This window comes from Thermostilla marina (genome assembly GCF_054657455.1).
Window position 1 is genome coordinate 1,151,179 of sequence record NZ_BAAHYR010000001.1, and the last position, 115,343, is coordinate 1,266,521.

The window sequence follows — 115,343 nt, forward strand, 5'->3', positions numbered from 1 at the left end:
ACGAAGAACCGGGCGAGATGGCCCCGGCTGCGCCGGCGGAATCGGTGGCAAGCAACGTGGGGCGAGTGCCGCTTCTCGAATTGCCTGCGCCGTTGGATGTGCGGGATTTGTCGGTGACGGGCGAGCCGATCGATACACCGCCGGAATCGAGCGAAGACGCCGCCGAGCCGGCCCCGTTGCCGCCCGAACCGATCGGCAAGTTGCTATCGCCCGAGGCCGTCGTGTTGCGGGTCGATCCGATTCACCAGTCGGTCCGGCGGGTGTTTGGTGACGCCGAAATTCGGTCGTACGACGTCTTGTTGGCGTTGCCCGACTACCGGCCGGAATTTGATTTTGGCGACGACATAAGAATGCAGGTCGTGGGACCGGCGTATTTCCAAGCGGCTCCGGCCGAGGAAGGAGAGGGGCTTCGTGTTTCGGTCGGTTACGGGCGGTTTGTGATGCAGGCTGCCGCGCCCGCGAAAGTGACGCTCGAATGGGGAAACCGACACGGCATCTTGGCATTGGATATTCCCGATACGGCTGTCGCGGTGGAGGTGGCCGCGCACCTCGTGCCCGGCGTCGATCCGGCCGAACATCCCTCGCCGGTCGAAGGCCGCATCGTCGTCCTTCAAGGTGAAGCGCATTGGCGGTCGGATGACATCGCCGAGTCGCTGCTGACACCGGTCAAGGAGCTGCGGGCGGATGACACCGAAACGACCGTGGCGGCGCTGGAGACGCCCGTCGAATGGGTATCTCCGACAACGAACTTGGCGACGTTGCTGCGGGAGCGTGCGGCTTTGCAGCTTTCGGAGGAGTTCTTGGCCGATCCGGCACGTCCGGTGGCCCTGGCACTCCGTGAAGCGGCATACCATCGACAGCAAGAGGTCGCCTGGTTGGCACAGCGGGGCCTGGTACTGTTGGGGGATGTCGAGCTGGTGGCGGCCGGGCTCGATGATGTCGATCGGAAGGCCCGTTGGGAAGACATCGTGGCCGAACTACAAGCCGCTGCGGCACGTTCGCCGCGCATGGCCGCTGCCGTCCGCGATGCGTGTCGGCGATTGTTCGAGGAAGACGGCGAGTTGGTCTATCGGCTTCTTTGGATTTACCCACCGGACCAATTGCCGGTCGATTCCGCGCGCGAACTGGTGGGGTATCTGGCGCATCCGCGATTGGCCGTCCGAGTGCTGGCGATCTGGAATCTTGAACGGGCGACGGGAATGCGGATGTACTACGAACCCGACGCGCCGGAGACGCGACGAAAACCTTCCGTTGAACGCTGGCGCGCCCGCGTGAACAATGACCCCACCCTTCCGGGGATTTCCCGCAAGGCGGGATGATGTGAGGTCCGTCTTTGGTGGGGGCAAAGGTTCCCTCTGTGGTGTCGTGTTGTGGTGGGGGGTTCGTTGTCGCGGTTATCAAGAAGCCCTATAATGGCGCTTTCGTTCTGGGAAAGTAGAGGGCCGCCGAGGGCCGCACCGATCGTCGGGTCGGACCGGCCGGACTCGGCCGTTTTTCGTTTCGGTTGGAGGGGGCAGGAGGGGCCGAACGAGACGCCGGGACGGGGCATTCGGTGCCCGCCTTCGATCAAAGACGACAGCATAGGCGTTACGCAGTCCGAGACGACCGACACACAAACGCGGTGTGCCGTCTCGGGGCGAGGCGTTTCTTTTCACGAGAGGAGACTCACCGCATGAAGTTTGCCGACTTCATTGTTCCGGATGCCGTCATTCCGGATTTGGAGGCCGATGACAAGGTTGGCGTCATCGAGGAACTCGTCCAGGCGTTGGTCGATGCCGGAGCGGTCGAGGCCGACCAAAAAGACGACATCATCAAGGCGGTGATGAAACGTGAGGAGCTCGGTACGACGGGTATCGGTCGCGGACTGGCCGTCCCGCACACGAAGCATCCGAGCGTCGATCGGCTGGTAGGAACCATCGGTGTGAGCAAGGAAGGGGTCGATTTCGAGGCCCTTGACGGCGGGAAGGTGTACGCCTTCTTTTTGTTGATTTCGCCGCCGGATCGACCGAGTGATCATCTCTTGGCGTTGGAAAACGTCGCCCGCCAGTTGCACAACGAGACCTTCTGCCGCTTCCTCAAGCAGGCACGTTCGGCGGAAGACATCCACCAATTGCTGAAAGAAGCCGACGAAGGCAAGTACCCGACGTAGGTTTCGGTGGCGGCAAACCGAAGTCGAGGCGGAAATCGACGACGCGGCAACGTATGCGAAAAGGTACCGCCGCCTCTACCGGAACCACCGACGCGAGGATGCGACGGTCGGGAAATCTCGGCAACAACCTGCTGGACGATGCGCGGCAATGAACTCGCCTGATAGGCCGGTACGACGGAAGGAATTGCAGTTGACGAACACCGCGGGCCTGCATGCCCGTGCGGCCAGTTTGGTGCGCAAAACGGTCCTGTCGTACGATGCCGACGTCACCTTGTGCAAAGATGCGCGGCGTGCCAAGGGCGATAGTGTGATCGAGATGCTCAGCTTGTGCGGCATGAACGGAGATACGATCACATTCGAGGCCGCGGGCCGAGACGCCGACGCCGTCTTGGAAGCCCTCGAAGATTTGGTGCGACACAAGTTCTTCGAAGACGAATTCGAACCGGCCGAGGAAAAAGAAGCCGCCGGCGATGAACGCAGCGATTGACAGGCGGCTCGCGGCGTAAGGACGTCGGCTCCTCCGGGCGGACGATAGGAAGGCGACCTGCGACCATGTTGCGACTGCAGGGAATCGGAGTTTCTCCCGGAATCGCCATCGGCGAAGCCTTCATTCTAGGACGTGAAGACTTTCGCATTCCCCGGCATTTCGTCGAGCGGGACGCCGTCGAAGATGAACTGGAACGGTTCGAGAGGGCGCTCAACGCCGCCGCAGAAGAAATCGCCAAGAACCGCGACATCGTCACGGGACAGTTGGGGGAAAAGTACGGGGCAATCTTCGAAGCCCATCTGCAAATGCTGCGGGATCCTCAGTTGGTGGACGACATCGTCCGCATGATCCGCGAGCGGCACTATTCTCCCGAATACGCAGTCAGCCGCGTCATGCGGCGGTACTACGAGGTTTTCCGCAATCTGCCCAATCAAACCTTTGCCGAACGGGCGAACGACATTCTCGATATCGAAAAGCGGCTTCTCCGACAATTGAGCGGACAGCCGCACGGCGAGTTTTCGCACCTCAGTTCACCCGTGCTCGTGCTGGCGCGGAACCTCACCCCGAGTGAAACCGCAGGACTCGACAAACGCTTCGTGAAAGGCTTCGTTACCGAAGTCGGCGGGCCGTCGAGTCACACGGCGATCGTCGCCCAAGGGATGGGGATTCCGGCGGTCGTGGGGACCGGCCCCTTCTTGAATGAGGTCTCGGGGGGCGATCTGATCATCGTCGACGGCAGTACCGGCGAAGTGGTCGTCTGTCCCGACGAAACCACCCGCCAACAATACGAATCGCAATCCGAGAAGCTGCACACGCTGACCGCGCAGTTGGAGACCCTGCGCGACTTGCCCGCCGAAACGCTCGACGGCACGCACATCCATCTGTACGGCAACATCGAGTTTCCGCACGAGGCGGCTTCGTGTTTCGAGCAGGGGGCCGAAGGGATCGGACTTTACCGCACCGAATTCCTCTACCTCGGGAAAGAGACGCTCCCCAGCGAAGAAGAACACTACCGCGCCTATTGCGACGTACTCGCAACGGCCGGCGATCGACCGGTCGTCATCCGTACGTTCGACATGGGGGCCGACAAAGTTCCCGAGTTCCAACTCACCGAGGAAGAGCGCAACCCGTTCTTGGGGCTGCGCAGTATCCGATTGGCCCTACGTTTCGAACCGCTGTTGCGGACGCAGATTCGCGCGATCTTGCGGGCGAGCGTGAAAGGGAACGTGCGGATCATGTTCCCGCTCATTTCGACGGTCATGGAGCTGCGGCGTGCGAAGATGATCGTCAGCGATGTGATGGAGGACTTGATCGAAGAAGGGATTCCCTTCAATCGCGACGTACCCATCGGCATGATGGTCGAGGTGCCCGCGGCGGCGATCACGCTGTCGAACTTCGTGCGCGATGTCGATTTCTTCAGCATCGGGACGAACGACCTGGTGCAGTACACGCTGGCGGTCGATCGGGCGAATACCGATGTCGTCAGCCTCTACAATTCGAGCGATCCGGCCGTGTTGCGGTTGCTGAAGATGGTCATCGACACGGCGAACGAACACAACGTGCCCGTCGGCATGTGCGGACAGATGTCCAGCAGTTCTTTGTATACGATGTTGTTGTTGGGGCTCGGGCTGCGGCAGTTCAGCGTCGTCTTTCACGCCTTGCCCGAAATCAAGCAGGTGTGTCGAAGCGTGACGATCGAACAGTGCCGTCGCGTGGCCGAACGTGCGTTGACGATGGAGAACGCCCGCAACATCAAGGCCTATCTACGCCAGGAATTGAAATCGGTGCTGCCTGATCTGCCGCCGAGCGCCGCCCGCTGAATCGGGGTACGTTCATTGCGGCGAAATCTCGACCGTCGAAACGGCGGGTTTTCTCCGGACGGGCGAGTGAGACGAATCCGTCGGTAGAGGCTTGCGATCGGTCGTTGCCGCGAACGATTCGATCGAGACGGTATCGTCGCCCTCACTTTCGTCGATCGGGTGGCAAACCTCCACCGTACCGTCCCGCCGCAGACGATAGGTGATTCCGCGCCACACGATCTCTCGTCGAAACGTGACGGCGATCAAGGCCGTCCAAGCAAACAGCCCGGCTACGGGCCAGAGCACCGGATCGAACCAGCACCACCGGAAACAGTTGCGATCGTCTTTCCCGTCGTGAGCCGGGGCGTCGCGGGGAACACGACACGTGAAAGAGCCGTTCTTTTGGGCAAACGAGCCGTTCGTGCGTGCGAGATAGCCCCGCAACGAATGGATCGTCCACAAGCCGAGCAAGGCGATTCCGGCGGCAAGCCGTCCTTGCGGAAAACAAGCAGCATGCGCGATTAGGGCGACGGCGGCAAGATAGGGGAGGGCTTGAAGCCCGACGGCTGCGGCCCACCAACCGGGGAGAATTCGCCGCAGTAGAAAGAACTGGCGAGTCGCGAATTCCCAGGCCGACGACCAATCGAAGTCGATCGCCGTTTGGGCCAGGCAGGCCGGCTCGTATTCGATGGCCAATTTGACGCGGTGCAGCACCTTGGTGAGGACCAGGTCTTCGCACAAAGCGCCTTCCCACAAGCGACGAACGTCGAGCGTCTCGAATAGGTCGCGGCGCATCGCCCAGGAACCGCCCCAAAGCATGTTCGGCGACCGGCGGGCCAATAGGGTGGTGTAGCCGGCGTTCACGGCCTGTACGACGGCCGTCGCCCATCCGACACGTACCGGCACGAACATCCGGTAACCGGTCGAGGCACCGACGGAAACGTCGTTCAGCCTGGCGGTCAGGGCCTTCAGCCAATGCGGACCAGCTGCCGCGTCGGAATCGGCAAAGGCCAAAATCTCGACGTCGTCGGGCAGCGAGGCGGTTGCCATCCGCAGGTTGTGTACCTTTTGGGCTTCGCGTCGACTGCGCCCTACGCAGAAGATTTCGCACCGGCGCTCGGGGTGCCGGTCGATCACGCGGCGGATGACCTCGTAGGCCGGGTCGTGCAGCGAATCGAGGACGAAGCGAATTTCATACGCGGGATAATCTTGCCGGAACAGCGTTTCGAGGTTCGACTCGAAATCGGTGTCGATGCCGCGGCAAGGGACGATCAGCAACACTTTACCCCGCGGTTGCAAGCGAGGAATTTCGCGACGTCGACTACGAGAAAAGCGGCGATGTTCATATGTTTGCAACAGCAACAATGCCGCCTGCACCAGCGCGGTGATGCCCAAGATCGCGGTTGTTACCGTCCAAATACCGTCCATCGAAAAGCGGAATCCTTTCCTCCTGCCGGAACGGCGGGATCGAGATGACCCGCTCGGTTCGCAGGTATCGATGCCTGTACCACGCCCGATGCGACATCCTCGCCGCCGATCCTACGAAGATAGCCCTATTCGGTGGGAGGGTCAACGCGGATCGGGGTGAAGTCCTATCGTGGTTCGCGGTAGGGACGTGGTATCGATCTACCGTGGGGGGTGGACGGCCGTTTTTTTGTGCGTACACCCTCGCAGAGGAGCGAATTCCGAAACATAATACAGTTCGCTTCTCGCTGTTACGGCAATGAAGGATTGTGGGGGATTTCTCGATAGGGGATCGGTTGCGTCCGTCGTCGGATGCGCGAGTGTCGTGGGCGCGCATCGGAAAGACGGGCAATCGGCCGTCTCCGGGGATATGATATTCGTCAGGAAGCGGGGATACCGTGGCCTGGACGGTTTCCGGCTGTTCGTGTCCCTCTTACCGACGAAAGGAACCAGCGACATGTCGTTTCGTATGGTCTGCGCCTTCTGGGCGGTGCTTGTCGTCGCGCCGATGTTCGGCGCGCACGCGGTTGCGGCAGAACAAGAACGGCCCAACATCGTCGTCATCATGTCGGACGATATGGGCTTTTCCGACATCGGTTGCTACGGCGGCGAGATTCGCACGCCGAACCTGGATCGGCTTGCCGCGAACGGCCTTCGGTTTACACAGTTCTACAACACGGGCCGTTGCTGTCCGACGCGGGCGAGCTTGTTGACGGGCCTGTATCCGCATCAGGCCGGTATCGGGTGGATGATGAGCGACCGCGGCTACGACGGTTATCGCGGCGATCTGAATCGGCACTGCATGACCTTCGGCGAAGTGATGCATTTGGCCGGATATGCGACCTATGCCGTCGGCAAATGGCACGTCACGAAATACACGGACCCCGACGGGCCGAAAGACAATTGGCCGTTACAACGCGGCTTCGATCGGTTCTACGGGACGATCACCGGCGCCGGAAGTTACTACGATCCCGGCACGCTGACTCGCGACAACACGATGATCTCGCCGTTCGCCGATCCCGAATACAAACCGAAGAAGTTCTATTACACCGATGCCATCGGCGATCACGCGGTGCGGTTCATTCGCGAGAATCCCGAAGGGAAGCCCTTCTTCATGTATGTCGCGTTCACTGCGGCCCACTGGCCGATGCACGCCCTCGAAGAAGATATCGCCAAGTACCACGGCATGTACGACGAGGGCTACGAGCCGATTCGGCTCGCCCGGTTCGAGCGTCTGAAGAAGATGGGTCTGATCTCGCCCGATTGGGATTTGAGCCCGCAGCACGGCGATTGGGACAAAGTAACGCACAAAGAGTGGGAAGCCCGCTGCATGGAAGTGTACGCGGCGATGATCGACCGCTTGGATCAGAACATCGGCAAGATCGTCGCGGCCTTGCAAGAGAAGGGAGTGGCGGAGAATACGCTGGTCTTCTTCTTGCAAGACAACGGCGGATGCCAAGAGGGTGTCGGTCGCTCGGGCAATTGGAAACGTCCCGTCGAGCCGACGTTGCCGCCCATTCCCGCCGATGCGATTCGGACCGACGTAATTCCCAAGCAGAACCGTGCCGGCGTGCCCACGTTGACCGGGCCGAACATCATGCCGGGGCCGGAAGACACCTACATCGCCTACGGAATCGACTGGGCCAATGTGTCGAACACGCCGTTCCGCGAATACAAGCATTATGTGCACGAAGGGGGAATCAGCACGCCGTTGATCGCCTACTGGCCCAAGGGCATTCCGCGGAAAGGTGAGTTGGAGACGCAACCGGGGCACCTGATCGACATCATGGCCACGTGCGTCGATTTGGCCGGCGTCGAGTACCCCGAGGAGTATCGCGGCGAAGAGATTTATCCGCTCGAGGGCGTCAGCTTGCGCCCGGTGTTCACCGGCGGCAAGTTGAATCGTTCGAACCCGTTGTTCTGGGAGCACGAAGGAAATCGGGCCGTCCGCGACGGCAAGTGGAAACTTGTGGCCAAAGAGAACCAGCCCTGGGAACTTTACGACATGGAGGCCGACCGCACCGAGATGCACGACCTGTCGGCCGAACATCCGGAGATCGTCGCCCGCCTCGAGGCCGCGTGGAACGCCTGGGCCGAGCGGGCACATGTTCTACCTTTGGGCGCATGGCGAGGACAACCCAAGCCGGAAAAGTTGTCGACGAAGAAACGATTCGAACTCGAGCCGGGGGCCGACCTCAAACGCGATCGGGCACCGATGATCGCCGAAAAGCCCTTCCGGATCACCGTCGACGTGGCCGAAGCCGGTACCCGCGGTGTGTTGGTCGCCCAAGGCGGAAGTTCCCAAGGATATGCCTTGTACGTCGACGAACAGGGAGCCTTGCGGTTCGCTCTCCGGCGAGACGGCAAACTCGACGAGTTGGTTTCCGCCGTTTCGCTCAAACCGGGGACGAAAGCCCGCGTGGTCGTGGAACTCGACGCGCACGGCATCTTGTCGCTGAAGGTCGACGGCAAGCCGGCCGGGCGTGCCGAAACCGGCTTGATGCCCAAGATGCCCGCCGACGGCCTCCAGGTCGGTCAAGACGCCATCGGTGCAGTCGGACCGTACGCCCCGCCGTTCGCCTACGACGGTCGGATCGAGCGCGTGTTGGTAGAAATCTTGCAGTGAATCGGCGTCTTCACGACAGGGATGCGCGATTCGCCGAACGCCGTTGAAACGGCGGTATGAAACGAGAAACGACGGTTGCCGATGCTTGCCGTCGCCTGAAAGCGGCGGCAAGCTTCAGGGCCGGGGGATTTCACAAAGGTGTGGGGGATGCAACGACTGTCGGAATTGAAGGCCCGGGTGGCCGAGGCCAATCGTCGCCTGGTCGCCGAAGGGTTGGTCACGTTGACTTGGGGGAACGTCAGCGGCATCGACCGCGAAGCGGGGCTCGTGGCGATCAAACCCAGCGGAGTGCCTTATGACGCGTTGACGGCGGAAACCGTCGTCGTCGTCGATATGGAAGGGAACGTCGTCGAGGGCGATTTGCGACCTTCCAGCGACACGGCCACGCACTTGGCCTTGTACCGTGACTTTACGAGCATCGGCGGTGTGTGTCATACGCATAGCCGGTACGCGGTCGTCTTCTCGCAATTGCGACGCGAGATTCCTTGCTTGGGAACAACGCACGCCGATCATTTCTTCGGCGCCGTGCCGTTGACGCGGCCGTTGACCGAGGAGGAGGTCGACTCGGCCTACGAAGTCCACACCGGCACGGTGATCGTCGAGCGGTTTCGTGAGGAGAATCTCGATCCTGAGGCGGCTCCGGGCGTGTTGGTGGCCGGTCACGGGCCGTTCACCTGGGGCAATTCGCCTGATAAAGCGGTAGACAACGCCGTGGCGCTCGAGGCGATCGCCGCCATGGCTTGGGACGCCCTGGCATTGACCGACCGTCCGACCGAATTGGAAGATTACGTCTTGCGCAAGCATTACCTCCGCAAACACGGCCCCGGCGCGTACTACGGCCAGCGGTCGGGTTGAAGGGCGTGTGGTAGCGGAACAGGGGTGTTGCCGAACACATTGGTCGTTGTGGGGATTGTTTTACCAGCCGGGGGAAGACATGGTTTCGTTGAATGACTGGGAGGTGTGGTTCGTCACCGGCAGCCAGCATCTGTACGGTGACGAGACGTTGCAACAGGTCGCGGCCGACTCGCAGGCGATCGCTCGCGCGCTCGACGAGTGCGACGAGATTCCCGTCCGCGTGGTATGGAAGCCCGTCTTGACGACGCCCGAGGCGATTACGCAGTTGTGTATCGACGCGAACGCCGACGCGAAGTGTATCGGCTTGATCACGTGGATGCACACGTTTTCGCCCGCCAAGATGTGGATCGGCGGCTTGACGCAGCTACGCAAACCGTTCGCCCATTTGCACACGCAGTTCAACCGCGATTTGCCGTGGGCGTCGATCGACATGGATTTCATGAACTTGAACCAGTCGGCGCACGGCGACCGCGAGTTTGGGTTCATGTGCTCGCGATTGCGTTTGCGGCGCAAGGTGGTGGTCGGCCATTGGGAAGAGGCCGAAGTGCGGCGTCGCTTGGGGGTGTGGGCCCGAGCGGCGGCGGCACGCAGTGATTTGCAAGGCGCCAAGATCGCCCGTTTCGGCGACAACATGCGCGACGTCGCCGTGACCGAAGGGGACAAGGTCGAAGCACAAATTCGATTCGGCTACTCGGTGAACGGGTACGGCTTGGGGGACCTGGTCGCCGTCGTATCACAGGTGACCGATGCCGAGATCGACCGACTGGTCGCCGAATACGACGAGGCGTACGACGTGGCCGAGGAATTGCGTGCCGACGGTTCCCGGCGCGCGGATTTGCGGGAGGCCGCCCGCATCGAGATCGGATTGCGACGGTTCCTCGAAGACGGCGGTTTCAAGGCGTTTACCGACACGTTTGAAAATCTGCACGGCTTGAAGCAGCTACCGGGCCTAGCCGTGCAGCGCCTGATGGCCGACGGTTACGGGTTCGGCGCAGAAGGCGACTGGAAGACGGCCGCGTTGGTGCGGGCGATGAAGGTGATGGCCGCGGGGTTGCCCGGCGGGACTTCGTTCATGGAGGACTACACCTATCACCTCGATCCGTCGGGGGCGAAGGTGTTGGGGGCGCACATGCTCGAGGTGTGTCCGTCGATCGCGGCGGGGCGGCCGTCGCTGCAAATCCGTCCGTTGTCCATCGGCGGCAAAGAGGATCCGCCGCGGCTGGTTTTCGATGCACCGGCGGGAGCAGCGGTGAATGCCGCAGTGTTCGACATGGGCGACCGCTTCCGCATGCTGGTGAACGACGTGGATGTCGTCGCCCCCGATGCGGCGTTGCCGAACTTGCCCGTCGCCCGTGCCGTGTGGGTGCCCAAGCCCGACTTGAAGACTGCCGCAGCAGCGTGGATTTTGGCGGGCGGACCGCATCACACGGCCTTCAGCCAAGCGGTGAACGCCGAACACCTCGAAGACTTCGCAGAAATGTTCGACGTCGAGTTCCTGCACATCGATGCCGAAACCGACCTGAAGGCGTTCAAGAATGAACTGCGTTGGAACGAGGCCTATTATCGGGGCAAGTAGCTCGAAAGAGGGGGTATTGTGGTCGGGTTGTTGAGCCGTCGGGCGGTTCACGGTTAAAGTAGATACTTCGTTTCCCATTTCCCGTCGGCAAGGAAAAGGGCGTCGGCGAGTCGAATTGGTTCCGGCGGTGCGCCCTCGTGCGGAAGCCTGTGGCGGGATCGGCTGTGGGGCATGCGGAAAAGGGAGTTCTCGCGGAAGAGTTCCGTCGCGACAGGTTGCTTTCGCGGTAGGCCTGCGCCGTTGCGGTTGGAGAGTGCGCGGCAGTGCGGCCTGGGGAGACGCACGCCGTCGGATGCGTCTTGGGGCTTGGGCAGTTATCGACGTTCGACCGTCTCGAACGCCCGATTGCGGTGACGGCCGCCGAGTCGTCGGTCCTCTCGCGAAGAGAGGAACCGCGCACCGGATCTTGTCCGGTTTACCGGCCGGCGATGGGTTTCATCTTCACATCGAAGGGGTTCGTTCATGACGACACTCGACTGGATTATCGTAGCAGGCTACTTTGTGATCGTGTTCGGCTTGGCCTGGTGGGTCATCCTGCGGGGAAAAGACACCGCCGACGACTACTTTCTGGCCGGGCGTAATCTGGGTTGGTTCGTGATCGGGGCGTCGATTTTCGCTTCGAACATCGGCTCCGAGCACCTCGTCGGTCTGGCCGGATCGGGCTGTACCGACGGCGTGGCCATGGCACACTACGAGCTGCATGCTTGGTGTTTGCTCATCTTGGCCTGGGTATTCGTGCCCTTCTACATGCGTTCGAAGGTGTTCACGATGCCCGAGTTTCTCGAACGGCGGTTCAGCCCCGGCGCTCGTTGGCTTCTCTCACTGATCTCGCTGGTGGCCTACGTGCTTACCAAGATCGCGGTGGGAATTTTTGCCGGGGGTATCGTCTTCAAGGTGCTTCTGCCCGAAATCAGCATTCAGTTGCCCAACGGTTTCGTGCTCGACAGCTTCTGGGTCGGTTCGATCTTAGTGGTCGTGCTGACCGGGTTGTACACCGTGCTCGGCGGGATGCGTGCGGTCGCGTACACCGAGGCGCTTCAGACGGGCGTGCTCGTCCTCGGCTCGCTGTTGGTGACCATTTTCGGATTGAAGGCTCTTGGCGGCTGGGGCGAACTGCGGACGATTTGCGGTTCCGACATGTTCAACTTGTGGAAGCCGCTGGTGCCCGGCGACGTCGCCGGAACGTGGGCACCGGTCCTCGAAAAGGATGCCTCGGGTGAAGTCACCCGCATGGCGTGGTATTTCAACTCGAACTATCCCTGGTTGGGGATGCTCATTTGTGCCCCCATCAGCGGTCTGTGGTATTGGTGCACCGACCAGTACATCGTTCAACGGTGCTTGGGCGCGCCCAACGAACGCGAGTCGCGCCGCGGGGCGATCTGGTCGGCATGGTTGAAGCTGTTGCCGGTATTCATCTTCATCATTCCCGGGATGATCTGCCTGGCGTTGGCCGTCAGCGGCCGGAACGCATCGCTGACCGACCAATTCTTCTCGGAAGTCGAATTGGAACGAGTCCTCAGCGGCGAAGGCGACGGATTGGACGTCAAGGCGATCACGCCGGGACGCTTCGAAGTGCCCGGCGGCGAGATTCGGCAAATCGCCGGCAAGCAGGTCGTGACCAACGGCAAGGTGGCGGTCGTGGGCGGCTCGATCGAAGAGATCGACGGCGGCCTGGCCGTCAGCGGCGGCAAGGTGTACGTCCGTGGCGAAGCGACCCAAGGGGCCTTCCCCCAGATGGTCCGCTACGTGTTGCCTTCCGGCGTTCGCGGTGTGGTCGTGGCCGGGTTGTTGGCTGCGTTGATGAGTTCGCTGGCCGGCGTGTTCAATGCCTCGTCGACGTTGTTCACGATGGACTTCTATCGAGGCTTCCGGCCGAATGCGACGCAGCACGAGCTGGTATGGATGGGCCGTATCGCCACGACGACGATGGTCGTCATCGGGTTGTTGTGGATTCCCGTGATCCAAGGCGCGCGAGGGTTGTACGACTACTTGCAAAGCGTGCAAGGGTACTTGGCGCCGCCGATCTTCACCGTCTTCTTCCTGGGCGTCTTCTGGAAACGGTTGAACGCCAAAGGGTGCCTGTGGGCGTTGGGAGTCGGCTTCGCGCTCGGGTTGTTCCGCTTGGCGATCGACACGCCGACGAAACTCTTCGGCTACCAGTATGCCGAAGGTTCCTTCTTCTGGATCGTCAACAACATCTTCTTCCAGTACTACGCGACGATCATCTTCATCGTCAGCGTGGCCGTGATGGTGGTCGTCAGCTACATGACGAGCGCCCCCGACGAGAAGAAGATCGAGGGATTGACCTACGGTACGATCACCGAGGAACAACGGCGCGAATCGCGGGCGAGTTGGAATTGGGTCGACGTGGCCGCCTCGGCCGTCGTCCTGGTCGCCATTATCGCCGCATACCTGTACTTCCGCGGATGATTGTGGACGCCCGCTCGATCGGAAGCGTTCCGATCGGCGGTGGTCGATGAAAAACGACGACGCGCTCGACCGATAGCGGCGGGCGCGTCGTTGCATTTCTTGCCCGCGTAAACAAGGGAGGACTGCCGCCGCCGTTCATTCCTCGGTTTCGACCACGTCCTCCGAGGTCGTCCGCAGGCTGCGGCGGTACTGGGCGGGCGTCATGCCGTGCACCGCGCGAAACACCTGGATGAAGTACGACGGCGCACTGAAGCCCAGACGATCGGCAATGCGGCCGACCGGCTCGTCGGTTTGCGAGAGAAAGCGACGTGCACGTTCCATACGCAAACGTTGGAGTTCCTCGTGGATCGTCCGTCCGACGATCTGCCGAAACCGCATTTCAAGCTTACGACGCGAGACGGCGAGCTTGCGGACGACGTCTTCTACCCGAATCGGTTCGGTGGCGTGATCGTGCAGAAAGGCCAACGCCTGGGCGACGTCGGGATCGTCGATGGCGACGATGTCGGTCGAGCGACGGGGGACGATATGGGTCGCCTCGGCGATCAACCGCACGGGCGGACCGCGCCGCCCCGCACGCATCATCCGATCGAGTACCTCGGCCGCCCGATACCCGGCACCTTCGGCGTTTAGCGCAACGCTCGAAAGCGGCGGATCGGCCAGTTCGCACAACAGTTCGTCGTTGTCGACCCCGATGACGGCCAGCTCTTCGGGCACCCGGATGGAAGCCTCGCGGCACGCTTCGAGAACTTGGCGTCCGCGGTCGTCGTTGCACACCATCAAGCCGGCGGGCTTGGGAAGATCGGCCAGCCACGCGGCGAGCTTGGGAAGTTCCCGTTCCCATACGCGGTCCCGCTTGGTTTTGGGGGCCGGAAAAACCGTCACTTGCCGCCCGGCCTGTGTGATCGCCTCGCAAAACGCTTGTTCCCGGCGATCGGACCAGACCTTGCCCGGAATTCCAACGAAACCGAACTGGCGGTAGCCCCGCAACAGCAGGTGCTCGGCCGCCATCCTCGCCGCCCCCGCCGAGTCGGAACACAATTCCGAGAGTTGTGCCAGCGGATGATCGGGACGAAGTTGTTCCTCCGACAAATCCAGGACGATGGCGGGCAAGTTCGAGTCGAGGATTGCTTCGGCCAGCCCCGGTGTTTCGACGCGGGCGATGACACCGCGCCCGCCCCATTGTCGCATCCGCGGCAGAACCTGCTCGAAGTCGCCCGGCGTCAAGTAGAACGACCATGGCCCGTGTAACCGCGCGTAACGCACGATGCCGCGCAACATTTGCCGCCCGTAGCCGCGGGCGGTTTCGATCAATAGGGCGACTTTCGGAATGTCGGGCATGGCTTCGGAGGCAAGGCCGACGCGACGCGAATTATGAAGGACGTTCGTTCGCCGTCCACCGCGTACGGCCGATAAGGTGTTGTTTTGTGTTGCGCAATTATGACATTTTTCTGCGCGAAAATGAATAGGCAAACAGGGAAAGCCGAGGTAAACTACATGCACACGTGATCGGAAGGACCTTCCCGAGCGACGCGTCGGGAACCGATTCGTGGATTGGGGGAAAGCCGGGTAATCGCGGTCGGCTCAGAGAGCCGGGGTGGTTCCCGGTCCGATGCGCTGGGAATTCGTTTCGGTCCCCAGTGCGAAAGCCGTGCAATCCGGCGACGCAAATCATTGGCCGATCGGGGGATAGGGCCAGGGGACCGACGAATTCCTTTTTAATGTGGTCGGTTTACGCGAGGTTTCAGTTGGCTCATAATGAGCATGAGGCTTCCACTGCGCGCCGGTCGGGTATGCGTCGATGCTGGACAATCATGGTACCTCCGATTCGGCACTCGGCCGAAGCCGGCCGACTCGCGCTGCACTTGGAGGCCTCGTTTTGTTTCCCGCCGAAAACCTGCCTAATTGACGACCGACACCTCCCGGACGGTCGCGTCGGTCGACTTGCTCTGCTGTGCATCGACGATTCCAAGGTGCCCGCGACCGAGTCGTTTCCGGCGCGCGGGCCGCCCCTTGAAAAGGCCCCTTCCTCGATTTCAGAATTCGCCCGATCGGTTCTCTGCTTCGACGGCGGGCAGCCGGTCCTTCCGAGAGTCCGTCAAGCGACGTTCCGGCGCCGTCGTGCCGATCGTCGCGCTCTTTCAAAATGGGAGGTTGTGCCGTGCAATGCGTTCGTCGATGGCGTTGGTATCGAGCGGTGATCCTTGTGTTGGCCGTCGCAATCGCCGCACCGGCCGCATGGGCGGTCGAGTCGGTCACGCTGACGGTGAAGCCCCGGCAGGTGCTGCACCGGATCGACCCGATGATCTACGGTCATTTTCTCGAGCACATCTATCACTCGGTCAACGGTGGCCTGTGGGGTGAGCTGATCTGGAATCGCAGTTTCGAGCAGAACGATGCCCGCGGTTGGCGTGTTCGAGACGGCCGTGTGGTTCAAAACGACATGGGTGAGAACCGGCGGTTTGTCTTCGGCGATCCCGATTGGACCGACTACGAATATTCTCTCGAGGCCCGCAAGCTCGGCGGGAACGAGGGCTTCCTCGTCCTTTTCCGCGTGCAAGATGCACGAAACTTCTATTGGTTGAATTTGGGCGGATGGGGCAATGTGCGGCATCAGCTCGAACGAGGCCGATCGGGCGAGGGACGCTGGCACGGCGTCGGCCCGTCGGTCGACGGCAAGATCGAGGCCGGGCGCTGGTACCGGATTCGCATCCGCTGCGAGGGAAACCGCGTCACGGCGTACCTGGACGACGAACTGCTGATCGATTTCGTTGATTCGGAGCCGGTGTTGCGAGGCGCCGTGGGCGTGGGGACGTGGGCGACCCGCGCCGAATACCGCAATTTCAAAGTCACCGCCCTCGACGGCAAGACGCTGTTGGAGGGACTGCCGCCGCAACAAACGGCCGCCGTCGCCGTGGCGAAGCATTGGGAGGCGTTCGGCGACGTGCAGGTGTTCGTCTCGGACGACGCCGCAAACAGCGAGATGGCCCAAGGGCTCGTCGTCGCAGGCGATCGAACAGGCGGACTGGCGCAAAGCCGGATCTGCGTTCGTCACAGAGAAACCTATTGCGGTTCGCTGTGGGCCAAAGGGAAGGCCCAAAACCTGAGCGTGCGGCTGACGGACGGCGAGCGCATCTTGGCATCGCAGACCGTCGAACCGCCGGCGAGCGAATGGCAGGAAATTGCTTTCGCCTTGGAACCGAAGGCCGATTGTGACGATGCACGATTGGAGATCGTCGTCGGCGGTCCGGCCGAATTGCTCGTCGACCAGGTGAGCATGATGCCCGAGTCGTGGCGGAAAAACGGCGGGTTCCGGCCCGATTTGCTCGAAGCCGTCGAGGAGTTGCATCCGCCGATCATTCGCTGGCCCGGCGGGTGTTTCGCTTCGGCGTATCGTTGGAAGGACGGCATCGGTCCGCAACACGAGCGCCGCGTGTATCCGCGGGAAATCTGGGACGATCTCGACGTGAATTCTTACGGCACCGACGAATTCATCGCCATGTGCCGGAAAATCGGTGCCGAACCGCTGCTGGTTGTGAACATCGGCACGAAGAATTGGAATCCGGGAGGCGATCCGGCCGAGTTCGAGCAAGACATCAAAGACTGGATCGAATACTGCAACGGTCCGGCCGACTCGAAGTGGGGCGCCGTCCGTGCGGCAAACGGACATCCCGAACCGTATAACGTCAAGTACTGGGAGATCGACAACGAGACCTGGCACATGGGCGTCGAGGCCTACATCGAGGCGGTCAAGCACTTCGCCCCCCTGATGCGCCGTTGTGATCCTTCGATCAAATTGATCGCCTGCGGAAGCGGCGGATACGGCCGTTCGGCCGACGAGTGGAATCGCGCGGTGATCGAGCAATGCGCCGATCTGGTCGACTATCTGTCGATCCACCATTACGAGAATCCCGATCGGTTCGCCGAAGGTCCCCTCGACTACGAGGCCTTCATCGCGCGGACGGGTGAACGGATCGCTGCGTCGAAAAATCCCGACTTGAAGATCTTCGTGTCGGAATGGAATGCGCAATCGACCGACTGGCGAACGGGGCTGTATTGCGGGGGCATTTTGAACGGTTTCACGCGGCAAGCGTCGGTCGGGATGGCGGCTCCGGCGCTGTTCTTACGCCATGTTTCGGCAACGGCCTGGGACAATGCGTTCATCAATTTCGACCAGGCCCGTTGGTTTCCTGCCCCGAACTACGTGGTCATGAAATTGTGGCACGACCACGCGCTGCCTCTGTTGGTCGCAAGCGACGGCCTCGACGGCCTGAACGTGGTCGCCGAGCGATCCGAAGACGGTCGGCGGCTGGTCGTCAAGATCGTCAACCCGCGTGAAACGGCAATCGACCTGACGGTAGCGATGGAAGACGCAGCCGCCGGTGGTGCCCGAGCTTGGCGCGTCGCCCCCGGGAGCCTTTCGGCTCGGAATACGCTCGAACAACCCCAGGCCGTGAAGCCCGAGCCGGCGAACGCGGCGGTCGTGGACGGGCGAGTCCGTCTCCGCGTGCCGGGCCTGGCCGTCAGCCTGGTCGAAATCGAACTCGCACCGTAGCGGTTTCCTGGACGAACCGCTTTTGAGAAAACGATGATCCGATGAAGGAACGGCAGGTTCGCCGACTTCGATTTCGGCGGATCTGCCGTCATGTTTGTGAAACGGGCGAGACTGGGGCGGATAGGCGGTGTGCCTCGTCTTGACGCGGTGCCTCGACGTTTGCTAGATCGCATCTCGAAGATGTTTCAAACAATATCTTTGGTCCCGACGCGGGCGGGGCGGATCGTTTTCTGCGCCGGACGGATCGAATTTCGGGAGTGCACATGCGATGGATCGAAGAACGTGGCTGACACATGTCGTCGGCGGATTGACCTTGGGGTTCGTCTTCGCGCCGGGGGCGCAGGCGGCCGACTCATTGCTCGATCCCGAATTGATCAAGGCCGGTTTGCGGACCGCCACGCCCGAAGAAAACGGTTTCGTCGAATACGTCGTCGACCTGGCACGCCGCGGCGTCATCAGTCCGAAGGTCGTCGCCGCCGCGTTCATTTGGGCAAGGCGCAAAGACAGCCGCCGCTTCCAATACTTCAAGCGGGCGGTCGCCTACTTGGCCGCCAAGGAAGGCAAACGCATCTAGCCCGTTCGACGGCCCGCAAGGCCGTGACGGCGAACCGTCAGTCGAACAACACGCCTGCGTAACCGAAGACCCGTCGCGTATCGCCGGAGACCTCGGCGCTGGTCGCGTAGGCGACTTCTTCCATGCGGTTTAGTTTGCCCATCGCCTTCAAGGTCTCCATGATGAGCACCGCTGGCCGGATGCCGCACATCGTGATGCTGTTGCCGATGACCGTCTCGTACAGCCGTCGGGGATCCAGCGACGCCATCGCGTCGAGGGCCTCGCGATCGTCTTTGCGGGTCGATGCGTCGTCCCGGTAGTGGCTCATGTCGCTGGAGATGAGCAACAAAGGCGGCGGGTCGTACGAGGCGACGACTTCGGCCAGTTTCTTGCCCGCCTCTTGCAGGGTCGCGTACGAGCCCGACGTGATCGCGATCCCGACGACCTTGGTGCTCGGATTGCGTGCGGCGATCAGCGGCAAGAGTACCTCGATGGCGTGTTCGCCGACGTGGGCCAGGCCGTCCAACGTCATGTTGGGAACCTCCGCGGCGATGCGCTCGGCCAGTTCGGGATCCGACTGAACACTGACCAGCGGCAGCGCCCACGTCGCGTGGGGCGCGACCGCCCAATCGGCGCCCACCCGCGAGTGCTTCGGACAAACAATGATGACTCGCTCGGGAATCTCCAGTCGGTTCAGGACGGCAGCGGCGACTTTGCCCGAGTAGATCCACCCGGCATGAGGCAGCATTGCGGCCGCGTGTTTTTCGGGGCGGGCCGGTTCACTGAACAACTCTTTGAGTGCCGCGTTGATTTCTTGCGGATCGGCGGGGTAGAAGGTGCCGGCCACCGCCGGAGGTCGGATCGCGTTTCCGAGCATGGGCCGGGCCGTGTTGCCGATCGTCACCGGTGTGCGGGTAGCCGCAAATTGCAAGGCGTACAACATGGCCGAGCTGCCGTCGGGAGATCGCAGTCGCTCAAGTGCGGTTTCCCTAAGCGATTCGGCGTTGCGGTCGGGATCGACGACCAGCGTCCAACGGTCGCGCAACACCGCGGCAAGCGCGTAACGATTCGGATCGACGCCCGCCAATTGCGTTTCGGATGCTTTGCCCAACAGTCGCGGATTCCAGACGACGGCCAGATCGGCTCGTAGTTGCGGCAGACGATCGGCCGCGATACGTCGCGTGCGGGCAGCCGCGGCGGCCGCCTTGCAAAGTTCGAACAACGTCGCTTGAAGCGGCATGTCGTTGCGCGGATCGAAACGTGCGACTTCGGCGACGGTCGTATCTTCGTCGGCAAGCGTAAACACGACGCCTTGCACTTGGCCGTCGAACGCGCCGGCCAGATACGAATTCGCGACGGCGCCACGCGTCATCGCCTCGACGTTTTGCAGGGCGAAGGCCGCGAGCTTTTCGAGGTCGTCGGTGTCGGGGCCGACGGTTTCGATGTGGTTCGGTATCGCCGAAGCAAGCGGCCGCCGAATCGAGATGCCTTCGAACGTCCACAATTGCGTGTCGTCGTCCAACCAGGCGTCGGTCGGTAAACCGGCCTTGCGGCAGACCTGTTCGAGGAACGTTTCGGCGTCGTATCCGTGTTCGACCGCCACGCCGGGCAGCAACAGTCCCTTGGCGTTCCCGCGGGCGATTTGCAGCCCGTGCCGCCCGATCTCGATCGCCTTGGCCCGGTCGCGACCTTTGGCAAGAATCGGTTGCGGATCGGCGAGCAGCCACACCTCCATGTCGAGCTGTCCCAATTCTTCGACGGCGATGGGCGGGAATCGCGGGTCGTCCAACGCCGCGCGGACGGCCGCCCCGTCGAGGGCCTGGTACAACGGGATGGCATCGCCCAATTGCCCGCAGCACGAACGCAATTTGCCCCCGCGTTTCAAGCTGACGAACGCGCCGTACAGCGGCCGTTCGGCGAGCGACTCGGGCAGTTCGGGCATGGGCTCGTTCTTACGTCCGACGACCGCCTGGACCACCCGCTCCGCCGCGACGCGGAACAAGGCGTCCTGTTCTTCGGCGGAAAGTTCCGGCAACACGGTCGTTGCATTCTCGGCAGGGTGGGTCTCGTGCGACATCGGTTCGTCCTCCTGTGATCTACCGGTTGTCGACAGCCGTGGGCCTCGGCCGATCGGCGGATTTCCTATCGTGCGTAATCGGCGATGCGGACCGGCAAGCGGCGCGTGCCCCAGCGGCCCGGTTCACCGGCCGGATCGAATCGTCCGGCAATCGACGTGCCGCACCGACGGCAACGATCGCCGTCGAGCGCGTAATGGGTGATCGTATAGCCGTCACGTCCGATCACGACGTTCCCGCACGTCGGGCAGTACGTGCTCTGCCCGCTAGGATCGTACACGTTTCCCGTGTAGACGTACAGAAGCCCTTCATCGCGCGCGACGGCTCTGGCTTGCTGCAACGCGGCGGGCGGAGTCGGCGGTCGATCTGTCAGCCGAAACGCCGGATGGAACGCCGTGAAATGGATCGGCACGCTCGGGGCGAGTTCCTCGCGAATCCACCGGCACATCCGACGGATGTCGTCCGTCGAGTCGTTTTCCCCGGGAATGATCAGGTTCGTGATTTCGAGCCACACGTTCGTTTCGTGGACCAGATACACGAGCGTATCGAGCACGGGTTGCAGCTTCGCCCCGGTCAGCTTGCGGTAAAACTTGTCGTCGAAGGCCTTCAGGTCGACGTTCGCGGCGTCGATATGCGCAAAGAAATCGCGGCGCGCCTGCGGTTGGATGTACCCGGCCGTTACCGCGACCGTAGCGATGCCCGATTCGCGACAAGCGATCGCCGTGTCGATGGCGTATTCGGCCCAGATGATCGGATCATTGTACGTGAACGCAACGGATTTGCAGCCTAGGCGACGGGCGGCTTGCGCGATCGCGCGCGGAGCGGCCTGTTCACACAAACGATCGATTTCCCGCGATTTCGAGATCGACCAGTTTTGGCAGAACTTGCACCCTAGGTTGCATCCCGCTGTGCCGAACGACAACACCGCTGTTCCGGGGTAGAAGTGATTCAACGGTTTCTTTTCGATGGGATCGACGCAAAAGCCGGTGCTCCGGCCGTAAGTCGTCGAAACGATCCGGTCGCCTTCCCGTTTGCGGACGAAGCAAAACCCCTGCGCCCCCGGCGGAAGACGGCACGCCCGAGGGCACAAGTCGCATACAATCCGGTCGGTACCTTCTTCCCGGTGTTGCCAGCGGGCGGAAAGGGCATCCGACGGAGAGAGGTTCGTCGGTGTTCGGTCGGAAGCCGCCATGTCCGAGCTCCTCTGTCTTGCCGCGGTTGCACTTTGCTGATCGGGGCGACGGAGCCGCTTCGCCCCTGCAATCCTTTGTATCCGTTTCCATCGGCCGGGCCAATGTTTTCCCGCTTTCGGCGAAGAATGCGAGTTTTTCGGGTAGTGGACCTTTGCTTCACGCGATGGAGATCCACCCGAGCGAAGCCGATCCGCCGAAAAGAAAAAACGGCCGACCCGCGGTTGCGAGCGGCCGCCTTGTGTTCGTCGTCCTATGTGCTGCGATTGCGGCTATTTCCGCCGTCGCCGCAGGTATACCAAACCCGGAACGGCCAGCAGGCCCAACAGCCAAGCGGAAGGTTCCGGCAGGTTTGCGTCCAAAAGCAACGTCGGTGCCGCGTAAACGGAATTTTCCTTCGACGCAAAGGCCAGGTTCGGACCGTTTCCGGCCGTCGCTCCCGAACGTCGCAGGATCAACGTGACGACGCCGTTCGTGTCGTCGTTGAGGAAATCGACCAGTTCCGGCGTGCTGAAGAAGACCGTGGTTCCCACCACGTCGCCGGTCGTGACCGCCAGCGATCCGAGCAGCAACGCGTTGGCGTCGAGGTCGAAGCCCGAACTCGTGACGTTGGCCGGTGCACTGTTCCAGTCGATCAGGTTTTCGGGCCAGAACTCGTCGTGCACGTCGGCATCGTCGGCCGTGGAGCTGTTCGCCGTGTTGTCGACGCCCGCGAATCCGTCGACCAACCCGAAGACATCGACCGTGAAATTCGCCGGGGCCGGATTTCCGCCGCCGGAGTTGTTCGCGGTGACCGTCAAGGCGAGCGTCGCAGCCGAGATCGGACCACCGAGAGTCTGACCCAGATCGAATCGCAGATAGCCCTTGCGGGCGAACTGGTCGTTGAAGGGGCCGTTCTTGACGACCACGTTTTCGATCGAACCGAAATTTGTTTCGGCGGTCGCCCCGCCCTGAACGAAAGCGTCCGCCCCTTGCCCGTCCTCTGTGGTGATCCACACGGGGGAAGCGGAGGCCGTTCCCACCACCGCGAACACGGCGATCGAAACGCTCAACACCGTTGAAATCAGCGACCGCATCGCTCTCTCCTTCCGGAATGTCATCGCAATAGCCAGCTTGTGCGGCCCGTTGCCGACATACCGCAACCAGCATATCGACCGGTGACGATTGTATCCCGCGCGCCTATTTTGTCAAGCTTTTCCGAATCCCCCAAATGTAACGATTTTAATTGTCTAGTTCTTTTTGGGGGAGCGTCCTTTACGGTGTCGTCGCTTGTGAGACGAGGACGCCGGCTCGGCGGTCTTGCGCAGCAAACACCAGAAGAAGCCGTGTGTCGCCCCGTGCGGGAGAATCCGAACGGCGTTGCCCACGGCCGTGGGAAACGTCCTGTCGTTCCATTCGCGAAGTCCGCCGCGACGCAGGGGAAATGTCGCCTCGGGGAGAGGCTCGATCGATTCGACCTCGAGGCAGTCGCCCCACCGCTCGAGTACATGGGCGACGACGGCCTCGTTTTCTTCGGGCGCAAAGGAGCACGTTCCGTACAGAATGAGTCCCCCCACACGGGCGGCTAAGCAGGCCGATTGCAGCAGGCCTTTTTGTTTGCGGGCGCACTCGCGCAGTTTGCGGGGGCTCCAGCGGCGGTACGACTCGGGATCGTCCGGGTGGATACGGGCCTCGGAGGAGCAGGGGGCATCGAGGAGCACGCGGTCGAAGCGGCCCGGCGTCTTCCTGCCCACGGTTCGCCCGTCCGTCCGATAGAAGGCGACGATCGTTGCGCCCGCGGTACGCACGTTGGCCTGAAGCCGATACATACGATCGCGAATCGGTTCGACGGCGGCGATGCGACCGCGGTTTTCCATCAACGCCGCCATGTGGAGCGTCTTTCCGCCGGGAGCGGCCGCCAAGTCCAAGATTTCCTCGCCGGGGCGCGACGCCAGAATCAGACCGGCTGCCATACTGGCAGGGTTTTGAATGTAGATTTCGCCTTGCGAAGCGCAGGGGGAATGCGTGAGGCGTTCGCGTTGTTCTCCGGGGACGACGAAGCCGCCGGGGATGCCGACAAGCGGCTCGGGGTGCAGCCCCTCGGCCTCGAGCCGGCGAAGCACCGCTTCAGGGCGGGCTTTCAGCGTGTTCACCCGAAAGCCGACCGGCCGACTCGCTTGGGGTGTAGTGAACCATGTAGCGACATGGGGCCAGTCGTCGCCGGTGATTCGCCTCAACCGCTCGATGAATTCGGCGGGCAATCGATCGAGCGAAAGGGAAGACGCGGATGCGTCGGCGGAGTCCTTCATCGCGACACGGCTCGTCGTGCTGAAATCATGCGACGCGACAGCCGGGGGCTTGTCGATCGCGGTGTGTTCACAGACGTTGGTGTTCCGTGCGGGCGATGATTTCCTCCTGGAGGGCCTCGGAGAGGTCACAGAAGTAATCGCTGTATCCGGCGACGCGGACGATCAAATCGCGGTACTTTTCCGGCTCGGCCTGGGCCTTGCGGAGTGTTTCGGCCCGCACCACGTTGAATTGTACGTGGTGCCCGTTCAACTTGAAGTAGGTGCGTACCAGGTGCGCCAACTTGTCGATTTGCTCATCGCTTTCCAAGAGCGAAGGCGTGAACTTCATGTTCAACAACGTTCCGCCGGTCTTGATGTGATCCATTTTGGCGGCCGAACGGATGACCGCCGTCGGGCCGTTTCGGTCGGCGCCTTGGACGGGCGAAATGCCCTCGGAAAGCGGCGTACCTGCCTTGCGGCCGTCGGGAGTCGCGCCCGTCACCGAGCCGAAATACACGTGACTGGTCGTCGGCAGCATTTCGACGCGATAATGCCCCCCTTTGCTGTTCGGGCGTCCGTCGAGCTCGTCGACCAGCATCGAAAACACGCGGACCATCAGGTCGTCGGCGTAGTCGTCGTCGTTTCCGTATTTATGCGTGCGATTGACCAGGAATTGTCGGAACGGTTCCGCCTCGGCGAAATCGCGATCGAGAATCTCGACGAATTCAGTGAGCGATCGTTGCTTTTCGTCGTAAACGACCTGATACAAGGCCGACAGGCAATCGGTAAGACTGCCGATGCCAACGAACTGTACGTAACTGTTGTTGTACCGCGCACCGCCGGCGTTGTAGTCTTTGCCCTTGGCGATGCAATCGTCGGTCAATACCGAGAGGAAGGGAGCAGGCATCAGGCGGGCGTACATCTGTTCGATGATATGATTCCCCCGCAGCTTGATTTCGAGGAAGTGCCGCATTTGCCTGCGGAATGCGGAGAAGAGCGATTCGAAATCGCCGAGCGTGTCGGGCTCGCCGGTTTGCGGGCCCAGTTGCTTGCCCGTCCGAGGATCACGGCCGTTGTGCAACGTGATCTCGAGTACCTTCACCATGTTGAAGTAGCCGGTGAGGATGTAGGCTTCTTTCCCGAAGGCACCGGTTTCGACGCAGCCGCTGCATCCGCCGGCGCGCGCGTCTTCGAGCGTCTTACCTTGACGCAGTTGTTCTTCGACGACGCTGTCGGCGTTGAAGATCGAGGGGAAGCCGTAACCGTTGCGGATCACCCGCAACGCGTGTTTGAGCAGCGCGTCCGGGGTCTTTCGCGAAAGTTGCAGGTTGCTGCTGGGTTGCAACAAGTGCATTTCGTCGATCACGTCCAGCAGCATGTGTGAAATCTCGTTCGAGCCGTCGGCCCCGTTTTTCAGCAGTCCGCCGATGTTGATGTTCGCAAAGTCGGTGTACGTCCCGCTTTCTTCGGCGGTCACCCCGACCTTCGGCGGCGCCGGATGATTGTTGAACTTGACGAAAAAGCACTCGATCAACTCGCGGGCCGATTCCTCGGTCAACGTCCCGCCGGAAAGTCCCTTGCGGTAGAACGGCAGCAAGTGCTGATCGAGATGACCGGGGCTGAAGGCGTCCCAACCATTCAGCTCGGTGATGACCGCCAGGTGACAGAACCAGTAGTATTGCAACGCCTCGTGGAAATCCCGCGGGGCATGGGCGGGGACATGCGTGCAGACCTCGGCGATCTTTTCGAGTTCGGCTTTCCGCTTGGGATCCGATTCCGCGGTCGCCTTTTGCCGGGCAAGCTCGGCGTGCCGCTGCGCGAACAAGATGACCGCGTCGCAGGCGATATCCATCGCCTTGAGTTGCTCGCGTTTTTCCCAGGCTTCGGGATCACTACACGGGTCGAGAGCATCGATCGCGCGGGCGATATCGGCTTTGAAATCGAGCAGGCCCTTGGTGTAGATCTTGTCGTCGAGTACTGTGTGCCCCGGTGCGCGTTGTTCCATGAACTCGGTGAAGATGCCCGCGTCGTAGGCGTCTTTCCATTCGGGCGACATCGCATTGAAAATGCGATCGCGCATGCTCCGGCCGCGCCAGTAGGGGATGATCTTTTCCTCGTACACGCGGATGGTTTCGTCGGCGACGCGATAGCTGGTCTTCGGTCGCGAATCGAGAATCCGCAAGTCGTCGACGCTGTGGCACGTCAGTTCCGGGTAGGTGGGGACGGCCTTCGGTTCGGGACCGCGTTCGCCGACGATCAATTCGCCGTCGCCCAGGTAGATCGTCTTGTGTCGGCATAGATGCAAGAATGAAAGCGCCCGCATGACCGGCACGGAATACTTACCTTCGTTTTCCCGATAAAAGTCGGTGAGGAGTTCCGCGCGCTCGTGCGAGATGCGCGGAATCGCTTGCAGGCTTTCTTCGCGAAGACGTGCCGTGCGTTCGTTCATGGGAAAACGTCCTCCAACCCGGTTGGTTCAACACCGACGTATCGGTAACACGAGTTCGACTCCAAGGGCATTTACGGTGGTGTATCGGCGTCGGAAACGCGACTGCCGCGGACGGCGACCGACAACCCGGCGTCGGCAAACACGGCCGCCAGCGACTCCAATGCAGACGGAGAGGGCGTCGCGGGGGTGTTCTCTGTACATGCTGTACGAGGTTTCGGATCGTCGACCGATGTTGTTTTATGACCTTTGGGTCGTTTGCTTTCTCCCATTGTATGGTAGGGCAAAAGCTCGACCTTTTGGATCGCTCGGTTGCGGGCGAAGGCTCTCGCGGCTTCCGTCCAGTCGTGCGGCCGATCGTTCCAAGGCGAGATCACGGGGATTCGTATCCAAATCGGGGTGGCGAGTGCTCCTAGATTCTCTAGATTTGTCAGGATAACGTCGTTCGAGCGGCCGGTGAGTTTCGTGTGTAGCCGAGGATCAGGAGTCTTCACGTCGTACAACAAAAGGTCGCAACGGCTTGCGACATCGGCGACGATTTCCCACGGAGCGTAGCCGCAAGTATCGACGGCAGCGTGAATTTCGGCCTTCCGGCACAACGCCAGTACCTGGCCCACGAACTCCGGTTGGCTGAGCGGTTCGCCGCCCGAGATGGTCACGCCGCCGCCCGAGTCTTCAAAAAAAGGCCGATCCCGCACAATCTGAGAAAACAACTCTTGCGGTGTATATGTGCGGCCCACCATTTCGCGAGCCTCCGTGGGGCAGGCCTCGACGCAGGCACCGCAGCGGCGACAGGTGCTAGGCGTGCCTCCCTCCGTCGGAGGATGGTTGGACACTTTCGCAAAATCGGCGGTTCGCTCGGGGCACACGACGATACATTCGCCGCACCGGATACAGCGTTGCGGGCGGAAGAAGATTTCCCGGTCAGACGACCAGCTCTCGGGGTTGTGGCACCACACGCAGCGCAGGGGGCAACCCTTGAGGAAAACGGTCGTTCGAATCCCGGGACCGTCGTCCAAGCAATAGCGCTGAATGTTGAAGACGACGCCTTCGGCCATGGAACCAACCGTGCACGCATTGTTTCACTTCGGCATTCGATCGGGCGCGCGTGTTCGCGGCACCGGCACATGCTTTCCCCAAGGCTCAGCGTAGCTGCGGGCAAATCGGGCGTCAACGCAATCGCACTTGCGGCGTGTCCAGTCCTACCAACCCATCGTTGCGGGAAGGTATCCGCACACCGCGCCCCCCACGACGATCCAAAGCGGCGATACTTTCCAGCGCACGTGGACGACGATCGCCGTGGCGGTCAACAGGAACGCGGGAACACTCGTGAGCGTGGCGACCGACAGCCGAAGTCCCACCGTCGCCATCAAGGCGATCGACGCAACGGTGATCGTATCGAGAAACCGGGCCGCCCAAGGTGAGCGTCGCAAACGGCCCACCCACGGATTGATGACCGCCATCAGTGCGACGCCGGGGAGCAACAGGCCCAAGGTGGCCAAAGCGGCCCCCGAGGTGCCGTGAAGCAGATAGCCCAAGAATGTAGCGGTGGTGAGCAACGGACCGGGCGTCATCTGTCCGGCTGCGACGGCGTCGAGCAGTTGCGCGCGACTGACGATGCCCGGCACGACCAGACCGCGATCGAAGTAGGCCAACAGTACGTAGCCGCTGCCGTACATCAGGCAGCCGACCTGCATGAAAAAGAGGAACATCGACCACAGCCCGATCGCCGTCGAACCCAGCGTGCCGACCGCTAGCGGCGGGATCCACATGGACGCAGACGCGTCGGAATCGGCCGGCGGTGTTTCCCGCGACGACGCTTCTTGCATATCGGTCGGAACGCCGTCGGCGCCGGATGCATCAACGCGGCGACTCGGCTTGACGATGAACAAGCCCAACAGGGTGCCTGCCACGACCGTGTAAAATTCGTTCAAGCCGGCCAACGAAACGGCGACCACGCAAAACGCCAGGATCAGCTTGCGGGGCGTATCGAATGCCTTGCGACCAAGCCGAACGACGGCCACGAGAATGACCGCCAGCACGGCCGGCTTGATTCCGGCCAACCAAGGCGCGATGGACGGCAGACTGCCGTAGCGCACGTATCCGATCGCCAGAACCAACGTGATCAAAAAGGCGGGAAGCGTAAAACACAAACTGCCGCACAAAAATCCCAGGAATCCGGCGCGGCGATAACCCAAATGCGCCGACATTTCGACGGCATTCGGGCCGGGGATCAAATGGGTCACGCCCAACAGGTCCAAGAAATCCTGCCGTGAAAGCCAGCGCCCGCGCTCGACCGTCTCATATTCCATCATGGCGATCGAGGTAGCCGGGCCGCCGAAGCTGATGCATCCCAGCCGCGTGAACACGACGGTCACGTCCCACAACCGGCGTGCGGTCGAGAGACGAGCCGGGGCCTCGGGGGGGGTGGTGGTCGTAGGTTCGTGTCGATCGCTGGATTCCATGAGGTTTACGCTTCTTTGGCGGCTTTGCGGCTGAGACGGTCGGCCCAGTAGATCGGTTCGGGCAGACGCCGTCCTGTGCCGAGCTGCCGTCGGACGATTTGCGAGGCCGTGCCGACGTCGATCTTGTGGCCCGGTGACACGAAAAGCGGTCGGGATGTGCCCGAGGCCGGAAACACTGCCGTGCCGACAACCTCATCGTCCAGCACAACAGGCCGTTCTTCCAGTGGGGCCGGGGCATCGAGATCGACCTTGCCGCAGAGCAACTTCTTCGTGATGCCGATCGTCGGTAGATCGCAGATCAATCCCAGGTGCGACGCGCTGCCGAGATGCCCGGGATGCAATCGCCCGCTGCCGTCGACGCAAATCACGTCGGGACGCCAGCCTCGGGCCAGTCCCGCGCGGACGGCCTCCCATAAGACCGGCACTTCGCGAAAGGCCAAGTATCCGGTGATGTACGGGAAGCGTACCGGCTTCGTAATGGTCAGCGAGTCGAGCAGGCTACTGTCCTTTTCCGCAACGAGTACGAACGCGGCCACGGCCGTTTCGGGATCACGAAACGACACATCGACACCGCCGACAATCTGCGGTGTTTGGGAGGGGTGCGAAAAGTCTAAGTTCTGCGAAAGCCGTTCCTGGAGGTTGCGCAGCATGGCGAGTGGGCGCGTGTCGGCAATTGCTTCCCATTCAATCGCGTAGCGGGCGAGGTCGATTTTTCCGCCGATCAAGCGGATCCCCTCGGCGGTGAGCCGTTCGATTTTGGCGGCTATTCCGCCGAAAAGTGCCGGGTAACCGCCTAATCGTCCGTCCGCACGCACGATTCGGTGGCAGGGGCAGTCGGCGTCGTGCCGGTGTCGCAACGTCCATGAGCCGATCCAGCGGGCCGCCGCGCGATCGCCCAAGGCGAGCGCGAGCGAGCCGCAAGTCACCACGCGGCCGCGGGGAACACGGCCGATCGCGTCCCGTAAGTGACGCTCGAGGTCGATTTCAGGAAGCCGGTCACGAGGTGCCATGGTGGGTTTTCGAGACAAATACGGGCCGATTCGGAAAAGGCAGGGGGTTCGGGGCCCCACGGGGTGTCTTGTGGTCATAGGAAACCTTGCGGGGGATGCGGGGTTTAGTGTACTGGGTCGGCACGGCGGCCGACAGAGACATTGCTTGGATACAGCGATCGACGGTGTGGCGGTCGGGCCAATCCTTGCCGGTTGAATCGCTGCGCCCGGCGACGTCGGAAGCGGGGACGAGGAATTTCCGTACATACGGAAGAACCGGGGAATTCGTCAAAGAAAACGCAACGTGTGCCCGATGTTCGGGGGCGATGTGCCGATGAACTAGCTGGTTTGGTGTCCTCGCATTGTTTACAGTAGAAAAAAGGAGTCGGTTTTTGAAATAAGCCCGGTCCGTATTCCGTCGCCGAGGCGGCTGTGTTCTTCGTGTGGGGACATCTTTGGTGGTCAGCGAGTCGTCGGCCCAACAGATCGCACTGCGGGACCCCGATGTTCGATTGATGCTCGAGGTGGCGCAGGACGACCCTCGCGCGTTCGAAGAGTTGGTATTGCGATACCAATCGCGCGTGGTCGCCATTTTGCAGCACCTGGTCGGCAATCGGCATCAGGCGGAAGACCTTGCGCAGGATGTGTTTTTGCGGGTCTACCGCGCGCGAAAACGCTACAAACCGACCGCCCGATTCAGCACCTGGCTCTACACGATCGTCAACAACGTGGCTTCGAATGCGATGCGCAGTCGAAATCGGCGGCGTGAAGTCGGCCTGAAGTTGAACACGGACGAGTCGGGGCAGATGCAAACCGTCGACGACGTCATTCAGGCCTCCAGCGGCGTCATGCCTGCCCGCAACCTGGACCGAGCGGAAATCCGCGACGTCGTCCGGTTGGCACTCGAAGAACTCAACGAGCGGCAGCGGTTGGCCGTCCTCTTGAGCAAATTCGAGGGGATGAGCTACGCCGACATCGGGGCGGCCTTGGGGATGTCGCCCAAAGCCGTCAAGTCGTTGATGACGCGGGCGCGAACGAAGTTGAAAGAGGTGTTGGAACCCTACTTGGAAACCGGCCGACTGCCGATCGTGCGGCAGTCGAGTGACTCCGAACCGTAAGCAAGACCGCTTCCGGGCGAAAGCCGGAAGCACGTATCGACCCGACCGCGTGTGGTGAGATTGAGATGGGTGGTTCTTCGGCCCAACCCGACAGTCACCGGCCGCCGGAGGAAATCCGGGAACAACTGGTGGCATACCTCGACGGCGAGTTGCCGCCGGAGGAAGCTGCGCGCATCGAGGAGGTCATCGCCCGCGATCCGGAGATTCGCAGCGAGCTGCATCGCCTGGAAGAAACCTGGGAGATGCTCGAATCGCTCGAACGGCCGACCGTCGATGAGTCGTTCACGCACAGCACGCTCGAAATCGTAGCGCAATCGGCGGCGGCCGAAGTCGAACAACGCAAGCAAACGAAACCCCGCGTGATCCTGCTGCAACTTGCCTTGGCGGTCTTGGTGTGTGTACTCGCCGGCGGGGCCGGTTATTTCATGGTGGCGGCGTGGCGCACCGATCCCAACGCCGAGCTGCTTGCCGATCTGCCGGTGATTCAACGTCTGGACGCGCTGCGGCACATCGACGACATCGAATTCGTGCGCAGTCTGCAAGAGGCGGGCTTGTTCGGGGCCGACGAACAATGGTGGGACGGTTCCCGCGAAGCGGCCGATACCGGTTTGCTTCAGTTGCCTGCCGCACCCGACGATCCCGATCCGCAGGTTCGCCGCAAGTGGGTCACCGAGTTGACCGAGACCCAGCAGTTTTTGTTGAAACGTAACTTGGATCGCTTTCGAAGTCTCCCTGAAGCCGAGCGACAGCGGTTGCGGGAACTCTATGCCGCGATCGCCGCTGCTCCGGATCGCGAGCAACTCGAAGAAACGATCGATCGGTACTACCAATGGTTCAAGCTGCTGGATATTTACCAACGCAGTAGCATCGACCACAGCAAAGGCGACGAGCGCATTGCCCGCATCCGGGAGCTGCGTGAGGCGACGGTAATGCGGTCGATCGGGAACATCGACGGACGGCGACTTCGTTGGTTCCTGGAGATGGTCGAGCATCGGCTCGGTGTGCGGCCCACATCGGAGGATATCAAAACACTTTCACGCTGGGTCGAGGAGTTCGCCTTCGAACGCGGTGAGGGGGTTATCGAACGATTGTCCGGTGAAGAACGGGAACAGGTGCAAAGAATTCTTGAGACGATCGACGACGACATTCGGCGCCGTGAGTTCCTGGCGATGACGTGGTTGTCGTGGCAGGCGGAGCATCCCGACGACTTCTCGCTGTTGAGTGAAAAAGACTTGGAGTCGTTGCGCGAGCGTCTGTCGGAAGACACGCGCAAGGTGCTCGCCGAATTACCGCCGGAAGAACAGGTCAAGATCATCACCCGGTGGGTGCGGATGTTCGTGTTCTACCGGTTCATGGCTCAAGGTGGTCCGGGGAACCCCGCAAACCGGCTCGACGAGGCAAAGCTGGCCGAGTTTCTGGAAAAAGAGTTGACGCCCGCTGAGCGAAATGCGCTGCTCCAAAAGCCGGCCGATCAGATGTATCCCGAACTGATCAAGCGGTACTTGAAGTGGCGTTATCCATGGATGGAACTGAAGGGCCCCGTGTTCGGTCGCTGGGGAGAACGTTCGCGTTCGCCCGGCGGCGAGCGACCGGGTGGGCCGGGGCGCGGCCCCTGGGGTAAACGCGGCCCCGGCGACGATTCGCAGGACGAAGAATCCGGGCGGCGACCACCGGCCGCGCGAGGCCCCTCGCCCCCTGGCGAACCGCCGTGGGGAGAAGGCCGTCCGCCGATGCCGCCGGAATCCTCCGGCGAGCCGCCCCGACCGCAGAAGCCTTGATCGATCCGGCTCGACATCGGGCCGAAACGGCGGAGCGTGCCGCCTGCGATCGGCCTACTCGCTTGCTGGAACACGCAGCAACGTAGGCAAATCGCCGTACAGATAGTAGGCCTTCGGAACGGTCAAATCGAGCAAGTCTTCAAACCGGCTGCTCTGTCGCAACGATGTCTTGACGTCGCTTCCCAAGAGGATGTCGGAGAGCGTCGGCTCTTTGCGATAGCGAATCACCCGCACGTCGTCTTTCGACAAGCCGGCCAATTCGACCGCCCGATCGACGGCATCTTCTAGGAACCCGATTTTATCGACCAAGCCGCTTTCGAGTGCCTGATTGGCGGTGAAGACTTGTCCTGTCGCCAATTTGTCGAGTTCTTCGGGGTGTTTGCGAAATCGGGGGCGCCCTTGCTGCACGATTTCCTTGAAACGGGCGAAACTGTCGTCCACCAAGCCCTGGAAGATGGCTCGTTCTTCGTCGGTCATCTTGCGGGCGAAGCTGCCCATGCCCTTCAGCCGGTGGCTGGCGATTGAATCTTCTTCGATGCCGAGTTTTTCACAGAGCCCGGCGGCGTTGTAATGCGGGATGATCACCCCGATCGATCCGGTCCAGGTCGTCGGTTCGGCGAAGACGGCATCTTCCGTGTCGCCCACGGCCATCGACACGTAGTATCCGCCGCTGGCCGCCAGCGATCCCATGCTTACGACGATCGGAATGTTGCGTTTCTTGCGCATTTCGACGAGATGATGATAGATGTAGTCCGAGCCGGTCACCGTCCCTCCGGGGGAGTCGACCCGCAGCACGACCGCTTTGACCGATTCGTCTTTGCTGACGGCGTCGATTTGCTTCTTGACGAATCCCTCGCCGTCGACGATCAGGCCTTCGACACGAATAATCGCGATCGTGTTGTCGGCGAAGCGGTTGTGCGAAACGAATTCTTCACGCAACTTCGTTTGGCCGCTCATGCCGACCACCGCCGCCCCCAAAAAGCCGATCGTCGTCGCCAGCAAAAGTCCCGCCCCTGCCACGAGTAGCAACGGCAGCAGGCATCCCCAGGGGCGTCGTTTGCCCGTGGGCGGTTCGGAGGCCGAAGCCGATTGGGGCTCGGGGATGACGACGGCATCCACGATCGGTCGATCCTGATTTGCGGGTGTCTGGTTCGTTTCGTTCATGGGTAGTTCCTGTCGGTTGCCTTCGAGCACTCCGTTCGATCTCGACTTCGAGAGGGCGCCGACGGCCCGCCGACGCATGAAACCCGAATCAATCTTAGCTCATCATACCGAACATGGGCGGTTGTAGGGATTGCGACGGCATTGCCGATTCGGGGCGTGGGGCCTTGCTGCGGATCGCCGACGCCGGTTCAGTCCTTTTGTCGATGTCGTGTTTTGCCTGTGTTTCCTTGCTTCTCTAAAGTGTGGGCGACGGCGGGCGGTATTGCCAAGGGGATGGGGATGTCGGTAAGCTTTAACGCAAATGGAGTGATCGAAAGGAGACTGCGGCCTTGCCGCGGGTGGTGTTGCGCGCCGGTTCTCTGATGCCGCGCATTACCCGGGGGAAATCGTTCGCCGCGAATCGACCAATGCTCGCCGTTTCCCGCCTCGGGCGAGAAAAAGGAGTGGATGCCCGTGTTTGTTTCTGCCACCACCCGTTGTTTCGCCGGTTCCTCGTTTCGCGAGACGTTGATACGTCTGAGCGATTTGGAATTTACGGCCGTCGAAATCGTCTTGGACGAGGAAAAGGGACCGATCCGTCCGAGCGAGGTGGTATCGGAGCTGGATCGGGTGATTTTGACATGCCGCGACACGTTGCGCATGTCGATTGCCGCATACGGATTGGACACGAGGGCGACCGGCGAAGAGTTCTTTCGGCAATTCGCGGCGGTTTGTAAATTGGCCAAAGCGACGCAAGTCGTGACCTTGGTAGCGCATGCGTCCGAATTGGGAACGCCGTTCAACGAAGAAATCGATCGGCTGAAACGGATGGTCGGCATCGCGACCGCGGAAGGAGTCGTCGTCGCCTTGTTGACCGAAACGGGCACGATGACCGAATCGCCCGACACGGCCGCCGTGCTGTGCAAGACCGTGAAGGGACTCCAACTTTGCCTTGATCCGAGTCACTTCATCTACCGGCGTGAATCGCAAGTGTCGATGGAGCCCGTGTTGCCGTACGTCCGTCATGTGCGGTTGCGGGATACGACCGCCGACGAGCTTCAGGTGCAAGTCGGCCAAGGCAACGTGGAATACGGCAAACTGGTTGCGCACTTGGGACGCTTCAACTACGACAAGGCATTGTCGATCGACGTCTTGCCGCAAGACGACATCGATCAGAACGCCGAGTTACGCAAGTTCCGCTTGTTGCTGGAGAGCCTGCTGTAGGCCGACCGTCGCCGTCGCGCTGACGGCTTTCGTACGATTCGTACTCGATGATTCGACAGGAGTTCTCTGGTCGGCAAAGTTTGCCTCGCTTTTGCCGTCTGCGCCGGTTGCGTTGCCGGTAGCTGGTTTTCTTCTTGAGCCTCTTGCTCGGGCAATGTCGATTATTCTTCCGGTACCTGTATCGCCTCGTGCAACGGTGCGCTCGCTTGCAACAGAAAAAACGACTGTAGCCCGGAGCGTTGTTTCGGCCGGACGAGGGTTGCAGGGGCTCCGGTTCGCCGTCGACCGGGTTACAAATCGAGCAAGGTAACCGTGGAGGAACGCAATGATACGGACAACCGCTACGGCATTTCTGACGTGGCTGACGATCGGCGGGATATCGCTTTATGCCCAAGAATCCCCGGTTGTGATCGACGAACCCGTGTCGACGGTCGGGTGTGCGAACTGCGCAGGGCAACCGGCGAGCGTGTATACCACGTCGGCGTGTCCGGAGTGTTCCTCAGGCAGTTGTTGCGGCAAGCACTGCCGCGGGTGTTGTCATCGCTACGCTGCCTATATCGCGAGCTTCGGGCAATTCAATTGCGCGTGTAAGGGAAGCTACAAGTTCCCGGTGTTTCCGCAATACACGTATCATTGGCCCGGCATGTACGCTCAGCAAACGATGACCGAATACCAAAGTCCGTATCGAGCACCGGGCTTGAAATTGCCGCCGTGGATGCCCGTCGTGCAGACACCCGAGGCCAAGGCGAACGCCATGGGGCTTCCGCCGTCGCTTCAGGGGCTTCCGATCGAGGCGGAGGATGAGGTGGTGCCTCCAGCGGTGGGTGAGTGAGATAACGACGGATCATTGAACGGGATCAAGCGGCCGGGCAGGAAGCGCGGCACGTATGTCAGGGACGACACGCTCGGAACGCCGAGAGCCGTTCGGACGCGGCCATGTCTCGGCGGGTCGGGTACGTTTCATGACATACTCGAATGAGGAGACATCATGCGAAGGGCTTTCGCAACCTCGTCGCGCGAACGCAAATGGGGACGACATGACGTTGTCGCCGGGCGGCCGTTGCTGTTGTGGCTGTCGTTGGCCGGTCTGGTGCCGTTCTTCGTCTTGGGGGCCATGGCGGAATGCCCGAACGATAAGACGCCTGCACCGCTGCCGCCGATCGCGGCGGAACCCTTGCCGCCGTTGCCTCCCGTCGATCACGATGTCGGCGAGGCGTTCATCAGCGACGTTGCCGAAGCCCCGGAAGGTGAGAAGGAATTACGCGTTTTGCCCGCTCCTCCTTCGCACAAAGTCGAGGCCCAATCGGGAGGGACACCGGCCGCTCGCCTGGCAATCACGGTAGGAGAATCCGAAAACGCCCCTTCCGAACCGACGGCGTGGCAGGTTCCCGAGAACCTGGATCGTTCACCCGTCGAAAAGGTGCTGTCGACGTCGAACGATCACACAACACTCGGCGTTGAACTTTTACCGGCACAACCCGCAGCCCCCGTCGGCGGCGAATGGGTGCCCGCCGGAACGAATCGATCGGACGACCGTGTGCCGTCGAACCCGCCGCCGGAACGGCCGCTCGAAAACCGTTGGGGCAACCCGACCGTTCCTCCGCCGATGGCGCCCGACAGGGGATCGGAAGCCGCGAACGAAAAAGAGTCGAGTTCCGAGAACGATCCCGCGCCCCTTGCAAGCCAAGACATACCTTCCGGCGATTCGCCGCTCTCTGAACCGACGAAGGAGACTGTCGATCTTTCCGTCGGTCGAGTCGTCGAGTCGAAAGAAGCAGACGCCGTTCCATCGGAACCGCCGCTTCCGCAGAATCTCGCTGCCGACGTCACGGCCGGATCGGTGCCGTCCGAGATGATTGTCGAGGAAGTGGACGCCGGCGTGATGCCGGACGAAGGTTTTACGGCCGTGCCCTCGCCTTCGGATCGCGATGTGGTGATGCAGGTGGTCCCGGCGGGGCCTGCTCCCGAAACGACCTACGTCGAGCCGGAGGCGGCGCCGATGACACCCGAACTCGAAGTCATCGACGAGTCGGGCGAGTTGACGGTGATCGTGCGGCGGAGCAAGTTGCTGCGGACGAAGGTCGACATCTATCGTACGGCGGTCGTCGATCCGAGTATTTGCGACGTGGCGCATTACACGACCCGCGAAGTGGCCATCTTGGGCAAGTCGCAGGGGGCGACCCACGTCACCTTCTGGTTCGCCGACGAGAAATATCGGCCGGTCACCTATTTGGTGCGGGTGGTGCCCGATCCCGAAATCCAACTTCAACAAGAGGAACGATACCGCCTGTTGGAAAGCCATCTGCGGCGGTTGTTCCCCGAAAGCAAGGTCACGTTGACGGCGGTGGGCGACAAGCTGGTCGTCCGCGGCCAGGCACGCGACGCCGCCGAGGCCGCCCAGATCATGGCGATCATCCGCGGCGAAGTCGTTTCCGCCCGCGGGGTGGCCGAGGGGACGGCGGCCGATCCGGTGGGCAACGAGGCGACCAACCAGACGTTGCCCGCCTTGCAGGTGATCAACATGCTCCGGATCCCCGGACCGGCCCAGGTGGCCTTGAAGGTCAAGATCGCCGAGTTGAACCGCTCGGCGGCGCGGAACTTCGGCGTCGACATGGACATGAACTTCTCGCAGGGCGAGGTGCTGCTCCAGTCGTTGCTGAATCTGGCCTCCGGGGGAACGGCGTCGATCTTGGGTAACTTCGACGGGGGCGACATCCAGTTCGGCATCCACTACCTGGAGGAACACGGCGTCGTGCGGCTGTTGAGCGAGCCCACGTTGGTGACCCTCAGCGGCCGACCGGCCACGTTCATCGCCGGAGGCGAATTCGCCGTGCCGACTGCGGTGGGCGTCAACGGAGTGGGGGCGGTGACGACCGACTTCCGCGCGTACGGGGCGATCATTACCTTCTTGCCGACGGTACTGGACAAGGACCACATTCGGCTCGAAGTGGCGCCCGAGTTCAGCCAGATCGACGACGAGAACACGGTCAACGGGACGCCGGGGTTGAAGACGCGGGCGGTGACGACGACCGTCGAGATGCGGGAAGGGCAGACGCTGGCGATCGCCGGTCTGTTGGACGACGCGATGTCGGGCGACAACGCGGGCGACTTGCCGTTTGTGGCGCAGATCTTCGGCCGGCGAAGCATCTCGCGACGCGAGACCGAGCTGATCATCCTGGTCACGCCCGAATTGGTCGAGCCGATGGAGCCGGAAGAAGTGCCGCCGGTACCGGGCTTCGACGTGACCGAGCCGACGAACCACGAGTTCTATCTGAAGGGGCACATCGAAGGTCGGCCCACGCAGGAGTACGACAGCACGGTGTGGCCGCGGCTGCGTCGGCGGTACAACGCGGGCGGACCGGCACAGATTTCGGGCCCGTACGGACACGGCGACTGACGAAACACGGACGATCGCGCAGACAAAGCGAAGGACGCAAGGATGAATACGGTCGCAAGACGGATCTTGTTGGCATTGGGCGTGATGAGTGCGGCAGTGTCGGGCTGTCACACGACGCATGCCCCGCACGAGGCGAAGATGGGCCCCGCTTACGATCGACCGTTTCCCTTGGGGCAGGTGACCGACGCCCACTGGGAGACGATGCAGACGAACGCCGAGGCGGCCGACTTCATCTTCTACGATCACGAGTTCGTGGGGCAGACGGCGGAGTTGACGCCGTTGGGCAAGCGGCACTTGTTGTCGGCGGCGTTGCGGTTGGAACATGTGCCGTTTCCGATCGTGATCGAAGAACTGCCCGAGGATCAGGATCCGCAGCTTTGCCTGGCGCGTCGTGCGCGGGTGATCGCGATGCTCGAGCAGTTGGGCTATCCAAAGGAGCAGATCGCCGGGCGGGTGATCGTGGCTCCCGCCTTTCCTCGCGGCTTGACGGCGATGGAAGGCGAAGCGGCGTATTACCGCACGCTCAACGACACCTTCGGCGCAGCCGCCGGCGGCGCCGGTGCGGGCGTTCGATCGGGTGTCGGCGCCGTGTATCGCTAGCCGTCGCTCGCGTTTGCTTCGCCGGCGGATCCCTTCACGGTCGTAGGCGTATCAGGGCGACGAATGCTTCCCTCGGTGCGCCTTCTTCGGTGCGTGTATCCGCCGCTTTGGGTTGCGGAGCGTTCGACGTGACGTAGAGCTTTTCCCTCACGCCGCTTCCCCCCATGGCGACGTAGGTGGAACCGTCTATTTCGCGAATCGCAACCGCCGAAACGTTTCCTTCGCCCGGCGCCAATCGCGTACAAAGAAGCCGGTTGCCGAATTGCGGGCCGTAGAGCAGCGCAAAGCCGCCGCCGGTGTATTCGCCGGAAAAGGGATCGAGCGAAAGCGGCAATCCCGAGGCCGCTTTTCCGCCGATGAGGACGCGGCCTCGTGCATCGGCGGCGATGTTCCCGTCTTTGGTGACGACCGCATTGGCGCGTCCGCTGGAGAGGCGGCCGCAAAACTGTTGCCCCGCCAGATATTTGCCGGTCGCCGGGTCGTAGCAGCCGCAAAAATTCTTGTGTTCCGAGCGACTGTTGTAGAACGCGTGGTAGGCGTCGCCGCCGACGATCTTGACTTTGCGGGTGATGTCTTGCGGATCGTAGCGGAAGAGGTGGTTTCCCCCGGCGACCTGGAACGTGACGTACAGTTTTCCGTCGGCACCGATCGCGCAGCGGTCGGCGCGACTGTCGGCCATGTTGTTTTCCGGGCGATTGAGAAACCGGGGCGATTCGCGGTCGGTCGACCAATCGTAGTCGGTCCACTTCAGATTGCCGTGGTAGTCGTATCCGCGGATGTAGCAGATTTGGACGGGATAGGTCTTTTTGCCGTCGAATGCGCGGGCGTTGCGGAAGCCGCAGAAGACGACCGTCTGCGACGCGGCATCGACGCACACATCGTTGGTGAACTGGCCGCCGGGAATCTCGGCGAGTTTGTTTCCCCTTGGATCGAACACGTGCACATGATTGTCGGCGATCGCCGCAATGGTGCCGTCACGTCCCAGGTCGACGCGTCGACAATCGGGCAGCGGTATGCGGGTTTTCGTCGTCCCGTGCACGTCGATCACGTCGACGCCGCTCGCCGTGGCGAGCGCGATACGGTCGTCGGTGCAGGCCATATCGGCAAGAGGGCTTTCGGTGGCGGTAAGCGGGGTGACGCGACCGGTTTGGGGATGCACGCGGATCAGTTCTCCCCCTATCGCACGCACGTTTGCGGCAACGAGCAAATTGCCGTCGGAGAGGATTGCGATACCGGCGATTGTATCTTCGTGGTTTGCAGCTCCCACGTGAGTCGAAAGAACGATTTCGGCTTCCGCCGCTTCGCCCCGAGCCGCGAAGCTCGTAACCGCAAGCGCCACCAAAGCAACTAGAAGAAAACGGTCGACGGGGACGCATCGAAACATCATCGCACCTCGCAATTAAGGGGAAGAATTCGCTTTCCGGGGTCATCTTACGTGTGAGCGGTCACGGATGTCCAGACAATCCGAGGCGATGGGGCGTGACCGCCAGCGAGTTTTCGACGCCCCCCATCGGGGAGTCGCACCTTGCCGAAACACACAAGCGGCCATACGATCCTATTTTGACCGGAATAGTAGAAAACCGGTGTTTGCGGCAGGCCTTCCGGCAATTCGGCAGCGAAGTTCGACGGCGACAAAGATAAATCGACAACCGCGATAGGGAGTCATGCGATGGGAAAGAAACGCGTATTGATCGTCGGCGGCGTGGCCGGCGGAGCGGCTTGTGCGGCGCGCCTGCGGCGGCTCGACGAGGATGCCGAGATTTTCATCTTCGAACGCGGCGAGAACGTCTCGTTTGCCAATTGCGGTATGCCGTACTACATCGGCGGCGTGATTCCCAATCGTCGGAGTTTGTTGGTGGCGACGCCGGAACGATTCCGCGACTGGTTCAATATCGAGGTCCGCGTGCGTCATGAAGTCATGTCGATCGACCGCCGGGCGAAATCGGTGCGCGTGCGGAACGTGGCCAGCGGTGTCGAATCGACCGAGACGTACGATGCGCTCGTGTTGTCGCCGGGGGCGAGACCGATCGTTCCCCCGGTGCCGGGTGTCGAGACGCCCGGCGTGTTCACGCTGCGAAATCTGAACGACGCCGATCGGATTTACGGCTACCTGAAAGAGAAGTCGGTAACGCGGGCGGTCGTCGTCGGCGGAGGCTACGTCGGACTGGAGATGGCCGAGAACCTCGTCGCCCGGAACGTGACGGTTACCGTCGTCGAAGCGGCCGACCAGTTGATGAATCCGCTGGATCCCGAGATGGCCTCGTTCGTCGCCACGGCCTTGGAATCGCGCGACGTCGAGTACCGATTGAACGATCCGCTCAGCGCGATTGAAGAGAACGCCGCCTCGGGACTGACGGTGCGAACGCAATCGGGCGGCCGGATTCCGGCGGGAATCGTCATCTTGGCGGTGGGCGTCAAGCCCGAGGTCGACCTGGCGGTCGAGGCCGGGTTGGAGCTGGGCGAGCTCGGCGGGATCAAGGTCGATGAGCAGATGCGGACGAGCGATCCGGCGATCTTCGCCGTGGGCGACGCCGTCGAAGTGCGTCACGTCGTTTCCGGACGGCCGTCGCTCGTTCCCCTGGCCGGTCCGGCGGGACGGCAGGGCCGTGTCGCCGCCGAGGTCATCGCCGGACGTGATTCCCGCTACGGCGGTGTCTTGGGCACGGCGGTTCTCGGCTTGTTCAACAGTATGTTTGCCGCGACGGGCTTGAACGAAAAGACGCTTCGGGCCTCGGAAATGCCCTATCGCAAAAGCTACACGGTATCGGCCTCGCATGCCGGATATTATCCGGGCGCCTCGCCGATCGTGACGAAGCTGCTTTTCTCACCGGACGACGGGCGCATTCTCGGTGCCCAGGCAATCGGCAGCGACGGCGTCGACAAGCGGATCGACGTGATTGCCGCGCTGATTCGCAAAGGAGGAACCGTGTTCGACCTGGAAGAGGCCGAATTGTGCTATGCGCCGCAATTCGGCAGCGCGCGGGATCCGGCGAACATTGCCGGTTCGGTTGCGGCCAACCTTTTGCGAGGGGACGTCCAAGAGGCGCACTGGGAAGCATTGCCCGATGCGCTCCGGTCGGACACGCCGCCTGTGGTGGTCGATGTCCGCACCCCCGGCGAATTCGAGGCCGGGCATGTGCCCGAGGCGATCAACATTCCGTTGGGAGAACTGCGCGACCGGTTCGATGAGCTTCCTCGCGATCGGCAAATTTGGGTTCACTGCGGAGTCGGGCAGCGATCGTATTACGCGGCGAGGATCCTCAAGCAAAAAGGATTCGATGTTCGGAACCTGTCGGGCGGGTTCCGCTTGTACCAAGCGTGGCGAAAAGCAGAGATGATCAAGTGACCGGCGGTCGATTCGCCGGAGCGAACATCTACAAATGGTGAGGTGCGGCTGCCGGGAGTTCTTCGGGCTCTTTCGGCAGCCGTTTTCGTAAGACGGCCGAGGCCGTTTCGACGTCGGTCACCAAATGCGTCCACAGTCGCAAGTTCGGGTTTTCGATCAACGGCAGCAGGGCGTCGGTCTTGGTTTTGCCGCATTCGCCGCACGGGCTGGCCACCAGCACCACGTATTTGCCCGGCGTGTTCGCCAGGCGGACAAGATCCTCGATTTCGAACAGGGTGACGACGCGCACCGGGCACTCGGCATCGAGGGGACCGGTGGGGGCATACGGCCGGAACTGAACGTCGCCGACCCACCCCGATTCCCGCATCCGCATGATTTCTTCCATCGAGATCGCCTTGCGATCGGCCAGCGAATGCAGGAATTGGCCGAGCATACCGTGCGGGTCGTCGGCAGCGGCGAAGGATGTGATGACGATGTCGACTTCTTCGGCGCGGGCGAACGATTCTTTGACGCCCGGGTTGTGTCTTACCCGTTCGAACTCTTCACGTGAAACGACCGTCTCGGAAAACAAGCCGACGTACTCGACCTTGGGAAGTGCATCGGCGAAATAGCTGAAATAGGTAATGGGCGCCTTGTGCGGCTGGTCGACGAGAAAGCCGCCCGCCGAGAGCGCGTGCAACACCAGGTTCGGGCACCGTAAATCGGAGTACACCCGCTGGGCCAACCGCTGCGCCACGTGCATGGACGACAAACCCGCACCCAGCGCGATGTGCACCTTCCGTTTTTTGCGACCGAGCTTGTGGATCAAGCGGTAGACGATATCGGCAGCGACGGCGCTGACGTTTCGCGGGGCTTCGGGACCGCGGGCGTTGACGATCTGGATCGCGTCTTCATCTCGTTCCAGGCAATCGAGCGAAAACGTTTCGGCCATTTGACGGGCCAGCAAGCGCTCGCGCGGCGGCAGCAAGAGCAAGAATCGCCGACGCATCGCCTCCCAGAACATCGGGTAGATCCGCTCGCGGTTCATGTCTTCGCGGCCGTAAGTTTTCTGGACCCATTCGGACACGCGGGCGGCCGCACCGCGCTGCCGTTGACGCTCGTTCTCGGAATCTTCCGGCCCGAACTGGTAGCCGAGCTGGAGCAGGAATCGCTCGCACACGGCGTATACGAGTTCGTCGCTTTCGTTCGAGGGATGCCAAGCTCGTCTGCGTCGACTCAAGGGAACGTCCTCCCGGAATGGGGGTAGACGATACGTTTCGCGAAACGCAGCCGCGGTGCGGAGAAAACGAAGCGCACCGCGGCGGTAGAATCAACTTACCAGAACGGTTCCCGTCGCGGCAACCGGCCCGCAAAAAAGGAACGTTCCATCGAAAACCGTATTGCGCAAACATTGCTTGCGGAGGGGGGCGGCAAGGTCGATAATAAACGGCTTCGCAGAAGGCCCACTTCCCGTCGATGAAGGGAGAAATGCCGTGGCCCGGATCGTCGATCTACGGAGCGACACGCTCACTCGTCCTACCGCGGCGATGCGCGAGGCGATGGCTCGCGCCGAAGTCGGAGACGACGTTTTCGGCGAAGATCCCACGGTCAATCGACTTCAAGAGAAGGTCGCCGAATTGCTGGGGAAAGAGGCCGCCATCTTCGTGCCGTCGGGGACGATGTCGAACCTCATCGGCGTGTTGTTGCACTGCGCCCGCGGTGACGAACTGATCTGCGAAACCGGGTGCCACATCTACAACTACGAACAGGGCGGCTACGCGCAGATCGGCGGCATTGCCGCGCGAACGGTGACGGGGCAAAACGGTGTGCTGACCGTCGATCAGCTCGAAGGGCTCATCCGACCCGAAAACGATCACATGGTACGCACGCGGCTGGTGTGCCTGGAGAACACGCACAACCGCGGCGGCGGGACGATCCAGCCCTACGAAAACGTCGAGGCGATTTGTGCGTGGGCGCGCGAGCACGATTTGAAAACGCATCTCGACGGGGCACGGCTGTGGAACGCGGCCGTAGCGACGGGTATTCCACCGCGAGAATGGGCCCGGCATTTCGATACCGTGAGCGTGTGTTTCAGCAAAGGGTTGGGCGCCCCCGTCGGCTCGTGCCTGACCGGTCCGGCGGCCGACATCGCCCGCGCACGGCGATGGCGGAAGGTGCTCGGCGGCGGAATGCGCCAAGCGGGCATATTGGCGGCAGCGGCGTTGTATGCCGTCGAAAACCATATCGAACGGCTCGCCGAAGACCACGCGAACGCCCGCCGGTTGGGCGAAGCGATCGCGGCCGTCGACGGGCTTCGGCTGATCGGGGAGCGGGTTGAGACGAACATCGTGATTTTTGAAGTGTCTCCGAGTCTGGGGACCGCGCCACAGTTTGTTGCACGGTTGGCCGATTGTGGCGTTCTGGCCCTGCCGGTCGCGAACGATCGTGTCCGCCTGGTGACGCATCTCGATGTGTCGGCGCCCGATATCAGCCACGCGATCGATGCTTTGATGAGGACGGCCGAAACCTGCCGCAACGCTTGAGGCCGGAAACTTCTCTTCGGCGGCAATGTCAACATGGCGGTCACAAAAGTGGCCGTTCGGGAACGACTCGGCTTCCAGCGGCCGATATCCCCGGATTTTTGTCGGAAAACGGTCGAGAAATCGAACTTTTCCGCTCGTAATGCCATTGAGTACCCGTGTTGTCTGCTAGCCCAAATGCCCGCGGCGTATAATGCGAGAGTGCGGCTGCGAGCGTCACGCGTCGGACGCCTGCCTTGAGAGCGGCAATTCGCCCCCATTGCGTGTGGTGTCATCGAAACAGAAAGGGCGTAGTGTGGACCTGAGCCGAGACGCCTTGATCGAGTGGTTGCGGGAGGAAGATCCCGTCCGACTGGCCGAGTTGTGGCGGGCCGCCGATCGTACGCGCCAGGAGAACGTCGGTGGTGAGGTCCACTTGCGCGGACTGCTTGAGATTTCGAACTATTGCGTGCGCTTGTGTGCGTATTGCGGTTTGCGGGCGCCGAATACCGAGTTGGTTCGCTATCGCATGCAGCGCGAGGAGATTCTCGCCTGTGCCCGCAAGGCCGATGCCTTCGGTTACGGCACCGTGGTGCTGCAAGCCGGTGAAGATCCGAAGTTGACGGTCGACTTCATCGCCGATGTCGTTCGCGCCGTGAAGTCGGAAACGTCGTTGGCGGTCACACTGAGTTTGGGCGAACGCAGCGACGACGAATTGCAAGCCTGGCGTGAGGCCGGTGCCGATCGCTACTTGTTGCGGTTCGAGACGTCGAACCCCGAGTTGTACGCAAGGTATCATCCGACGCCCGAGGGAAGACGCGATCGAATCGCGATCCTCCGCCGTTTGCGCGACTTGGGGTACGAGGTGGGAAGCGGTGTCATGATCGGAATGCCGGGGCAGACGTATGCCGATTTGGCGGACGATCTGCTCATGTTCCGCGAGCTCGATCTCGACATGATCGGTGTGGGACCGTTCATCGTCCATCCCAGGACACCGATGGCCGATCCCGATTTCCCGGTCGTGTGTCCGGCTGGTGAGCAGGTGCCCGGCAGCGAGTTGATGACGTACAAGATGATCGCCCTGTCGCGACTGGTTTGTCCGCGGGCGAACATCCCCAGCACTACCGCCTTGGCCACGTTGAATCGCCAAAAGGGGCGGGAACTCGGGTTGACCCGCGGGGCGAACGTGGTCATGCCGAACTTGACGCCGCCCGAATATCGCATTCACTACGAAATCTACCCGAACAAGGCATGCATTCGCGAGACGGCCGAGGCCTGTCACACGTGCCTGCGGGGACGCATCGAGTGGATGGGACGCCAGGTCGGCAGCGGTCCCGGAACGTCGCCGAACTATCGGTTACGGCAAACCGATACCATGGGCGGCTGAAGAAGAGCGGCCTACTCGACGACCCTGCTGCGACATCCCGTGAATAGCGCATTTCAAGGAAACCGGACACGGCAATGGAATCCCGCGAAACGATCGACAAAACGTTGAGCAAGACGGCGGTCGACTTCATCGACGACGCGTTTCTGGAAAGCCTGATCGACAACGAGCTTCCGCCGGTCGATCCCGGACGCGTGCGGGATATCATCGCGAAGAGTCTGGCCAAGGAACCGCTTTCGGTGGAAGAGACCGCCGAATTGCTGCGGGCCGATTCACCGGAGTTGGTCGAGTCGATCTTCGATGCCGCCCGCCGATTGAAGCGTGACGTCTACGGCAACCGGATCGTCCTTTTTGCGCCGCTGTATATCGGCAGCCAATGCACGAACGACTGTTTGTACTGTGCGTTTCGGCGGTCGAACCGCGACGTGGAACGGCGGACGCTTTCGCCCGACGACATCGTCGCGCAAGTCGGATCGCTGCTCGACAAGGGACACAAGCGACTCATCTTGGTTTTCGGCGAGCATCCGCGGTACTCGGCCGGGTTCATCGCCGATTGCGTTCGCCGGGTGTATGCGGTTCGACGCCCGAAGGCGAACATCCGCCGGGTGAACATCAACGCGGCCCCCATGGACCATGAGGGGTTCCGCACGATCAAAGAGGCGGGTATCGGCACGTACCAGATTTTCCAAGAGACATATCACCACCCGACGTACGCGAAGGTCCATCCCCGCGATACGAAAAAGGGTGATTACCTGTGGCGCTTGGATGCCCTCAGCCGGGCGTTTGAGGCCGGTTGCGACGACGTGGGAATCGGCGCGTTGTTCGGCTTGTACGACTGGCGGTTCGAAGTGTTGGGGTTGGTGTCGCATTCTCTGTTCTTGCAAAAGCATTACGGCGTCGGACCGCACACGATCAGCTTTCCGCGGCTGCGACCGGCCTACGGCGTGCGGTTGGACAACACGCACTTGGTGTCGGACGACGCCTTCAAACGTTTGATTGCAATCTTACGATTGGCCGTTCCGTATACCGGTTTGATTTTGACCGCTCGGGAACCGGCCGAGTTGCGCCGCGAAGTGATGGAATTCGGCGTGTCGCAGATCGACGCGGGAAGCCGGATCGAGTTGGGCGGGTACACCGAGGTCGGCGATGCCCAAGTGATGCAGCGGGAACAGTTCGAGCTGGGCGATTTGCGTTCGCTCGACGAGGTGATGCGGCAATTGATGATCGACGGGTACGTGCCCAGTTTCTGCACCGCCTGCTATCGTCTGGGCCGCACCGGTGAGCATTTCATGGAATTCGCCATTCCCGGCTTCATTCAGAATTTTTGCACACCCAACGCTTTGCTGACGTTGATGGAGTACCTCGTCGATTACGCCTCGCCCGAAACCCGCGAGGCGGGCCTGCAACGGATCGAAGCCGAGCTGGCGAACCTGCCCGACGACCCGATGAAAGAAAAGCTCCGTGCCCGACTGCAAGCGATTCGGGACACGGAGCAACGTGACTTGTACTTCTGATCGGTCTTCGATCGAGCAACAGGGGGGCCGCGGTCGGCCGGACCGGTCAAAAGATTCTCGCCAGGCAACCGCCGTCGACGACGATCACCGTGCCGGTGATGTAGCGTCCCGCTTCGGAAGCCAGCAGCAAGGCCGGGTAGGCGATTTCTTCGGGCGTTCCCCAACGACCCAGCGCCGTTCGCGATGCGAGCGCGTCTTGCTGCTCTTTGCTCAAGATCGACATGGGCATCTCGGTGGCGATCGGGCCCGGTGCGATGCAGTTGACCGTGATGCCGAACGGCCCCAAGTCGAGCGCACTCGCTTGGGCCATGCCGATCAACGCCGACTTGGTAGCCGAGTATGCATTCCGCTTGGGGGTGCTGGCCAGGCCCATGATCGACGAAATGTGGATCACGCGACCCCAGTTGCGTTCTTTCATGCCGGGTACGATCGCCCGCGTGAGCGCCATCACGCTGTTGAGGTTCAGTTCGACCAGGTAGTTCCAATCTTCATCGCGGATTTCGTCGATCGCCTGGGGAATGTTCCAGCCGGCATTGTTCACGAGGATGTCGATTTTGCCGAGTCGTTTGCAGGCCTCATCGGCAACGCGGGTGACTTCGTCGCGACGTGAGACGTCGGCGGCGAGCCATTCGACCCGTCGACCGGTCGCCTGAGCGATTTCTTCGGCGGCGGCACGGATGGAATCTTCCTTGCGGCTGCAAATGAACAAGTCGGCGCCTGCCTGGGCGAAGACGCTCGCCATCGCCTTGCCGATGCCGCGGCTGCCGCCGGTGATCAAAGCCGTTTTGCCCGTAAGATCGAATGCCGTACCTTGCATCGTGGGTATCCTCCGTATGCCACAGTAAGAATTGTCGGGGAAAAATGGTCACTCCGTACGCCGAGAGGCGGGCCGCCGCGAAACAGATTGTCGATTGTCGAACAATCGAAACGGCGGCGCACCGCGAATTGCACGCGGCGAAGGGGGCCGGACGGTTCACCTTACGGGGATCGGACCCGATTCGTCAAGAAGCCGCGAACGGGCACGTAACCGGCGGCGCGAGAGGGATCGCTCCTTGGAAGCCGACGGGATGGGGGGCTGCGGCGATCACCGACGCAGCAATTCGGTTTCGGCGAATTGGGCGGCGCCGTCCGACTTGGCGATGACGGTGATTCCCGACTCGGTGACGACGAAGCCTCGGGCGCGATCCTGTTCGGGGTCGAAACCGATCTCGACACCGGGGGGAATGTGAACACCCTTGTCGATAATCGCCCGGCGTATCTTTGCGTGGCGGCCGATTTCGACACGCGAGAACAAGATCGATTCTTCGACCGAGGCGTAGCTGTTGATTCGCACCCGGTGGCCCAAGATCGAGCGGCGGACGTTACCGCCCGAGATGATCGTACCTAGGCATACGATACTGTCGAGGGCGAACCCGCTGCGGTCGGGGTCGGCAAACACGAATTTCGGCGGCGGATAATTCGGCAGATACGTGCGGATGGGCCACACTTCGTCGTACAAGTTCAGCTCCGGCTCGACGGATACCAGATCCATATTCGCTTCGTAGTAGGCATCGAGCGTGCCGACATCGCGCCAGTACGAGTTGCGTTTGCGGTTTTCGTCCATGAACGGATACGCGAACACCCGGTGTTTCTCGATCAGGGCGGGGATCACGTCGCCGCCGAAGTCGTGCCGACTGCCGCGTTTGGTCGCGTCGCGACACAGCACCTCGAACAGAAATCTCGCCGGGAAGACGTAAATCCCCATCGAGGCGTAGCAATACTCTTCGTCGCCGGGGATGGGCTTGGGATCGTCGGGTTTTTCTTCGAATCCGATCACCCGCAAATCGTGATCGACTTCCATGACGCCGAAGCGTCGTGCGGCCTCGGTGCGCTTCTCCCGCAGCACGCCGATGGTCAAGTCGGCTCCGTGCTCGATGTGGTAGTCGACCAGCTTGGCATAATTCATCTTGTAGATATGGTCGCCCGCCAGGATGACGACGTACTCGGGGTGCTCCTTTTCGATCGTGTAGATGTTCTGGTAGACGGCGTCGGCCGTTCCTTGATACCAACTTTCGTCGATGCGTTGTTGGGGAGGAACGACGTCGGCGAACTCCCCCAGCTCGCGGCAAAAATAGCGGTGCCAGCCCATGTTGATATGGCGGTCGAGGCTCATCGCCTTGTACTGGGTGAGAATGAGGATCTTCCTCAGCCCGCTGTTGAGGCAGTTCGACATGGCAAAGTCGATGATGCGGTAGGCACCGCCGAAAGGGACGGCGGGCTTTGCCCGGTCTCGCGTCAGCGGGTCGAGTCGTGAGCCTTTACCGCCGGCCAGAATGACGGCGACGACATTCCGTTTGTTCGCCATCGTGCGGTCCCCCTTTGTTGAAGCGTCGCAAGATCCGTCGGGCTCATTCTCTGGTCATTGTATCGGTTGTCTCGCCGACGTCGAACGTTTCGTTTCCCGCAGGGCGGGTAAGTTCTCCCCGTCGATATGTTCTTACCACCGCGCGGGCGCGTTTTGCCGATTCGCGTGCGATTCGTCTCAAGTTTTGGGGGACGCATGACGTCGGCATCGGGCTGTAGCCCTCCGGCAACAGCAATTCCCCCAATTCGGATTGTCCCGACAACCCCGGGTAATTGACAGGTGTGACCGACAAAAATATCGGGAAGGTTGCGGTAGGTGTCTCAGTTTCGAAGTTCGATCGGTCGACCGCCCAAGGCGCCGAATTCGAGACGGTCGCCTTCCAGCCAGTAGCGTTGCCACAGTTCGAACATCAGCAGCGCCCACAGGCGATGGCCGTGATTGAACGTTCCGCTTTCGTGTTCGGCGACCAACGTGCGGACGGCTTCGGGTAGGAACCACTCACGGGCCAAGGTTCGCTCGTCGAGCAACACGTCGCGGATCAATTGTTGCAGCGGGCCGCGGAACCACGCGCCCAGCGGTACGCCGAAGCCCATCTTCGATCGTGTTCGGATCGGTTCGGGAAGGATGTCGGAAAACGCATCCAACAAGATTCGCTTGCCCCGTCCCCGATGCAGCTTTGCGCTGCGCGGCAACTGGGCCGCCCATTCGACCAGTTCGTGTTCCAAGAAAGGCGGACGGCACTCCAGGCTGTGAGCCATCGACGCGATATCGACCTTGGTCATCAGGTCGCACGGTAGGTACGTTTGCAAGTCGGTCAAGGCGATGGCCGTCACGCGGTCGCGTCGAGCCGCCGTGCTGTAGTTTGCGCGGAGGAATTCGATCGGGTCTTTCTCGGGCAGTCGAGCCAGGAATTCTTCGCGGTACAGCATTGCCCGGCGCGTCTGGTTGAAGATCGACAACCAGTCGAAATATCGCTCGAGGTAATCGTAGTTGATCGCTTCGAGAAATCGTTTCGCCCGACGAACGATCGACTTTTGCCGCGACGAACAGGGAATCGACTGCCAGATTTGCGAACCCATGACCGCCCGAAACCAACGTGGGAGCCGATCGATGTGCGAAGCCAACATCACGGCCTTATACCGCGGATAGCCGAGGAACAGTTCGTCGCCGCCGTCGCCGGTGAGGGCGACCGTGACGCGACGACGTGTCATTTGCGAGACGTACCACGTCGGGATGGCCGAGCTGTCGGCAAACGGTTCGTCGTAATGGTGGACCAGTTGCGGCAAGATCGCCAGCGCGTCGGGATTGACTTGGAATTCTTCGTGGTGTGTGCCGAAGGCTTCGGCGGCGATGCGGGCGTATTTCGTTTCGTCGAAGTCGATCTCGGGGAAACCGATGGAAAAGGTCCGCACCGGTTCCGGCGACGCCTCTTGCATCAGGCCGACGACCAGCGACGAGTCGATTCCCCCCGACAGGAACGCGCCCAGCGGCACGTCGCTTTCCATCCGCGAACGCACGACCGTTCGCAGGCGCTCGCGGATTTCTTCTTTTTGCGACTCGTACGAGGTATCGTGTTCGCGGTTGAAATCGGGCCGCCAGTAAGGGCAGACGTCGAGTTTACCGTCTTCGAACACGGCCATATGGCCCGGCGGCAACTTCGAAATGTCGCGGTAGATCGTGTAGGGGTGCGGCACGTACTGATAGGCCAAAAAGGCATCCAGCGATTGGGGAGAAACTTCGCGCGGAATTCCCGGTGCGGCCAACAGGCTCTTGAGTTCCGAAGCGAACACGAGCCGTCCCGCTTGCAGACAGTAAAACAGCGGCTTTTCGCCCAGGCGATCCCGTGCAAGGACTAGGCGGCGCCGAGCCGCGTCCCACAGCGCCAAGGCGAACATGCCGTTGAGATGCTCGACGAATTCGAGTCCGGTCTCGGCGTACAGGTGGAGGATGGCTTCCGTATCGCAGCGGGTACGAAAACGGCGTCCTGCGCCTTCCAAACGCCGCCGCAACGCCCGATGGTTGTAGATTTCGCCGTTGAACACGAGGACGATCGAGCCGTCGTCGGTCTGCATCGGCTGCTTGCCGCCGGAAAGGTCGATGATCGACAACCGCCGATGGCCCAGCCCGACGCCGATCGGAGCCTCGCCTTCGCGGCGGGGGGGATGTTCGGCGAGGTGGATGCCCTCGTCGTCGGGACCGCGGTGCGCCAGCGCCCGCGTCATGGTTTCGAGAACCGATCGCGAAAGCCCGAGCTTCGGGTCCGTCCAGACTGCTCCGGTGATGCCGCACATGCGCGTTCTTCCGTGAGGTTGAAACTCCTGGTCACCCCGCCGCGACCGAGACGACGCTCCTTTCGACGTTTCGCGGTTCCAGCAGCGATCGGTACAGGGTACAGTACCGGTCGATCATGGCCTCGGCCGAGAAATGTTCGACGATCCGACGGCGGGCGTTCTCTCCCAGTCGTCGGGCCGTTTCGGGATCGTTGAGCAAGTTGCGCGTATGGCGGATGAATTCGGCCCGTCCCTTTTCGCCCACGGGAACGAGATAGCCCGTTTCTCCCGGAACGACCAGGTCGCGGTTGCCGGGAATGTCGGTTGCGACCACCGGCACGCCCAATGCCATCGCTTCCATGACGGCGTTCGACTGTCCTTCGTAACCACTGGTCGACCACAGGACGTCGAGACGCCGCATGATCCGCAGGGCGTCGTTGCGATGCCCCAAGAAATGGACGCGATCTTCCAAGCCGAGGTTGTCTCGGAATCGCCGTAGGTTCTCGTAAAGCGGTCCGTCGCCGAGCACCAGTAGGTGCACGCGAGGACAAATTCGAATCAGCAAATCGACGGCCCAAATGGCGTCCTTGACTCGTTTTTGCGGCCACAGTCGGCCGACGACCCCGATCAATTGCGCGTCGTCGGGCAAGTCGAGTTCCAACAACAGAGCTTCTCGGGAAATTTGCGGTGGGGTAATCGGCTTGATCCCGTTGGGGATGACGGCGATCTTTTCCGCCGGAATGCCGTGAGCCGCGCAGTAGGCTTTTACGCCCGGGCTGTTGGCGACGATCTTGTCGCTACGTTTGGCCAAGAACCGATCGATCACCCATTGGGGCCAACCTTTCCACAGGTCGATGCAACGTTCGCCGCCGATGACCACGGGCACGCGGCACCGGCGTGCGGCAAGACGACCGTAGGTGTTCGCGGCGAAGAGCCACGTTTGCACGAGGTCGGGCTTCCATTGTCGCAACGTGCGGCACAAGCGGCGAAAGGCACCGGGATCGAGCTTCCACTTTTTTCCGATAACCGTGACCGGCACTTCGGCTCGGTTGAGCTCCTCGTGAAGCGGTCCGTCGCGGGTGAGAACGACGACGTGCACCGGGTACCCGCGGGCGCGGAGCCCCTTGGCCAAGATGACAAGCTGCTTTTCGGCCCCCGCCCGATCCAGGGTGGGGATGATGTGTGCGATTCGCGGCAATTGGGCGTCCATGGCCGGTCGATCCGATAAAGGGATGTTGTTGATTCCGTGCGTCGTGTCACTCGGTGAACGTGGCCGGTATCCCCCAAACGATTTCCAAAGTATTCTTCCCCGTTCGTTCGTGTTCTTTGTCTTGGCTATCTTACCGAATCGGAAACGTTTCGGCAGCATCGGTTTCACAATCCGACACCGTGCAAACGTGTGCAAATGAGGAAAATAGATCGAATAGAGGTTGTGGGCGGTGTCTGGCGGATGCCCTTTCGGCGGGGGGATGCCGGGTGCCTGCTCGAACTGTAAGATGGTGGCGTTCCCCCAATTGAAGGAACTTCTTGCCGCAGGGAAACGTCTATGCTTCCAGCCGCACGACAATTGCATTCGCGTCGGGCGGCGGAGATTTCCCCGGTGGGATCGGTCGGAAGGTGGGGTTCCGGCGTTTTCGTCCTCGCCGAGAAAAAAGCGGCCGTCTTCGCGGCCTTCTCACGAGAATTCGCTCACCGCGTTCTGTAAGGAGCAGAGAACATGCGTACGCGTTTCCCGCATCGCTTTGGGCGTGCCGCTTGGCATTGGGTGATCGCATGCGGCTTGCTGGCTGGAGCGGTCTTCTTCACCGGCGGAATCGTGGTGCAGGCCGATCCGGCGGCCGCCTGGCCGTCGCTCGCGTGGTTTGTGCCGGGCCTGGCTGAACAGGGAGAAGCCGCCATGCGAAAACAGGCCGAAACCGCCCAGCGCGACGGCAATTTCCGGGACGCCTACGATCTTTACGAGAAGTTGATTCTCGACGCCGAGACCGATCCGCGGTTGGTGGGCGGCGATTTGCGGAATGCCTGGCAGTGTCTGGCGAGACTCAATCGTGTGAAAGAGATCGACGCGCTGCTCGAAAAGGCCGTCGACGTGCATGCCGACAATTGGCGGTTGTTACAAACCGCGGCCGAGCTGTACGTCGAAATCCCGCACCAGGGATTCAAGATTGCCGGTACGTTCGAACGGGGACCGCACCGCGGCGGCGGAGAGGTCGTCAACAGCTACGAACGGGACCGCGTGCGGGCGCTGCAATTGATGCGGCAGGCCATGAAGAAGGCCGACCAGGACGACCGCAAGGACGAAGTCGCGCAGTTTTACTTGAAGTTCGCCCAATTGATTCTCGGGAATCGAGGGTACGGCGAGGCCTGGCGGTTGCAGGCGTTGACCGATCTGGAGACGCTTCCCGACTACGAACCCGGGTGGGGCTATTACGGCGGAGTCCGCGGGGCACCGGTCGACGAACAGAACAAGCCCGTCCTTTATACCGTTCCCGCTTCGTTCGACAAGGCCGCAAACGACGGTCAACGCTGGCGATGGTGCCTAACGCAAGCGGTCGAGATGGATCCGAACCTGCGGGACCAGGTCGATCACCAGTTCGCAAGCTTCCTGTACCACCAGTTCGGCGTTCACACGATGGCCGACTACGGTTGGTTCTTCCGCGGGTTGGACGCCTCGGACGACGATCGGGCGCAGACGTGGGCCTTGCACAAGTTGTCGGATGACGAAACGATCGCCCGGCTTGCGACAGGGATTCAGCGGTTCTCGCTTCCCGACGAGTTCAATTACATCAAAATCTGGCAACGCATGGCCGAGAACCCCAAGACGAGCTGGGGACGAGCGGCACTCTCGCAATTGGTCGAAATCTACTTGAACCGCCGGCAATACGATCGCGCCGCCGAGGCGCTTCGCACATTGATCGCCGGCGCCCAAGGCCGTGAGAAGGAGAACCTGCAACGTCGGCTCGATCAGATCGTCGGCAACTGGGGGCGGTTCGAGCCGCGGATGACGCAACCCGCCGGCAAAGGGGCGACCGTCGACTTTCGATTTCGGAACGGCGATCTGGTCACCTTTACGGCCTGGGAGCTGAAGATCGACACGTTGCTCGACGACGTGAAGGCGTACCTCAAATCGAATCCCGGCCGGGTCGATTGGAACAAGATTCAGATCGACAACATCGGCTACGACCTCGTGCGCGGCCAGCGAGAGAAATACCGCGGCGAGCAGGTCGCCAAGTGGGATTTGAAACTGGAGCCGCGGCCGAACCACTTCGACCGCCGCATCACGGTGACGACGCCACTACAAAAGGCGGGCGCCTATCTGCTCGAAGCGAAGATGGCCGACGGCAATACGAGCTTCATCGTGTTGTGGGTGGCCGACACCGCCATCGTGAAAAAGCCGCTTTCCGGGCGGCAGTGGATCTATGTCGCCGATGCCGTCTCGGGCGATCCGGTTCCCAAGGCGAACGTCGAATTCTTCGGCTGGCGACAGCGACGCGTTTCGGGACAAACGTACGTCGTCGAGACCAAGAACTTTGCGGCATTCACCGACGAGAACGGGCAGGTGATCGTCGATAAAGCCCGCGTCCCCGACGATTACCAATGGCTCATCATCGCCAGGACCGATTCGGGACGGCTCGCCCACTTGGGTTACACCGGAATCTGGTATCCGAGCTATTACGATGCGCAATACAACGCGATCAAGGTCTACACGATTACCGACCGGCCCGTCTATCGGCCTGCACAAAAGGTTCATTACAAGTTCTGGGTCCGGCACGCGCAGTACGACAAACCCGACGAATCGCAGTTTGCGGGTAAGGGGTTCCGTGTTGAACTACGCGACCCACAGGGCACGGTGATCGCCAAGAAGGAAGTCACTGCCGATGCCTACGGCGGATTCGAGGGCGAATACGATCTGCCCGAGGATGCCAAGCTGGGCGTGTACGGGCTGTCGGTGTGGCAGGGCAATCGGCAATTGGGCGGCGGATCCTTCCGCGTCGAAGAATACAAGAAACCGGAGTTCGAAGTCGTCGTCGAGGCGCCCTCGAAGCCCGTCCAACTGGGCGAGACGGTGAAGGCGAAGGTCTCGGCGAAGTATTACTTCGGCTCACCGGTCACGAAGGCCAAAGTCAAGTACAAGATCGAGCGGACCGGTTACACCGAAAAATGGTATCCGGTGATGCCGTTCGATTGGCTGTACGGCGCAGGCTACTGGTGGTTCGCGTATGACTATCCATGGTATCCCGGCTGGGTTCGTTGGGGGTGCGTGCGACCGTATCCGAGTTGGTGGCCGGTCTCTCCGCAACCGCCCGAATTGGTCGCCGAGGCCGAGGTTCCGATCGGCCCCGACGGGACGGTCGAACTCTCGGTCGATACCGCTTTGGCGAAACTGATGCATCCCGATCAAGATCACCGTTACTCGATCACCGTCGAAGTCACCGACCAGTCACGGCGGACGATCGTAGGCACGGGCACGGTCACCGTCACGCGGGATCCGTTCAAGGTATACGTGTGGTTGCCGTCGGGATATTATCGGGCGGGCGACGTGATTCCCGTCCACTCGATGGCCCGTACCCCGAACGGCGAACCGGTCGAGGGCAAAGGGAAGCTCGTCCTCTACGGAATCTCGTACAAAGACGGCCAACCGGTCGAAACACCCTTGGCGAAATGGGACATGGATCCCGGTCCGACGGGCGAGGCCGTCGTTCAGATCCGCGCCGCCAAGGCGGGACAATACCGGCTTTCGCACACGGTTACCGACAAGGCCGGACATACGATCGAAGGCGGTTACATCTTCACGATCATCGGCGACGACTTCGTGAGCGATCGGTTCCGCTTCAACGATCTCGAGTTGGTGCCCGACAAGGCCGACTACAAACCCGGCGATACCGTCCGATTGCAGGTCAATACGAACCGTCGAAACGCAACGGTCCTGTTGTTCGTTCGACCGGCGAACGGCGTGTACCTGCCGCCGAAGGTGTTGCACCTGAAGGGTAAGAGTACGGTCGTGCCCATCGAGGTGACGGCCAAGGATATGCCGAACTTCTTCGTCGAGGCGGTGACCCTGGCCGACGGTCGCGTGTTTACCGAAACGCGGGAAATCTTCGTGCCTCCGGCAAAACGCGTGTTGGACGTGACCGTCGAACCGTCGAAAAAGGAATACCTGCCCGGCGAAAAAGCCGAGGTCAAGGTCACGTTGAAAACGCTCGACGGAAAGCCCTTCGTCGGCTCGACCGTCGTCGCGATCTACGACAAGGCCGTCGAATATGTGTCCGGCGGCAGCAATGTGGGCGACATCAAGAAGTTCTTCTGGGAATGGAGACGACGTCATCATCCGCAAACCGAGCATACGCTCAGTCGCGGCGCAGGCAACATGAACCCGCCCGGCAAACCGGGGATGAGCAACCTCGGCGTGTTCGGGGCGACCGTCGCCGATGAAGAAGGGATCGAATTGGAAGAAGAAAATCTCGTCGACCGTCGCCAGTTGCGCGGAGCGGCAGCCGGCTACGGCGGATTCGGTGGTGCGATGCCGATGGCCGAGGCGGCGATGGCCGACGGCATGCCCGCACCGATGGCCGCTATGGCGCCGGGAGCGAATGCCCTTGCCAAGTCTCGCGCGGTCGCTGCGGCGCCCGCCGAGCAGCAGGGACCGGCGGCCGTCGTCACCCCCACGATTCGAAAAGAATTTGCCGATACGGCCCTGTGGGTGGGGGCCTTGGAAACCGACGGTGACGGAACGGCGACCGTCCGACTCGATATGCCTCAGAACCTGACCACTTGGAAGATCAACGTCTGGGCGATGGGACACGGCACCCGCGTCGGCGAAGGGCATGTCGACGTGGTCACCCGCAAGAACATCATCGTGCGGCTTCAAGCCCCGCGGTTCTTCGTCGAGACCGACGAGGTCGTTCTCTCGGCCGTGGTGCACAACTACCTGAAGCAAGCCAAGGACGTGACCGTCAAACTCGATTTGAAGGGCGGTACGTTGCAACCGTTGGACGATCTCGTACGGCAGGTGCGCATCGATTCGAACGGCGAAGCTCGCGTCGATTGGCGGGTGAAGGTTCGCCGCGAAGGCCGAGCGACCGTCCGAATGTCGGCCCTGACCGACGTCGAGTCGGACGCGATGGAAATGCAGTTCCCCTGCTACGTGCACGGGGTCGACAAGATGGTCTCGTACTCGGGGTGGATTCGTCCCGACAAAGAGTCGCTCGCCTTCCGGCTGAACGTTCCCGAAAAACGCCGCCCCGAAACGACGCGGTTGGAAGTCCGCTATTCGCCGACCTTGGCCGGTGCGATGATCGATGCGCTGCCGTACTTGCTCGATTATCCGTACGGATGCACCGAGCAAACGCTCAACCGGTTCGTTCCGGCGGTGGTCACGCAAAAGGTGCTCCTGGAGATGGGCGTCGATCTGGAAGAGATCGCCCGCAAGCGGACGAACCTCAATGCCCAAGAAATCGGCGACGACACCGAGCGAGCGAAGCAATGGAAACGCTACGATCGCAACCCGGTGTTCGATACCGCCGAAATGCAAAAGATCGTGAACACCGGCGTTCAGCGGCTGACCGAGATGCAGCTTTCGGACGGCGGCTGGGGCTGGTTCTCCGGCTACGGCGAGCACTCGTGGCCGCACACGACGGCGGTCGTCGTGCACGGGCTGCAAATCGCCCGCGAGAACGACGTCGCCTTGGTCCCCGGAGTCTTGGAACGCGGCATCGAGTGGCTGAAGCGGTACCAGGCCCGCCAGGTCGAGCTGCTTCAAAACGCCGAGAAGAAGCTCGAGGACGTGCCGAAGAAATACGCCGCCGACAACCTCGACGCGTTCATCTATATGGTTCTCGTCGATGCCGGGGCGCCGAACGCCGAGATGAAGCGGTTCCTGTACCGCGATCGACTGGGGCTTTCGGTGTATTCGCTGGCCATGTTCGGCCTGGCCCTCGACAAAGAAGGCGACCTCGAGAAACGCGACATGGTCATGCGGAATATCAATCAGTACGTGGTCCAGGACGACGAGAACCAAACGGCGTGGTTGAACATGTCGAACTGGAGTTGGTGGAGCTGGTACGGCAGCGAGACCGAGGCGATGGCCTACTACCTCAAGCTGCTCGCCCGCACCGATCCACAAGGTGAATTGGCGCCGCGGTTGGTGAAGTATTTGTTGAACAACCGCAAGCATGCCACTTATTGGAATTCGACGCGGGATACGGCCCTGGTCGTCGAGGCGTTCGCCGACTACATCCGTGCCAGCGGCGAAGACAAGCCGCAAATGACCGTCGAAGTGTACCTCGACGGCGAATTGCAGAAAGCGGTCGAGATCACGCCCGAGACGCTGTTCAGCTTCGACAACAAGTTCGTCGTCGAAGGCGAGGCGCTGACCGCCGGCGAACATACCGTCGAACTGCGGCGGAAAGGCAGCGGACCGCTGTACGCGAACGCCTACTTGAGCTACTTCTCGCTCGAAGATTTCATCCCGCCCGCCGGGTTGGAAATCAAGGTCGAACGAAAGTACTACCGCTTGGAACGCGTGGATGCGACCGCCCAGGTGGCCGGTTCCCGCGGACAGGTGATCGACCAGAAAGTCGAAAAGTATCGACGCATCCCGTTGGAAAATCTCGACGAGGTGACCAGCGGCGATCTGATCGAGATCGAGCTGGAGATCGAGAGCAAGAACGACTACGAGTACATCGTGTTCGAAGATCGGAAGGCCGCCGGGTTCGAACCGGTCGACCTGCGGTCGGGATACAACGGGAACGCGCTCGGGGCGTACGTCGAGTTCCGCGACGAACGTGTGGTCTTCTTCGTCCGTCGGTTGGCTCGCGGCAACCATAGCGTGAGTTACCGCGTGCGGGCCGAGATCCCCGGTAAGTTCTCGGCCTTGCCCACCAATGCCGAGGCGATGTATGCACCGGAGTTGCGGGCGAACTCGAGCGAGATCAAGCTACGCATCGCCGATCGTCCGATCGCCGACGAGTAATCGCTCGACGACGAGATACGTAGTTTACGACGAAGGGCTCCCGCCGGAACGATTCGGCAGGAGCCCTTTTTCATGGCGTTCTCTTCGTCGCCGGTTGTCGGCAACGGCGGTGTTGTCGCTCAGGTGTGATAGTCGGCATTCAGCCGCACGTACTCGGGCGTCAAGTCGGTCGTCCAGAATCGGGCCTTCGCGTCGCCCTCAGAGAGCTGGAGTTCCACGAGCGTGTCTTTTTCGGCACGAATCGACGCCGAGACTTCGGCTTCGTCGTACTCGACCGGCACGCCGCCTTGGTACAGGAGATAACCGTTGACCCGCAGCGAGATCCCCTTGGGATCGAACGGAACCCCCGCGTACCCGGCCGCCGAAACGATCCGGCCCCAGTTCGGGTCGGCCCCGTGGATCGCGGCCTTGACGAGGGGGCTGTTGGCGATCGTGCGGGCGATTTGCAGGGCGTCTTCCCGCGTTTTGCACCCCTCGACTTCGATCGTGATGAGATGGGTGGCGCCTTCGCCGTCGGCGGGAATCATGCGGGCCAATTCACTGCACAAGTCATGCAGCGAGGCCTTGAATTCTTCCAGATGATCCCCTTCCAACGGCGGCCCTCCGGCGGCGCCGTTCGCCAACAGCAGCACCGTATCGTTGGTGCTCATGTGCCCGTCGACGTTGATGCAGTTGAAGGTGTCTTCGACGACTTCGCGCAAGATCTGTTGGGCCGTTTCAGGGGTCAGTGTCGCATCGGTCATCACGACGCCCAACATCGTCGCCAGGTTCGGCCCCATCATGGCGGCGCCTTTGACCATCCCGGTGAGCTGAATTTCGCGCCGCGCGATCGAGATCGTGCGTCCGGCCAGTTTGTAAACGGTGTCGGTCGTCATCATGCCGCGGGCGGCAAGGATGAGGGCTTCTTCGTCGTTGCCCAGCCGCTTCGCGGCCAGCTCGATGCCCTTGGCGATCTTGTCCATCGGCAGGTACGTGCCGATGATCCCGGTCGAAAGGACGAGCGCTTGATCCTCGGTCGCACCGACGGCCTCGGCGGCCAAGCGGGCCATCTCGTAGGCGTCTTTGAGACCTCGCTCGCCCGTGCAGGCGTTCGCGTTGCCCGAGTCGATCACGACCACGCGGGTTTTGTCGTTGGGCGTCCGCTCGCGGTCGAGTTGCACCGGCGCGGCGAACACGCGGTTTTGCGTGTACACCCCGGCGGCGACGGCCGGCGTTTCCGACACGATCAACGTCAAGTCGGGCTTGCGCAGATCTCGTTTGAGTCCGCAATGGACGCCCGATACCAGAAAACCCTTGGGTACTCGAATGGCCATCGACTCGAATATCTCCCTATTGATTGTCGCGAATCATCGCGGAAACGTCTGCTTGATTCGGTTGCCGGGCACGACGTGCGGAAATGCACACGGTCGGCTCGAAGCCGTGTTTCGGCGACGTCCAACCGCCGACTTACAAAAGGGCGGTCGTTTCGGGATAGCCGTACATCAGGTTGAAATTCTGTACGGCGGCTCCCGAGGCGCCCTTGATCAAGTTGTCGATGCAACTGATGGTTACCACACGGTCTTGGACCAACCTTGCCGTGACGTGACACATGTTCGTGCCCATCGTGTCTTTAGTGGCCGGAAGGTGATCGACCACGCGAACGAACGGTTCCTCGGCGTAGAAGGTTCGCAGGCACTGGAGGAGTTCTTCCTCTTGGACGTCGCGTGTCGGTTTGGCGTAGGCGGTGGTAAGGATCCCGCGATCCATCGGGGTCAAGTGAGGAGTAAACACCACCCGCACTGCGCCTCCGGCGCGGTCGGCCAAGAACTGTTCGATCTCGGGCGTGTGCCGATGCCGCCCCACGTTGTACGCCGAGATGCTTTCGTTGCATTCGGGGTAGTGTGTGGTCAGCTTCGGCGTGCGTCCGGCCCCTGAAACGCCGCTTTTGGAATCGATGATGATGTCTTCCGGTTCGATCAGTTTGGCGGTCAGCAAGGGGGCCAAGGCCAGGATCGCCGACGTCGGATAACAGCCCGGATTCGCCACCAATCGGGCACCGCGGATTTGTTCCCGGTACAGCTCCGGAAGGCCGTACGGCACCTTGCCCAATCGGTCGGCGTCGGGATGCTTTTGTCCGTACCACTTTGCGTAAACGTCGGCATCGTGCAAACGGTAGTCGGCGCTGAAGTCGACCACTCGGCAGCCGGCGTTCAACAAATCGGGAATGACCTGGGCGCTGGCCGCATGGGGCAGGCAACTGAAGACGCATTCGGCCCTGGCCGCAATCTCGGCAGGGGAAAGATTTTCCAACGACAGGTCGAGCCGTCCGGTCAGCGACGGATGGACCATGGCGATCGGCGCGTTCTCTTGACGGCTCGTGACCGCGACGATCTCGGCCTCGGGATGACGCAACAGGATTTTGATCAGTTCCACCGCGGTGTAGCCGGTGGCTCCCATTACGGCAATTTTGGTCATTGTGGATTCCGGCGAAAGCAGAGAAACGATGAAGGTGTGATACCTTCCCGGCGAAATTGCCCGCAACCTGATCGGTCGATCCAAGAGGGCTCTGTTCGGTCGGGCGGCATCGATCGATATCGGTACAGATCGGCGACACGTTTCTCGGGCGAAAGGTTCACGCCCGGCGAATCGCCGCAACCTAAAGGCAAACCTGCAATATACCCGTCATCGGGATGAGCGGCTAGGGGCGACGGGCTTCGGGAATGGGGCCCCTCTGTAAGGCCATACAGCCCCCACCGGGGTTGTCTTCCGAAAACCGATGCTTTCGTCACGTCGTGTGGTTTCATAAATGCAACATCCATGCTTCGTTCCCCAATTGTCACGAGGCCGGAGCAGGTTGATAGGGTTTGCGTAAGTGTATGAAAAATAGCAAGTTACGGGCGATTTGTTTGACACGGACGTGAAAAACCGTCAAGATGATACTCTCCTCGGGTGATACAACCCGAGGCGGGGGAACTTCTTGGCATTTTGGGGCGTCCAAGAAATCGGAACAGACGTGAACGACGACGCGCAACTGATCAAAGCGACGCTTGCCGGAAAGACGGCTGCCTTCGGCCGGCTGGTGCGAAAGTACCAGGATCGGCTGTATAACACTATGCTCCACGTCGCCGGCAACGGGGTGGATGCCCAGGACGTCGTTCAGGAGGCGTTCATTCAGGCCTTTTTGCACCTGGACTCGTTTGCCCAAGAGAGTGCGTTTTACACCTGGCTGTACCGGATCGCCTTCAACGTCGCGGCCACCCATCGACGCCGGAGAAAACCCACCGTGTCGATCGAGGACGTCCGGGAACGGGTCGGCGAAGAACCGGCCGGTCAGGACGGCGGACCTTCCGAAGAAGTCGAGCGGCAGGAACGCTGTCGCCTGGTGCGGGAAGCCATCGCTTCCCTGCCCGAGGAGCATCGCCAGGTTTTGGTGTTGCGGGAAATCGACGGTTGTTGCTACGAAACGATCGCAGAAATCCTCCAGTTGCCCATCGGAACCGTTCGCAGTCGGTTGCATCGGGCCCGGTTACAATTGAAAGAAAAACTCAAAGAATCGCCTATCGATTTGTAGATTGCCCGACGTTTTGAAGCGAGTATGTCGGGAGTTCGATCGCGCGTGCTCGAAGCACGGTGATTGAAAGTCGGAAAGAACCATGAAGAACGTGCCGGAAAACGAACTGTTCAGCGCCTACCTCGACGGCGAGTTGACCGCCGAAGAGGAACGGCGTGTCGAGCAGTTGCTTGCCGAAAGCGACTCGGCGCGGCAACTGATGGACGAATTGCGGTCCCTCAGTGCCGTGTTGCAATCGCTGCCGCGCGAGCAGGCACCGATCGACTTCAGCGAGCGCGTCTTGCAAGAAGTCCGGCATCGGGTTCTCGACGATGCGCCGCTCGGCACCGCCGACGGACCGCGTCCGGCCGTTTCGGTGGAACCTTCCGACGACGAGGCGCTGCCGTCGATCACGTTCGGGACGGTCTTGCGTCGTGCCGTGCGTCCGCGAAACCTCATTTGGGCGATCGTGGCCGCCTCGGTGGCGATGGTGTTCTATCTGGCCGATGTGAACGACCGCGTCGGCGAACGACCGCAAGACTTGGCCTTGCGGCAGATTCCATCGGAGGAAGCCGAAACGGTTCCCGAAATGGAAGCTGCCGTGGAAGAAACCCTTCCCGCACCGGAATCGCTCGCGGTGACCGAAGACGCAGCCGCCGGCGCGACGGCAGAGACGATGGAGGCCGAGGCCGCACCGGCCATCACGCGAATCGAAGTGGCCCCTGCCGAACCGGCGATTGCCGAGGTTACCAACGTGCCGCGCGAAAGCGAATACGTGGCGGCCGAAGCCCCGATCGAACCGATCGACATTGTTTGCGTCGTCGATTCCCGGGTCGATCCCGAGGAATTGGCATCGATGGTCGTCGTCCGGCGGAATGCCGTTCCTGACCATGCTTTGCCCGGTGAAGGGTGGGAGTTCGCTGCTGAAACGTCGCCCCCCGCGGGGAAACGTCCGCTCGTGAAGATCGAACGACAACAAGTCGGGGCACAGCAAGAGATGGTCGTCGAGATGACGGCGAACGCCGCCCAATTGCAAGCGGTGCTCGACGAACTGGGCGTTCGGCCGGAAGTCGAGGAAATCCAGGTTCCGCCGCCGGTCGAGTCGTTGGCGCGGGCTGATGCCCAAAGGCGACTGCGCGTCGTACCTCGCGAGCGATTGGCGATGACGCGGCGTCGCGCGGTACCGCAAGCGGCGGCCTACGGTGCGATGGCCGATGCCACGGCTCCTTCGGCACCACAGCCAACGACGTTCGGACAATCCGCCCCCGGCGCATTGCCCGGCGGGCGAGGAAGTGAGCCCGCGGAAGGGGCCGCGCCGAGCGCGGGAGCTCTCGGCGGGGTGCGTGCGATGCGCACCTTCGGAGCGGCTCCCCAAGCCGAAGCGCTTGCGGAAGAAGCGATCCCGGCTGAAGAAAAGCCGGCGGCAGCCCAAGCAGCACGTACGGCTGCAAACGCCGACGAGCAGCGAGCCGAAACGGGAGCCGGCGCAACCGCGTATGGCGGTGAATCGCAAGTCCGTGCCAAAGCGGCGACACCGCGATTGGTGAAGCAGGACGCCCTCTCTCAGATTCAGGCGATGCCGAAGGCCCAGGTTCCGGTCCGTTTGGTGTTCGTTCAGGGGTTGCCGACCGCCTCGTCCGACCGGTCCGGCACGAAACGCGCTCCCCAAAGCGCAGAGGACGAGACGTCCGCGCAGCCGGCCGACTCCGACCGCTGACCGTTCTTTTGCGAGTCGAACCTCGTCAATTACGGCAGTTGACCCGGTCCGTACAGTTCTTGTGACCTGCCTTGGTGCGGGGATTTGTCTATCGATCGTGTGCCGGTGCACGCGGTCGCTTTTTCGTTTGTCGAGGTTCGAGGAGTCGAAATCGATGTCGCAAGTGACGATAATCGTGCGTCCGAACGGCCCATTCGTCGTGCAGGGGCCGGTCAAGGTGGTCGACGTGGATGGGAACGTATTCATCGAAAGCAGCGATAAGCCGATCGCCTTGTGCCGCTGCGGGGCGGCCAAGAATCGTCCTTTTTGCGACGGGGCACACAAAGAATGCGGCTTCCAAGCCGACGATCGCGCGTCGTTCCAAACCGACGCCTGATTCATCGAGCACCGATGTCGCCGGTCAGCTCTTCTTTTCGCGGACGACCGGCGACGGTGCCGACGAGCCGTCGGGCAGGTCCAGCGTACAGCGGTCGTTGAGTAGGTCGATCAGTCTGCGCAGTCGACCATAATTGCGGCGATTGAAGTGGAAGACCAGGCGAGGCAATTCGCACAGTTCCGGTTCGTCGGCTTCTTCCGCCAGCGGCGGACCCACGCGGAAACGGCCTGAACGCAACAGATCGCGAAATGTCTCGTTGATTTCTTCGAGGGTTTCTGCGGTCGGCGGTTCTCGCAGACGCATCACCAAATGATGACGCACGTAGCGGATGCTGTGGAAATTGCGATAGAAGTGCAGGATTTCGTGGGCGGCCGATTGCGCCGAAGTGCAGCGCCGGTATAGGGCGAGGTCGTCTTCGTCGATCATGCCGCGGGCCAATAGTTGATCGACCAGCAGCTTTTCGAAATCGCGCCAGTACGTTCCCTCGGGTTCGTCGAGTAGGACGACCGGGATCGGATCGCGTTTGCCCGTCTGAAGCAAAGTGAGGACTTCGATTCCTTCATCGAGCGTACCGAAACCGCCCGGCAGTAGGCACACGGCATGACTTTCTTTCACGAACATGAGCTTGCGCGTGAAGAAATACTTCATGTGAACGAGCTTGGGATCGCCGGCGATGACGGGGTTGTCGGCCTGCTCGAAAGGGAGCATGATGTTGAGGCCCATCGACGCCTCGCGACCGGCACCTGCGTGTCCCGCCTCCATGATGCCGCCGGCCGCGCCGGTGACGACCATCCAGCCGGCCTCGGCGATCAGACGGCCGAATTCGGCCGCCAGCCGGTAGGTCGGTTCGTGCGGCTGGGTACGTGCGGATCCGAAGATCGCCACTTTCCGGCACCAACGATACCGGCGAAACACCTTGAACGCCGTGCGCAGCTCACGCAACGTGCGGTTGATCAGCTTGAGGTCGCCTCGTCCGGCCCCGTCGGTAGCAAGCTTGTCGGCCGCCTCGCGAATGCGGCTGACTAGGGCGTTGATTTCCTCTTGAGGGGGACGACGCGGACGGCGGACCGTTCTTACATCGAGGCGGATTTCCCCGGAAGAGGGGGAAGTGTCGCGGTTGTCGCTCGAACGTGCCATGGATTCGCTTCTCATTCGGTCGGCGCACCGCGAAAACCAAATACGGGAAAAGGTTTTCTAAAGCGCGCAATGTCCCTATGTTGTTCCCCAGTGCAAGCATACGATATTTCCTCGATGCGAGGCGAATTTGCCGTGTTATGCGAGGGGGAGAGCGGGGGCAAGGAAGGGGAAATGAAATCGTCGAACGTTGCGGGCGGAACAAAAAAACGCAAACGGCCTGCGGTCGTACCGAGGTCCGTTTGCGTGCGAGGTTTCTCGATTCGCCGTGCCGATTACGGCATTGCCGATCAGGCCGAAGGACGGCGGTAATGTTGGTAAGCCAGTAAAACTTCGTAGAGGTCGAGCGACACGGTGATTTCTTCCTTGGCGAAGTCGTCGAGCCAAGTTCGGTTGGCTCGCACGGCATCCATGAGTAACGGAAGAATCTCTTGGAGCGTGACTTTCACCGAGGGAGACGTTTCAGCAACGACCGAAGCCGTATCGCATTCCTCTTGGGGACCGTAATAGACGCGTAGTCGTGCGGCCATAGCGTCCTCGCTTCCCTGCCGAATGATCGTTGGACGGTACGGCGACTCGGCGTCGATCCCTGACGCCGACATGTTCGCCGTATGACTTCGATTGCTTCCCGTCGTCTCTTATCGGCGGGTGCCCTGTTGTGACTTTGAGCAATTTCACGGAAAATGCAGGTTTTCCGGAGAATCGACTCTGTACTGATTCTGTCGGGTGCGGTACAAACGGAGGGCCTGCCTCGCGGCGGGGATTCCTCTTGCAGAAAACCGCCGAGCGAGTGCAAACTCTCCGTTTTCGTGGATCGTTTCGAAGATGACGTGAAAGAAACAGGAGGTGAGCGCGGCTCGTTCGACGCTGATCGAGGTGTGGGGGATCGTTTCCGCGATCGCCCGCGACGGCTAGCATACAATGCGTCCCTTTGGCAGGCGTGGACGGCGAACAACCCGTTCGAGTGTCCGCGGTAGCTGGGGTAGTGGTAACGAGAGCGCGTTTTGGCCGGTCGGCCGTGTGATGACGCCATGAGCAATACCGAAGTCACGATTACCATGCGGCAGTTGATTCGCGGACTGGGGATTTCCTCGAAACAGGCCCAGGCCGTCGTCGATCTTCTCGATGCGGGGAACACCGTCCCCTTCATCACGAGGTATCGAAAGGATCAAACCGGCGGACTCGACGAGGAACAGATCCGCCGCATTCAAAAGCGATTGATCAAGCTGCGGCAGCTTGCCGAACGAAAGAAGACGATCCTGCGATCCATCGAATCGCAGGGCAAACTCACCGAGAGCCTGGCCAAGCGGATTCGTGCCGCCGGTTCTCTCAAGCGACTGGAAGATCTCTATCTGCCGTACAAGCCGCGCAAGCAAACACTTGCCGCGCAAGCTCGGAACCGCGGCCTGGATCACCTTGCCCGCGAGATTCTCGAAGCCGACCCCGCCGCCGCCGATCTGGACGCTCGCGCCGCCGACTACGTCAATCCCGACAAGGGAGTGAATACCGCCGCCGAGGCCTTGTTGGGCGCCGGACACATCATCGCCGAGCAGTTTTCGGAACGCATCGAGCTGCGGGAAAAGCTGCGGGAAATCTTGGAACGCACCGGCGTATTGCACAGCACGCGCATCGGCGGCGATGAGACGCCTTCGCCTTCGGAGAATGCCAAATCCACCGCTGCGGCGACGAAGACAGCAGAACACGACTCCTCGGAATCGGCAGCGACGGAAAGCAAGGCGGTAGAGCCGTCTTCGGCGAAAACGGCAAGCGACGCATCGCCCGAATCGGAGACCGACGCCGTAGTCTCGGACAAGACGACGGACGATGCCGAGTCGGCGGAGGCGATCGATCAAGCCCAGCCGACCGCACCGAGCGAGGCAGGTTCCGAGCCGAAGGAAACGACGGCCACCGAAGCCGACGCGTTGGCCGCGGGTGAGGCGCCTACGGCGGCCGATCCGGCAACAAACGACGACGCCGACGACGGGGATTCACCGGAGGACGATACCACCGTATCGGCCGAGATGCCTCCCGACGAATCGGCGGACGAGCCCGCTGAAGAAGGCTTCGAACCGATCGTTCCACAGAGTACCGACGGGTCTCGAACGGGAAGCGAAACGCCCCCGCCCGAGGAAGAAACTACCCGATCGGTGGACGACGCCGCGAGCGCGGACCAGACGAAGAGCGACTCCGAATCTTCTCTTACGGAAACGTCCCAAGCGACGGAAGTCGGCGAGGCGGCAGAGCAGCCGACTTCGGCGCCGTCGGCATCCGAGCCGAAGACCGCACCGAAGCAGCAGAAGTTGTCGAAGGCGGAAGCTCGCAAGCGTGCCAAGGAACGTAAGAAGAAGAAAAAAGAAGAACGCAAGGTCAAGGCTTTCGCCGACTACTTCGATTACCACGAGGCGATCCGCAAGATTCCGCCGCATCGCGTCCTGGCGATCAATCGCGGCGAGCGATCGAAGGTTTTGCGCGTGCGAATCGAGGCCGACACCGAGGCCATGATCGCCGTGGCCGAAGAAGAATGCGTGCCCAAAGATCATCCGCATGCCGAATTCCTGAAAGGTTGTGCCCGCGATGCGCTTTCGCGATTGATCTATCCCAGTTTGGAACGCGAGGCACGCCGCGATTTGACCGACCGAGCCGAGTCGCACGCCGTCGACGTTTTCGCGAAGAATCTTCGCAAGCTGTTGTTGCAGCCGCCGGTGCGCGATCGCCGCGTGTTGGCGATCGATCCCGGGTACCGCAGCGGATGCAAACTGGCTGCCTTGGATCAATTCGGCAACGTGCTCGACGTCGGCGTGATTTCGTTGATCGGCAAGGCGGAAAAACGCGAACAGGCCAAGGAGAAGATCATCGCCTTGGTCGAGCGTTACCATCTTTCGATCATCGCCATCGGCAACGGTACGGGGTGCCGCGAAACCGAGTTGTTCATCGCCGAGTTGCTGGAGAACGAGCTGGCCGGTCGCGGGCTCGCGTACGCTATCGTCAACGAAGCGGGCGCCAGCGTCTACTCGACAAGCCCCTTGGGCCGTGAAGAGCTGCCCGAGTTCGACGCGTCCGTCCGCGGGGCGGTTTCCATCGGGCGGCGGTTGCTCGACCCGCTGAGCGAACTGGTGAAAATCGATCCCGGCAACATCGGCGTGGGATTGTACCAGCACGATGTGAAGGCCAAACACCTTCGTGAATCACTCGATGCCGTCGTCGAGTCGTGCGTGAACTACGTCGGTGTCGATGTGAACACGGCCAGTCCCGCACTCTTGCGATACGTGTCGGGACTGAATCAATTGACGGCCCGGCGTGTGTACGAATACCGTCGAGCGAACGGCCCCTTCCGGAATCGCGAACAACTGCGGAACGTGCCGGGGATCGGCGAAACGACGTTCGTCCAGGCCGCCGGCTTTTTGAAAATCAATGGTGACAATCCGCTCGACGCGACCTGGATTCATCCCGAAAGCTATCCATTGGCCGAGCGGCTGATGGAAAAACTGGGAATCACCGCCGAAGAGATCATCCGCGGCGACAAGGCCGAGTTATTGGAGAGCAAGATCCGCGAGATCGATGTGGATCAGTTGGCCGAGGAACTCGGCGCCGGTAAGCTGACCGTCCGCGACATTCTCCAGCAGTTCATGCGTCCCGGTCGCGATCCGCGGGAAGACATTCCTCGTCCTGCATTCAAAGAGGGCGTCCTGAAGCTTGAGGACCTTGAAGTCGGCATGGAACTCAGCGGGACGGTGTTGAACGTGGTCGACTTCGGGGCGTTCATCGACATCGGGATGCACGACAGCGGCCTGGTGCACGTCAGTCAACTGGCGAACCGGTACATTCGCGATCCGCACGAGGTGGTGTCGGTCGGCGACATCGTTCGCGTGTGGGTGATCGGTGTCGACAAGGAACGTCGTCGTGTGTCGTTGACGATGATCCCGCCGGGGACGCAACAAAAGAAGCGTTCCGAACCTCGGGAGCGGCGCGACGACAAGAAGACTTCTCGCGAGCAGGGACGCAGCAAACGTCGCGAGGATCGTCGAGGCGGCAAGGGCGGCGAACGGCGACGCGAACACCATGGTCGACGGCGAACACCTCCCAAGCCGGTAAAACCGATCAGCTCCGAGATGATCGAGGGGAAAGAACCGCTGCGGAGCTTCTCCGATCTGCTCCAGTACGCAGCGGTCAAAGGAATCGTGCCGCAAGCGGCATCCGACGGCAAGGAGAGCAAGAAACGAAAAAAGAAAAAGGGGAAGAAAGACGGAGGACAGCCGGCGCAAGCGACGCCGCCTGCGTCGCAATCGTCGACCGAATCGGATTCGACAGCTGCCGAAAACCCGACGGACGAAAAGGAGGGCCGGGGGGACCAAGGACAAACCGGCTCGCCCGGCGCCCCACCGGAGAAGGAAAACTGACCGCCGGCGGCCGTGTACGACGCGGAACACCATGATACTTCGATGAGACGATGAGCGACGAATTCAAAGAACGGTTGGAACAAGCGATTCGGCGGGGACGACGGCGCAGCGAACGACTCGCCGAGGAAGAAGCACGGCGTCGGATGACCGAGCAGGAATTGCGCTCGTTGCACACGAAGTATCGCATCGAATTGACCGAGCACATCGAGCGTTGCCTGAAAGAACTCCAAGATCACTTTCCCGGCTTCCGGTACGAAACGATTCTGTCCGATCGCGGATGGGGAGCGGCGATCAGTCGCGACGACCGCGGCGGACGACGGGAAAACGTCCACGCGAATTTTTTCAGCCGCTTGGAGATGGTCGTCCGGCCGATTTCCGAATATTACATTCTCGAGCTTTCGGCCAAGGCGACCGTGCGGAACCGCGAATTCTTCAATCGATCGCATTACCAAGAGCTGCCGGATGTCGATATCTCCGGCTTTCACGAGGCCATCGACCGTTGGGCGATCGAGTTCGCTGAACAGTACGCCGCACAAAACTGATGATCTTGCGGCGATCTCTCACGCGGTCGATACGAGCCCTCAGTCGGGAAGTTGGTGCGGATCCCAGGCATGGACGAAGTCGACCAACGCCACGGCATGTTCGACCGGGGTATCGGGTAGGACGCCGTGACCCAAGTTGAAGATGTGACCGCACCGGCCTTGCGTTCGTCGCAAGATCGACTCGGCTTGGCGTTCGATTTCGGAAACCGGCCCCAGAAGCACCGTCGGATCAAGGTTGCCTTGAATGCCTTTCTCTTCACCGACAGCGGCCCAAGCATCGGCGATGTCCACGCGCCAATCGACCCCGATGATGCTTCCGCCCGCCTCGGCCATCAGAGGAATCAGAGCCGGATTTCCTGTGCCGAAATGGATCGCGGGCACATGCTTCGGCAACGCGGCGAACACGGCTTGCGTGTGCGGGAGCACGAATCGCCGATAGTCGGCAGGCGACAAGCACCCGACCCAACTGTCGAACAACTGAACGGCTTGGACGCCCGCTTCGATTTGGGCCACCAAGTACCGGCTCACGGCCCGGCTCAACCGCCCCATCAGATCGTGCCAGGCCGATTCATGCGTACGCATAAACCGCCGCGTTTCGGCAAAATCACGGCTGCCGCGTCCTTCGACGGCGTAGCCGGCCAACGTGAACGGCGCCCCGGCAAATCCGATCAAAGGCAGTGAATCGTTGAGCGCCTTGCGCGTGGCGACAACGGCTTCGAACACGAAGGAAAGCGGTTCGAGATCGTCGAGTTCGCGGATGCGCTCGACGTCTTCCGGCATGCGAACGGGGCTTTCCAAAATCGGCCCGTCGCCGGGGGTAAATCGCAGCGGCAAGCCCATGCAGTCGAGGATCGGCAGCAGGTCGGCGAACAAGATGGCCGCATCGACTCCGAGTCGCTCGACTGCCGTGATCATGACTTCGGCGCACAGTTGAGGATTGCGGCACAGATCGAGGAAGGAGACCTTTTCCCGGATGGCCCGGTACTCGGGCATGTAGCGCCCGGCTTGGCGCATGAGCCACACAGGAATGCGATCGACCGGTTCGCCGCGTGCCGCCTTCATGAAACGACTTTGTTGCCAGGCGGGCGCGGTCGGCGAGTTGGTTTCGGGCATCGGGGCGTCCTCGTAAGCGAACGGGATAGCATTCGACCACAGGTGCGCGAGGCGGAACGCAAACACCGAGCGGGCGAATTCATGGTAGAAGGCGAAGCCGACCACGGTCAAGGATGTCGGCCGTCCCACGAAAAAAAGACCGCTCGGCGGAACAGGGGACCCGCCGAGCGGCTGTCGTTTTCCTTCGTACTCATGTCACCCGATCGGGAATCATGTTCCCAGGGTTTATGCCGCTCACTCGGTGACGGCGACGGTTACTCTCACGCTTGGGGCGCGGGAGCTGCGGCAGGCAAGGGAGCCGGTTCACCGCTTTCGACCGGAGCACCGCAGGCGGGCTCGCAAGCCGGTTCGCAGGCCGAGCAGGCACGGCATTTCTTGCAGCCGAACAGGTCGTCCAAGATCTTGAGGACCGGACGGCACTTCACTTGGCAAGGATCGCACACGTCGCAAGCGGGCTCGCAGGCCGGTTCACAAGCCGGCTCACAAGCCGAGCAACCGCACGGCTTGACCAGCAGCTTGTCCCGCACGTTCCGCAGCAAGTTGCGGACAGGTTGCTTGCAGCACAGGTCGCAGCCGCCGCAGCCGCCGCAAGCGGGCTCACATGCCGGTTCTTCGCAAGCGGGCTCGCAGGCCGGTTCGCATGCTTCGCAGGCCGGTTCACAAGCCGAGCAACCGCACGGCGTGACGGCTGCTTTGACCTTGCGGACCAACGTCCGAACGGGTTGCCTGGAGCACAGGTCGCAGCCGCCGCAAGCGGGCTCACAAGCGGGCTCACAAACCGGTTCTTCGCAAGCGGGCTCGCAGGCCGGCTCGCACGCTTCGCACGCGGCAACGCACTTCTTGCATTCGAACAGGCCCTTCAATCCCGCGAACAGGTCGCAGCGTTTGCAGGGTTCGCAAACGGGTTCGCACGCCGGTTCGCATGCTTCGCAGGCCGGTTCGCAGGCGGGCTGCTCACAGGCCGTGCACTTCTTCATGCCCCCGAACAGGTCGAGGGCGTACGTTTGGCCGCAGACCATCAAGCCGGCAACCAACGCTCCCAACAACACTTTCGTCTTCATAGAGCCAACTCTCCTCTCGTTGTGAACTGGGGCAACGTGACCTTCCTACACCTGTCGGCCTCCAACCCGCACCGCACACGGCCGTTGCGCGACGCAATCCGTATCGGTCAGTGGGTTCTCCCATGGGTTAGAACCGACTGGGAATCGGTGGGGGTCGCAGGGGGAAGTTTCCCTCGCCGCCAGCCCCGACAATCGACCTCGCCGACGGTAGCGGACCCTCCGTGGTGTCCGCGAATCTTGCACCGACCGACGAAAACCATTCCACCCTTGCGCCTCCTGAAATTCGCAAGGCTCACGGTTCGTATCGGCAGGGTCACGAAAGCCCCTTGAGTCGCCGTAAGTGTTTTCCAGCAAAAGATTTACTTAAACGATCGTCGGGGTTGTGCGTGTTGCGAAGCAAGGGTAAGCGCGGCAAACTTTGCGGGTACGCCGACGAGAGAGGGGGCTTTTCTGTCTTGGGTGACCGTCAAACTTTGCCTGGTTTGTGCGGGCAATGCTCGTGAGGTGTCGGGACGCCGACGGCAAGTGAAATGAAGCCGCGCAGCGAAAACGCCTCCCGAATTGGATCGAGAGGCGTTCCCGCGTGTCAGACGGGTATTCGAAAACAAAACAATCAGACGATACGTGTCGCGGGCGTCGTGTCGAGCGGCGCTTACGCCTCCAGTTCGAATCCTTTGCGGCGCGGTCGACTGCGCAGTGCGTTGGCCTGTTCGTCGCCGATGAATTCTTCCTTGTCGGGATCCCAGCGAAGTTTGCGCCGCAAAAGCAACGTCAGGTTGCACATGTGGCACGAGGTCATCGTGCGATGATGCGTCCAAACATCGGAGATCGGCACCGACCCGTCGGCGATGCAGTCAAAGAAGTTCTTCATGTGGTTGCCGGGTTCTTTGCCCTTGTAGAGTTTGATGACTTCTTCGTTGATCGACTTCCAATCGGCCTCGGTCAGTTCTTCGACGGGCTTACCCGACAGTCGTCCCCGGTTTACGAAGATGCGTCCGCGTTCGCCTTCGATCAGAATGCCGTTGCCGCCGTCGCCTTTGGCGCTGGGTTGTACGTTCAATGTGGCTCCGTTGGCGTACTTCAGCGTAACATCGAAAGTGGTGGCCGTGTTGTACCCGTTGGGCAATTCGAGCTCGCCGGCCAGGAACGCCTGAACGTCGTAGTTTTCGGGGATATAGGACGGAAAATTGCCCGTCCCTTCGATTTCGATCGGCCCGGTATGATCGACTCCCAGCGCCCATTGGGCGATGTCGATGTGGTGGGCTCCCCAGTCGGTCATCTTTCCGCCGGAGTACTCCAACCACCACCGGAACGTTTTGTGCGTGCGTTCGATCGTGTATTCCCGCTTGGGAGCCGGTCCGAGCCACATGTTCCAGTCGAAATACTCGGGCACTTGGGCGGTCGGGAACGGGCCGCCCTCGGGCCCGCCGCCGATGCCGACGTACGCGTGCAGGTTCTTACCCAAACGACCGCTCTTGGCGATCACGACGGCCTGCAAGAAACGAGAAGCACACTCGCTTCGCTGCTGGGTGCCCACCTGGAACACCTTGCCGGTTTCTTTGACCACGCGACCGATGATTTGTCCTTCTTCGATCGTCAGGGTCAACGGCTTTTCGCAGTACACGTGGAGGCCCGCCTTGAGGGCGGCGACCGAGATGGGGACATGCCAGTGATCCGGCGTTCCGATCGTGACCAAGTCGAGCTTTTCTTTGTCGAGCAACTCGCGGTAGTCGTTGTAAATGCGCAGCTTGCCGCCGAACTTGGCGCTGAAGGCTTCGGCATGGCGACGATCGACGTCGCAGACCGCCACGATGTCGGCGAATGCTGCGGCGTTTTGGGCGATCTTGCCGCCGCGGGCGAAACTGCCTTCGCCGCCCACGCCGATCGCGGCAAACACGGGACGGCTGTTTGCATCCATGCCCAAGGCCGATCGCCGCTGCCAGATCAACGGTGTACCGAACGCCGTTGCTGCGAGAGCCTTGACTACGGAACGTCGGGAAACGCGTCGTGAAATCATCGAGTACCTCCCTTGTCGAGTCGTCGAAGATGTCGGACCAAAGCCGAATCGGGGAACCGAATGGGAAAAGGGATGCGCCGCCTATGGAAGCGGTGCCGCACACCACCACTAAATAGAGAATTGTCGCCCGACCGCACACGCCACCCTCCTCAGAGGGGGTTATCCCTTGTGAACGAGACGCGTCCACAAGGCCCGTACCGAGTCCCGGTGATCGAGTCGGAAGTAATAGCTCGTTCCGCCGTCGGCCACCGTACGGACGAGGATCGTCTTCCAGGGCCGATAATAATATTGCGGATGGTCTTTGTCCGGCGGGCCGTTGCGCCAATCGTCGGGCAGGGGGGCCAAGTCGAAGACGGCGGTGGTGAACTTGGCGATCGATTCACCGTGTCGCCGGGCGACGTTTCGCGCCATCGACAGGGCCTTCAGGTACACCTCGGGCCCCATGACGGCCGTTCCGAGGTTCAGGAATACCCCGCCTTCCAATTGGGAAACGGAGTGGGCGAAGATCAAGAAGTCGGTATACGAAGCTTGCCCCAACGCGGCACCGTCACAGTCGGGATGGGCGTGGACGATATCGCAACCGATGCCCACGTGCACGGTCATGGGAACGTCGGATTCGTAACACGCCGCGGCCAGACTCAATTCGAAGTGCGGTACGTCGTTTCGCATGTCGCAAATCGTGCGGCCGACGGCCTCGCCCAGTCCCTCGTCCCGCTCGGCGGCCGATCGGACGATTGCGTTCAACCGGCCGGTTTCTTGCCACAGGCCGAACTGTCCCACACGAATCCAGCGGGCGACGCTTTCGCTCGTACCGCCGATGGTCGCCAGCTCGAAGTCGTGAATCATGCCCGCCCCGTTGGTTGCCACGTGGGTGATGCATCCTGCGCGAACCAGATCGATCAGGTATCGTGACAAACCCAGTTTGATGGGGTGGGCGCCGGTGAACAGAATCACGGGGCGGCCCAGCCGGTTCGCCTTCCGAATCGCGTCGACCAGCGCGGCAAAGTCGGACGATTCGATTGCGTCATGCGGTTCCAGCGGCAGACATCGATCGGCCGTCAGGTCATGGCCTCGCTCGGCGATCGGTCGCAGGTGAACGGTCCGGGGATCGAATCGGGCATAACGGCTCATGGCGGCCTCGGAGGGCTCACGGCCCGGTAAGGTCGTCGTTCGTTTCTTCCTCAGTCGGATTTCCGCATTGTGTGCCGAATGACCGGTTGCGGTCGAGATCAATTCTCGACGGCTTTTCGTCGCGCGGGCTCTCCGGGCGTGTATGGCGAGCCGGTTTGCCTCACTTTTCTCGATTTCCCCGTTCTCCTATCATCATCTTGTATGAGCACGCACACGTATGAATTCGATGTAGTCGTCGTAGGTGCCGGTCATGCCGGAGTGGAAGCCGCGTTGGCTGCCGCACGCATGGGGGCTTCGACGGCCCTGTTGACGGGGAATCTCGACACGATCGCGAAGATGAGTTGCAACCCGGCCATCGGCGGTGTCGCAAAAGGGCAGATCGTCCGCGAGATCGACGCGACGGGCGGTTGCATGGGGTTGGCGATCGATGCGGCGGGCATTCAGTTCCGAATGCTCAATCGGCGGAAGGGCCCGGCGATGCACGGTCCTCGCGCACAGGCCGACAAGGTGGAATATCATCGCGAGGTCAAGTTCCGCTGCGAGCAGCAAGCCGATCTAACGATCCGGCAAGAGACCGTTGAGGATATCCTGGTTTCCGATTCGCCCGGTGCCGACCGGCCGCGCGTCGAAGGGGTCGCCGTGCGCGGCGACGCGATCTACCGCGCTAAGGCAGTCGTGCTTTGTACCGGGACTTTTATGCAGGGCGTGCTTCATTTTGGCGACAAGACGATGCCGGGCGGACGCGCCGGCGAAGAGGCCGTCGGCGGTCTCAGTCTCGCACTGTGCCGGTTGGGCTTTCGAGTCGATCGTTTCAAGACCGGAACGCCCGCCCGCCTGAATGCACGAACCATCGACTACGCGAAACTCGAAGAACAGCCGGGTGACGACGAACCGGTGCCCTTTTCGTTTTTGACCGAGCGGATCGAGCAACCGCAGATCGCCTGCTGGATCACGTACACGAATCCGAAAGTTCACGAGATCATTCGGGCGAATTTGCATCGGGCGCCGATGTACACCGGGCAAATCAAGCACACCGGCCCGCGGTACTGCCCTTCGGTCGAAACGAAGATCGTCCGGTTTCCCGACCGCGAGCGACATCAAATCTATCTCGAGCCCGAGGGACGGCGGACGCTCGAAGTGTACGTCAACGGTTTGTCGACGAGCCTGCCGCGGGATGTGCAAGACGCGATGATCCGCGAGATTCCCGGGCTGGAGCGGGCGGAAGTCTTACGTTACGGATACGCCATCGAATATGACTATCTGCCGCCCGACCAGTTGTGGCTTTCGCTGGAAACGAAACGCATCGCCGGGTTGTTCTTCGCTGGACAAATCAACGGCACGACCGGATACGAAGAGGCCGCCGCCCAAGGCCTGATGGCCGGACTGAACGCGGCGCGGCTGGTACAGGGCAAGGAGCCGGTCGTTTTGCGCCGCGACCAGGCCTATATCGGTGTGATGATCGACGATTTGGTGACCCGCGGCGTCGATGAGCCGTACCGCATGTTCACCAGCCGTGCCGAATACCGGCTGCGGTTGCGGCACGACAATGCCGATTTTCGACTGACGCCGTTGGCCGACGAGCTGGGCTTGATCGACGCAGAGCGGCGAGAACGATTCCGTCGCAAGCAGGAGGCCGTCACCCGGCTCAAGAGCTTGATCGAGTCGCTCCGATGGGAGGGCAAGCCGCTGACCGGCTATTTTGCCCGGCCCGACGCGAACTGGGAGGCCGCCGTTACAGCGTATCCCGAACTGGGAATGTTCCCGCGCGACGCGGTCGAGCAAGTGTTGATCGATTTGAAGTACGCCGGTTATTTGGCCCGCGAGGACGCTGCCATCGCGAAAGCGCAGCGACTGGCCAAGAAACGGATACCGATTGATCTCGATTATGCATCGGTACCGCAGCTTCGGGCGGAGGCGAAGGAGAAGCTATCGCGGGTGCGTCCGCGGGATTTCGATCAGGCGGGACGCATCGCCGGCATCACCCCTGCCGACCTGGCCGTTCTATCGGTCTACTTGGAGGGCAAAGGCAGGCCCGGCGGCCGAAAGGCTTCTGAGCGAGACGCCGTCGCTTGACTGGAGGTTGAGCTCGGCGCTTTGGGGCTTGAGGAACTTCGGTGGTTGGGCGGTCTGCGTTGTTTTCGCTGTTAGTTACGAGATTTTCAGGGGATGGTGCCTTTGGGGTGCTATCGCGGGATTCGGCGGATTTGGGGACCGGAAAAGCCTGTCAAAAAAGGTAGCTTGGACTGAATTTGTGTGTCCCCAAATGGGGTGTGTTTGTTGTAACTTCTAGGTGTTTAAGAGGATGCGCCGAATACATTCGTCTTGACACGACCGGGGTCGCGGTTATAATGATCGCGGTTGGCAAATTTGGTAAAGTCGGCAGAACCGGATGAGCCTGCCGTTTGGAGGTGGTTGCGGGAGGTGCAAAGTTTGCGGGTTTCTGTAAGCTTTGTGCCTTAGTCCCGGAGGATGTCACGGAGGCCAGAAACTCTCGCGCGGCCGCCGACACGCTGTGAGAGTTTCCCAAAACGAAGCAGTATGAGTCGTGGCTAGGAAACGCAATTCTCAAGTACCGGTTTCGACGAAGACTGTGTTCACCACCGGTGAGGCGGCGAAAATCTGCAAGGTCAGCCAGCAGACGATCATTCGCTGCTTCGACTCGGGCCAGCTGAAGGGATTCAGGGTGCCGGGAAGCCGATTCCGCCGAATTCCGCGGGATCAGTTGTACCAGTTCATGCGCGACAACGGCATCCCCACCGACGCGCTGGAAAGCGGTAAACGCAAGATCTTGATCGTCGATGACGACGAAGAGCTGGTCGAACTGATCCGCGACGTTCTCGAACGAGACGGCCGCTTTGAGATTCGTACCGTGAACAACGGGTTCGGCGCCGGGATGATGGTGAAAGAGTATCATCCCGATTTGATCGTGCTCGACGTCATGTTGCCGGATATCAACGGCAAAGACGTCTGCAAGGTCGTCCGAAGCGATCTGTCGATGGAAGACATTCGCATTATCTGCATCTCGGGGATGGTCGAAGAAGACAAGATCGCCGAATTGCGGGCGGCCGGCGCCGACGACTTCCTGCACAAGCCCTTCGAGGTCGAGACGCTCGTCGAGCGGATTTGTCGCCTCTTGGATGTCGAGACCTCGTCGAACGTGTGACGCGCGATGCGGTGCGAGCCTTCGTCGACAGCGGAGCTTCCGCTCCCGCGGACAGGGTGCGCCGTGATCGTGAGCGACCCGTCGGGCCAGTAGCATGATCGTTGTCACCTTTTCCGATCTCGACGGCCGATCGCTGTGCTGGCCCCTGGGGGACGAGAACATTCTCACGTGGGCGGCGGCCGCACTCGGACGCCGCCGTCTTCGCTTCGACGAAAACCCGCTGGTCGGCTTGGCGGCTACGCTGTGCACGGAGGAGCCTCCGACGGCACAGGAGCTGTTTGCGCGAGTAGAGCCCCGCGACTCGTTCACCGGCAAGCCGGGGGCCTGGTGGAAACAGGCGGCAATTTGCTTCGCGCTGGAGGACTTGGCATTCAAACGGCTCGATACGCAGGACGAATCACTGCGCGAACAGCTCGCCGAGTCGGTGTGGCTCGCCGAGGCCGAGCATTTCTACGTCCTTGCGTGTGACCGGGGGGCGTTGGGACCTCGCGTGGCCGGACACATTTCGCGCCGGTGGGACGAAATCGCGCCGCCGGTTCGCGAGGTGGTCACGTCGTGTATGTCGCTGCGCGACGTGATCTCGACGCGGGTTTGCGGAGGTGACGTGCGAAGGCAAGCCGATGCCGGCGACAGCCGTGACGGCGATGTGGAGAACGCCGTCGATGTCGCCTTTCGTCGCGTGCGGCGACTGCGCCGACGGGTGGCCGGAGCAGGCGGAATGCTTGCCGCAGCGTGCGAAGGGTTTCGTTTTTGGAATCGGTTGCAAGCCGACTTCGACCGCGCGGTCGAGCAGGCGCGACTCGAGGCGATGGCCGAGTTTGCTGCGGGAACCGGTCACGAAATTAATAACCCCTTGGCCGCCATCAGCACGCAAGCGCAGTTGTTGTTGCGGGAAGTCGACGCACCGGCCTGGCGTCATTCGTTGGAGTTGATTCGCACACAGGCGATGCGTGCGCACGAAATGATCGCGGATTCCCGCGTGTTTGCGCGGCCGCCGCGACCGGAGTATCGAGAGGTTGCGACGGCGACGCTCGTCGAAGCCGTGCGGCGTCAATATGCCGATCATGCCGAACGAATCGGCGCTCGGCTGCGAATTCAGCATGCCGACGACATGACGTTTCGGGCCGATCCGAAGCATTTGGAAACGGCACTCGGGGCGGTTGTCAAGAACGCCCTCGAAGCGTTGCCGGAAAACGGCGGCGAGGTCGTTGTGCGATGGGAGTCGGACGGCGATCGCGTGCGGTTGATCGTCGACGATACGGGAGTCGGCCTCACCGAAGAACAGCGGCGGCATGCCTTCGATCCGTATTATTCGGCGAGGCAAGCCGGGCGAGGATTGGGGTTGGGCCTCAGCAAATGTCGTCGGCTCGTCGAGCAACATGCAGGCACGGTGACGATCGTGCCGCGTTCCGAGGGGGGGACCCGCGTGACGTTGGAATTGCCGGTGCGGCCGCCGGACGATCAACGCGATGCCGATGCCGACGATTCGTCGCGGACGAACCGCTGAAAACTCTCTTGCATCGTTTTCTCTTGACGACGCCAGGCCGTGAGCATCTCGTCGATCAATTCGCGCAGGGCCGGGTCGGTCGCCTCGTCGCGGCACGCCTCGATTTGTGCGATTTCTTCGCGGTGTCGCTGGAGCGCCAAGCGTGCGAGGTAATCGACGGCCAAATCATGCAACGAGGTGTAGATCCGCGGAATCGGGCGGGCGACGGGAATCACGTCGACGCGATCGAGCACGTCGGCGAGGCGTTCGGCGAACTGCCGTTGCTCGGCGACGATCTCGGCAAAGGCTTCTTCGATTTCTTCCAGCCGATGAGGTACCCACGGACTCGTGTCGGCAAGGTACAGCGGTAACGTGCCGTGGGCAAGATGGTACAGACGATGAAGAATGTCCCGATCCCGTGCGTTCATGGTACCGTTTCCGTCAGTGAATGATGGAGCCCACCGCCGACTCGGCCCAGTGGAAGACGGGTTGCCACCAGACGCCCAGCACGGCTACCGGCACCGTGAGCAATGCGAGGAACAAGCCCGCCGGCGAGTGTCCCGGAATGACCGCGTCGGTTGCGTCGTCTTTGGGGGCATCGAGTGTCATCACCTTGACCACTCGCAAGTAGTAAAACAGGCTCAGCAGCGTGTTCAGCGCTCCCACGACCAGCAGCATCACCAGTCCCGCGTAGGTCAACGAAGCAAAGACGGCGAACTTGCCGGCGAACCCGGCCAGCGGCGGCAGGCCTACCAGGCTGAAGAGGATCAGCGAGAAACAGACGGCCGCAGCGGGCGACCGGCGAACCAATCCGGCATAATCGGCAATCGTTTCGCTGCCCAAGCGGTTCCGTAAGAACGTGGCCGCTGCAAAAGCGCCCAGATTCATGAACACGTACACGACCACGTAAAAGCTCAACGTCGCCAGCGCCCAGCGGGCGGTTGCCGGATCACGGCCCATCAGCGTCACGGCGGCGGCGATCGGCATGATCATGTATCCGGCGTGCGCGATCGTCGAGTAGGCCAGCAGTCGCTTGATGTTGGTTTGGCCGTAGGCGGCCAGGTTTCCGAACGTGCACGTGACGGCCGAGAACAGGGCCAACAGGGCGACGACGAACGCCCGCACACGCCGCAAGCCGTCACCGTCGTCGCTTGCCTCTTGCGACGTCGACTTCGTCCCTTCGATATGTGCGCCGTGGTCCACCTCACCGTTAAGGACGACCGGCGTCAGGCCGGTGTCGGCTGCGGTCGCTTCTGCGATTGCGTGGGAAAGTGGTTGCGTTTCTGCCACCATCGCGCCGGGCCCGCCCGAAACCAATCCCAACACGATGCGGGCGAGCAGCGCCAAGGCCGCGGCCTTCGAGGCGACCGACAGATACGCGCCGACCTCGGCGGTCGCTCCTTCGAAGACGTCGGGTGCCCAAAAATGAAACGGTACCGCCGACAGCTTGAAGGCCAAGCCGACCATCAGCAACAATGCCCCCAGGACCAACACCATGGCATAGGCCGAAAATTCCCCACCGGCGGCCAATGTGGCCAGATGTGCAGCCATCGTCGGGATGTGGAACGAGCCCAGCACGCCACCGAGCAACGTGATCCCGTACAGCATCACGCCGGCGGTCGCCCCGCCGAACACTGCGAACTTGAGTGCGGCCTCGCCTCCGGGACGCCGACCCTTCAGGAAACCGGCCAGCACGTACGACGGCACACTGGCCATCTCGACGCCCATGAATACCATGAGCATGTGATTGGCCGATACCATGATGCACATGCCCAAAGTGGCGCCGAGAAACAAGACGAAAAAGTCGACCGCATCTTCTTCACGCGGGATGCCCGAGATGCGCGTATAAAGGACGAACAGAATCGCGAATCCGAGCAGGATGCCGCGGAAGAACACACCGAAGCCGTCAAGGATCAACATGCCGCTGAAGGCGGGCACAGGCGGTATCGCGTCGGTACTGAGATATGCCCACGGTTCGAGCAGGAACAGCGCCAGCGCGCTTCCGGCAAATGTCAACAAGAAGGGCAGGCTCTTCCAGCGGGGCAGGAACATATGCCCCAACAGCAACAACACGATCGTGCCGCAGAGGACGAGTTCCGGCCGAAACGCGAACAGCGACGGCCCGAGCATGTCCGACAAGGCTCTATCCAAAAAGGCGTTCAGGTTCACGGCGATTACCGTTGTATGTTGTCGACAATTCGGGTTCTCGAACGAACGTAGCCGGAAGGAACGTCTATCGCGCACCGACTGTATCGGTGAAACCGGCCGGTGTCGCCGATACCGCATCCGGCGGCAGCGGTTCGCTTTCGGCCGAGAGGTTCTCGCCGCCGAGCTTCATCCGCGACCAATCGGTCAACTCGTCGACGGTTGCGTTGACGCTGGGGGCCATGTATCGGAACACCGACTGCGGATACACGCCGAACCAAACGGCTATCACCAGCAGCACGGCCGCAATGCTGAATTCGCGGGGCTTCAGCGGCGTAATGGCCTCTTCATGCGGGCCCTTGTATTCGGCACCCAGGTACACCCGCTGAATCGTCCAGAGAATGTATCCGGCGGTGATGATGACGGTGAATGCGGCGATCACGGCCAATACCCGGCTGTAGCTGAAGGCCGAGAAAACGACCAGCACTTCGCCGATGAAACCGCACAATCCGGGCAGTCCCAACGCGGCGAAGAAGATTCCCATCGACAAAGCAGCGTAGACGGGCATCTTGCCGTACAGGCCGCCGAACTTGTCCAAGTCGCGATGATGGACGCGATCGTAGATGACGCCCACCAGGAAGAACATGCCGGCCGACGAAATTCCGTGCGCAATCATCTGGAACATCGCGCCGTTCATGCCCATCTTCCAATACTGCGGATCGAACGCGCCGGGGAGCGCGCTCCACACGCCCAAACCCAACACGACGTATCCCATGTGGCTGACCGAGCTGTAAGCCACCAGCCGTTTGAAGTCCTTTTGGGCCATCGCCGCGAAGGCTCCCCACACCATGCTGACCACTCCCAGCCCGCACACGAGCCAGGCCAGCTCGTATCCGCCTGCGGGACAGACGGGATAGCAAATCCGGATGATCCCGTAACCTCCCATCTTCAAGAGAACGCCGGCCAGGATCATCGAAATCGGCGTCGGTGCCTCGACGTGGGCGTCGGGCAACCAGGTATGCACCGGGACCGACGGCACCTTGATCAAGAATCCGATCAACAACAGCAAGAACGCCCACCACTGGAGCGACTTACCGAACAACAGGGGCTCGTCGAATGGTGAATTCTCCAATTGCCCCATCTTGGCCAACGCACGCAGATTGAAGGTGTGCAGCGGCGTATCGCTTTCGACCATCGACTTGTTGATGACGGTTTCGGTCAGATGGCAGGCGTAACGGTCCTGTTCCGGCAAGAGCCGCACGTCGCTGGCGTAGTACAACAGAAGCATTGCGATCAGCATCAGCACACTGCCGGCCAGCGTGAACAGGAAGAACTTGATCGCGGCGTATTCCTTGCGGGGGCCGCCCCAAACGCCGATGAGAAAGTACATCGGCAAGAGCATCACTTCCCAGAAGACATAAAACAGGAAGAAGTCCAACGCCATGAACACGCCGAGCATGCCCGTTTCCAGCAACAAGAACAGCACCGAGTACGCCCGCACGTGCTTGCTGATCGACCAACTTGCTCCGGCGGCAAGCAAGCTCAAGAACGAGGTCAACAAGACCAACGGCAGACTGATGCCGTCGAGCCCCAGGAAATAGTCGATATGGAAAGACGGAATCCAGGGCAGGGCGAATGCCGCTTGCAGTCCGGCTTCGCCCGCAGTAAATACCGCCGATTCTTCAGCGCCTGTGGGAATCACCAACCGCAACGTCAATAGGAAGGTGATCAAGGTAACGGCCAGGGTGAAGCGACGTACGAACTCTTCCGACCGGGTGGGCAACAGCATGAGGATCAAGGCGCCGACCGCCGGCAGGAAGATGATCGAACTGAGCAGAACGATGGCAGCGTTCATGTCGATTACCGTATGGAATGTTTTACGAAGGGAATTCGTGTTTTCAGGTGTTTACGGTTGTCTGGCAATCGGCCGGTTCAGCTTGCGCCGACGGCCGTCAGAAAACTCCAATACCACGTGACCAGGACGAACAGGCCGACCGTCCCCGCCGCGATCCACATGACGTACATCCGCAGCTTGCCGCTTTGCAGCTTGCGCAGGCCCAAGCCGATATTGTAGAACGCCGCCGCGAGGCGGTTGACGATGCCGTCGACGACGAGCCGGTCGATCATGCCGTCCACGTTCGAAAGCATTTGCGTCCATAATGCCAAATGGTCGGCGAACCAGTCGATCATGCGGCGATCGACCCACGCAGCGGCCGCAGCCAGGCGATGGGCCGGCCGGACGAAGATGGCCCAGTACAATTCGTCGAAATACCACTTGTTGTATAGAAAGCGGTACACCCCGGCGAAACGGCGCACGACCTCGCCCGGATCGAGTCGTCGCGTGCCGTAAAAGAGCGTCGCCAGAATGAAACCGACCAGCGCGGCGCTGAAGGCCATCAGCGACACGGGCACGTGGATGGCCTCGGCGTGTGAGGCGTGTTCGGCGGGAATGTGCAGCGACGCGATCCATTCGCCTCCGGCAAAGCCTTCGCCGGTGCCCGCCGGACGAGCTTGTTCCAAAAGGTTCGGCAAGCTCAATCCGGTGAAGGGAATTCGCCAACCGGCCACGACCGCAAAGAAAGCCAATACCACCAGCGGTCCGACCATCGAACGGGGCGACTCGTGGGCGTGGGCATACACGTGCTCGTCGCGCGGCGTTCCGGCAAAAGTCATGTACCAAAGGCGGAACATGTAAAACGCAGTAATCGCCGCGCCTGCGAGAGCGACGTAGAAAAACCAGCCGTATAAGGGGCTCGTCTTCGCCAACGAGTACGCCTGGGCGAGGATGGCGTCTTTGCTGTGGAAGCCGCTCAGGCCGATGACCAGTGGAATCCCGGCGCCCGCGATGGCCAGGCAGCCCACGAGCATCGTTCCCGCCGTCCAGGGCATCTTTTTCCGCAGACCGCCCATCTGCGGCATTTCGTTCGTGCCGCATGCGTGAATCACCGAGCCGGAGCACAAGAACAAAAGGGCCTTGAAGAAGGCGTGGGTAAACAGGTGGAACAATCCGGCGACCCAACCGCCGACTCCCAAGGCCAGCATCATGTATCCCAATTGGCTGACGGTCGAGTAGGCCAGCACGCGCTTGATGTCGGTGGCGGTGACGGCGATCGAGGCCGCCAGGAACAAGGTGATCGTGCCTACCACGGCGATGACGAACAACACCTCGGGGGTGAACAGCGGGTAGCATCGGCCGACCAGGTAGACACCCGCAGCCACCATCGTCGCGGCATGAATCAATGCACTTACCGGCGTAGGGCCTTCCATCGCGTCGGGCAACCACACGTGCAGCGGGAATTGGGCACTCTTGCCCACGCAACCGCAGAACACACCCAAACCCCCGACGACCAACAGCCAATAACCGAGCGTGCCGCGCGGAGGAGGTGATCCCTCCTGTTCGCCCTCGACGATGGAATGCGGCTGGTCGGCGGGCGCGGAAGCGTCGTCGACCGCGGCATCGGCGGCCGCCGCTCGCTGCATGCCCTCGGGAACGATCAACTCGTGATGCGCTTCGACGGGCCGTACCTGCGAAAACAGCCCCGGTCGTATGTTGCCTCGAGCGTCGGTGAGATCGCCGAAATGCAGCGTTCCCAACGTACCCAGCAACGTCATCAGGCCGATCAACATCCCGAAGTCGCCTACGCGGTTTACGATGAACGCCTTGTTCGCGGCATTGCCGGCCGATTTGCGTTCGACGTAAAACCCGATCAACAGGTATGAGCACACGCCCACCAGTTCCCAAAAGGCGAACACCATGAACAGGTTGCCGGCGACGACCAGGCCCAGCATGCTGAAGCAAAAAAGCGACAGGAACTGGTAAAAGCGATGGAATCGGCCCGGTCGGGTGAGTGTTTCGCCGTTTGAAAGCGTGACCAGCGGATCATGGAAGTCTTCCAGCTCTTCGTGCATGTACCCGAACGAATAGATGTGAATGCACGAGGCGATCAACGTGACCATCGTGAACATGCCGACGGTCAATGCGTCGATGTAATATCCGACCGACAGCCGCAAGTTGCCAAACGCGGCCAGCACGTACCAATCGCCGACCACGGCGGGCACGGCATGCACGTGTTCGCCGCCTGCCGAAAGGGGGTGTTGCGAAATCCAGGCAATCAGGGAGATGAAGGAAAGGGAAAACGATCCCAGAATCGCGCCCGTGGCGACCAGGCCGCCGAGTTCTCCGTTTCGGCCCAAACGCGGACCGAACAGGAAGATCGTCGTAAACGACGCCAGCGGCAACAGCCAGGCGATGCCCAATAGTATCGGTAAGGTATGTGTCAGGTCCATCGTGGTCGGCGATATCCTGCCTTGAAGTGCACGATTCGGATTTTCGTTCTTGCCTCGCCCGAACCGGTGATCGTCAGCCTTTCAGGTGGTCGCCCCGGTCCACGTCGATGGTGGCGAAGCTGTTGTAATAACGCAGTGCGATGGCCAGCGCTACAGCGGCCTCGGCGGCGGCCAGGATCATCACGAACAACGCGAACAGGCGACCGTCCAAGCCCGGTGTGAACAACCCGTGCGGATTGAGCGTCGAGCTGCTGAAGGCGACCAGGTTCACATTCGCGGCATTCAGGACCAATTCGATTCCGATCAAGATGCCGATGGCGTTCCGCTTGACCGCCATGCACACCACGCCGCAAACGAACAAGATCGCCCCAACGACCAGATAATGGGCGACGCCGATCGGTGCCGTCAAAAGTTCCATGTTCGTGACCTGTTTCGCGTGTTGTGTTTATTCGATAGGGATCGCGTATTGTTCAGTGTCTTCAAGACGAAGGGGCATCGGCTTCGGAGGCGGTCGGTGTCTCGCGACGGACTCTCGCTCGCGCGAGATAGGCCGCGCCGATCAAGGCCACCAAGAGGTGAACCGATACGATCTCGAACGGCAGCAGGTAGCCGCTGCGACCGTCGACCGGATCGAGGGCCGACATGTTTTGCGGTACGCCTTCCGCCGGCGCGTCGATCGCTTCGTGCGGGGCGCTTGCCGTCGAAGCCGCGTGCGAGTCGGTTCGCAGCCCCAACAAGGCCATTCCCAGCCGTGCACTCTCCGGTTCGACCGGCGGCGGGACGAACGGCTCGGCTTGTTTCGCGGCGGTTTCTGCGTCGACGCCGAGGTGTTCCTCCGTGGTCGCTTCATCGTGGTGCGCCGTGGTGTGTCGATGCTCGGTGGCTTTGCCGCTGACGCCGGGCAACGTCAACCCGGCTTGCAGCAACACGGCCAACAGGGAAGCGGCGATGAACGCGGCCAAGATCCACTGGTCGGCGCCCGTCTTCATCTTTACGAAGCGACTTTGCGAAGTCAGCATCACGCCGAAGGCCAGCAAGACGACCGTTCCGCCGACGTAGATCATCACCTGCATGGCGCCGACGAAATCGGCTCCGGCCAGGAAGAACAAGGCCGCCACTCCGGCCAGCGACACGATCAGGAAGAACGCCATCCGCACGATGTGGCTGCTGACGACGACGGCGATCGCCGCGCCGCAGGTCAGCAAGGCGAACAACCAGAAGAAGCAGGCATGCCAATTGATCGGGATCACTCTGCGTCTCCTTGCAGCCGGAGGACGACGGCCGACGGCTCGGGTACACTGCCGAGCGGCTTACCGACGGGAAGCAATCCGCCGGGGAACCAATACGACCACAGCACGGCACCGACGAACATCGCCGCCGCCAACGGCACGCAATATTTCCAACACATGGCCATCACCTGGTCGATCCGCAGGCGCGGCAGCGACCAACGCAGCCACATCATGAACAACACGCCGATTACGCACTTGAACAGGAAGTTGGCCGCCCCCAAAGCTTGGCCGATAAATGCCGCCAACGCGCCGTGGTCGGCGGTCAAGCCCAGCCATTGCGTGATCGGTAAGGGGCCGTGCCAACCACCCAAGAACAACGCCGCACCCAACCCGCTGACGGCTACCATCGAGCCGTATTCGGCCATGAAGAAGACGCTCCAGCGGAAGCCCGAATATTCGGTATGAAAACCGGCAACCAGCTCGCTTTCGGCCTCGGCGAGGTCGAAGGGTGCGCGGTTCACACCGGCGGTCGCGCAGACGACGTAGATCCAGAACGCCACGAAGGTGAACGGGTCGTGGAATACGAACCAGTTCCAGAATCCGCCGCTTTGCATATTACCAATGGCGACGAGATCCATCGTTCCGGCGATCATGACGGGAATCAACGCCGCCATGCCGAGGGGAACTTCGTAGCTGACGACCTGCGCCGCCTCCCGCATTCCCCCGTAGAGCGACCACTTCGAGCCCGACGCGTACCCGGCCAAGATGACGCCGAATACTTCCAGCCCGGCAATCGCCAAGATGAAAAAGACGGCCGTGTTCAGGTTGATGCCGACCCAACCATCGGAAAAGGGCAAAGCACAGAAGACGGCAAACGAGGGGGCGAAGCTCAAGTACGGAGCCAGCCGGAACAAAAAGCGATCGGCCGCCTTGGGAATGAGGTCCTCTTTCATCAACAGCTTCAAGCCGTCGGCCACGGGCTGGAGCCAACCGAAGCGTCCGCCCACGCGGGTAGGTCCGAGCCGATCCTGCATGCGGCCGGCCACCTTGCGTTCGGCCCACGTTCCGGCGGCAGCCGCCGTCAGAACGATCGCTGCAATCACGGCGACCTTGAAGAGCGCGACGACGAACGTCGCGATCCAGGCCCATTGCGGGCTGAGCTCCAGCCATTGAGCGAGTGCTTCGGCCATTCCGAAATATCCTTCGTATCGACGAAAGGGCGTCGAGGGAGCAACACCCCTGTTGCGATCAGCGGTCGATTTCTCCTAACACGATGTCCAACGAGCCGACGATCGCGGGTACGTCGGCCAACAGGCAACCGCGGCAAAGTTCACCGGTCACCGACAGGTTGCAAAAACTGCTGCTTCGTGCCCGCACACGCCACGGCGTGGTACCTCCTTGGCTGACGATCATGAAACCCATTTGGCCCTTGGGGGCTTCGGTTTCGAGATACGCCGTGCCCGGCGGAAGTTTTTCGTTGATCTTGATCGGCGGATCGACGTCGTCTTCGGCGGTGCGATACTTGTCGATCGCCTGGCGAATCAGTTTCATCGATTGGCAGACTTCGAGCATCCGCACGAAGAAACGATGCCAACAATCGCCGACGACGGCCTCGTCGGGCACCTTCGGGCCGGCAGGGTCGCAGGCGTAACGGCCGTCGCGAGCGACGACGACGTCGAACGTGTACCCGTCGTACATGCGGGTATAGAAGGGTTCGCCGTCGCGCCGCAAATCCCAGTCGACGCCGCTGCCGCGCAAGACCGGCCCGGTGCAGCCGTACGCGATCGCCTTTTCGGCCGACAACACGCCGATGCCTGCGGTCCGCTTGATGAAGATGGCGTTGGTCGTCAAGACGGCATGCAGATCGGCGATGACCGGTTCGAACTGGTCGAGGAAGGCCTCACACGCCTCGATCCAGCCGTCGGGAAGATCGACCATCACCCCGCCGACGGTGATGTAGCTGTACGTCAGCCGGGCGCCGCAAAGCGCCTCGAACAGGTTCAAGATCTTTTCCCGTTCGCGAAAGCAGTACAAAAACGGCGTGAAGCTTCCCAGGTCCAGCCCGTACGCGCCCGCGGCGACCAGGTGACTGGCGATCCGGTTCAATTCGCAGATCATCACACGCAGGTGCCGCGTTTTCTCGGAGACCTGCCTGTCCATCAGCTTTTCGACCGTCAGCGCCCAGCCGAGATTCATGTTCATCGCGGCCAGATAGTCCATCCGGTCGGTGTAGGGGATCCATTGGCGGGCGGTGACGTGTTCTCCGATCTTTTCGGCGCAGCGGTGTAAATACCCGATGTGCGGAACGACCTCGGTGACGACTTCTCCATCCGTGCGCAACACCAAACGCAGCACGCCGTGCGTACTGGGATGTTGCGGGCCCATATTGATCAGCAGCTCTTCGGTGCGGACATCGACTTCACCGAGCGAGCCTTCGGTTGGGTATTCTGCCATGGATTACCTCGCCCTGATGCCGTGGTATTCTTCGGGCATCTGGTAGTCTTTTCGCAACGGGTGCCCCACCCAGTCTTCCGGGCACAAGATGCGCCGCAAGTCGGGGTGATTGGTGAAGTACACACCCGACAGGTCGTACACTTCACGCTCGTGCCATTCGGCGGTCGGCCAAATACCGCTCAGCGAAGGAACCTCGGGCAACCGGCCGGGGGTGTTGTCTTTCCACCGCGGAAGAACCACCTTCAGCACGATGCGGTGGCGATGCTTCATGCTCGACAGGTGATACAGCACCTCCAGGTGCGGTTCCCATTCGACTTTGGCGGCTTTTTTGGGATCCGGTTCGCAGTAATCGACCGCCGAAATGCAATGGAGAAAGTTGAAGGCGTAGCGATCGTCGTCGCGCAGTCGGCGGGCCACGTAGGGGAGGGCCTTCGCCCGGACCTCGACCCACGGATCGATCGCCTCGGTATCGACCGCCAGGATCTCCTCGGGAAAATCGGCCTGCATTTGTGCGATCAGGGCTGCCGTTTCCATCGTCCGAGATGTCCTTGGGAGGAAAAATGTTGTTGTCTGTCGCCGAATGGGGGCGGCTCGACGTTTCGATTTCGATGCCCGAGGGGCGGATTCCGTTACCCGCTTGGGGAGGCGGTTGTTTCCGCTTTCGCCGATGCGGCCGGCGAGACCGGTTCGGCTTCTTCGGGCAAGGCACGGACCCAGTTCAAGTCGCCCCGGTACCACACGTATGCGAATCCGACCATCAACACCGCGAAAAAGACGGCGATATCGACCATCGCAGTCCGCGCCAGTCGTCGAGCGGCAACGGGGATGTCGCTCGTGACCGCTTCCGGCTTGCTAATTTCGGCGACCGATGCGGCGTCGAGTCCGAGTTCTTCCACTTTCTGGACGACCGCCGCCGGTTCCAGACGCGGGTCGGCAAGCTGATTGGCTTTGCCGAAGACCACCGCCCAAGGGAAAAAGAAGGCGACTTCGACATCGAAGATCAAAAACAAAAGCGCGACGACATAAAACCGCAAGTCGAACTGCACATACGGCGAGCCGATGGACGGTTCCCCGCACTCGTAGGTCGCTTGCTTTTCTTCACTTGGGGCGTGCGGACGCAGGAAGCGGCCCAGCACCAACGCCCCGAGCACCACCGCCGTGGCGACGAGAATGAACAGCGTGACGTATCCGACGATCAGCGTGGGGGTCATGGATTCGATTGGCCGTCGTAGCCGGTGGCGATAAGGAAAACCAGCGGCCGAAAATTGTCGACCGCCGACGACATATTTTGCCAGCCCATCCTATCAAAAACAGCTAATTTTACGCCTGTTTCAAGCCGCCGCAAGGCTTCGGGCGGCCCTTTCGGGATGAATCCCTCGACAAAAACTCGAGCAGCATCCCGCGAAGGATAGTTTTCAGCGGTACGGGATTGGCCCGTCGCCTGCACGGTGTCTGCCCCTAGCCCGCTTCTTCTCCACGATCGAAGAGTTCCTGCACCGGTCGGCGTCCGGCGAAACCACTGCTTGGGTCGTGGTAATACCGGATCTGCGGTTCGCCGAGCTTCCAACAGAGGAGGATTTCGCCGTCGGGGCCTTTCGCGGGAAAATCGACGATACCTTCGAGCACGCCCTTCGGTTCCACGCCCAAGTCGCTCAATTGTATCAGGTATTCCCGCAACCGCCGACTATCCGACTCGAGTTCTTCGAGCATCGCGATGAGTTCGTCTCGGTAGGGACCGAACGACTCGCCGCGGTAGGCGGTCAAGTCGCTCAGCCGCTGCCGCCGTTGGTGGATATCGCGTGCAAGCTCCGTCATCGGTTCGACGAGGCGGCGCACTTCGGGCAAAAGGCGATTGGCTTCTTCCAGAGTGAAAAAACGACGCGATGACTGGGGCATCAGGGATTGTTTCGATAAAAAGGGTCGGCGGTTGAAACAGGCCGTGGACGGGAAAACGTCCGTCATTCGGCTTACCGCAACGCTTGTGCGGCGAATCAGGCGTCGGACTTATCGCCTTTGGGAGCCGATGCCTTCGGGGACTCGGCCGCTGCCGGTTGCCTGCCGGGGGCGTTCGGGCCTTCGTCGACCGGCTCGGCAATCGATTTCGACAAGGCCACCGCCGTCGGATTCAACGTCGTTTGCCCCCAGGCGATTTCCAGCGGCAATTTTGCAAAATCGACCATGCATCCGTCGCGGCTGTAACAGCTCAAATCGTAGGTCGAGCCCATGAAGATGCAGTCCGACGGGCAGTTTTCGGTGCAATACGAACAAAACATGCACTTCGTGTAGTCGATGATAAACGACGTCACACGAAATCCCTTGCGCCCCGGCACCTTTTCACGCTCGATGTAGATGCAGTCGACCGGGCAATCCTTCGCACACCGGAGGCACCCGATGCACGTCGTCAGGTCGTAGCGGTGGAAGCCTCGAAACCGCGGCGCGACGACAGCCGGTAGTTCGGGGTATTCGTAATGATGCGTGAACGCGCGGCGTTTGGGATCATAGGTCGAGATCCACGTCCGCATCGTGACGGCCATGGCCTCGGCCACCGTCTTCACGCTCAAGACGATATTGCGGCACCACTGATAGAATCCGCCGATCGGCCGGGTGGTGGTGGACATCGAAATGGTCTCCGTCGAGTCGATGCCGGTCGGTTCAACTGCGGCAGATGAGGAGAAACGGCGTTGCCTTGCGCGGCATGCCGAGCGGCGCGATTCCGGGGGAATGAACGCCGGGGCTGTCGCGATCCTCGAATTTCCGCAATTATAGAAGAGTCGCTCGGAAACGCCACCGGAAGCCGATTCGCTTTTGGCTTTACCCGTCTTAGGAAAGAATCGTCATGCACTTGAGCGCTCGGTTCGACGAAGCCCTGGAGTTTGCGAGCACACTGCATCGAAAGCAGGTCCGAAAGATCGGGCAAACCCCCTATGTGGGGCATCTACTTCGGGTGTGCGGAACGGTGTTGGAATTCGGAGCAACCGAGGACGAGGCGGTAGCCGCGTTGCTCCACGACGCCTTGGAAGATCAAAACAGGCCGGGGTTGGCCGAAGAAATCGCCGATCGCTTCGGCAAGGCCGTCTTGGAGATGGTCGCCGCATTGAGTGATTCGACCGAGCAGCCGCGTCCGCCCTGGCGGGCGCGTAAGGAGGCCTTCCTCGCGCGGCTGCGTGAGGCCACAAGCAGTGTGCGACTGATCGCCGCGGCCGACAAGTTGGACAACGTGCGCTCGACGATTACGGCCTTGAAGGTCTTCGGCGACGAGATTTGGACGCGTTTTCACGGCGGACGGGACGGGACACTCTGGTACTACCGACAAATCGTCGCCGTGCTCACCGAGGCAAGCGAACATGCCCTGGTCGCCGAATTGGCCGATGCGGTCGCCCGGCTCGAGACGATCGCCGGGGGCGACGGTTCTCAGGTCCCGCATTAGTGTTGCCGCTTCCATCACTGCGATCGACGGCCCAAGAAAACGGAAGCTTGCGGTGGGCGTGTGCCGCAAAGTAGACTGGCGCAATCGGCTGCGGGGTGTCCGCCGGAAGAATCCGGCGGTCGCATGCCGGGGTCGGTCGGGGACTCGGTCCGGAAACGCTCGCTCCAAGGAGACGACAGAAATGATGGCTTCGACGCGACGTCGATTTCTGCAGACCGCCGGTGCGGCTGCCGCCGCCCTCTCGTTGGGTGACGTTCGCGCAATCCGCGCCGACGAAAAGCCCGGTTCGCGAATGAAAATCGGGTTGGTGACCTATTTGTGGGGACAAGATTGGGATCTGCCCACCTTGATCGCCAACTGCGAGAAAACGGGTATGGCCGGTGTCGAGTTGCGGACGCAGCATGCCCACGGCGTCGAGCCGTCCCTGAACGCTGCCGAGCGGGCCGAGGTCAAGAAACGGTTCGACGATTCGCCCGTGGTGTGTGTCGGCTTGGGAACGAATCAAGACTATCACCATCCCGATCCCGAGCGGCTCAAGAAATCGATCGAAGACACCAAAGCGTTCATCAAGCTCAGTCACGACATCGGCGGGCTGGGCGTCAAGGTCAAGCCGAACGATCTACCCAAAGGCGTGCCCGTTGAAAAAACGATCGAGCAGATCGGCCGATCGCTCAACGAGCTGGCAGCCTTCGCGGCCGACTACGGCCAGAAACTGCGCCTCGAGGTGCACGGCGGTTGCTCGCCGTTGCCGATTATCAAAAAGATCATGGACGTTGCGACACATCCGAACGTCGGGGCGTGTTGGAATTGCAATGCACAGGATTTGGAAGGCGAGGGGATCGTCTACAACTTCAACCTCGTCAAGGATCGCCTGGCCGATACCGTCCACGTGCGGGAACTGAACGTGGGTGAGTATCCGTACCAAACGCTGTTCGACCTGCTGGTCGCGTGTGATTACGCCGGCTGGATTCTGCTGGAATGCCGGACGAAGCCCGCCGACCGCATCGCCGCCTTGCGAGAGCAAAAGGCGATTTGGCAAGAGATGATCGCCAAGGCGCAGGCGAAGATTTGATCGACTGCACGAAGGAATTTCCCGCATGGATTCGATCATCGTGACCGGGGCGGAAGGCCAGCTCGGGAGCGAGTTGTGCCGCATCTTGGGGCGTCGAGCGGTCGGGTGGGATTTGCCCTACGTCGACCTGCTTGCGCCCGACAAGGTGCAAAAGGCCTTCGAGGATGCACGGCCCGACGCCGTGATTCACGCGGCGGCCTACACGGCGGTCGATCGGGCCGAGGACGAGCCGGAACGTTGCTTTGCCGTCAACGCCGACGCGACGGCCCGACTGGTCGATCTGTGCCGCGGGCGCGGGATTCCCATTTTGTACGTGAGCACCGACTACGTATTCGGCGGGGGAGACGTTCGCGGCGAACCGTACCGCGAGACCGATCCCGTCCATCCGCAAGGGGTCTACGCCGGATCCAAGTATCAGGGCGAATTGGCCGTCTGCCGGTGGGAAAAGCATTACATCGTGCGGACGTGCGGCTTGTACGGCAAATTGGGCACGCACTCGCCGGGAAATTTCGTCGAGACGATGCTGCGTTTGGGCAGTCAGGGCAAGAAATTGCGGATTGTCGACGATCAACATTGCACGCCCAGCTACGTTCCGCACGTCGCAAGGGCGATCGTATTCTTGCTCGAGAACGCGCCCGAGGGCACCTATCACGTCGTCAACGGCGGCGAAACGACGTGGTTCGGCTTCGCGCAAGAGATCTTCCGCTTGGCGGGGTTGGAAGTTGAGATCGAGCCGATCACGACGCAGGAATATGGTGCCAAGGCACCGCGCCCGGCGTACAGTGTGCTCGACACATCGAAATATCACGCCTTGCCGGGGGCGCCGCCGATGCCGTTTTGGCGGGAGGCGCTGGCCGAGTATCTGGACTCGCGACGGTAACATGCCGAAAACGAGGCCGGGGCGATCCACCGAGGGAATCGACTTTTTCCGCCGGTCGCCTTGGGGTAGAATAATAAAGGCTCGATTCCCCTCGTATTCGGGGGAGATCTTGTCGAACGATTTTTCTTCGGGCGGCGGCTACGGGCCGGCAATCGACGCCGCTTCGCCCGAGGGTTGACGCCGGGCCGGCAAAGGGCAGCGGGCATCACGCAGAGGGGACGCCTGCCGGGCCGCTGTCGGTTCATGCGAGCACGACCGCGACCGGCGGAATGCGTCTGATCCCTTCATCGAAGTGGAGGAACATCATGTCTCGGCCCGAATTCTGTGGACGGCTCGTCGGCCGCCGTGCCGGGTACAGCCTCGTCGAGGTCTTGGTGGCGACCACGATCTCGTTGATCATGCTGGGCGCGGTCATCGCTGCGTTCGCGTCGGTCATGGGCCAAATGACCGAAACCCGCGCCGTGCTCGAAACTATCGACCAGTTGCGAACCGCCGGCGACCTGTTGCGAAAAGACCTGCAAGGCTTGACCGTCGTTCCGACACCGCCCGTCGATCCCGACGATCAGTTGGGGTATTTCGAGTGGACGGAAGGGCCGGCCGGAACCGCCGCGGTAGCGCCGGGACCCCCGGAGTATCCCTGGGGATTACGGGCGTACAACCTGCTCGATGAAGATCCGAACAAGCCGGCGGGCGTGCCGCCGTACGAAGACGATTCCACCGTCGGCGATCTGGACGACATGTTGATGTTCACCACGCGACGCGAGGGATCGCCGTTCGTCGGGCGCGCGACCGACCCGAACGGCAACCGCATCGAGATTACCTCGCAAGTCGCCGAGGTGGCATGGTTCGTACGCGGTAACCGGCTCTATCGCCGGGTACTGTTGGTCATGCCCGAGATTCTGCGTATTGCCGATGCCGACGGCGACGGACGCTTGGGGCTCAACGAATGGGGAGGTCCGAACGCGGGCAACTACTTCGCCGCCTTCGACGTGGCCGTTCGTTGGGAATTCGACACCCAGTTGAATCAGATGTTTCTCGTCCCCTGTACGCTGGGCGATTTGACGAAACCCGAGAATCGGTATGCGCACCAGGTCGGCGGTTATCCGTTCCATCCGCATCGTGTGGGTACGTGGCGAATCTTGGGTTTGCCGACGACGAGCGAGTCGAGCTCGAACATGGCGGCGGTGAACTGGATCGCCGGAGGGACCCTTCCGGCCGTGCCGCTTTCCGCTCGCAATACAGGGAACCCCGGCGATTCGGTGAATTTGTTCGACGCTTGGACGAATCCGTATCCCTTTGCGGAACTCGATCCGCTGACGGGCGAACACACTGCCATGCAGGGAGTGCGCGTCGAAGAGGATCTCGTATTGACGAACGTCCTCTCGTTCGACGTGAAAGGCTGGGATCCGCAGGCGCCGGTCTTCTACCGGAACGGGCGTTTGCTCAAGCCGGGTGATCCGGGGTACCGCGCGGCATGGACCGCGTGGGATTCCGCGGGACGACCGGCTGCTCAGGTCGCCGCTCGGGGGGCGTACGTGAACCTGAACTACGCAGGCGCCGCCTCGGGAATGCCCGGTCGATACGATCTGGCCGGGCCGCCGTTACCGCAGTCGGGATTGAGTAACGTGTTCGTCTACGACACGTTTTCCACGCACTACGAAAAGGACGGCATCGACCAGTTCGGCGACGGTCGGATCGACTGGGGGACCGACGATTTCGACAACGACGGCAACGGACGCGTGGACGACTTGGCCGAGTGGGAGACGCTGCCGCCGTATCCGGTTCCCTTGCGCGGTATTCAGATCACCCTGCGCGTCTTCGAACCGGACAGCCGTCAGGTACGCCAGGTCACGATCACCCAGGATTTGTTGCCGAAGTAAGAGCGATCAAGACGAACACGATGACCTTCCCGCACACGGCCCTCGGGGACAAACTCCCGAGGGCTGCGTCGTTTCCGGGGCTTGAAAGGGCCGAGGATCGCGACGCAGGTCCGGCACTTGACGTTGTCGACAATGCCCGTTTCAATCACGAAAACATGCCGAGAAATCGGCAGGCGAACGGGATCGAGAATAGGAATCACTGTTTCCGCACGCGACGAAACACCCGGGAAATTGCCGATGGCCGAGACCGCAATCGAATCGAGCCGCAACGGAACGACAAGCAAGGTCGCGCTGGCGATCGTGCTCTTGGTAACCATGTGCGTTCCGACCGCAGGCACATGGATGAGCTTCTATGTGCTGGATGACGCACCGCCGCTGGTGCAGCAGCTTGGTTATGTCGTCGGCAAGTCGGTGATGCTCGTGCCTTTGTTGTGGTTCTTGTTCGTCGAACGCGGGCGGTTGCGTCTGGTCAAGTTCACTGGGCGGGGACAATTCTGGGGGATCGTCTTCGGGCTGGGCGTGTCGCTGGGGATGTTCGCATTGTACTTCGGTTGGTTGAAGGCGACCGACATCTTCGCCTTCGCCGCGTCGGCCGTCGAACAACGCTTGGTGGGCTTCGGCGTCGATCGAATCGGGCCTTACGTGTTGTTCGGTCTGTTCGTGTCTTTGTTACATTCGGGGCTGGAGGAATACTACTGGCGTTGGTTCGTGTTCGGTCGAGGACGCGAACTCATGCCGGTATGGCCCGCGGCGATCATCGGCAGCCTTGCGTTTACGGCGCATCACGTGGTGATCCTGGGGAAGTACTTCGGTTGGGGCTCACCCGCCCAGATTCTCTTTTCACTCGGGGTGACCGTCGGCGGCGTCGTGTGGTGCCTGCTGTACGATCGCTTCCGAACGTTGTATTCGCCGTGGATCAGCCACGCGATCATCGACGCGGCGATCTTCGTCGTCGGTTATGATCTGGTCTTTGCCGGGTGACGGCCTAATCGAGGCGGCATGGCGGCGTGTTCGTGCACACCCAACGAAATTGCGTCGTGCCGCGTGAGGCGACCGCCAACCGCATCGGCGCGCCGCACTTGGGGCAGAATTCGTTTCTCAACGGTTCGCCTGCCTCGGACTTGGTTTGGCAATCGCGGCATAGGAGGGCGTCGGGAACATGTGCCAGGCGTTCCCGCGGGATTCGCCGGCCGCATCCTTCGCACAGTCGCGGTTCGTCCCAGGCATGATCGGCCGACGAGAGCGACAGCCCGACGTGATTGCAATCCGGGCAGCGCAAGCCGGCGCAAAGCTGCGGAAAGAGTTCGGCGAGCACATCGTCGGTCGGCAACATGCGGGCGCGTATCTTCTTCGCCGCCCGCAACCGCCGCACGAGATCGGCTTGCGACTCTTCGACGACCCAGCCGCATTGCTTACAACGAAGGCGATAGTAACGCGTGCGCGACATCGACTTGCTCGTTACGCGACAGAAAGTGCCTTGCGATCGGTCAGCACGAACGGATGATCAGCCAGCGGAACATTGGGGAACGACCAGCCGCCCTCGATGCGCTGCGCGTGCAGCAGCCGATACACGCTGCCGGTGAGCAGATCGACCAAGACCGGGTGACGAATCGACTCGTCGCGGACGGTGAGTCTCGCCACGATCGGCAGGTGATCTTGTTCCGGCGGCAAGGGCGTCCAATAGCACCACATGGGCAAGCTGTTGCGGGTAAAGGCGGCGACGATCGGAGAGGAATCGGAGTCCGCGTCGATGAGCAGTCGATCGTCCGCCTCGATGCTGCGGCTCGATGCGTGATCGAACAGCGAACAAACGGCTTGGTAGGCGAAATAAGCCGGCTTGGGCGTGTAATCGCGGCCGTCCAACAGGCCCTTCGTGTTCGCTTTGCCGCTGGGGCCTTGTCCCCAGTTGTAGTTTACCAGGTCGACAAGGTGGAAATACGATGTCAGCTCGAGTCCCAAAACGCGATCGAACAGTGTGCGTCGGAGCACCCACTTGGCTTGGCGATACGCGTTCCACGGCCGACCGCCCAAGGCCCCGGTGCTGTCGGAAGTGGAGGGGCATCCATTCTCGCCTTGCCACAATTCGACGTCGGGGGCGTGAACTGTGAGCAAAGTTCGCCAGGCCGTGAGTGTGTCGCGATACCCGGCCTCGGGAACGGGGCGATACGGATGGTAGGAAATCTTGTCGACGATTTCGCCGAGACCGGCTTCGAGCATCGCCTTGAAGTAGTCGGTCGGCATTCCGGCCAGGGCACCGCCGATGATGGTTGCTTGCGGATTTTCGGCCCGGATGATCGCCGCAGTTTCACGGACCAGCCGTACGTAATCCTGCGGATTCGGTTTTCGCGGTTGCCAGAATTTCGAGATGTTCGGCTCGTTCCAGATTTCCCAGTGATCGACGCGACCGCGATAGCGCCGGGCGGCTGCTTTGACGAACGCCCGCCAGGCGGTCATTGCTTCTTCACGGTAAATCGGAGTCCAACCCACGGCCGAGGCGTCGGGGGCCTCGGGGGTGTACAAGCGATTGCCGTACCCGAGGTTGAACCACGGCCGAACACCGGCATCGCGAATATGATCGACGACCGCATCGAGCCAGGCGAAATCGTACTTGCCGGGTGATGTCTCGGTGCGTGCCCAGCCGGTTTGGACGCGAGCCCACTTCACCCCCAGCCGAGCCAACCACGAATACGTGCGGTCGGGATCGAACATCCGGCGATCGAGCGTTTCGAAGCCGACTGAAAACGGCGAGGCCTCGATTTCTCGCCCCGGACGCCGAACGATTTCGCCCTCGCACGGACCGACCGCGATACTGAGCCAACGACGGGCTTTCTCACCCCCGTCGAGCAAGCAAGGCGGACCGGCGCAGGTAGCCGTTTCATCGGCCCCGGCAGTCGCAAATCGGCCGCCCAATACGACGGCCAGTCCGAGCGTGTTCGCGTGGGTAAGAAAACGTCGTCGCGTCAGGTCGGGCGTCATGGCGGCTGTCCCAATGCGGAAGGCGATGGAAAGAGTCGAACCGATCCTTAGGAACTCGCTGTGACGCATCCCGGCGCTAACGGGCGCCCGCCAATTTGGCTTTCTTGCGTGCAGCGACGACTTCTTCCTGGATCGAGGCGGGGACCTGCTTGTAGCGGGCGAATTCCATCGTAAACGTGCCCTGTCCCTGCGTCAAACTCCGCAAGCTGGTCGAATAACCGAACGTCTCGGCCAAGGGAATTTCCCCCTCGATCCGTGTGATCGGCCCTAGTGCGACCGTATTGTGAACGATACCGCGGCGCGATACGAGGTCGCCCACCACGTTTCCTTGGGACGCCTCGGGGCATTCGATTTCGATTCGCATCACCGGTTCGAGAAGTACCGGTTTCGTGCGCGGAAACGCTTCCCGCATGATCTGTTGCGCACAAATCTGAAATGCCAGTTCCGAACTGTCGACCTCGTGGTACGAACCGTCCTCGACGTGCACGTGCAATCCGACGACGGGGTAACCGGCCAAGGGGCCCTTTTCCAGCGATGCCCGCAGCCCCTTTTCGATCGCGGGAATGTACTGCTTGGGAATGCGACCGCCGACGATCGATTCTTCGAACAAGAAGGATTCCTCGCAGTCTTCGGGGACGGGGCCCATGCGTCCCACGACGTGTGCGTACTGACCGGAGCCGCCCGTTTGCTTCCGATGGCGGACGTTGAATTCCGTCTCGCAGGTCGGGGCCTCGCGGTAGTTCACCTTCGGCGGACCGACGAGTACTTCAACCTTGTGTTCCCGTCGCAGTCGCTCGATGTAGACGTCGAGATGCAGCTCGCCCATTCCGGCGATGAGCGTTTCCCCGCTTTCCTCGTCGGTCGATACCCGCAGCGTGGGATCTTCTCGCCGGAAACGCGACAGGGCCTTGGCCAGACGATCGGCACCGGACCGATCGACCGGGGCGATCGACATCTCGATGACCGGTTCGGGGATGTACATGCTTTCCAGTGTGCAGTAGTCGCGTTCGGCGGCGTAGGTGTCGCCGCTGGCGGCGTCGAGGCCGATGACCGCCACGATATCGCCGGGGCCGGCCTGGTCGATCTCTTCACGTTTGTCGGCGTGCATCCGGACGATGCGTCCGAAACGTTCCGCTTTGCCCGTTCTCTGATTGACGTACGATCGGCCCTTGACCAACGTGCCTTGGTACGTGCGGACGAACGTCAACGTGCCGTAAGGATCCTCGACAAGCTTGAACGCCATCGCCACGGCGGGCTTGTCGGGATCGGGGGCCAGTTCCATCGAGGGCGTGTCGGACCCCGCGGGCCGCGCGAGAACCTGTTTTTCGACCGGCGAGGGCAACAGGCGGCACACGGCATCCATCAAGGGCTGGACGCCCTTGTTCTTGAACGCCGAGCCGAGGTATACCGGCGTGAACTGGAGATTGCAAACGGCCGATTTGGCCACGCGGTACACCAGGTCGACGGCCGGCTCTTCTTCGGCAAGCAGCACTTCCAGCAATTCGTCGTCGTACATGGCCAACGTTTCGAGCAGATGCCGCCGGCCTTCCCTCGCTTGCTCGAGCATGGTTGCCGGAACCGGCTCCCGCCGAACATGCTCGCCGTTGTCGCCGTCGAAATAGACGGCCTCGAAGGTTACCAAATCGACGACGCCCTGGAAGTCGGCTTCTCGACCGATGGGCAGTTGCATGAGGACCGCTTCGCAGGCGAGTTTGTCTTTGAGTTGTCGGACGACGTTTTCCGGATCGGCGCCGGTCCGGTCCATCTTGTTGATGAACGCCAAACGGGGCACGTTGTACCGTCGCATTTGCCGGTCGATGGTCAGCGATTGCGCTTGCACGCCGGCCACGGCGCACAACACGAGGATCGCGCCGTCGAGCACGCGCAGGCTGCGTTCGACCTCGACGGTGAAATCGACGTGACCGGGAGTGTCGATCAGGTTGATGTGGGTATCGCCCCAACGGACGCTCGTCGCGGCGCTGGTGATCGTGATCCCACGTTCCCGTTCGAGATCCATGTAGTCCATCGTGGCGCCGGGCCCGTCGCCGCGGACCTCGCCGATGCGATGAATTCGCCCGGAGTAGTACAGGATCCGCTCGCTGAGGGTCGTCTTCCCCGAGTCGATATGGGCGGAGATGCCGATGTTCCGAATCTTGTGCAGGTAGTCCATGCGCTGCCTAAACCGTTTGTAACGTATTGACCGCCTAGTGGTTATATTCAGTCGCCCGGCGGCGAGCGAAGGCTGACGACCGCCGGTAGCCGTGATTTTCGGGACGCATCAGGAAGGGCGTCTCCCGGAGGATGCCTCCTGCGAGGCGCGAAAACATTCCATTATACTCCGGTCACCGAAAGTGTCGATGGGAACGAATACAGGCGGACGCAGCCCGAAAGGGCCGCCTCCGCCTGATGGAGGACGTTGAACGAAGTGCCTGTTCGTCGTGCCGTCGCCGTCATCGACGACGGCGTTCCAAACGGTCAGTCGCAGCAGGGCGTGGGCTGGGGGTTAGCGCACGCATGGCAGCGATGCCCTCGAACCGGCACGCAGATGGTCTTCGGTACCATCTTGCATACCCGAACGGGGACCTCTTTCTCGATCACCTTCGGCACCATCTTGATGCACGTCTTGGTGACCGGCTCGACGACTTTCTTGCAGCGGGTGACCGTCACCGGTTTCACCACCTCGCGAGGCTCGCACACGTAGTATTTGCAGGTCTTGGTGACTTCCTGCTTCTCCCATTCGCAGTAGCGAACCGTGTAGGTCTTTTCGACCGGATCACAGACGATTTTCGTGTAGGTGCACGGCTCTTCGACGATCTGCGGCTTGTAGCAGGTCACCGGCACTTCCTTCTTCACGATGTTCGGAACCCACACTTTGCAGGTGCAGCAGGTGGGTACCGGATCGCAGGCCGTTTCGGCCGGTTCGCAACAGGCGGCCGGAGGGGCCGTGCAGCGATGTCGACAACGACGGCAACGACCGAAGCAATTCGGTTCGCAGGGGCGTTCTTCCCAGTGACCTTCGTCGACGCAGATGGTCTTGGTCGTTTCGTACGGCACCATTTTGCACACCTTACGCGTGCCTTCGACCGTGACCTTGCGCGGTACCAGGACGGTTTTCGTGCAGGTTTTTTCTTTCCACACCGGTTTGCAAACGGTGTAGGTGACCTCCCGCGTCTTTTCGACGCGGACCCATTCCGTGCACTTCTGTTCCACGGTCACCGTCTCGGGAATCCACTTCACGCAATTGACGGTGTATTCGACCTTTTGCGGTTCATACGTGACGCACTTGACGGTGCGCATCTCGGTGACGATCTGCGGGCAAAGGATCGTCTTCTCGACGCAGCAGGTCGTCGAGGGCGTGCAGGCCGTCGTGCGGGCGGCACGGTGGAACAATCCCGCCTGAGTCGAGGCCGAAATCAATACGGCGCACGCGAGGCCGAGAACGACGTGACGTGAAAGCATGGGTCTCCCTCCTTGCACATGACGTGCGTTGACAGAAACGCGACAAACTTTTTCGGCAACACATGTGCCGAGTGGTGCCCCTCCGTGATGCGTCGGCCGTCATGCGGGCCCAAAAATTACAGGAAAAGCCGACGAAAAATGGATGGGGTTATTCTTTGCGGGAAAGAAAAAGTTTTGCTAGATGCTATGTCTTGCCAAAAGGGAAAGCAAGCACCCGATTGAGGGGATTTCAGCGATTTCGCCAAACAAACGACCGGCTCCCTTCTATAGGGGGAATCCCCCTTTGGGCATCTTGGGCCGAACACCCCAGACGGCGCGCAAGAACAGCGATCGAAGCCCGCACGCAGACTTCGATCGCCGCTTGGTTGCTGCGACAGTTCCGTTGTGCATTTCAAGCCGCTAACGGAACGGCCGGTCAATTTTCCCAGTACAGCGAGAACACCGCGTCGACCGCCTCGTGTACCTCGTTGGTTTGTTGTGGAGGTACGTTCTTGGCTTCGAGTCGATCGAAGTTCGACAACACCGCCAGTTGGGTGATCAGGTCGGTATTCAGACTATTGGCGACGAACTGCCCGCCGACAACGGCGCCGTCCGAGGTCGCCTGGTCGGTTCCGCCCGCACCGTTGACGTACACGTTTTCGAATCCGTTCGTGCGGTGGGTGAAACCGGAACCCTGCATCATGATTTCGGTCCGTGTGGCGGTCACCGATTCGTTGCCGGAAGTTCCGAACAAGCGGGCGGTGTCGTTGCCCTCGCCGCCTTCGGCATAAAGGACGTCGAACGCCTTGGCCCGCAGGAAGTAATTCGCGCCGACCAGCGTGGCGTAGGTCGAGCGGGCATTGAGGGTGTCGTCGCCGCCGGTGCCCTTGAGATAGGCCACGTCGTGTCCGCTGCGGGAGTAGGCGTGGATGTACTCGAAGGCGGCCGCCCGCAAATGATACCCCTCGCCGCTCATCTGGCCGATCGATCCTTCGCCGACGAACGTATCGTCGCCGGCCGAGTCGAACAGGAAGGCCACGTCCTGACCACCATACTTGGCGATGGCGTTCACATCGTCGAAACCGAAACCTTGGAAGGTTTCTTTCGGAGTCACCAACTTGAAGTCGGAAGCCGACGCGGTGAAGAAGTCGTCACCTTTGGTGTCCAAGACAACGGCCGTGTCGTTCCCGGTGCTCGTGTGGATCAGGGTGTTCTTGAAATACTTCGCCCGCGCGAAGTAGTCGGTACCCATGATCTTGGCGAACCGGTACATCACCTGCACGCGGTCGTCGCCGGGGGTGTCGTACAGGTGAGCCACGTCGTTGCCGCCGAATCGACCGTAACCGTGGTTGTAGTCGAATCCGGCCACGCGGATCGTGTAGCCCTCGCCGGTCAATTCCGCTCCCGAAGGATCGGCCGTGAAGGTTTCGTCGCCGGGCGTGTCGGTAAGCGAGGCGACATCCATGCCCCCGGCGACCGCGTATGCTTCGACGACCGGGAACTGTTTCGCCCGCACGAAGAAGCCGTCGCCCAAAATGCGGGTATACAGTTGGCGACCTTCGAGGATGTCGTTGCCCGGCGAGTCGTACAGGCGGGCGATGTCGTTGCCGCCTTGGGTTCGCATGCCGTGAGCGTAGTCGAAATCGACCGCTTCCAGCGAGTAGCCTTCGCCCGACATGACGACTCGATCCGGCGTGCCGATGAACGTGTCGTTACCGGGCGAGTCGTACAACAACGCGACATCCTGGCCGCCGTCGGCGGCGATCGCGGTGAGCTTCTCGTAACCGGTGACCACTTGCTCGGTCAGGTCGGAACGCATCGAGGCGGTGTCGGTCCAGGCGACGAGCCACTCGTCGGCCGGGGTGTCGCGCATCGTGACCTCGTCGAAGCCGGCGCCGGTATCGACCGAGTAGAGCGACACGCCGGAAACTTCCAGGGTGAAGCCGTCGAAGTCGAAGGTCGCCCGTCCCGAGGCCAGATCGACGATATCGGCACCGGTCGAACCGGTGTAGACGACCACGTCGTCACCGCCTTGACCGACGAAGTGCACGCCGGTCGCCGTCGGATCGACTGCGATCGTCTGACCGTTGAGCTTGACGACCCACGAGTCGGGGCTCGCACCGGCGGTGAACTCGAAACGATCGGCGCCGGGAGTCCCGTCGATCTGGATGACGTTCGTGACGATCGGCTCGGGTTGGTTGTCTTGGGGAACCACGGGCGGATCGAAGTTCCCCACCACCGGCACGGCAAAGTTGTCGCCGAAGTGGGCGTACCAGTCCTGGCCCAACGGCGACGGCGAGAACTCGACGACCGGTTGTCCGCTGATCGGATCGGTCGTGATCCGGTCGAGGACCGAACGGCCCGCAGAAACGAGGATATACCAGTTGGCCGTTTCGGTCGGTGTTTCGCCGGTCGAGTCGGGCGACCACAGTCCGAAGTCGTCGAACCCGTCTTGATCGAAATCGGCGGCCACCGGCCGTTCCCGCACGCCCGGGAATCCAAAGCCGAACGTGTAGTCGGCCACGCCGTCCCAACCGCGGCGGACACCGTTGGCCAGGTCCACCTGGAATCGGTTGTCCATCCAAGTGGCCAGGTCGTCGAAGCCGTCGCCGTCGAAGTCGCCGACGATCGGGTAACCTCGGAGTTCGCTGGTCAACGTCGTATCGACCAAGAAGTCGTGGTCGGTGTCGAAGTACCAAATCGACGGGTTGCCTGCGGCCGGGAAGGCCGTGACGACGGCCACTTCGTCTCCGTTGAGGTCGTTGTCGTCGAATCGACCGGCGACCGGCAAGCCGTTGACGTTGGCCGGGTCGTACTGTTCGATGTCGGCAACACCGTCGTTGTCGAGGTCGATCAGCCAGCGGAAATTGTCGCCGAAGCGGCCGTACGCGGCGAGCTTGTCGAATCCGTCGGCGACCTCCCGCCCGAAGTTACCGGCGAAAATGTCGTCGGCCGCGTAGCCCATCACGTAGGTCAGGTCACGGTTCGTGTAATCGGGATTTTCGGGGTCGAAGACCTCATTGCCGTTCGTGTCGACCCAGATTTGTCCGGCCGCCCAGGTACCCAGCTCGGGGCGACTATCGACGGTGAACCGGGCTACGAAATCGCCGCCGTTGTTGCCGTCGCCGCTGGGGAAGGACGGCGGATCCTGCGGTTCCGAGGCGTTCGATTCGCCGTCGAGCTTGTTTCCGGCAATGTCGGTCAAGTTGTCGGAAACCGTCAACGTGTAGCGGTCGTCGGGTAACGGTTCGGCGAAGTGGAGGACCAACGTGCCGGTTGCGGGATTGCCCACCACCACCGGAGCAGACAGAAATTCGACCGACGCGATCGGAATCTCGCCGTTCGCATCACCCACCAATGAGAAGTTGCCGAGCGCTTCGGCCAACAGTCCGGAACCCGGATCGTTCGCCAACGCCGTGTAGGCGACCAGGGCCTCGCGGTTCGGCAAATCGCGGACGTCGATCGACAAGCTGGTGATCAACGGCGTGGGGCCGTCGGTCGGTTTCGGATTGAACAGGTTGAAGGCCGATTCGTCTTCCGGGGTTCCGGGGTCGTCGGTGATGGCCACGCCCGTAATCTGCGGGCCCTGCGTGTCGAGGAAGAACTCGAAACTCTCGACGTCCGACACGTTGCCGGCCACGTCGATAGCTTGTGCGAACACGCGTCGCGTACCGTCGCGCGACAGATAGGTCGGGTCGTTGAAATTGAGAAGGGACGTCAACTCCCACTGCCCGTACTGAGCCTGGTTTCCGTCCACAGGAATCGTGACGGCTTCGCCGATGTTCGGGTCGCCGATGTCGAGCGTCCCGCTGTAGTTCACATCGAGCGACATCCGAATGAAGGCGTCGGCCTCGGAGACTCCCCAGAAGCTCGGGACGGTGTCGTTGGTGATCACATCGTCCAAGCTGAAGGCGATCGCGTCCACGCCGCTGTTGCTGTCGGGGTGGAGGCCGTCGGAGGCCAGCGCCGGCGTGCCGATCGAGACAGGGGGCGCGATCGTGTCGATCGTCACCGGCAACAAGAAATCGTCGCTGATGTTCCCGGCGCGGTCTTCGACTTCGAGCTTGAAGTTGTGGACGCCGTCGGCGAAGGCTCCCAACGCCGGTGTCGTCAAACTGCTTGCGCTGCCGAGTGCGCCGCTGTCGTACACCAACACTTCGCCGCCCGTCTCACTCCGATCATAGATGCGGAAGCGGTAGTTGTCGGGCAGTATATGGGCACCCGCGTTGGGATCGTGCGTCGAAGCCGAGAATCGCGGGGTCGCGACGTTCGTAATATTGTCGACGTTGCTTCGACCGGAATCGTCTGCGGCCAGAAGATCGAGATAGGGCGTGTTCGGCTTCGCCGTATCGATCTCGATGACCAGCGAGCGGGAAGCATCCGACACATTGCCGGCCTGATCTTCCAGCTCGGCCCAGATCGAATAGACGCCGTCGTCCAGCGGTTCGATCGTGACTTCCCAAACGCCTAAACCGTCGGTCGGCACCCCGTCGCTCTCGTCGCTGCCGACGCGGCCGATGCCCACCAACTGCGTGCCCGCGTTGCTTTGGGCGTAGATGCGGATGATGGCGTTCGCCTCGCCGGTACCCGAGAACGCCGGTGCGTTGATGTTCGTGACGTTGTCGTCGTGGAACGCACCACTGTCGCTGTCGGCGAGCAAGTCGGGGGTCGACGGGGCGTCGGGTGCGGTGTGATCGATCGTGACGAGCAGTTCTTCCGATTGGGTGAAGTTCCCCGCCGCATCGACCGCCTCGGTGGACAGCGGATGCGGGCCTTCGGCGGGAATGTTGTAGGTCGTCTCGACGGCGTTGAAGTCGATCGTCCGCACGCCGAAACCGTCGACCACCCCGTCGGTCAGATCGAACGCGGCATCGAAGGTGAACGAGTCGATGATCGTTTCCCCGTCTTTGATGCGGACGGTCGAACCGAATTCGGCCGAGATCCGCACATCGACGATTGCGTCGCCCTGCGTCGGATCGCCGATCGTCACGTTGTCTTTGTCGTGTTCGCCGGTGTCGTCGGCGTCGATCAGATCGATCGTGGGGCGTTGCGGCGCCGTTGCGTCGATCGTCACCGCCAACGCCAACAGCACGTTGTCTTGCGCGTCGCTGACGTTTCCTGCCAGGTCTTCGACTTCGGCCCAAATGGTGTAGCTGCCGTCGGTGAGCGGCTCCGAGGTGATTTCCCACACGCCCAAACCGTCGGTCGGTACCCCGTCGCTCTCGTCGCTGCCGGCGACCGTCTCGCCGATGAGTACCGGGCCGGCGCCGCTGTCGGCGAACAACCGCACCGTCGCGTTTGCTTCCGCCAAACCGTGGAACGCCGGTGCGACGACCGAGGTGATGCCGTCACCGACGGCGCCGCTGTCGGAGTAGTCGGCCAACATCGGCATGGTGGCCGGCGGTGCGGTGTTGTCGATGGTGACCAGCAACTCGTGCGACTGGGCGCGATTCGAGGCGGCGTCGTAAGCTTCGGCCGAGAGCGGGTGCGGACCTTCGGCCGGGAAACCGCTGACCAGCGCTGCGGCGTTGAAGTCGACGGTCACGACCGTCTCGCCGCTCGGGCCGATCGGAATACCCGCCATGATCACCGTGTTGCCGTCTTTCAAGTCGACAACCGTGCCGGGATCGCTGGTGATTCGAATATCGACGATCGCGTCGCCTTGTGTCGGATCACCGATCGTGACGTTGTCGAGGTCGGACGAACCCGTATCGTCGCTGTCGAGCAGATCGACCGTGGGCCGTTGCGGGCCGGTCGTGTCGATGACGATCTGGATCGGTTCGCCGGCTTCGCTGATATTGCCTGCCAGATCTTCCGATTCGGCCGTCAACGTGTACGTACCGTCGGCCAGCGGTTCCAAGGTGATTTCCCAGATTCCAAGGCCGTCGGCGGGGTTGCCGTCGCTTTCGTCGCTTTGAGCAATACCGATACCGGCAAGGACGGGCCCGTTGCCGTCGTCGGCGTACACACGGACGATCGAGTTGGCTTCCGCCAGACCGGTCACGGCGGGCGCGGCGACGGAGGTCAATCCGTCACCCGGCGTGCCCGAATCGGCATAAGCCGCCAACGCCATCGTGGGCGCGACCGGAGGCGTGAAATCGATCGTAATCAGCAGCGGTTCCGACTGGTTGTGGTTGCCGGCCAGGTCGACCGCTTCGACCGACATTTGGTGCGGGCCTTCGACCGGGAAGGTCGTCAACGTGGCGGCCGCGTGGAAGTCGATGACCACTGTGCCGTCGTTTCCCACGCCCGTGTTGAACGGACCGGCGATGACGCGATCACCGTCCTTGATGTACACGTCGTTGTGGCGGTCGGCGGTATATCGAAGCGTGACGATTCCGTCACCCAGCACAACGCTGCCTTGCGTGATGTTGTCGTGTTCCGAAGAACCGGTGTCGTCGATATTCAGCAAGTCGACGGTCGGTTGCTCGGGAATCAACGTATCGATAACGATCTGGACGATCGGGCTGTCGGCGCGATCGGTGACGTTTCCGGCGACGTCTTCGAGCTGGATCGTCATGGTGTAGGGAGTGACTTTGTCGGCCAGCGGCTCGCTGGTGATCTCCCACGTACCCAAACCGTTGCCGATGATGCCGTCGGTGGCGTCCGATCCGGCGATCGTTTGCCCGACGAGTTGGTCGTCGGCGTACAGCCGCACGATCGAATTGGCTTCCGCGACCCCCTGGAACGCCGGGGCATTGACCTGCGTGACGCCGTCGCCGACGACGGCGGAATCACTGGTGGGAACGAGGTTCAACGTGGCGATGGTGATGTCGGGGATCTGGGGGTCATAGGTAAGTGAAAGCGGTGTGGAAAGCTCTTGCGAAGCGGAATGAGGAACGGCTTGGCCGTCGATCACCCGCACCGCGGCGCTTACGAAATTCAAGTAGCCGAACGCCGTCGGATCACCGGTGTACCCGCCGGGGAGTCCGCCCGCCAAAACCGCAGGCGGCAGGGTGAAGGCGAACAAGTTGTTCGAGGCTCCCAGCGGATCGGCAAAGCCGGCGCTCGTTCCATTGACGAAGACCTCGACGGCCACTCCCGGCGTGCCGGCGGCCGCTTGTGCAGCCGTAAGCACCGGTACACCCTTGGCGGCCAGGTCGCTCAACCACGCTTGGATGAGCACCTGGGGCGTTTCGATGTTCGTGATGTTGTCGGTTCCCAGCCGACCGGAATCGTGCGCCGGATGGATCTCGACGCCCGTCGGCGCCGGTGCCGCGAAGTTTTCGATCTCCAGATCGTACGTGTTCGGATCGCCGTCGAGACTTACGACGTGCAAGTAGTACTTTTCCTGCGACACGACCGGCACGGCGAGGCTTTCGCCGCCGGGGACGACCGCACCTGCCGCGATCAGGTTGCCGAGCGAATCCAATAGTTCGATGTGCAGCGTACCGCCGACTGCATTTCCCGGGGTTCCGTCGGGGGTGAAATAGGCGGAGACCAACAGGGCGCCGCTGTCGTGTGCGGTGATCTGATAGTAGTCCTCGTTGGTCGTTCCCAACTGGTTCGAATGGATCGACAGGTCCCGAATCGTGATGTTCGGCAGCGATCCCAGGACGGTGGGATCGGCCAACGAATCGTTCGGCTCATTCAGGTCGGGCAGCGTGTAGAGAGCTCCGCCGAGCATCAAGGCCTCGAGGCGATCGAACGAAATTGGGGCGTTGCCGAGAACGGAAAGCGTCCCCTGGTCGCCGTCGGGACCGAGTTCCACGCCGAAGGGGGCGGCCCCGGGGTCGACGCTCAATATGTCGCCCGCCGACTGGATCGTGCCGTCGGGCGTTCCGCCGTCGATGTTGACTTGGACGGTCGACGGGGTCACGTTGAACAGGTCGACGCCTCCGGCTCCCTCCGCATTGACGACGTCAAAATTCGTGTAGTCGGCCGAAAGAACGCCCGCTACGTCGATCGTCGTTCCGTCGATCGTAAAGATATTGTTCGTTTCCGTACCGCGGACGGTGAGCGAATCGACATCGCCTTGGCTGCCGTCGTTGCCGTTGACGATGAAGCCGGTGTTGCTGACGTAGTCGATCACCGTGATCGCCGAGCCGTCGGCCGCATTGGTCACGCGCAACTGGCCGTCGCCCGCACCCGAGGGCGCCAACAAGATGTCTTCTGAAACCCCCGGGACGGCGTTGTACACGATCAGGTCGGGATCGCCGGCGTTGTCGTCGACCGGATTGCCTTCGTCGAAGCTGATGTCGATGCCCCAACCGGCGGTCGTGTCGTCGGCATAGGGTGTGACCACCAACGTATCGACGTCGTTGCCTGTACTGGGAGTGCCGGAGCGATCATCGCCGAAGACGTTGATCTTTCCGACGTTCCGGATCGCAAGATCGCCGGATCCGTTGATCGAGACGAGAACTTCGTTCGTACCGTCGAGGTCGCCGCCTGTCATCGAGTCGACGTCGGCGCCCCGCAGGACGACCTTGTCCGGTTGGTCGATGAGTCCGTTGTTGTTGTCGCCGTAGATGTTGACCGTCCCCAGCTCGCCGTCGTGGCCGACATCGAGATCGAATTGTTCGACGGAGCTGAATTTGAGTTGGGGCGTGCCGAAGCCGGAGGAGACGGTGACGGTCGGCGTCGGGCCCGCGGTGGCCCAGATATCGACGTCGCCGAACGTGCTCCACATCAGCTTGTCGCCGTCGGGCGGGATGTTGTCGCTCGGATCGGCATTCGGATCCGGATCACCGGCGTTGACCCGCATCGAAAGTACACCGGTGAGATCGGCGTAGATAACGTCCGACGCGCCGGATGCCGACGGCGACGCCTCGAAGCCCGTATTCAAGATCAACGACGGGGTGCCGAATAAGACGGGCAGCAGCGTGCCGGCAACCGGATGGATAGAGACGAGATCGCCCGCGCTGATGTTCGTACCGGCGATGAGGCTATCCGAAATCGACAGCGCGTCATAGGCGTTTCCCGCCCCGAAACCGGGGACGATGACACCCGCGCCGAATCCGAAGGGATCGATCGTCGTGGCCGGATCGACCAGGTCATCTTCACTGGGGGCTAGCACGTACAAGCGATTGCCCAAGGCCGTCCCGGCATTGACGGTGATTCCCGCCGTCGTATCGACGCCCGAAACGAGCAAGTCGGCAAAACGGCCGCCGCCGGCCAACCCCGGATATTGATCGAAGTACGAGCCTTCGAGGTCGGGACCGTCCCATGGATCACCGTCCACGAAGACCAATGCTTGGGTGCCCGAAAGCGGTGCGACGGTGATATCGGTCGCCGTCGGCACGTTGTTCAACAGCGTCACGGTATCGTCGTTGCGCCCGTCGCCTGCGTACCGGATCGTCTCGAAGCCGGTCGTAAGCATCGGGAGAGCGAAACCGTTCATTTGAATCGTGCCGATGTCGTCGTAACGGAATGTTACGT

Annotated in this window: 77 protein-coding genes (2 of these 77 only partly in view); 34 read left to right on the plus strand and 43 right to left on the minus strand. The window is 61.6% G+C overall.

The genetic code is table 11. The features are described 5' to 3' along the window. From ACYQ2I_RS04185 to ptsP, 4 genes are all read left to right on the plus strand, one after another. Window positions 1–1,319, plus strand: the 3' portion of a protein-coding gene (locus ACYQ2I_RS04185; RefSeq protein WP_460165737.1) for a hypothetical protein. 1,003 nt of this gene lie to the left of the window's left edge; only the last 1,319 of its 2,322 coding nucleotides appear in the window; its start codon lies beyond the left edge, outside the window; the stop codon is at window positions 1,317–1,319. Between the two features lie 353 nt (window positions 1,320–1,672). Then, window positions 1,673–2,149: a PTS sugar transporter subunit IIA gene (locus tag ACYQ2I_RS04190; protein WP_460165738.1), complete on the plus strand. Its 477-nt coding sequence runs from the start codon at window positions 1,673–1,675 to the stop codon at window positions 2,147–2,149. A gap of 148 nt (window positions 2,150–2,297) precedes the next feature. Next, a complete protein-coding gene (locus ACYQ2I_RS04195; RefSeq protein WP_460165739.1) occupies window positions 2,298–2,636 on the plus strand; it encodes an HPr family phosphocarrier protein in 339 nt (112 codons plus the stop codon). A gap of 65 nt (window positions 2,637–2,701) precedes the next feature. Beyond that, the gene (gene ptsP / locus ACYQ2I_RS04200; RefSeq protein WP_460165740.1) at window positions 2,702–4,456 is read left to right on the plus strand and encodes a phosphoenolpyruvate--protein phosphotransferase; all 1,755 of its coding nucleotides are present in this window, start codon (window positions 2,702–2,704) and stop codon (window positions 4,454–4,456) included. Between the two features lie 12 nt (window positions 4,457–4,468). Here ptsP and ACYQ2I_RS04205 read toward each other — a convergent pair whose 3' ends face one another. Next, the gene (locus ACYQ2I_RS04205; protein WP_460165741.1) at window positions 4,469–5,863 is read right to left on the minus strand and encodes a glycosyltransferase; all 1,395 of its coding nucleotides are present in this window, start codon (window positions 5,861–5,863) and stop codon (window positions 4,469–4,471) included. Window positions 5,864–6,356: 493 nt separating this feature from the next. Between ACYQ2I_RS04205 and ACYQ2I_RS04210 the strand changes: the two genes are divergently transcribed. From ACYQ2I_RS04210 to ACYQ2I_RS04225, 4 genes are all read left to right on the plus strand, one after another. After that, window positions 6,357–8,525, plus strand: a complete 2,169-nt coding sequence (locus ACYQ2I_RS04210) for an arylsulfatase (protein WP_460165742.1) — start codon at window positions 6,357–6,359, stop codon at window positions 8,523–8,525. Between the two features lie 147 nt (window positions 8,526–8,672). Continuing rightward, complete coding sequence (gene araD / locus ACYQ2I_RS04215; RefSeq protein WP_460165743.1) at window positions 8,673–9,380, plus strand: L-ribulose-5-phosphate 4-epimerase AraD; 708 nt, start codon at window positions 8,673–8,675, stop codon at window positions 9,378–9,380. Window positions 9,381–9,459: 79 nt separating this feature from the next. Continuing rightward, window positions 9,460–10,956 carry an L-arabinose isomerase gene (gene araA, locus ACYQ2I_RS04220; protein WP_460165744.1) on the plus strand — a complete coding sequence of 499 codons (1,497 nt, stop codon included), beginning with the start codon at window positions 9,460–9,462 and terminating at the stop codon, window positions 10,954–10,956. 462 nt (window positions 10,957–11,418) lie between these two features. After that, a complete protein-coding gene (locus tag ACYQ2I_RS04225; protein ID WP_460165745.1) occupies window positions 11,419–13,386 on the plus strand; it encodes a sodium:solute symporter in 1,968 nt (655 codons plus the stop codon). 135 nt (window positions 13,387–13,521) lie between these two features. On the opposite strand, the gene ACYQ2I_RS04230 is transcribed toward ACYQ2I_RS04225, so the two are convergent. Next, the gene (locus ACYQ2I_RS04230) at window positions 13,522–14,724 is read right to left on the minus strand and encodes a XylR family transcriptional regulator (protein ID WP_460165746.1); all 1,203 of its coding nucleotides are present in this window, start codon (window positions 14,722–14,724) and stop codon (window positions 13,522–13,524) included. A gap of 820 nt (window positions 14,725–15,544) precedes the next feature. On the opposite strand from ACYQ2I_RS04230, the gene ACYQ2I_RS04235 reads away from it, so the two are divergent. After that, complete coding sequence (locus tag ACYQ2I_RS04235) at window positions 15,545–17,938, plus strand: 3-keto-alpha-glucoside-1,2-lyase-like domain-containing protein (protein WP_460165747.1); 2,394 nt, start codon at window positions 15,545–15,547, stop codon at window positions 17,936–17,938. Between the two features lie 268 nt (window positions 17,939–18,206). After that, window positions 18,207–18,512, plus strand: coding sequence for a hypothetical protein (locus ACYQ2I_RS04240; RefSeq protein ID WP_460165748.1), 306 nt, complete (start codon window positions 18,207–18,209; stop codon window positions 18,510–18,512). Window positions 18,513–18,549: 37 nt separating this feature from the next. Here the strand turns inward: ACYQ2I_RS04240 and amrB are convergent, their stop codons facing one another. The 8 genes from amrB to ACYQ2I_RS04280 form a co-directional block, all read right to left on the minus strand. Next, the gene (gene amrB, locus ACYQ2I_RS04245) at window positions 18,550–20,568 is read right to left on the minus strand and encodes an AmmeMemoRadiSam system protein B (RefSeq protein WP_460165749.1); all 2,019 of its coding nucleotides are present in this window, start codon (window positions 20,566–20,568) and stop codon (window positions 18,550–18,552) included. A 65-nt stretch (window positions 20,569–20,633) separates the two neighbouring features. Then, window positions 20,634–21,758, minus strand: coding sequence for an AmmeMemoRadiSam system radical SAM enzyme (gene amrS, locus ACYQ2I_RS04250; RefSeq protein WP_460165750.1), 1,125 nt, complete (start codon window positions 21,756–21,758; stop codon window positions 20,634–20,636). Window positions 21,759–22,028: 270 nt separating this feature from the next. Continuing rightward, the gene (locus tag ACYQ2I_RS04255; protein WP_460165751.1) at window positions 22,029–22,832 is read right to left on the minus strand and encodes a CBM96 family carbohydrate-binding protein; all 804 of its coding nucleotides are present in this window, start codon (window positions 22,830–22,832) and stop codon (window positions 22,029–22,031) included. A 153-nt stretch (window positions 22,833–22,985) separates the two neighbouring features. Next, window positions 22,986–24,044 (minus strand): RsmB/NOP family class I SAM-dependent RNA methyltransferase, encoded by a 1,059-nt coding sequence (locus ACYQ2I_RS04260; RefSeq protein ID WP_460165752.1) that lies wholly within the window; start codon window positions 24,042–24,044, stop codon window positions 22,986–22,988. 67 nt (window positions 24,045–24,111) lie between these two features. Then, window positions 24,112–26,472: a trans-4-hydroxy-L-proline dehydratase gene (hypD, locus tag ACYQ2I_RS04265; RefSeq protein ID WP_460165753.1), complete on the minus strand. Its 2,361-nt coding sequence runs from the start codon at window positions 26,470–26,472 to the stop codon at window positions 24,112–24,114. 71 nt (window positions 26,473–26,543) lie between these two features. Next, window positions 26,544–27,527, minus strand: a complete 984-nt coding sequence (locus ACYQ2I_RS04270; protein ID WP_460165754.1) for a glycyl-radical enzyme activating protein — start codon at window positions 27,525–27,527, stop codon at window positions 26,544–26,546. Between the two features lie 144 nt (window positions 27,528–27,671). Then, complete coding sequence (gene chrA, locus ACYQ2I_RS04275) at window positions 27,672–28,934, minus strand: chromate efflux transporter (RefSeq protein ID WP_460165755.1); 1,263 nt, start codon at window positions 28,932–28,934, stop codon at window positions 27,672–27,674. A gap of 5 nt (window positions 28,935–28,939) precedes the next feature. Beyond that, window positions 28,940–29,944 carry an endonuclease V gene (locus ACYQ2I_RS04280; RefSeq protein WP_460165756.1) on the minus strand — a complete coding sequence of 335 codons (1,005 nt, stop codon included), beginning with the start codon at window positions 29,942–29,944 and terminating at the stop codon, window positions 28,940–28,942. A gap of 437 nt (window positions 29,945–30,381) precedes the next feature. On the opposite strand from ACYQ2I_RS04280, the gene ACYQ2I_RS04285 reads away from it, so the two are divergent. Next, entirely contained in the window at window positions 30,382–31,041 is a 660-nt protein-coding gene (locus ACYQ2I_RS04285; RefSeq protein ID WP_460165757.1) for an RNA polymerase sigma factor, read from the plus strand. Window positions 31,042–31,106: 65 nt separating this feature from the next. Beyond that, the gene (locus ACYQ2I_RS04290; RefSeq protein WP_460165758.1) at window positions 31,107–32,819 is read left to right on the plus strand and encodes an anti-sigma factor family protein; all 1,713 of its coding nucleotides are present in this window, start codon (window positions 31,107–31,109) and stop codon (window positions 32,817–32,819) included. Window positions 32,820–32,873: 54 nt separating this feature from the next. On the opposite strand, the gene sppA is transcribed toward ACYQ2I_RS04290, so the two are convergent. Next, window positions 32,874–33,983: a signal peptide peptidase SppA gene (gene sppA / locus ACYQ2I_RS04295; RefSeq protein ID WP_460165759.1), complete on the minus strand. Its 1,110-nt coding sequence runs from the start codon at window positions 33,981–33,983 to the stop codon at window positions 32,874–32,876. Window positions 33,984–34,436: 453 nt separating this feature from the next. Between sppA and ACYQ2I_RS04300 the strand changes: the two genes are divergently transcribed. The 4 genes from ACYQ2I_RS04300 to ACYQ2I_RS04315 all read left to right on the plus strand — a co-directional run bounded on the left by ACYQ2I_RS04300 (window position 34,437) and on the right by ACYQ2I_RS04315 (window position 39,183). After that, window positions 34,437–35,186 carry a sugar phosphate isomerase/epimerase family protein gene (locus ACYQ2I_RS04300; protein WP_460165760.1) on the plus strand — a complete coding sequence of 250 codons (750 nt, stop codon included), beginning with the start codon at window positions 34,437–34,439 and terminating at the stop codon, window positions 35,184–35,186. A gap of 325 nt (window positions 35,187–35,511) precedes the next feature. Then, window positions 35,512–36,018: a hypothetical protein gene (locus ACYQ2I_RS04305; protein ID WP_460165761.1), complete on the plus strand. Its 507-nt coding sequence runs from the start codon at window positions 35,512–35,514 to the stop codon at window positions 36,016–36,018. Between the two features lie 156 nt (window positions 36,019–36,174). Further along, on the plus strand, window positions 36,175–38,583 hold the full coding sequence (locus ACYQ2I_RS04310) for a type II and III secretion system protein family protein (RefSeq protein ID WP_460165762.1): 2,409 nt from the start codon (window positions 36,175–36,177) through the stop codon (window positions 38,581–38,583). 42 nt (window positions 38,584–38,625) lie between these two features. Beyond that, complete coding sequence (locus tag ACYQ2I_RS04315) at window positions 38,626–39,183, plus strand: hypothetical protein (protein WP_460165763.1); 558 nt, start codon at window positions 38,626–38,628, stop codon at window positions 39,181–39,183. Between the two features lie 34 nt (window positions 39,184–39,217). On the opposite strand, the gene ACYQ2I_RS04320 is transcribed toward ACYQ2I_RS04315, so the two are convergent. Next, window positions 39,218–40,570, minus strand: coding sequence for an NHL repeat-containing protein (locus ACYQ2I_RS04320; RefSeq protein WP_460165764.1), 1,353 nt, complete (start codon window positions 40,568–40,570; stop codon window positions 39,218–39,220). Window positions 40,571–40,852: 282 nt separating this feature from the next. Between ACYQ2I_RS04320 and ACYQ2I_RS04325 the strand changes: the two genes are divergently transcribed. After that, window positions 40,853–42,529: an FAD-dependent oxidoreductase gene (locus tag ACYQ2I_RS04325; protein ID WP_460165765.1), complete on the plus strand. Its 1,677-nt coding sequence runs from the start codon at window positions 40,853–40,855 to the stop codon at window positions 42,527–42,529. Window positions 42,530–42,557: 28 nt separating this feature from the next. Here ACYQ2I_RS04325 and ACYQ2I_RS04330 read toward each other — a convergent pair whose 3' ends face one another. Next, window positions 42,558–43,748, minus strand: coding sequence for a sugar-binding domain-containing protein (locus ACYQ2I_RS04330; protein WP_460165766.1), 1,191 nt, complete (start codon window positions 43,746–43,748; stop codon window positions 42,558–42,560). A 253-nt stretch (window positions 43,749–44,001) separates the two neighbouring features. On the opposite strand from ACYQ2I_RS04330, the gene ltaE reads away from it, so the two are divergent. The 3 genes from ltaE (at window position 44,002) to hydG (ending at window position 47,925) form a co-directional block, all read left to right on the plus strand. Further along, entirely contained in the window at window positions 44,002–45,051 is a 1,050-nt protein-coding gene (ltaE, locus tag ACYQ2I_RS04335) for a low-specificity L-threonine aldolase (RefSeq protein WP_460165767.1), read from the plus strand. A gap of 292 nt (window positions 45,052–45,343) precedes the next feature. Next, entirely contained in the window at window positions 45,344–46,414 is a 1,071-nt protein-coding gene (gene hydE / locus ACYQ2I_RS04340; RefSeq protein ID WP_460165768.1) for a [FeFe] hydrogenase H-cluster radical SAM maturase HydE, read from the plus strand. Between the two features lie 74 nt (window positions 46,415–46,488). Beyond that, window positions 46,489–47,925: a [FeFe] hydrogenase H-cluster radical SAM maturase HydG gene (gene hydG / locus ACYQ2I_RS04345; RefSeq protein WP_460165769.1), complete on the plus strand. Its 1,437-nt coding sequence runs from the start codon at window positions 46,489–46,491 to the stop codon at window positions 47,923–47,925. Between the two features lie 46 nt (window positions 47,926–47,971). Here the strand turns inward: hydG and ACYQ2I_RS04350 are convergent, their stop codons facing one another. The 4 genes from ACYQ2I_RS04350 to ACYQ2I_RS04365 all read right to left on the minus strand — a co-directional run bounded on the left by ACYQ2I_RS04350 (window position 47,972) and on the right by ACYQ2I_RS04365 (window position 53,749). Beyond that, the gene (locus ACYQ2I_RS04350) at window positions 47,972–48,742 is read right to left on the minus strand and encodes an SDR family NAD(P)-dependent oxidoreductase (protein WP_460165770.1); all 771 of its coding nucleotides are present in this window, start codon (window positions 48,740–48,742) and stop codon (window positions 47,972–47,974) included. Window positions 48,743–49,009: 267 nt separating this feature from the next. After that, window positions 49,010–50,269 (minus strand): glucose-1-phosphate adenylyltransferase, encoded by a 1,260-nt coding sequence (glgC, locus tag ACYQ2I_RS04355; protein WP_460165771.1) that lies wholly within the window; start codon window positions 50,267–50,269, stop codon window positions 49,010–49,012. Between the two features lie 320 nt (window positions 50,270–50,589). Further along, on the minus strand, window positions 50,590–52,560 hold the full coding sequence (gene asnB, locus ACYQ2I_RS04360; protein WP_460165772.1) for an asparagine synthase (glutamine-hydrolyzing): 1,971 nt from the start codon (window positions 52,558–52,560) through the stop codon (window positions 50,590–50,592). 31 nt (window positions 52,561–52,591) lie between these two features. Then, the gene (locus tag ACYQ2I_RS04365) at window positions 52,592–53,749 is read right to left on the minus strand and encodes a glycosyltransferase family 4 protein (RefSeq protein ID WP_460165773.1); all 1,158 of its coding nucleotides are present in this window, start codon (window positions 53,747–53,749) and stop codon (window positions 52,592–52,594) included. Window positions 53,750–54,256: 507 nt separating this feature from the next. On the opposite strand from ACYQ2I_RS04365, the gene ACYQ2I_RS04370 reads away from it, so the two are divergent. After that, entirely contained in the window at window positions 54,257–60,511 is a 6,255-nt protein-coding gene (locus ACYQ2I_RS04370; protein ID WP_460165774.1) for an MG2 domain-containing protein, read from the plus strand. Between the two features lie 119 nt (window positions 60,512–60,630). Here the strand turns inward: ACYQ2I_RS04370 and argJ are convergent, their stop codons facing one another. Beyond that, the gene (gene argJ, locus ACYQ2I_RS04375; protein WP_460165775.1) at window positions 60,631–61,824 is read right to left on the minus strand and encodes a bifunctional glutamate N-acetyltransferase/amino-acid acetyltransferase ArgJ; all 1,194 of its coding nucleotides are present in this window, start codon (window positions 61,822–61,824) and stop codon (window positions 60,631–60,633) included. Window positions 61,825–61,957: 133 nt separating this feature from the next. Beyond that, window positions 61,958–62,965 carry an N-acetyl-gamma-glutamyl-phosphate reductase gene (gene argC, locus ACYQ2I_RS04380; RefSeq protein ID WP_460165776.1) on the minus strand — a complete coding sequence of 336 codons (1,008 nt, stop codon included), beginning with the start codon at window positions 62,963–62,965 and terminating at the stop codon, window positions 61,958–61,960. 538 nt (window positions 62,966–63,503) lie between these two features. On the opposite strand from argC, the gene ACYQ2I_RS04385 reads away from it, so the two are divergent. The 3 genes from ACYQ2I_RS04385 to ACYQ2I_RS04395 all read left to right on the plus strand — a co-directional run bounded on the left by ACYQ2I_RS04385 (window position 63,504) and on the right by ACYQ2I_RS04395 (window position 66,133). After that, a complete protein-coding gene (locus tag ACYQ2I_RS04385) occupies window positions 63,504–64,061 on the plus strand; it encodes a sigma-70 family RNA polymerase sigma factor (protein ID WP_460165777.1) in 558 nt (185 codons plus the stop codon). A gap of 82 nt (window positions 64,062–64,143) precedes the next feature. After that, window positions 64,144–65,757, plus strand: a complete 1,614-nt coding sequence (locus ACYQ2I_RS04390) for an anti-sigma factor family protein (RefSeq protein WP_460165778.1) — start codon at window positions 64,144–64,146, stop codon at window positions 65,755–65,757. A gap of 154 nt (window positions 65,758–65,911) precedes the next feature. After that, window positions 65,912–66,133 carry a CDGSH iron-sulfur domain-containing protein gene (locus ACYQ2I_RS04395; protein ID WP_460165779.1) on the plus strand — a complete coding sequence of 74 codons (222 nt, stop codon included), beginning with the start codon at window positions 65,912–65,914 and terminating at the stop codon, window positions 66,131–66,133. Window positions 66,134–66,157: 24 nt separating this feature from the next. Here the strand turns inward: ACYQ2I_RS04395 and ACYQ2I_RS04400 are convergent, their stop codons facing one another. Together ACYQ2I_RS04400 and ACYQ2I_RS04405 are read right to left on the minus strand one after the other, a co-directional pair. Then, entirely contained in the window at window positions 66,158–67,270 is a 1,113-nt protein-coding gene (locus tag ACYQ2I_RS04400) for an LOG family protein (protein WP_460165780.1), read from the minus strand. 287 nt (window positions 67,271–67,557) lie between these two features. Further along, entirely contained in the window at window positions 67,558–67,797 is a 240-nt protein-coding gene (locus tag ACYQ2I_RS04405; RefSeq protein ID WP_460165781.1) for a hypothetical protein, read from the minus strand. A gap of 501 nt (window positions 67,798–68,298) precedes the next feature. On the opposite strand from ACYQ2I_RS04405, the gene ACYQ2I_RS04410 reads away from it, so the two are divergent. Both ACYQ2I_RS04410 and ACYQ2I_RS04415 read left to right on the plus strand, forming a co-directional pair. Then, the gene (locus ACYQ2I_RS04410) at window positions 68,299–71,664 is read left to right on the plus strand and encodes a Tex-like N-terminal domain-containing protein (RefSeq protein WP_460165782.1); all 3,366 of its coding nucleotides are present in this window, start codon (window positions 68,299–68,301) and stop codon (window positions 71,662–71,664) included. 50 nt (window positions 71,665–71,714) lie between these two features. Beyond that, complete coding sequence (locus ACYQ2I_RS04415; protein ID WP_460165783.1) at window positions 71,715–72,206, plus strand: hypothetical protein; 492 nt, start codon at window positions 71,715–71,717, stop codon at window positions 72,204–72,206. A gap of 39 nt (window positions 72,207–72,245) precedes the next feature. Here ACYQ2I_RS04415 and hemE read toward each other — a convergent pair whose 3' ends face one another. The 4 genes from hemE to ACYQ2I_RS04435 all read right to left on the minus strand — a co-directional run bounded on the left by hemE (window position 72,246) and on the right by ACYQ2I_RS04435 (window position 77,528). Further along, window positions 72,246–73,319 carry a uroporphyrinogen decarboxylase gene (gene hemE / locus ACYQ2I_RS04420; RefSeq protein WP_460165784.1) on the minus strand — a complete coding sequence of 358 codons (1,074 nt, stop codon included), beginning with the start codon at window positions 73,317–73,319 and terminating at the stop codon, window positions 72,246–72,248. 260 nt (window positions 73,320–73,579) lie between these two features. Beyond that, the gene (locus ACYQ2I_RS04425; RefSeq protein WP_460165785.1) at window positions 73,580–74,380 is read right to left on the minus strand and encodes a hypothetical protein; all 801 of its coding nucleotides are present in this window, start codon (window positions 74,378–74,380) and stop codon (window positions 73,580–73,582) included. A gap of 652 nt (window positions 74,381–75,032) precedes the next feature. Further along, complete coding sequence (locus tag ACYQ2I_RS04430; RefSeq protein WP_460165786.1) at window positions 75,033–76,397, minus strand: Gfo/Idh/MocA family protein; 1,365 nt, start codon at window positions 76,395–76,397, stop codon at window positions 75,033–75,035. 159 nt (window positions 76,398–76,556) lie between these two features. Further along, window positions 76,557–77,528, minus strand: coding sequence for a GSU2086 family protein (locus ACYQ2I_RS04435; RefSeq protein WP_460165787.1), 972 nt, complete (start codon window positions 77,526–77,528; stop codon window positions 76,557–76,559). A gap of 201 nt (window positions 77,529–77,729) precedes the next feature. Between ACYQ2I_RS04435 and mnmG the strand changes: the two genes are divergently transcribed. The 3 genes from mnmG to ACYQ2I_RS04450 all read left to right on the plus strand — a co-directional run bounded on the left by mnmG (window position 77,730) and on the right by ACYQ2I_RS04450 (window position 82,198). Beyond that, the gene (mnmG, locus tag ACYQ2I_RS04440) at window positions 77,730–79,601 is read left to right on the plus strand and encodes a tRNA uridine-5-carboxymethylaminomethyl(34) synthesis enzyme MnmG (RefSeq protein WP_460165788.1); all 1,872 of its coding nucleotides are present in this window, start codon (window positions 77,730–77,732) and stop codon (window positions 79,599–79,601) included. Between the two features lie 472 nt (window positions 79,602–80,073). Beyond that, window positions 80,074–80,691 (plus strand): response regulator, encoded by a 618-nt coding sequence (locus ACYQ2I_RS04445; RefSeq protein ID WP_460165789.1) that lies wholly within the window; start codon window positions 80,074–80,076, stop codon window positions 80,689–80,691. Window positions 80,692–80,785: 94 nt separating this feature from the next. After that, a complete protein-coding gene (locus ACYQ2I_RS04450) occupies window positions 80,786–82,198 on the plus strand; it encodes a sensor histidine kinase (RefSeq protein ID WP_460165790.1) in 1,413 nt (470 codons plus the stop codon). Here ACYQ2I_RS04450 and ACYQ2I_RS04455 read toward each other — a convergent pair. The 13 genes from ACYQ2I_RS04455 to ACYQ2I_RS04515 all read right to left on the minus strand — a co-directional run bounded on the left by ACYQ2I_RS04455 (window position 82,153) and on the right by ACYQ2I_RS04515 (window position 94,910). Next, window positions 82,153–82,605, minus strand: coding sequence for a hypothetical protein (locus tag ACYQ2I_RS04455; protein ID WP_460165791.1), 453 nt, complete (start codon window positions 82,603–82,605; stop codon window positions 82,153–82,155). The two genes, ACYQ2I_RS04450 and ACYQ2I_RS04455, sit on opposite strands and share 46 nt — an antisense overlap. A gap of 13 nt (window positions 82,606–82,618) precedes the next feature. Next, complete coding sequence (locus ACYQ2I_RS04460) at window positions 82,619–84,346, minus strand: NADH-quinone oxidoreductase subunit N (RefSeq protein WP_460165792.1); 1,728 nt, start codon at window positions 84,344–84,346, stop codon at window positions 82,619–82,621. 64 nt (window positions 84,347–84,410) lie between these two features. Beyond that, window positions 84,411–86,177 carry a complex I subunit 4 family protein gene (locus ACYQ2I_RS04465; protein ID WP_460165793.1) on the minus strand — a complete coding sequence of 589 codons (1,767 nt, stop codon included), beginning with the start codon at window positions 86,175–86,177 and terminating at the stop codon, window positions 84,411–84,413. Between the two features lie 77 nt (window positions 86,178–86,254). After that, on the minus strand, window positions 86,255–88,609 hold the full coding sequence (gene nuoL / locus ACYQ2I_RS04470; RefSeq protein ID WP_460165794.1) for an NADH-quinone oxidoreductase subunit L: 2,355 nt from the start codon (window positions 88,607–88,609) through the stop codon (window positions 86,255–86,257). 73 nt (window positions 88,610–88,682) lie between these two features. Then, a complete protein-coding gene (gene nuoK, locus ACYQ2I_RS04475) occupies window positions 88,683–89,027 on the minus strand; it encodes an NADH-quinone oxidoreductase subunit NuoK (RefSeq protein WP_460165795.1) in 345 nt (114 codons plus the stop codon). Between the two features lie 61 nt (window positions 89,028–89,088). Beyond that, the gene (locus ACYQ2I_RS04480; RefSeq protein ID WP_460165796.1) at window positions 89,089–89,859 is read right to left on the minus strand and encodes an NADH-quinone oxidoreductase subunit J family protein; all 771 of its coding nucleotides are present in this window, start codon (window positions 89,857–89,859) and stop codon (window positions 89,089–89,091) included. Further along, complete coding sequence (gene nuoH / locus ACYQ2I_RS04485) at window positions 89,856–91,028, minus strand: NADH-quinone oxidoreductase subunit NuoH (protein ID WP_460165797.1); 1,173 nt, start codon at window positions 91,026–91,028, stop codon at window positions 89,856–89,858. The genes ACYQ2I_RS04480 and nuoH overlap by 4 nt, the downstream gene beginning before the upstream one ends. Before the next feature lie 58 nt (window positions 91,029–91,086). Next, window positions 91,087–92,292 (minus strand): NADH-quinone oxidoreductase subunit D, encoded by a 1,206-nt coding sequence (locus ACYQ2I_RS04490; protein ID WP_460165798.1) that lies wholly within the window; start codon window positions 92,290–92,292, stop codon window positions 91,087–91,089. Between the two features lie 3 nt (window positions 92,293–92,295). After that, window positions 92,296–92,826, minus strand: a complete 531-nt coding sequence (locus ACYQ2I_RS04495) for an NADH-quinone oxidoreductase subunit C (protein ID WP_460165799.1) — start codon at window positions 92,824–92,826, stop codon at window positions 92,296–92,298. Window positions 92,827–92,921: 95 nt separating this feature from the next. Continuing rightward, on the minus strand, window positions 92,922–93,503 hold the full coding sequence (locus ACYQ2I_RS04500) for an NADH-quinone oxidoreductase subunit A (protein ID WP_460165800.1): 582 nt from the start codon (window positions 93,501–93,503) through the stop codon (window positions 92,922–92,924). Further along, on the minus strand, window positions 93,500–93,739 hold the full coding sequence (locus tag ACYQ2I_RS04505) for a hypothetical protein (protein WP_460165801.1): 240 nt from the start codon (window positions 93,737–93,739) through the stop codon (window positions 93,500–93,502). The genes ACYQ2I_RS04500 and ACYQ2I_RS04505 overlap by 4 nt, the downstream gene beginning before the upstream one ends. An 11-nt stretch (window positions 93,740–93,750) precedes the next feature. Continuing rightward, a complete protein-coding gene (locus ACYQ2I_RS04510; RefSeq protein ID WP_460165802.1) occupies window positions 93,751–94,188 on the minus strand; it encodes a DUF2203 domain-containing protein in 438 nt (145 codons plus the stop codon). Window positions 94,189–94,283: 95 nt separating this feature from the next. Next, complete coding sequence (locus tag ACYQ2I_RS04515) at window positions 94,284–94,910, minus strand: 4Fe-4S binding protein (protein WP_460165803.1); 627 nt, start codon at window positions 94,908–94,910, stop codon at window positions 94,284–94,286. A gap of 218 nt (window positions 94,911–95,128) precedes the next feature. Between ACYQ2I_RS04515 and ACYQ2I_RS04520 the strand changes: the two genes are divergently transcribed. The 5 genes from ACYQ2I_RS04520 to ACYQ2I_RS04540 all read left to right on the plus strand — a co-directional run bounded on the left by ACYQ2I_RS04520 (window position 95,129) and on the right by ACYQ2I_RS04540 (window position 100,532). Continuing rightward, the gene (locus ACYQ2I_RS04520; RefSeq protein ID WP_460165804.1) at window positions 95,129–95,719 is read left to right on the plus strand and encodes an HD domain-containing protein; all 591 of its coding nucleotides are present in this window, start codon (window positions 95,129–95,131) and stop codon (window positions 95,717–95,719) included. Between the two features lie 181 nt (window positions 95,720–95,900). Continuing rightward, entirely contained in the window at window positions 95,901–96,791 is an 891-nt protein-coding gene (locus ACYQ2I_RS04525) for a sugar phosphate isomerase/epimerase family protein (protein ID WP_460165805.1), read from the plus strand. Window positions 96,792–96,816: 25 nt separating this feature from the next. Beyond that, window positions 96,817–97,671 carry a dTDP-4-dehydrorhamnose reductase gene (gene rfbD, locus ACYQ2I_RS04530; protein ID WP_460165806.1) on the plus strand — a complete coding sequence of 285 codons (855 nt, stop codon included), beginning with the start codon at window positions 96,817–96,819 and terminating at the stop codon, window positions 97,669–97,671. A 305-nt stretch (window positions 97,672–97,976) separates the two neighbouring features. After that, a complete protein-coding gene (locus tag ACYQ2I_RS04535) occupies window positions 97,977–99,551 on the plus strand; it encodes a PilW family protein (RefSeq protein ID WP_460165807.1) in 1,575 nt (524 codons plus the stop codon). Window positions 99,552–99,788: 237 nt separating this feature from the next. Beyond that, on the plus strand, window positions 99,789–100,532 hold the full coding sequence (locus tag ACYQ2I_RS04540; RefSeq protein WP_460165808.1) for a CPBP family intramembrane glutamic endopeptidase: 744 nt from the start codon (window positions 99,789–99,791) through the stop codon (window positions 100,530–100,532). Between the two features lie 4 nt (window positions 100,533–100,536). On the opposite strand, the gene ACYQ2I_RS04545 is transcribed toward ACYQ2I_RS04540, so the two are convergent. From ACYQ2I_RS04545 to ACYQ2I_RS04565, 5 genes are all read right to left on the minus strand, one after another. Continuing rightward, complete coding sequence (locus ACYQ2I_RS04545) at window positions 100,537–100,998, minus strand: TraR/DksA C4-type zinc finger protein (RefSeq protein ID WP_460165809.1); 462 nt, start codon at window positions 100,996–100,998, stop codon at window positions 100,537–100,539. An 11-nt stretch (window positions 100,999–101,009) separates the two neighbouring features. After that, entirely contained in the window at window positions 101,010–102,527 is a 1,518-nt protein-coding gene (locus ACYQ2I_RS04550; RefSeq protein ID WP_460165810.1) for a GH39 family glycosyl hydrolase, read from the minus strand. Between the two features lie 76 nt (window positions 102,528–102,603). Then, a complete protein-coding gene (gene fusA / locus ACYQ2I_RS04555; protein WP_460165811.1) occupies window positions 102,604–104,697 on the minus strand; it encodes an elongation factor G in 2,094 nt (697 codons plus the stop codon). A 305-nt stretch (window positions 104,698–105,002) separates the two neighbouring features. Further along, a complete protein-coding gene (locus ACYQ2I_RS04560) occupies window positions 105,003–105,986 on the minus strand; it encodes a hypothetical protein (RefSeq protein WP_460165812.1) in 984 nt (327 codons plus the stop codon). Window positions 105,987–106,401: 415 nt separating this feature from the next. Continuing rightward, on the minus strand, window positions 106,402–115,343 hold the 3' portion of the coding sequence (locus ACYQ2I_RS04565; protein WP_460165813.1) for an Ig-like domain-containing protein. It continues 1,783 nt past the right edge of the window; the window shows 8,942 of its 10,725 coding nt (coding positions 1,784–10,725); the start codon falls outside the window, past its right edge — the gene reads right to left on this strand; the stop codon is at window positions 106,402–106,404.

What these genes read in the sequence shown, in the direction of transcription:
- nuoK (WP_460165795.1), bottom strand. Translation starts at nt 89,027, where the DNA reads ATGGAACTTTTGACGGCACCGATCGGCGTCGCCCATTATCTGGTCGTT.
- ACYQ2I_RS04510 (WP_460165802.1), bottom strand. Translation starts at nt 94,188, where the DNA reads ATGCCCCAGTCATCGCGTCGTTTTTTCACTCTGGAAGAAGCCAATCGC.
- ACYQ2I_RS04415 (WP_460165783.1), top strand. Translation starts at nt 71,715, where the DNA reads ATGAGCGACGAATTCAAAGAACGGTTGGAACAAGCGATTCGGCGGGGA.
- ACYQ2I_RS04545 (WP_460165809.1), bottom strand. Translation starts at nt 100,998, where the DNA reads ATGTCGCGCACGCGTTACTATCGCCTTCGTTGTAAGCAATGCGGCTGG.
- ptsP (WP_460165740.1), top strand. Translation starts at nt 2,702, where the DNA reads ATGTTGCGACTGCAGGGAATCGGAGTTTCTCCCGGAATCGCCATCGGC.
- ACYQ2I_RS04465 (WP_460165793.1), bottom strand. Translation starts at nt 86,177, where the DNA reads ATGAACGCTGCCATCGTTCTGCTCAGTTCGATCATCTTCCTGCCGGCG.
- ACYQ2I_RS04305 (WP_460165761.1), top strand. Translation starts at nt 35,512, where the DNA reads ATGATACGGACAACCGCTACGGCATTTCTGACGTGGCTGACGATCGGC.
- ACYQ2I_RS04535 (WP_460165807.1), top strand. Translation starts at nt 97,977, where the DNA reads ATGTCTCGGCCCGAATTCTGTGGACGGCTCGTCGGCCGCCGTGCCGGG.
- ACYQ2I_RS04240 (WP_460165748.1), top strand. Translation starts at nt 18,207, where the DNA reads ATGGATCGAAGAACGTGGCTGACACATGTCGTCGGCGGATTGACCTTG.
- rfbD (WP_460165806.1), top strand. Translation starts at nt 96,817, where the DNA reads ATGGATTCGATCATCGTGACCGGGGCGGAAGGCCAGCTCGGGAGCGAG.
- argC (WP_460165776.1), bottom strand. Translation starts at nt 62,965, where the DNA reads ATGACCAAAATTGCCGTAATGGGAGCCACCGGCTACACCGCGGTGGAA.
- ACYQ2I_RS04320 (WP_460165764.1), bottom strand. Translation starts at nt 40,570, where the DNA reads ATGATGTTTCGATGCGTCCCCGTCGACCGTTTTCTTCTAGTTGCTTTG.
- ACYQ2I_RS04195 (WP_460165739.1), top strand. Translation starts at nt 2,298, where the DNA reads ATGAACTCGCCTGATAGGCCGGTACGACGGAAGGAATTGCAGTTGACG.
- amrB (WP_460165749.1), bottom strand. Translation starts at nt 20,568, where the DNA reads ATGTCGCACGAGACCCACCCTGCCGAGAATGCAACGACCGTGTTGCCG.
- ACYQ2I_RS04205 (WP_460165741.1), bottom strand. Translation starts at nt 5,863, where the DNA reads ATGGACGGTATTTGGACGGTAACAACCGCGATCTTGGGCATCACCGCG.
- ACYQ2I_RS04315 (WP_460165763.1), top strand. Translation starts at nt 38,626, where the DNA reads ATGAATACGGTCGCAAGACGGATCTTGTTGGCATTGGGCGTGATGAGT.
- ACYQ2I_RS04450 (WP_460165790.1), top strand. Translation starts at nt 80,786, where the DNA reads ATGATCGTTGTCACCTTTTCCGATCTCGACGGCCGATCGCTGTGCTGG.
- ACYQ2I_RS04495 (WP_460165799.1), bottom strand. Translation starts at nt 92,826, where the DNA reads ATGGAAACGGCAGCCCTGATCGCACAAATGCAGGCCGATTTTCCCGAG.
- araD (WP_460165743.1), top strand. Translation starts at nt 8,673, where the DNA reads ATGCAACGACTGTCGGAATTGAAGGCCCGGGTGGCCGAGGCCAATCGT.
- ACYQ2I_RS04225 (WP_460165745.1), top strand. Translation starts at nt 11,419, where the DNA reads ATGACGACACTCGACTGGATTATCGTAGCAGGCTACTTTGTGATCGTG.
- amrS (WP_460165750.1), bottom strand. Translation starts at nt 21,758, where the DNA reads ATGGCGGCTTCCGACCGAACACCGACGAACCTCTCTCCGTCGGATGCC.
- ACYQ2I_RS04400 (WP_460165780.1), bottom strand. Translation starts at nt 67,270, where the DNA reads ATGGCACGTTCGAGCGACAACCGCGACACTTCCCCCTCTTCCGGGGAA.
- ACYQ2I_RS04540 (WP_460165808.1), top strand. Translation starts at nt 99,789, where the DNA reads ATGGCCGAGACCGCAATCGAATCGAGCCGCAACGGAACGACAAGCAAG.
- ACYQ2I_RS04525 (WP_460165805.1), top strand. Translation starts at nt 95,901, where the DNA reads ATGATGGCTTCGACGCGACGTCGATTTCTGCAGACCGCCGGTGCGGCT.
- ACYQ2I_RS04455 (WP_460165791.1), bottom strand. Translation starts at nt 82,605, where the DNA reads ATGAACGCACGGGATCGGGACATTCTTCATCGTCTGTACCATCTTGCC.
- ACYQ2I_RS04190 (WP_460165738.1), top strand. Translation starts at nt 1,673, where the DNA reads ATGAAGTTTGCCGACTTCATTGTTCCGGATGCCGTCATTCCGGATTTG.
- ACYQ2I_RS04310 (WP_460165762.1), top strand. Translation starts at nt 36,175, where the DNA reads ATGCGAAGGGCTTTCGCAACCTCGTCGCGCGAACGCAAATGGGGACGA.
- nuoH (WP_460165797.1), bottom strand. Translation starts at nt 91,028, where the DNA reads ATGGCCGAAGCACTCGCTCAATGGCTGGAGCTCAGCCCGCAATGGGCC.
- ACYQ2I_RS04290 (WP_460165758.1), top strand. Translation starts at nt 31,107, where the DNA reads ATGGGTGGTTCTTCGGCCCAACCCGACAGTCACCGGCCGCCGGAGGAA.
- sppA (WP_460165759.1), bottom strand. Translation starts at nt 33,983, where the DNA reads ATGAACGAAACGAACCAGACACCCGCAAATCAGGATCGACCGATCGTG.
- ACYQ2I_RS04395 (WP_460165779.1), top strand. Translation starts at nt 65,912, where the DNA reads ATGTCGCAAGTGACGATAATCGTGCGTCCGAACGGCCCATTCGTCGTG.
- ACYQ2I_RS04500 (WP_460165800.1), bottom strand. Translation starts at nt 93,503, where the DNA reads ATGACCCCCACGCTGATCGTCGGATACGTCACGCTGTTCATTCTCGTC.
- ACYQ2I_RS04430 (WP_460165786.1), bottom strand. Translation starts at nt 76,397, where the DNA reads ATGATTTCACGACGCGTTTCCCGACGTTCCGTAGTCAAGGCTCTCGCA.
- ACYQ2I_RS04560 (WP_460165812.1), bottom strand. Translation starts at nt 105,986, where the DNA reads ATGCTTTCACGTCACGTCGTTCTCGGCCTCGCGTGCGCCGTATTGATT.
- ACYQ2I_RS04490 (WP_460165798.1), bottom strand. Translation starts at nt 92,292, where the DNA reads ATGGCAGAATACCCAACCGAAGGCTCGCTCGGTGAAGTCGATGTCCGC.
- araA (WP_460165744.1), top strand. Translation starts at nt 9,460, where the DNA reads ATGGTTTCGTTGAATGACTGGGAGGTGTGGTTCGTCACCGGCAGCCAG.
- ACYQ2I_RS04210 (WP_460165742.1), top strand. Translation starts at nt 6,357, where the DNA reads ATGTCGTTTCGTATGGTCTGCGCCTTCTGGGCGGTGCTTGTCGTCGCG.
- ACYQ2I_RS04520 (WP_460165804.1), top strand. Translation starts at nt 95,129, where the DNA reads ATGCACTTGAGCGCTCGGTTCGACGAAGCCCTGGAGTTTGCGAGCACA.
- ACYQ2I_RS04325 (WP_460165765.1), top strand. Translation starts at nt 40,853, where the DNA reads ATGGGAAAGAAACGCGTATTGATCGTCGGCGGCGTGGCCGGCGGAGCG.
- ACYQ2I_RS04270 (WP_460165754.1), bottom strand. Translation starts at nt 27,527, where the DNA reads ATGGCCGAAGGCGTCGTCTTCAACATTCAGCGCTATTGCTTGGACGAC.
- ACYQ2I_RS04550 (WP_460165810.1), bottom strand. Translation starts at nt 102,527, where the DNA reads ATGACGCCCGACCTGACGCGACGACGTTTTCTTACCCACGCGAACACG.
- fusA (WP_460165811.1), bottom strand. Translation starts at nt 104,697, where the DNA reads ATGGACTACCTGCACAAGATTCGGAACATCGGCATCTCCGCCCATATC.
- ACYQ2I_RS04405 (WP_460165781.1), bottom strand. Translation starts at nt 67,797, where the DNA reads ATGGCCGCACGACTACGCGTCTATTACGGTCCCCAAGAGGAATGCGAT.
- ACYQ2I_RS04425 (WP_460165785.1), bottom strand. Translation starts at nt 74,380, where the DNA reads ATGAAGACGAAAGTGTTGTTGGGAGCGTTGGTTGCCGGCTTGATGGTC.
- hydG (WP_460165769.1), top strand. Translation starts at nt 46,489, where the DNA reads ATGGAATCCCGCGAAACGATCGACAAAACGTTGAGCAAGACGGCGGTC.
- ACYQ2I_RS04365 (WP_460165773.1), bottom strand. Translation starts at nt 53,749, where the DNA reads ATGGACGCCCAATTGCCGCGAATCGCACACATCATCCCCACCCTGGAT.
- ACYQ2I_RS04350 (WP_460165770.1), bottom strand. Translation starts at nt 48,742, where the DNA reads ATGCAAGGTACGGCATTCGATCTTACGGGCAAAACGGCTTTGATCACC.
- mnmG (WP_460165788.1), top strand. Translation starts at nt 77,730, where the DNA reads ATGAGCACGCACACGTATGAATTCGATGTAGTCGTCGTAGGTGCCGGT.
- ACYQ2I_RS04515 (WP_460165803.1), bottom strand. Translation starts at nt 94,910, where the DNA reads ATGTCCACCACCACCCGGCCGATCGGCGGATTCTATCAGTGGTGCCGC.
- ACYQ2I_RS04410 (WP_460165782.1), top strand. Translation starts at nt 68,299, where the DNA reads ATGAGCAATACCGAAGTCACGATTACCATGCGGCAGTTGATTCGCGGA.
- asnB (WP_460165772.1), bottom strand. Translation starts at nt 52,560, where the DNA reads ATGTGCGGCATCACCGGAGCAGTCTGGACGGACCCGAAGCTCGGGCTT.
- argJ (WP_460165775.1), bottom strand. Translation starts at nt 61,824, where the DNA reads ATGGCCATTCGAGTACCCAAGGGTTTTCTGGTATCGGGCGTCCATTGC.
- ACYQ2I_RS04435 (WP_460165787.1), bottom strand. Translation starts at nt 77,528, where the DNA reads ATGAGCCGTTATGCCCGATTCGATCCCCGGACCGTTCACCTGCGACCG.
- chrA (WP_460165755.1), bottom strand. Translation starts at nt 28,934, where the DNA reads ATGGAATCCAGCGATCGACACGAACCTACGACCACCACCCCCCCCGAG.
- ACYQ2I_RS04390 (WP_460165778.1), top strand. Translation starts at nt 64,144, where the DNA reads ATGAAGAACGTGCCGGAAAACGAACTGTTCAGCGCCTACCTCGACGGC.
- ACYQ2I_RS04230 (WP_460165746.1), bottom strand. Translation starts at nt 14,724, where the DNA reads ATGCCCGACATTCCGAAAGTCGCCCTATTGATCGAAACCGCCCGCGGC.
- nuoL (WP_460165794.1), bottom strand. Translation starts at nt 88,609, where the DNA reads ATGGACCTGACACATACCTTACCGATACTATTGGGCATCGCCTGGCTG.
- ACYQ2I_RS04280 (WP_460165756.1), bottom strand. Translation starts at nt 29,944, where the DNA reads ATGGCACCTCGTGACCGGCTTCCTGAAATCGACCTCGAGCGTCACTTA.
- hemE (WP_460165784.1), bottom strand. Translation starts at nt 73,319, where the DNA reads ATGCCCGAAACCAACTCGCCGACCGCGCCCGCCTGGCAACAAAGTCGT.
- ACYQ2I_RS04260 (WP_460165752.1), bottom strand. Translation starts at nt 24,044, where the DNA reads ATGAAGGACTCCGCCGACGCATCCGCGTCTTCCCTTTCGCTCGATCGA.
- glgC (WP_460165771.1), bottom strand. Translation starts at nt 50,269, where the DNA reads ATGGCGAACAAACGGAATGTCGTCGCCGTCATTCTGGCCGGCGGTAAA.
- hypD (WP_460165753.1), bottom strand. Translation starts at nt 26,472, where the DNA reads ATGAACGAACGCACGGCACGTCTTCGCGAAGAAAGCCTGCAAGCGATT.
- ACYQ2I_RS04255 (WP_460165751.1), bottom strand. Translation starts at nt 22,832, where the DNA reads ATGCGGTCGCTGATTTCAACGGTGTTGAGCGTTTCGATCGCCGTGTTC.
- ACYQ2I_RS04370 (WP_460165774.1), top strand. Translation starts at nt 54,257, where the DNA reads ATGCGTACGCGTTTCCCGCATCGCTTTGGGCGTGCCGCTTGGCATTGG.